Here is a 115343-nt window from a genome sequence, read left to right as displayed (position 1 = left end):
CACCACAAAAATAGAGGGATTAGATCCTCTGTGGATTTTGAATCATTTTCATTTTCTGGATCATCAGAGAACAGGAAAAAGACCTCTCCTCTTCTCCAGATATGCAGGTCCGGGAAGCCACAGATATTCGGTGGGATTTTCGGGAGATACCATTACCACCTGGGAATCTCTTCAGTTTCAGCCTTATTTTACAGCCGTGGCTTCCAACATTGGCTATGGCTGGTGGAGTCATGACATTGGCGGACACATGTTGGGGTATAAGGACGATGAGATGACAGCAAGATGGACACAGTTTGGCGTGTATTCCCCTATTTTGCGGCTGCACAGCTCTAACAGCGAATTTAACGGAAAAGAGCCATGGCGATTTAAGCCGGAAACAGAAAAGGCTATGGGAGAGGCCCTGCGGGAACGCCATCGTCTTCTGCCATATCTTTATACCATGAATTATCGGGCGTATAAGGAAGGACTGCCTCTGGTACAGCCAATGTACTATGAATATCCGGAAAATGGCGAAGCGTATTATGTGAAGAATCAGTATCTCTTTGGTTCTGTACTTATGGTTGCCCCTGTAACAAGTCCTCGAGAAAAGGGGATCAACAGGGCAAAGACGGTTGTGTGGCTTCCCGAAGGACTGTGGTATGACCTGTACACAGGTATGATGTACAGTGGAGACAGAATGCTTGTCATGTACAGAAGTATTGAGAGTATCCCTGTGCTGGCAAAGGCAGGAGGAATTTTGCCTCTTACAGAGGAAATCAGAGGCACAGAGGCGGGAAGGAATCCGAAATCTTTGCATATCAAGGTATTTACAGGAGCCTCAGGTGATTTTGTACTCTATGAGGACGACAATGAAACCTGTGCTTATGAAAAGGGAAGCTGTGTAAAAACATCTATGAGTTACAGGGAAGAAAAGGAAGAAGTCGTTTTTGAAATCAGAAGACCAAAGGGCGCGCTGGAGCTGATTCCTCAAAGGAGAACGTATCGCGTGGATTTTGTGGGAATGAAGGATATTGCAAAGGAGCAGATAAGGGTCTGTATAGATGGAAAAGAAGTTCAGGCAGTAGTTTCTTATAACAGGAAAGCTTCAGGCTGTGGAGGTGTGTCGGAGAGGTATCTATAGAGCAGGAGGTTAGAGTTGTTTTTACCGGGGAGCTGCAGAGAGCGGAAAATCAGGTGGAAGAGCGGTGCTTTGCATTTCTGGATCAGGCGGAAATCAGCTTTGTAGAAAAAGACCGGATTTATAATCTGGTAAAAAACAAAAAGCCGGCAGCGGAAATTTTGGCAGAGCTTTTGGCGCAGGGGACAGATAGGGAGCTTTATGGGGTAATAGCGGAACTTTTGACCGGGAAAAGTTGATGATGGGAAAAGAGGCTGGCGCAGTGTGTGCATATCGGGAATATTCCTGATTGCTGCTTCCTGCGCCAGCTTCTTTTTACGGTCTGTAGAAAATTTTGTTACAGCCTGCTTTTATTCAATGACTTTCAGCCAACCCTCCGGCGCTTCAAGTCTTCCCATCTGGATACCGGTCAGTGTTTCATAGAGCTTCTGAGTCACCGGTCCCATAGCGTCCATGCCGCTCGGGAAACAGATTTCTTTTCCATGGTCTACAATTTTGCCAACCGGTGAAATGACGGCAGCAGTGCCGCACAGACCGCATTCAGCAAAGTCTTTAACCTCGTCAAGGTATACTTCTCTTTCTTCTGCTTCCAGTCCCAGATATTCTTTTGCCACATACATGAGGGAGCGGCGGGTAATGGAAGGAAGAATACTGTCGGATTTCGGTGTAACAACCTTTCCGTCCTTTGTAATGAACAGGAAGTTGGCGCCGCCGGTTTCTTCTACCTTTGTTCTGGTTGCTGCGTCCAGATACATATTTTCGTCATAACCCTGTGTGTGTGCGTCCATAATGGCATGGAGGCTCATGGCATAGTTTAGTCCGGCTTTAATATGGCCGGTTCCATGAGGAGCTGCACGGTCAAAATCGCTGATGCGGATGGTGAGAGGCTTAACGCCGCCCTTGAAATACGGACCTACCGGGGTTGTAAAGATACGGAACTGATATTCATCTGCCGGTTTTACGCCAATCACCGGATTGGTGCCGAACATATAGGGGCGGATATACAAGGTTGCGCCAGATCCATAAGGTGGAACATAAGCAGCATTTGCCTTTACTGTGTTTACAACAGCTTCTACGAAACGGTCCTCCGGGAACACAGGCATTTCCAGTCGTCTGGCAGAATCTGCCAGACGGCTGGCATTTAAATCCGGGCGGAAGGTGACAATGCGTCCGTCCTGTGTAGTGTAGGCTTTCATTCCTTCAAAGACAGTCTGGGCATACTGCAGGACACCGGCACACTCATTTATGACAACGGTTTCGTCCTGTGTCATTCTTCCTTCGTCCCATGCATTGTCCTTAAAATCAGATACAAAGCGGTAATCGGTTTTTACATATCCAAAGCCCAGATTGGACCAGTCAATGTTCTTTTTCTCCATGTTCATTTCCTCCATTCAGCCGCGGAATGCGGTAGCTCATTTTTTTATCTTAATTTTTTACCATTATAAAACTTTAACGTGTGAATTGCAAGAGAAGTTCCGTTGCTTTTTTGGATTCTTTCATATATAATTTAAAGGAATAAGAATATCAGAGTTTTGAATAGAGAATCCGGAAGTTAGGAGTGAAGAATATGTCTGTAAATGACTGGAATAATTTGGGGAGAGATGTGAAAAATATTGTGCAGAATGCCATTGATACAGGAGATTTTGGCAGATTGAACAGAGATTTGGGACAGACACTGGAAAGCGCTCTGGGAAATGTGGCGCAGAGTATGAAAAATGCGGGAAATATGGCAGGGCAGTATTACAGAAATCAAAAGCAGCAGGAAGAACCAAAGCCTTATGGACCGGGGAACGGATACAGTACAAACTACAGTTACCGTCCCTTTGGACATTACAGAAGTCCGGAGTCTTCCCGGCGGGTGAAGGAAGCGAGAGAGGAGTTTGCATTATTTGTGAATACAGGCACAGCAAGAGCTATGGGCATTTTGCTGACAACCCTTGGGACAGCGCTGACCATTATGTTCGGCGTAACTGCAGCAGGATTTCTCATTGCTTCGATTTTTGTTCAGACTGTAGCTGAAAAGCTGGGAATCATATTGGGTGTTTTTGGAACTGCTGCGGTATTAAGCCTGATTATGGCAATTTGCGGAAATCAATTGAGAAAGAAGATTAAACGCTTCCGCGCCTATGTGAAGACCTTAAATGGAAAGCCCTATGGAAGCATTAGGGATTTGGCAAAAAGTGTAAGGAAATCTGAAAAATTCGTGCGAAAAGATTTGAAAAAAATGATTCAAAAGCGCATGTTTCTGGAGGGACATCTGGATAAGCAGGGAACCTGCCTCATAGCTAGTGACGAGGTTTATGACCAGTATATGAAGACAGAAGAAAATGTAAAAGAATTAAAAGAAAAAGAAGCAAAATCACCGAAACAGCAGCTTTCTGAGGAAGTGAAGAAGGTGATTGAAGAGGGCGACCGCTATATCGAAGAAATCCGCAGAAGCAATGATGCTATTCCCGGAGTGGAGATTTCCAATAAAATTTATCATCTGGAAAATGTGATTCTCAGGATTTTCCAGAGAGTGGAGCAGCACCCAGAGCTGATTCAGGATTTACATAAATTTATGGATTATTATCTTCCTACTACCATGAAGCTTCTGAATGCTTATGAGGAGTTGGATAAGCAGGGCCTGGAAGGGGAAAACATTAAAACCGCAAAGAGAGAAATTGAAAATACTTTGGATACTATTAACGTAGCCTTTGAAAATCTCCTGGACAGCTTTTATAAGGAAACAGCCTGGGACGTGTCTGCGGATATTTCAGTATTAAAAACCATGTTGGCGCAGGAAGGACTCATGGAAGAAAAGAGTTTTCAGAGAAAGGAATAAGAAAAGATGAGTGATGAATTAAAAGATTTTACGGTAACTCCCACATTAAGCTTTGAGCCGTTGCAGGAGGAAGCGCCTGTTGCAAAGGGAAAAAAGGAAGAGCCTGCAGAACCTAAAATGGACGACAGTATTCTGTCCCCTGAGGAGCGGAAAATGGTAGATGATTTTGCCAAGCAGATTGATATCCGCAATTCTGCAGCCATTCTTCAGTACGGTGCAGGCACACAGAAAAAAATGGCGGACTTTTCAGAAGATGCCCTGGAAAAGGTACGGACAAAGGATCTCGGGGAAGTGGGAGATTTGCTGGAAGATGTGGTTACAGAATTGAAAAACTTTGATGCAGAGGAAGAGCGCAAGGGCATTATGGGATTTTTCAAAAAGGGTGCCAACAGGCTGGAATCCATGAAAAACAAGTATGCAAAAGCAGAAACCAATGTAAATAAAATTGTGGAATCTCTGGAAAAGCACCAGATTCAGCTTATGAAGGACGCAGCCATTATGGACAGAATGTATGCTTTGAATCTGAACTATTTTAAAGAACTGTCCATGTATATTCTGGCAGGAAAGAAGAAGCTGGAGGAAATCCGCAGCACAGAGCTGCCCAAGCTTATGAGTAAAGCGCAGATCAGCGGGCTGCCGGAGGACGCCCAGGCAGCAAAAGATCTGGATTCTCTCTGCGACCGTTTTGAAAAGAAAATCCACGACCTGGAATTAACCAGAATGATTGCGATTCAGACTGCGCCTCAGATTCGCCTGGTACAGGGAAATGACACTTTAATGGCAGAAAAAATCCAGTCAACCATTGTAAATACCATTCCTCTCTGGAAAAGCCAGATGGTGATTGCCCTTGGGGTGGCGCATTCCACAGAAGCGGCAAAAGCCCAGAGAGAAGTTACAGATATGACAAACGCCCTGCTTCGGAAAAATGCGGAAACCTTAAAGCTGGCAACCGTTGAGGCGGCAAAGGAATCAGAAAGAGGTATTGTAGATATTGAAACCCTTCAGAAGACCAATGAATCCTTAATCAGTACCTTTGATGAAGTAATGGCGATTCAGAAAGAAGGACGGGAAAAGAGAAGAGCCGCGGAAGCGGAAATCTATCGTCTGGAGGGAGAATTAAAGAATAAGTTGCTGCAGATTCAGCATTAAGGAGGTGGGATTTATGTATCGGGAACATACAAAAGTCATATCCATTGGAGATAAAAAAATCGGGGGCGGAAACCCCATTTTGATTCAGTCCATGACCAATACGCCAACAGAAAATGTGGAAGAAACCGTAAAACAGATACTAGAGCTTGAGGCAGCAGGCTGTGAGATTATCCGTTGTACAGTACCTACTTTAGAAGCTGCAAAAGCAGTAAAAGAGATTAAAAAGCAGATACATATTCCTTTGGTGGCAGACATTCATTTTGACTACAAAATGGCCATTGCAGCCATGGAAAACGGAGCAGATAAAATTCGCATTAATCCGGGCAATATCGGTGGAAGAGAGAAAATTCAGGCAGTGGTAGACACAGCGAAAGAACGAAATATCCCAATTCGCGTAGGGGTAAACAGCGGCTCTCTGGAAAAGGAACTGGTGGAAAAATATCACGGTGTAACAGCAGAAGGCCTGGTGGAGAGCGCCCTTGATAAGGTGAAAATCATAGAGGATTTGGACTATGACAACCTGGTTATCAGCATTAAATCTTCAGACGTTTTAATGTGTGTAAAGGCGCATGAGCTACTGGCAGAAAAGACACAGTATCCCCTTCATGTGGGAATCACGGAGGCAGGAACCCTGTACGCAGGAAATATTAAATCAGCCGTAGGTCTTGGTATTATTTTGTATCAGGGAATCGGGGATACCATAAGGGTATCCCTGACCGGAAATCCGGTAGAGGAAATCAAGTCAGCCAAACGGATTTTAAAGACTTTGAATTTGCGAAAGGGCGGCGTGGAGGTGGTTTCCTGTCCGACCTGCGGAAGAACAAAGATTGACCTTATCGGTCTGGCAAATCAGGTAGAAAATATGGTGCAGGAATTTCCACTGGATATAAAGGTGGCTGTTATGGGCTGTGTAGTCAACGGTCCGGGAGAGGCAAAGGAAGCAGACATTGGAATTGCCGGAGGCAAGGGCGAAGGTCTTTTGATTAAAAAAGGCGAAATTGTCCGAAAGGTACCGGAAAAGGAACTGCTTTCTGCGCTTCGGGAGGAGCTTGTAAATTGGAAATGAGTATGGAGGCATTGCGGTTATGGAAAAGGAATTTCTGAATGTGTTCCGTAATCTGGAATTAAAGGGAGAGCTGAAAGCGCTGCTGGAAGAAGTGGTAGTGACAAAGGTATCCGTAAACCGGAAAAAGGATCATTTAAGGGTTTATATCCGAAGCCGACAGTGGATTCACAAAAAGTATATTTATGCACTGGAAAGGGCGATTGCATCTCAGTGTTTCCAGGGAGTTTCCATGGAGGTTAAGGTGCTGGAGCGGTTTGCCCTTTCCAGCCAGTATACGCCCCAATTGTTTTTTGAAGCGTATCAGTCTTCTATGGGACTGGAACTGAAAAATTACAGCATTCTGGTTTATAATATGTTCCGGAATGCTGTTATTACGTTTCCGGAAACAAATACTATGCATATGCTTTTACAGTCCACTGTGCTGGCAAAAAGTAAGGAAGAAGAGCTGATTCATTACATGGAAAAGGTATTCTGTGAGCGGTGCGAATTTTCTTTAAAGGTAGAGGCAGAATACCAGGATCCAAAGGAAAGCAAATTCCGGAAAAACAGTGATGTTCGTATTGCACAGGAGGCTGCCCATATTATAGAAATGTCTGCTTTAGGACACAAAAAAGCAGACATTCCGGAGGAAGAAGAGCCGGAAAAGGAAGCATCATATATACAGAAACAGGAACAAAAAGGATCCAAAACACAGGAGAATAAGGAAAAATCCGGCAAAGCGGAGCATGGATCGAAAGGCGAAAAAGGCAGAGGAAAGGGAGAAAAATTTTCTTCGGATTTCAGAAGAAGTGTAAAGCGTTCAGATAATCCTGATGTGCTTTACGGAAGAGATTTTGAGGATGAAGCGATACCTTTGGAAACCGTACAGACAGAAATGGGAGAGGTGTGTATCCGGGGACAGATTATGACTCTGGAAAAGCGGGAAATCCGCAATGAAAAGACGATTCTTATTTTTTCTATTACAGATTTCACGGACTCTATTACCGTAAAATTATTTGCTCGTAATGACCAGGTAGCTGAAATCACAGAAGGGGTGAAGGAAAAGGCCTTTGTGAAATTAAAGGGTGTTACCAACATTGATCGTTTTGACAGTGAGCTGACCATTGGATCTGTGGTTGGCATTAAAAAAATTGCCAGCTTTGGAACCGTGCGTTCAGACAATGCCCCGGAGAAGCGGGTTGAGCTGCACTGTCATACCAAGATGAGCGATATGGACGGCGTTTCAGATGCAAAATCCATAATAAAAAGAGCCTATGAATGGGGACATAAGGCAATCGCTATTACAGACCACGGTGTTGTACAGGCGTTTCCGGAAGCCAATCACTGCTTTGATGCCTGGGGCGGCGTTGTACCGCCGGATTCTGATTTTAAAGTGATTTATGGTGTGGAGGCCTATCTGGTAGATGATTTAAAAGGGATTGTGCAAAACAGTCAGGGACAGAGCCTGGACGCTCCCTATGTGGTTTTTGATATCGAAACCACGGGATTTTCTGCGAAAAAGGATAAAATTATTGAAATTGGCGCTGTGAAGGTGGTAAACGGAAATATTACGGAACGGTTTTCTGAGTTTGTAAACCCGGAGATTCCGATACCTTTTCGAATTGAACAGCTTACAAGTATTAACGACAGCATGGTAGCAGGTGCCCCTACTATTGATGTAATTTTACCCAGGTTTGAAAAGTTCTGTAAAGGCTGTGTTATGGTGGCACACAATGCAGAATTCGATATGAGCTTTATCAAGAAAAATTATGAGGATTTAGGAATTGAAAGAGAGGATACCATTGTGGATACCGTGGGCATGGCCCGCTTCCTTCTGCCCCAGCTCAACCGCTTTAAGCTGGATACTGTGGCAAAGGCAGTAGGGGTATCCCTGGAGCATCATCACAGGGCAGTTGACGATGCCTCCTGCACAGCGGAAATTTTTGTGAAGTTTCTTCAGATGTGCAGAGAGAGGGATATTTTTGATCTGGATAAGCTCAATGAGGAAGGTTCAGTTTCTGTGAATACCATTCGGAAAATGCCAACCTATCATGCGATTATTTTGGCAACAAACGATATTGGGCGTGTCAATCTGTATCATCTGATTTCGGATTCCCATCTGATTTATTATCAGAGGCGTCCCCGTGTGCCAAAGAGTCTGTTTTTGAAATATCGGGAAGGGCTGCTGATTGGCTCGGCATGTGAAGCCGGAGAACTGTATCAGGCTGTGTTAAACGGAAGACCGGAAGCTGAGATTGCCCGGCTGGTAAATTTTTATGATTATCTGGAGATTCAGCCTCTTGGAAATAATGCTTTTATGATTCGCAACGAGGACCGTTCCGACATTACCTGTGAGGAGGATTTACAGGAGATTAACCGGAAAATTGTCAAGCTGGGAGAGGCATTTAACAAGCCGGTAGTAGGAACCTGTGACGTGCATTTTCTGGACCCGGAGGACGAGGTATACCGAAGAATTATTATGGCAGGAAAAGGCTTTGACGATGCAGACGACCAGGCGCCTCTTTACCTGCGTACCACAGAGGAAATGCTGAAGGAATTTTCTTATCTGGGAAGGGAAAAGGCAGAGGAAATCGTGATTACCAATCCCAATAAAATTGCAGATATGGTGGAGAAAATTTCACCGATTCACAAGGGGAAATGTCCGCCTGTGATTGAAAATTCGGACAGCATGTTAAGGGAAATCTGCTACAATAAAGCTCATGAAATTTACGGAGAGAATTTGCCCAAAGCCGTGGAAGAGCGTCTGGAGAGAGAGCTGAATTCGATTATTTCCAATGGATATGCGGTTATGTATATGATTGCCCAGAAGCTGGTTTGGAAGAGTAACAGCGATGGCTATCTGGTTGGATCACGAGGTTCCGTAGGCTCGTCCTTTGCAGCAACCATGTCGGGAATTACAGAGGTAAATCCCTTAAGTCCCCACTATTACTGTGCTAAATGTCACTATGCGGATTTTGATTCCGAGGAGGTGCGGGCGTATTCAGGAAGAGCTGGCTGTGATATGCCGGATAAGAAGTGCCCGGTGTGCGGAGAGCCTTTGATTAAAGAGGGATTTGACATTCCATTTGAAACCTTTCTGGGTTTTAAGGGGGATAAAGAGCCGGATATTGACCTGAACTTTTCCGGGGATTATCAGGGAAAGGCTCATCGTTATGTGGAGGTTATTTTTGGTGCAGGGCAGACCTTTAAGGCTGGAACCATTGGTACGCTGGCCGAAAAAACAGCCTTTGGATATGTGAAAAAATATTATGAGGAGCGGGGGCAGAGAAAGCGCTACTGTGAAATTAACCGTATTGTGCAGGGGTGTACCGGAATCCGCCGTACTACAGGACAGCACCCAGGTGGAATTATTGTACTTCCTATTGGCTGGGATATTGAAGAATTTACCCCTGTGCAGCACCCGGCAAATGATATGAACAGTGACATTATCACCACGCATTTTGATTACCATTCTATTGACTCCAACCTGCTGAAGCTGGATATTCTGGGACACGATGATCCTACCATGATTCGTATGCTGGAGGATCTTACAGGTATTAATGCAAGAAAAATTCCTCTGGATTCCAGAGAGGTTATGTCCCTGTTTAAAAATACAGATGCCCTGGGAGTTACTCCGGCAGATATTCGGGGATGCCCACTTGGGTGCCTGGGAATTCCGGAGTTTGGTACAGACTTTGCCATGCAGATGTTAATTGACGCCAATCCTACCTCTTTTTCGGATTTGGTGCGTATTTCCGGGCTTTCCCATGGTACGGACGTGTGGCTTGGCAATGCGCAGGATTTGATTAAATCCGGTACCGCCACTATTACCACCTGTATCTGCACACGAGATGATATTATGATTTATCTGATTAACAAGGGATTGGAGCATGGACAGGCATTTACCATTATGGAGAGTGTACGTAAGGGAAAAGGATTGAAGCCGGAGTGGGAGGAAGAGATGAAAAAGCATGATGTCCCAGACTGGTATATTGCTTCCTGTAAGAAGATTAAATACATGTTTCCAAAGGCTCATGCGGCAGCGTATGTTATGATGGGCTGGCGTATTGCTTACTGTAAAATCTTCCACCCTCTTGCTTATTATGCATCGTATTTCAGTATCCGAGCCACAGCTTTTTCCTATGAACTGATGTGTCAGGGAAAGGAAAAGCTGGAGTATTTTATGGACGATTATGAGAGGCGAAAGGATACGCTCAGTAAAAAGGAACAGGATACTTACAAGGATATGCGAATTGTTCAGGAAATGTATGCCAGAGGCTTTGAATTTGTTCCCATTGATATTTATAAGGCCAATGCTCATACCTTCCAGATTGTGGGAGATAAGTTGATGCCTGCCCTGGATACCATTGAAGGCCTGGGGGACAGAGCGGCTGATGCCGTAGTAGCGGCCGCAGAAGAAGGAGAATTTTTATCTCTGGACGATTTCAGGAACCGGACAAAGGTAACAGCGTCCACCATTGATTTAATGAATGATTTGGGGTTGTTTGGAAAGCTGCCTCAGTCAAATCAGATGTCATTGTTTGATTTTCAGTAGGGAGAAAGGAGAAAAATTTTGTGTTTTTTTCAGGAATCCTATTCCCTTTTTTGAGAAATTTGTTACAATAGAGGTGTTCTAAAAACAAAAAAAGAAGAGGAAAGGTGAAACCATGCAGGAATACAAACCATTTAAAGAAGGTAAAGTACGTCAGATTTTTGATATCGGAGAAGAACTTGTTATGTATGCAACAGACAGGATTTCCGCATTTGACTACATCTTGAAAAACAAAATCACAGACAAAGGCGCCGTTCTTACAAAAATGTCCAAGTTCTGGTTCGACTTCACAAAGGATATTGTGCCGAACCATATGATTTCCACGGACACAAAGGATATGCCGGAATTTTTCCAGACACCGGAATATGAAGGACATGTGATGTTGTGCAAGAAACTGGAAATGCTCCCTGTAGAATGTATTGTCAGAGGCTATATTACAGGAAGCGGCTGGGCAAGCTATAAAGAAAATGGTACTGTATGCGGTATTCAGTTACCGGAAGGCTTACAGGAATCTGATAAGCTGCCTGAACCTATCTATACACCATCTACAAAGGCAGAACTGGGTGACCATGATGAGAACGTTTCTTTTGAAGAAACTGTAAAAACTCTGGAAAAACTCTATCCAGGAAAAGGACAGGAGTATGCAGAAAAGCTTCGTGATTATACCATTGCCCTGTACAAGAAATGTGCAGAATACGCATTGACAAAAAATATCATTATTGCAGATACAAAATTTGAATTTGGTCTGGACGAAAACGGAGAAGTGGTATTAGGTGATGAAATGCTTACACCGGACAGCTCCAGATTCTGGCCGTTAGAAGGCTACAAGCCGGGTCAGGGACAGCCGTCCTTTGACAAGCAGTATGTACGCGACTGGCTGAAAGAAAATCCGGACAGTGATTTCCTTTTACCGGAAGAGGTTGTGAAAAAGACTGTAGATAAATATGTAGAAGCTTACGAACTGCTTTCAGGAGAAAAATTCTAAGAAATTCTATTAAATTATATATGTCTTTTGATTATCTTTTTATATCTTCTTAAATGTCCGTAAAGCCTTATTTTAGGCTCTACGGGCATTTTGCTTTTGTGGTAAACCTCACATATCTAGGTTCATGTTCTTGCTAGGGCTTTTTTTCTGGGTTAGTAATCAAGAGAAAAGGGGTCAGGGATAAGTTCACATGAACATTCCTCAAACTCGGCTGTTACTATTTCATTAACGGATTTTAATGCGGCTGCTAAATCATTCATTGCAAGAACGTTTGTTTCGATTTGAAAATATACGGCTATCCATAAATGTCTGCCTGTTTTTGTTATATCATAAAAAACAGGTTCAAAATGGTATTGCTCCATAATCGGATTACACAACATTTTGATTTTCTCTACAAGTTCCTTATCCGGCGAAAATAAAAAGATATCTTTGATTGCCCTCCATAGAACCTTAATACTTTCGGGAAGCATAAATACCATAATAATTATAGCAACAATCTGGTCAAAATATGGGGCGAGAAAGTAAAATGGTGTTTTCTCTAAATAAAGCGAGATGAAAAAAGCAAATGACATTCCTAAACTATATGCAATATCTAATTTCCAACCTAGAAGTTCTGCTTTTATAGTTGGTGAGGATAAGTTATTGCTCAAACGGTTCATAGCTATGAAAATAATAATACTAGCTATTCCAAGAAAACACTGGAATATGGAAACTAAGCCGTTATCCACAGTATTTCCACCGGATATTACGGAATGAAGCACTTCGGCAGAAACTCCTAAAGTAACAGATAACATCATTATGCCTTTAATGATAATAAATATCGTTTCAATTTGAAAATACCCAAAAGGACGCTTCTCAGATATCGGTTTATGAAATAATGGGGTAAGGAACAAAAGTAACGCAATAAATACCAATTCTGCCGTATCATATACTGCATCGGTTAGAGATGACTGTGAATGGCTGTATATTGCAAAAATAAATTCAAAAACTGCAAATAGAAGTCCTGAGAAAAAGGATATTTTTAAAATTAACTTTTCTTTTTTTTCGGTTATCATATTATTACACCTGCTCTTTAAATTGTTTTACGAAATAAAAACAGAAAAAGGTGGGAAAAGATTGTGATTTCTGTTGTTTTGGCGCTGCAATACAAAGTTCGTTGCGGCAGCGCCAAAAGTAAATACTATTCTAAAAGTTCACGAAATGCCTGAATCAGCTCATCATTTTTTTCAGGACTCATGACACAGAACCGTATAAAGGAATTGTCCAGGAACGGGAAGGTGGAGCAGTCCCGAATCATCAGTCCCTTTCGGATACAGGAGTCAAACACCATTTCAGAAGTGATTTCCTCCTTTAAAATTTTCATAAGAAGAAAATTGGAGCAGGAAGGGTATACCTTTACTGTTTTCCAGCCGGAAAGCAGGGAATAGATACGCTCTCTTTCAGAGGTAATCAGGTTTTTGGTCTGTTCAATATAAGCTTTGTCAGAAAACATGATGCAGCCGGCAATTTCTGCAAGGCTGTTAATGGTCCAGGGATTTTTCCGGGTGTTGATATATTTCAGCAGATCCGGATTTCCGGTAACCGCATAGCCAAGGCGCAGTCCGGGAGCGGCAAAAAAATTTAGAAATTCCTCTTAATACAATGAGATTATTGTAATTATTGGTAAGAGGAATGGCAGAAATTTTGCTTTTGGGATCTGTAAATTCCTCATAGGTTTCGTCTACCATGACAGAAATGCCATATTGCAAAGCTTTGTCCAGAATTTTTCGCATTTCCTTTCTGGGAATTGCTGTGGAGGTTGGGTTATTGGGATTGCAAAGCACCAGTAAATCCAGGCTGTCATTTAAATATTGGCAGAAATCAGACACATCAATTTGAAAATCGTCTTCTTCTTTTAAAGGATAGTAAAGTGTCTGTCCGCCCTCAAGTGCAATTTCACGCTCATATTCGGAATAAGTAGGTCCTAAAATCAGGGCTTTCTGTGGGTGCGTTGTCTGGATAAACAAGGAAATCAGTTCTGTGGATCCGTTTCCCACGATGATGTTTTCAAACTGTGCGCCTGTGTATTCACAGATGCTTTTTCTGAGTCCGGTATACTCCCTGTCCGGATAGGAAGTGATAGCGTCCACATGCTTTGCCAGCGTATCTTTTAAAAGAGGGGAAATGCCAAGGGGGTTGACATTGGCGGAAAAACTGGTGATATCCTCTTTCTTTATATGATAAATTTCTTCGATTTTTTCCAGGTCACTGCCATGAAAATGGTCTTTGTGTTTCAGCATAGAAATCCTCCTTTGGGGTGAGAAATTGTTCCAAAACAGGCTGTGTATTCAAGTTGCACAGCAGAAGTTTGTAGTGTATAATTCATAGTAGCAGAATCTTGTCAATTATTCAATAATCAGATTTCAATATAAATAAAACAGGGCAAAGGTGATATTTTGAAGACACGAATGGAACAACTGATAAACGGAAGATTTGAATATGAAGTACCGGGTTTGGAGCTTTCTGCAGACCATATTTCTCTTTCAGCAGTACCGGAAGAAAAGGTAAGAGGAGAATTGCAGTTCGCAGCACGGGACGGAAGAAAAATAAAAGGAATGGCATATTCCACTCACCGCAGATTTCTTCTGGGAAAAGAAAAATTTTCGGGAGAAAAGATTATTCTTCCCTATGGAATCGACACAAAGGGATTGGAGAGTACAGACTGCATAGAAGGGGAAATCGTTTTAAGCACTGGTATTGGAACTTACCGGGTGCCTTTTTTCGTGGAGATGAAAAAGCCCCAGGTGCGTACTTCTCAGGGAACTGTGGGGAACTTGGAAGAATTTGTCAGTTTGGCAAAAGAGGATTTTAGAGAGGCCTATCAGCTTTTTATAGATCCGTCTTTTAAAAGACTGTTAAAAGGCAGAGAAGAGTTACTGCCGTGTTATGCTGCAATGGTGAAGACACCGGTACCTTATCAGAATCTGGAGGAATTTCTCATAGGTGCAGGGTTAAAGGAACCAGTGCGCCTTACACTGGAAAAGGACAGGCTGGAGTTGTATGAAGTGCAGACCTCTTTAAAGGATACCCTGCGAATCAGAAGAAGCGGCTGGGGATTTCTGCGGGCAGAAATCGAAGCAGAGGGGGAATTTCTGGAGGTAGAAAAGAGAGTAATTCACGATGGACACTTTATCGGAAGTGTCTATGATCTGGAGTATATTATACGCAGGGAATATCTTGGCAGAGGACGGAATTTTGGCAGAATCCGCATAAAAACCGTGTATGAAACTATTACTTATGAAATTATGGCGTCAAAAAACGGAAAGATTCAGGTCAATGTAACCGCATATGAGAAGAAAAAAAAGCTGGAGGCAGCCAGAGCCTTTCTGATGATGGAATTAGGGAAAAAGGACATCAGGGAATGGTGTATGGATATGGAAGCGCTTTTGGAAGAATTAAAGGAAAAGGGATACTATTCCACAGAATGTCAGCTTTTTGAGGCATATATACAGGTGCGGGCAGATAATAAGCAAGAAGCCAGAAGACTTTTGGATTCTCTGGAAAACAATCAGAGGATTCAGCAGGAGGAAATTTTGGAGGGGGCATTTTTGTATCTCAATGAGATTTCTGAGCGGAATATGCAGTCTAAAGAATCTGTAGCAGTGCGTCTGCATCAACTATACCAGAGAAGAGTGGACAGCCTGCTGTTGCTTTCCATGATTTTTCAGTTAGACGAGGAGCATCTGCGTACCCAGTCCAGAAAGATGTTTCTTTTAGAAGAGCAGTACAGAATCGGATGCAGAAGTCCATTTCTCTATCTGGCGGCATGCAGACTGGCAGCAGAAGATGGTTCTGTTTTTCGAAAAATGAACGGATTTATCATACAGGTGTATCTTTTTGCGGAAAAATACGGGATTCTCACAGAAGAAATGGCGTTCCGTGCCATTGACCTTGCGGGACAGATGAAGGGATTTTCCGAAAAGGTTTATAACATTCTGACCTGCATCTACGAAAAATATCCCTCTGTGCATGCAGTCAAGGGTATCTGTCAGTTGATTATGAAGGGAGAACCCAGAAAGGCAGAATATTTCCGGTGGTATGAGCTGGCTGTACAGGCAGAGTTGAAAATCACAGGCTTATATGAATATTATATTGAAACCATGAGTCGAAATTATCAGAAGGTTCTGCCAAAGGTGATACGCCTGTATTTCGGATACAACAATACATTGAGCGATACAAAAAAGGCGTTTGTGTACAGCAATGTGATTCGCAACAAAGAGATAGATAAAGAAACTTACCAGACATATAAAAAAAATATGGAAGAATTTGCAAAGGAGAAAATCAAAGAAGGACGGATAAATGAAGACTTTGCTGTGGTATATCAGGAGTTCTGTGTGGATTCCAATGATGAAAATGTACGGGCAGCTCTGGCAAGAGTGTTGTTTACCTGTCGCCTTTACTGTGATGATCCCAAGATAAGAAAGGTGATTGTGCGCCATGCCTCCATGAAAGAGGAGCAGGTCTATCTCTGTACAGACCGGACTGCCTATATTTCTCTCTATACAAAGGACGCCGCTATTGTATTTGAGGACAGCAGTCAGCGCAGGTATGTGAGTACAGTGGATTATAATGTGCATCACTTGCTGGATATGGAGGAACTGGCAGGAAAGCTTGGAAAAGACGGAAAGAAATATCCGGGCATGTTGCTTCATACTTGTGGCGAACTGAAGCATGAGTGTACAGTGACAGAGGAAAATGTATCCTGCTTTGAGTCTGTGTTAAAGCAGGAAAGTTTTTGCGAGGACTATCGCCAGAATATCCGAAAAAAGCTACTTTTATATTATGAATCCCAGATGGACAACCGGAATTTAAGGGAGTCCCTGAGGGAAATGGATTTCCGTGCTTTTGCAAGGGTGAATAAATGTCTGCTGATTACCATTCTGGTAAAGCAGGAAATGTTTGTGGGAGCCTATGATTTAATCTGTGAATACGGATACGAAAAAATTGAAATGCCGATTTTGCTCAGGCTGTGTAGCCAGATGATTTTAAGACTGGAATTTGAATATGAGGAAGAATTGCTACTTCTGGCAGGATATATTGTAAAATCCGGTGTTTATGATGAGGTGCTTTTGAAATATCTGGTGCAGCACTTTGAGGGACCGGTAAACGAAATGGTAAGGCTCTGGGAGCGGGCAATGGGCTTTGCGCTGGACTGCTACCAATTGGAGGAGCGGATTTTGGTGTGCAGTATGTTCTCCAGAGTCTGCCATGAAAAGGGACTTTCTGTGCTGAAAAATTATATCAGCCAGAGCGGGAAGGAACAGGTGATTCTCTCTTATCTCACCTTTGAGTGTTATGCTTATTTTCTGGGAGAACAGGAAAAAGAGGAATTTTTGTTTGAAGCCCTGGAAAAGGTACTGGAGAGAAAATGGGAATCTGATATCATCTGCAGAATTTCGCTTCTGAAGCACTATGGAGAAACCGGCATTTGGAATCAGAGAAGAAAAGAGCTGGCAGAGGAGATTTTGGCAGAATGTGCAAGGGATCGTCTGCAGTTTGCCTTTTTTCAGGAGCTGCCAAGGGAACTTCTTGGTACCTGTCAGTTAGAGGACAAACTGTTTGTAGAGTGCAGGACTTATCATAACGCCAAAGTAACTTTGTATTCCTATATTGAACGGGGAGAACGCACAGAGGAGAAGAGAGAGCCGTTAAAGGAGAGGTATCAGGGAATTTATAATCGAGAGTTTGTTTTGTTCTACGGAGAAAAGCTGCATTATCATTTTGTCATTGAAAAGGACGGCGTCACAGAGATGACGCAGGAGGAAATCCTGACTGTGGAAGAAGGGGATATGCAGGGAAGCAGTAAGTATCAGATGTTAAATACTATGCTGCAGCTCAAAGAAAAGAACCAGACAGAGGAATTGCAGCGCATGACAGAAACCTATATGGAAAGAGAACAGCAGGTAAAGGAGCTGTTTGCTCTGTTGGATTAGGAGGCAGAAATGATGAATGAAACAAGAAATATTATAGCAGGTCTGGAAATCGGTAAAAGCCAGTCCCAGATTTGTTATTATGACCGCAGAGAAAAAGAACCGATTTCTGTTTCCGTAAAGGCAGGCAGCAACCAGTATCTTTTTCCCACACAGCTTTCCAAAAAGCCGGGGGAAGAGGTGTGGCACTATGGCATAGAGGCAGAATATTTTGCGCGTCAGGAGGGAGAGATTTCCCTTACCGGGCTTTTGGGGATTTTTGGAAGTACAGAAGAAGTGAGTATTGATAATAGCCTGAGAAAGCCTGCAGACCTTCTGGCAGTGTATTTAAAGGGGTGTATTTCTCTTCTTGGAATTGCAGAGCCTGCAAGGCAGATAAAGGCATTGATGCTTACAGTTCCCAGGCTTTCTGCAGATATGGTGAAAAATGTGTATCAGGCAGGCGAAAGTCTGGGATTTTCCAGAGGGCAGATTTTTCTCCAGGATTATGATGAAAGCTTTTATTACTATGTTATGAATCACCGTAAGGACAACTGGAATCGAAAAATCGGCTGGTTTCTGTTTGAGGAAAATCAGGTATCCTTTGCAAGGCTGGTGACGGATAATCAGAAGCGACCGGTTACGGCTGTGATTGAGCATGGCATTACGGCAGAACTTCCAACAGATGCAATAGAGCGGGACGAAAATTTTTACCGTCTGATTGAGCGTTCCTGTGGCACAGATACTTATTCCAGTATTTATATTGTGGGAGAGGGCTTTGACCAGGAGTGGGCAGTGCGATCCACGCCTCTTCTCTGCAGGAATCAGCGTCATGTTTTTTATGGAAATAATCTGTATGTAAAGGGCGCCTGCTACGGAGCCAGGGAAAAATGCGAGGAAGGCATATTAAAGGGGCATCTGTATCTTGGTCCTTCTCTGGTAAAACACAATGTCGCCATGGAAATGCTGGTAAACGGTTCGCCAAAAACGTACTCGCTTATAGAAGCAGGGAAAAACTGGTATGAAATTCATACGGAAATCGAACTGATTTTAGATGGCAGAGAGGATTTGGAATTTCTGGTTACTTCCATGGAGGGAACCGGAAAGACCAGATACAGCATGAAGCTGGAGGGGCTGCCCAAGCGTCCCAATAAGACTACCAGACTGCGGGTGTGCCTTTCCTATGAATCTCCGGAACTTTGCGTGATACAGGCAGAGGATTTGGGATTTGGAGATTTGTTTCCTTCAGAGGGAAAATGCTGGATAGAAAAAGTATCATGGTAAAGGAGAAAAAGACAATGAGCGGATATATTTTATGTCAGTTAAAAAGAGCAGAACTGCCCTATTATATTGAAAACATCAGCACAAATATCTATTCCATTGAAGAACTCTGTTATTATTTTTACCATAATATTTATCTTCTGGACGAAACGATTTTAAACGAGCATCTTTGTGACTGGCTGAGAAAGGAACTGGGACTTGAAAAGCTGTACCGACGGCTTTATAAGATTCTGGAGGAAAATCTGGGAACCTCGGAGTTTATTCTGGCAGTATTTAAAGAAATCAATTATCTGACCCACAGCGAGTTTAAGGAGCTGAACCAAAAGCTGACTCTCTTAAACCAACAGCCGCAGGTACTTCGGGAGAAGAAAAAGGGTGATTATCTGGTGGAGAACCGCATGTATGTCAATGCTGTGAAGATTTATGAAAATGCCCTTCAAAAAGAAGATAAGGAAGGGTTGGGAGAACAGTTTAACGGAGGTATTTATCACAACATGGGCTGTGCGTATCTGCATTTATTTCAGCTTAAGGAGGCAGCAGAATGCTTTAAAAAGGCCTATAATCTGCTTCATACAAAGCAGGTATTAAAGCATTATCTCACTGTGTGCTATATGCAGAATTCCGAAGAATTTCCCAAAATCTGCAGGGAGATAGGGGCAGAAGCAGGAGAACAGGAGGAAATTGCAGAAAGTCTGAAGGAGAGTGCGAAAAAGGCTCAAAAGGTGTCCGGGGAAGAAGCAGAGCGTCTTTTAGAGGGATTTATTCAGGATTATCACAGGAGTACAGGATTTTAAACTTGTTTTTTCAGAAGTGTTGCGATATAATCCATGTGTATTAACTGCGTGATAGATGTAGAAGAACAGAGAGGTAAATGAATATGAGTACAGACAGATATGTAAGTCCATTATCCGAACGTTATGCAAGCAGAGAAATGCAGTATATTTTTTCTCCAGATATGAAATTCCGCACCTGGAGAAAGCTTTGGATTGCTCTGGCAGAAACAGAAAAAGAGCTGGGACTGCCGATTACACAGGAGCAGATTGACGAGTTAAAGGAACATGCCGAAGATATTAACTACGAAGTGGCAAAAGAGAGAGAAAAACAGGTTCGCCACGATGTAATGTCCCATGTATATGCCTATGGCGTACAGTGCCCAAAGGCAAAGGGCATTATCCACCTGGGCGCTACAAGCTGCTATGTCGGTGACAATACTGATATTATTGTCATGACCGAAGCCCTGAAACTGGTGAGAAAAAAACTGGTGAATGTGATTGCAGAACTGGCAAAATTTGCAAAAGAGCATGAAGCACTGCCAACTCTGGCATTTACCCATTTTCAGCCTGCACAGCCTACTACAGTGGGAAAAAGAGCAACACTGTGGATACAGGAATTCCTTCTGGATTTAGAGGATTTGGAATTTGTACTCAGCACAATGAAACTGTTAGGTTCAAAAGGAACCACAGGAACACAGGCAAGTTTTCTGGAACTTTTTGACGGAGATCAGGAAACCATTGATAAGATTGACCCCATGATTGCAGAAAAAATGGGATTCAAAGAATGTTATCCTGTTTCCGGACAGACTTATTCCAGAAAAGTGGATACAAGAGTTTTGAACGTACTGGCAGGAATCGCAGCCAGCGCGCATAAATTTTCTAATGATATCCGTCTTTTACAGCACTTAAAGGAAGTGGAAGAGCCGTTTGAAAAGAGCCAGATTGGTTCCTCTGCCATGGCATACAAGAGAAATCCTATGAGAAGTGAGAGAATTGCTTCCCTTTCCCGTTTTGTCATGGTTGACGCTTTAAATCCGGCGATTACGTCTGCAACACAGTGGTTTGAGAGAACGCTGGACGATTCTGCAAATAAAAGACTCTCTGTTCCCGAAGGATTTCTTGCCATTGACGGTATTTTGGATTTGTGCTTAAACGTAGTGGACGGATTAGTGGTATATCCAAAAGTAATCGAGAAACGTTTAAGAAGCGAACTGCCGTTTATGGCTACAGAAAACATTATGATGGACGCAGTAAAAGCAGGCGGTGACCGTCAGGAACTCCATGAAAGAATCCGTGAACTTTCTATGGAAGCAGGAAAAAATGTAAAAGTAGAAGGTAAGGATAACAATCTTCTGGAACTGATTGCAGCAGACCCTGCATTTAATATGAGTCTGGAAGACCTTCAGAAGACCATGGACCCTGCAAAATATACAGGAAGGGCAGCCGTACAGGTGGAAAACTTCCTGAACAAGGTCGTAAATCCTGTATTGGAAGCAAACAAAGAACTTCTTGGAATGACAGCAGAGATTAACGTGTAAAGATATAGAAGAGAAGAGGTTGCTGCATGAAAAGCATATTGAGAGCCGTGCAGCACCCTCTTTTTCTTTTTTATCGGGAAGGAGAATTATTTTATGAAGCAAAAGAAAAACGGAAATGCCATAGCCCTTTTGCCTATTGGCGTGTTTCTGGTGATTTTTATCGGAGCAGGGATACTCTCCCATGATTTTTATACCATGCCGGCAATTGTTGGTTTTCTGATTGCCCTTATGGTGGCATTTATGCAAAACCGCAGAGTGCGCTTTGCAGATAAACTGGCAATTATTTCCAAAGGAATCGGAGAAGAAAATATTGTAACCATGTGCCTGATATTCCTGGCAGCAGGAGCTTTTTCAGGAACCATTAAAGCAGCAGGCGGTGTGGAAAGTACGGTAAATCTGGGACTGTCCATTATGCCGGCGTCCATTGCCGTGGTTGGTCTGTTTATTATCGGCTGTTTTATTTCCCTGTCCATGGGAACCTCTGTGGGAACCATTACCGCTATGGCGCCTATTGGTGTGGGGATTGCGGAAAAGACAGGCATTGCCCTGCCAATCTGTATGGGAGCCATTGTGTGTGGCGCCATGTTTGGGGATAATCTGTCCATGATCTCAGATACCACCATTGCAGCCGTGAGAACTCAGGGCTGTGAAATGAAAGATAAGTTTAAGGAAAACTTTTTAATTGTGCTTCCGGCAGCTGTTCTGACAGCCATTTTGTTCTTTTTCCTGGCAAGAGGAGGTGCGGGAAATATAGACAAAGATTTGGAATACCAGATTATCAGAGTCGTTCCTTATCTGGTAGTGTTAATCGGAGCTTTAATCGGAATCAATGTGTTTGTGGTATTAATTGCAGGAACTGTGCTTGCAGCCATTGTAGGTGTGGGGACAGGCGCTTTTGCTTTGGGCGAGATGTTCCAGAAAATGGGAGAAGGCGTTACCAGTATGTATGATATCACCGTGATTTCTATTATTGTTGCAGCCATTGTAGCGTTGGTAAAAGAATACGGCGGTATTGATTTTATCCTGAACATGATTAAACGCAATATCAAGGGACAAAAGGGCGGAGAATTCGGAATTTCTGCGTTGGTATTTTTGGTGGACTGCTGTACAGCAAACAATACGGTAGCCATTGTTATGGCAGGACCCATTGCAAAGGAAATCAGTGAAGAGTTTGAGGTATCTCCAAGGAGAAGTGCCTCTCTTCTGGACATTTTTGCTTCTGTGGGACAGGGGTTGATTCCGTATGGCGCACAGCTTCTGACTGCAGCAGGACTGGCGTCCCTGTCACCTGTGCAGATTATGCCGTATCTGTTTTACCCGATTCTCATGGGAATCAGCGCGGTACTGTTTATTCTTTTCAGGAGAAGATAAAATTTTTACTTTATTTCTGAAAAAAAATGGTGTATGATACTGTAGTAATTGAAAAGAGTGCAACCTTACAGGAGGAATAAGATATGGTAAAAGCAGTAGTTGGGGCAAACTGGGGAGATGAAGGCAAAGGCAAAATTACAGATATGCTGGCGCAGAACGCAGATATTGTCGTACGGTTTCAGGGCGGTGCAAATGCAGGGCATACAATCGTAAATGATTATGGAAAATTTGCACTTCACACACTTCCTTCCGGTGTTTTTAACGACCATACCACCAGTATTATCGGAAACGGTGTGGCATTGAATATCCCGGTACTGTTTAAAGAGATTCAGTCTATTGTGGAAAAGGGAGTGCCTATGCCGGATATCAAGGTATCAGACCGCGCGCAGATTGTCATGTCTTATCACATTAAATTTGATGAGTATGAGGAAGAGCGTCTGGCAGGGAAATCCTTTGGTTCTACCAAATCAGGAATCGCACCGTTTTATTCAGATAAATTTGCAAAAATCGGTTTCCAGGTCAGCGAGCTGTTTGAGGACGAAGCTGCTCTGAGGGAGAAAGCAGAAAATATTTGTGACAAGAAAAATGTGTTACTGGAGCATTTGTATCACAAACCGCTTTTAAAGGCTGAGGATATTGTGAAAGAGCTGATGCAGTACAAGGAGATGATTGCACCGTATGTCTGCGATGTTTCTCTTCTTCTGTGGAACGCTATAAAAGAGGGCAAAGAGATTTTGCTGGAGGGACAGTTGGGCTCTTTAAAAGACCCGGATCACGGTATTTATCCGATGGTTACTTCTTCCTCTACCCTGGCTGCTTATGGTGCAGTAGGCGCAGGAGTGCCTCCTTATGAAATCAAGAAGATTATTACTGTGTGCAAGGCATATTCCAGCGCAGTAGGCGCAGGGGCTTTTGTGTCTGAAATTTTTGGTGAGGAAGCAGACGAATTAAGGCGCAGAGGCGGCGATGGCGGAGAGTATGGAGCAACCACAGGACGTCCAAGACGTATGGGCTGGTTTGACTGTGTGGCTTCCAGATACGGCTGCCGTATTCAGGGTACCACGGACGTGGCGTTTACGGTTCTGGACGTGCTGGGTTATTTAGATGAAATTCCCGTATGTGTGGGATATGAAATTGACGGTGAAATCACCACAGAATTTCCTACTACCCATCTTCTGGAAAAGGCAAAACCGGTATTAGAGGTGCTGCCGGGCTGGAAGTGCGATATCAGGGGCATTAAAAAATATGAGGACTTACCGGAGAACTGCCGCAAATATATTGAATTTGTGGAAGAAAAGCTGGGATTCCCCATTACCATGGTTTCCAATGGACCGGGCAGAGAGGATATTATTTACAGATAGGGAAAAGAAAGGGGCTGTTTTGGGAACAGCCTCTTTTTTAGGAGAGGGATTATGAAAGAACTTGATTTAAGTGGAATTGGAGAAAAAATCAGTAAGATTCGTAAAGAAAAAGGGCTTACATTAAAAGATATGGTGGAGTATACAGGATTGTCGGCCGGATATTTGAGCAACTTGGAAACAGGAAAGACAAGCCCTACCTTGGAAAATCTTCATATGGTTACTTCCTCCCTGGGTATAGACTTAATAGAACTTTTAACTTCCGAAGGGAGAAAAAAGCAGGTTTTGCGAGCTGAAGAAGTGCGTATACACAGATACGAGGATTACAATATGGAGGTTCGTCTTATTGATTTTGGGTATGATGCCCAGATTTATGAGGTGCTGACCATTTGGCCTGGAGAAATTCGGTTAGGTCCTCTTTCCAGACATTTGTATTCGGAAACTTGTACGGTTTTGGAAGGGGAGCTATCTTTAGAGCTAGAAGAGAAAATATACAAATTGCACAAATTTGATTCTGTGTATATTCCAGAGAAGACAGCTCATCGTATATGGAATGATTCCGATGAAAAGGTAGTAACATACTGGGTTTATCAGAAAAAATAGTAAATAGAACAGTGGAACAAAAAAAGATTCCGTAAAGGGGTCTTTTTTTTGCTTTTTTGTTAAAAATGATAATAATGGGAAAAAAAATAATAATTTATTGACAGTATGCACAACAAGAGTTATAATGCTCTCATGAATTCATTTAAATGAAAAATAATTCATAATTATGAAAATAAAAGGGAGAGAAAAATGAATGAAAGGATAAATTTTAGAGAAGACAAAAGATTTCTGGGGCATCCTATGGGACTGGGGACAATTTCTTTTATGACATTGTGCCAGGGCTTTGCCAATTACGGAATGAGTGCTATTTTAATTTATTATCTGTATGCGGATATGGCAGCTGGAGGATTGGGATTTTCCCAGGCAAACGCAGCACAATTCATATCTCTTTACAGCACTTTATCATTCCTTTGCGGAATTTTAGGAAGTTATATGGCAGACCGTTTTATAGGTATTCGAAAAGCCATTCGAATTGGATTTTTTATTAAAACGTTGGGATATGTGTTACTGGTTGTTCCTACAGGCGGAATTCCTCTTTACCTTGGAAGTCAGTTTTTGCTGTTGATGTCTGGTGCGGCTATGGGAAACAGTTTGGACGCATTAACCGGAAAGCTTTATGAAAAGGGCGATACCAGAAGAGATAGTGGTTATTCCATACTCTATATTATGAATAATGTAGGAGCTATAGCTCCAGTCATTACGGGAACGATTGCACAGATACTGGGATATCATATTGGATTTCTGTTTGCAGCGATTTTGCAGGCGTTGGGATTTCTCATTTATCTGCTTACAGAAAAGAAGCTTTACGGAAATGTAGGCACAGAACCAGATGACCAGGTTTCCCAGGAAGAGAAGAGAAAGCTGATTTTTAAATTAGTGTCAGGTTTGGGAATCCTTGTATTGCTTATTCTGACTTTGTTTTATACAGGCATATTTACGCCAACCTCTTTTGCCAATACAGTCAGTACCATTGCTATTTTCATTCCTATTGTTTACTTGGTATATATTGGAAAAAGCAAAAAAATAACAAAAGAAGACAGAATAAAGTTAAAAATGTTTTTTGTTTTGTTTCTCTGTAACAGTCTGGCTATGATGGTATGGAATCAGTCTACAGGAATTCTGGCAGTTTATGCGCAGAGAGGGTAAATCTTAATATCTTCGGCATCGAGCTTACACCTGCAGCCTTCCAGACAGTGCCTGCAGTATACGCAGTAATTTTAGGAATAGCAGTCAGTGCTTTATGGATTCGTCTTGGAAAGAAACAGCCGGACACACCTTTGAAATTTGGAATAGGAACAGTTTTGTGGGGAGCAGGACCTTTATTTATGATAATTCCGTTTGTGATGTTTACAAAGGAAACAAAGGTCAGTCCTTTATGGCTTTTGATTTTTTATCTGTTTATTATTGCCGGTGAAGCAATTACCAGTCCCACAGGACCTTCCTGTACAGCAGCCATTGCCCCGAAAGCGTTTACTGTTCAGATGTTTACTATCTGGAAATTAAGTCAGTCTACAGGAGCAGGACTTAGTACTTTGGCCGTAAACTTTTATAAGGAAGGAGCAGAGGCAGGATATTTTCTGGGAATCGGTTTGATTACCTGTATTGTGGGAATGGCCGTATGTTTCAGCCACAAAGCAATTTCTGTCAAAATGCTCATGGGAAAGAAGGAATCCGTATGAATTATCAAAAAAGAGTAGAAAAAATACAAAAAAAATTTTTGGAAGATGGGCTCGACGCACTTCTTCTGACAAGGGGAACCGATATTCGTTATCTCAGTGGATTTACAGGAGAGGATAAAGTAGCTGTTCTGGTACTTACAGAGAAAAAACAGTTTTTTATTACAGATGGGAGATTTACAAATCAGGCAGCTATGGAAACAGAAAATTGGGAGATTCTTCTTTGGAGGTCAGGAAGTAGCCTTTACAAAGAAACCGGATTATTACTGCATCAGTTGCAAATAAAAAGGGCGGCAGTAGATATTTATGATATTTCCCATGGAAGCTATCAAGAGCTTTCACAGGTCTGGGAAGGCAGTCTTGAGTTCTGTAAACCCTATGTTTCAAATCTGCGCAGGGTAAAAGAGAAAGAAGAGTTAGAGCTTATTAAACAGGCATGTAAAATTACCGAGGATTCTTTCTTAGCCTTTTTGCCTAAAGTTTCTGTGGGAATGACAGAAATGGAACTGAGAAATATATTAGAAGCAGAATTCAGAGTCAGAGGAAGCGAAGCCGTAAGCTTTGATACCATTGTAGCTTCCGGATCTGACAATGGAGGAAATCCTCACGCCAGTCTTACCGGGCGAAAGATAGAAAAGGGAGATATGATTACTGTTGATTTTGGGGCAAAATATCAGGGATATTGTTCGGATATTACCAGAACCTTTGCCGTCGGAAAACCGGACAAAAAATTGCAGGAAATTTATCAGGTGGTATATGAAGCAAAGCAGGCAGGACGAGAGCTTTTAAAGTGCGGGGTACAGGCTTCAGCAGTAGATGGCGCCATAAGAAGTGTTATTGAGCAAGCCGGATATTCATTGGTTCATGGACCGGGACATGGATTTGGGCTGGATATTCATGAAAATCCATTTTTGGGGCCTGGCAATGCATATGCCATGGAGGAAATGGTAGTACATACTTTGGAGCCGGGGATTTATGTGCCGGGACTTGGAGGAGTTCGGATAGAAGATGATTATCTCATACAAAAAGATGGAGGGGAATGTCTGACTCCTCAGATTACAGAAGAGTTAATTATTTTATAAGGAATTATAAAAAGAAAGAATTAAGAGAAAAAAGGAGAAATGAATATGAGCAGACAACGGGAAACTTCAGAAATCAGTCCGGAAAATCAGGCAGTTTTAAATGACAGAGCTTTTTTCGGACACCCTAAGGGAGTAGGAGCCTTAGCTTTTGGTAACCTTTGTAATTCTTTTGCATGGGCGGCTGTCTATGCAGTATTGGTATATTATCTATATGCGCCATATACAAAGGGGCTTGGCTTTACAGAGGGACAGGCAGCGACCATGATTGCTGCCATGGGAGCAGGCAACTCCTTGTTTGTTATTATTGGAAGCTGGTTTGCAGACCGTGTGCTTGGAGCCAGAAATGCTTTAGTAGTGGGAAATATTGTGAAGGCTATTGCTTTTGGCCTGTTTGCAATTCCACCTGTAACGCTGGCTCAGGGACGTGTGTTTGCTGTTATTGGTTTAATCCTTATGGCATTGCCGGTTATGGGAGCAAGCAACAGTTCTCTTACTGGACAGATGTATGCCACTGATGATTCTGCAAGACGGGATGGTGCATATACCATTCATACAGTAGCAAATGCAATTTCCGGTGTGGTGGCTCCGGTACTGGTAGGGTTTATTGGAGAGAGTAATTATCATATTGGATTTGCTATCGGAGCAGCATGGGCATTGGCATATGCGGCTGTTATCTTCTTTACAAGAAACAAATTTTTCGGAACTATTGGGGAAAGACCTGTCAATCCTCTTACAAAAGAAGAGGCGAAAAAGGTGGGAACAGTTGCAGCCATTGTACTGTTAATTGGGGGTGTGATTATTGGACTCACAGTATCTACAGGGCTTTTAACCTTTGATGGTGTTATTAATGTACTGACAACAGCAGCATTTATTATTCCTATTTTATTTTTGTATAAGCTGTTTAATAACAAAAAAATCAGCACACAGGACAGAAAGAAGCTGGTACCGTTTTTAAAACTGTTCTGTGCACAGATTGTAGTGGCTACTTCAACGGTTATGATTACCTCTGCATTAGCTGTTTTCGTAGAAGCTAAGGTAAATCGCCATATGTTGGGGATTGAATTTGCACCAGCAACCTTTACTTCTATTTATAATGTGTTTGGATTGATTTTAGGACCGGTTTTTGTATTTCTATGGACCAAAACAAAAGTAGGAAAAGTATCTACCTCCAAAAAATTCAGTGCCGGTATTATGGCATACGCTTTGTCTTATATTGCCCTTACCATACCAATGATACTGGGAATTACAGAAAATATCAGTCCGGTATTTCCAATTATTTTTTACTTCCTTATGACAATGGGCGATAATATGGTTTATCCGATTGGTAACTCCATTACTGCAAAGTTATCACCAAAATCCTTTGAAACCCAGATGCAGTCCGCATGGAGTCAGAGTACATCCATTGCAAATGGAATCACTATGATATTATTGAAATTTTTTACAACCTCGGATGCACAGATGACCTTATTCCCGATTATGGCAGTTGTGCTGATTATTACAAGTGTTATTGTATTTCTTTTTTCGAATCACATTGAAAGGGATATTGCATAAAAAGGAGGGGCAATATGGGAGTGAGAATTTCAGAAGCACCGGAACCTTTGAAGATTTTGTTAATAGATACGACGCATGTGGAGATTTACTGGAATCAGGAGCTGGCGTTAAATGGGGGTATGACTTCTGCCTACCATATTCTTTATAAAGGACAGGAACTTCCTCTTCACGAACGGACAGACAGTGAGGAATGGCATGTAGGTACCGTATATGAACCGAAAAAGAAGCGGACAACCGTATCCTTAGAACAGCCGGTCGGTTCAGAGGCTGTAGAGAATATGGAAATTTGGATAGAGAAGGTGGCAAATGCCAGAGGCATGACTGTAAACAGCGATAAAAGGTATTCTGTGACATGGGAGCCTTATTACACAAAATTTTCCAAAACAGACTGTGGTATTGTTATTAAATCCAATGATAAGGTGAGTGACAGAGCGCATGAAATGGCAGTAGCAATTATGGATATCATGTTGGAAAAGCAAAAAGCAGCAGCAGAGAAAATGATAGAATTTGGTGCAGAGCTTGCTATTTATCCACTGGGAGAGGACGCTTATGATATACCGGAGCATCGAGTGGGCTGCCTTTATATGCACAGGTATGTAGAAGGATATGGCGGCGTAATAGAAAATCCGATCAGTTCTATTTCAGAAGCAAATGTACTGCGGATTTTGGAAGGAGAGCATGCTACAAAATATAGGGAAGAATTGATTTTGGCTCATGAGTTTGCTCACGGAATTCATTTAATCGGTGTAGAGCATTTAGAGGACAGAACTCTTGCAGAACAATTCAGAATCCTGTATCAGCATGCAAAAAATGCAGGAAAGTGGCCGAATACTTATGCAATCAGTAATTATGAAGAATATTTTGCAACCCTCACTACAATCTGGTTTAACGTTATGGAAGAGGGAAAAGACGGGCAGTGGGATGGTATCCGGGGACCTGTAAATACCAGAGAAGAGCTAATGCGCTATGATAGAGAGGCCTATGAATTTTTCAAGGAGTTTTATCCGGATAAAGGTTTCCCAATACCCTGGAACGAAACAAAAAATTTATACGATATAGACGGTAATGTTTATGGAAAGGAAGCTTAAAATGACAGATTTGGAAATTGTGCAAAAAGACAGAGATAGCTTATATATTGGAAATATCAGAACTGTAGAATTTGATTTGAATCTTCCGGTAAAAGGAGAGAATGGTTCCGAGATCACCTGGGAAACAGGACATGACAGAATTATCAGTACACAGGGAAAGGTTACACGACCTAAATATGGAATGGGAAGCCGCACAGTTCCTCTTACAGCAACTCTTCGCTATGGAAAAGAAAAGGCAGTGAGAGTATTTGAGGTGCGGGTACTGGAAGAGGAAAATAAGATACAGATAGACAAAGTTTTTCCAGTCCGTTTAGAGGCTGAAAAAGGAAAAGTATTTTATCTTCCTACTGCAGTTGTTATTCAGACAAAGGAGGGGAGAGTGCTTCCCCATCTTGTAGAATGGGAGAATCTGGGAGAACGTATTTATGAGAATACAGGAATTGTACAGGAGCATGGGAAGATCGCAGGGACACAGGTAGAGGTGCCGGTGACTGTAGAGGTGAAAGACTGCGTAGAGATTCAAAAAATGAGTCAGATTCCTAAAGTACAGGAAACAGATAAAAATACGGTTCTTTTTGGGGAAAGTTTTTTTGAAAAAGCACAGGGGTGGTCAGAAGAATTTTTATTAAGTGTGAATGATGACCAGATGCTTTATAATTTCAGAGCTGCCTGCGGCCTTGATACAAAAGGGGCGCCGGAGATGATAGGCTGGGACGCACCGGACAGCAATTTGAGAGGACATACAACCGGACATTATCTGTCTGGCTTGGCACTTTGCTATCGGGCAGGAAAAAAAGAAGAAATAAGAAAAAAAGCAGTCTATATGTGTGACTCCTTAAAGGAATGTCAGGAAGCGTTTTCACGCATGGAAAATATTCAGGAGGGCTTTTTAAGCGGATATGATGAAACACAATTTGACCTTTTGGAAAAATATGTACGTTATCCGGAAATATGGGCGCCTTATTATACACTTCATAAAATTTTTGCCGGTCTTTTGGACTGCTGGGAGTATGCGGAAATTCCTCAGGCACTTGAAATTGCAGATAAACTGGGGGATTGGGTGTATAATCGTCTATCCCGTCTGCCCCATCATGTGCTGATGAAAATGTGGAGCCTTTATATTGCCGGTGAGTTTGGCGGAATGAATGATGTTATGGCAAGACTGTATGGGATTACAGGAAAAGAAATACATTTAAAGGCTTCCAGAATGTTTGACAATGATAAGCTGTTTTTTCCTTTATCTCAGAAAATAGATGCGCTGGATACTTTGCATGCAAATCAGCACATTCCTCAGATTATTGGCTGTATGAAGCTTTTTGAAGTGACAGGAGAAAAGCGTTATTACGACATTTCCAGATTTTTCTGGGAAAGCGTTACCAAAGACCATATTTATGCTATCGGAGGTACCGGAGAAGGGGAAATGTTCCACGGACCGGAAGAGATAGGAAGCCTGTTAAGCAAGAATACAGCAGAAAGCTGTGCTTCCTATAATATGCTGAAACTGACAAAAGAACTCTTTAAATATGAGCCTGTAAGTTCTTATATGGATTATTATGAAAGAACTATGTTTAATCATATTGCTTCTTCCTGTGAGCATGCTCCTACAGGAGCCAGCACCTATTTCATGCCTTTGGCACCTGGCTTTCATAAAGAATTTGACGATGAAAATTCCTGTTGCCACGGTACTGGTCTGGAAAGCCATTTTAAATACACGGAAGCCATTTATTTTACAGACAGAAACAGTATTTATGTAAACCTTTTTATCCCTTCTGTTTTAAACTTGGAGGATATAGAAGTAAGACAGGAGATTTCGCCGTTTTTGCCTGAACAGGTAAAGATTTTTGTGAAAAGAACAGGAAACAGAGATTTAAAAATCCGCATTCCTTATTGGTGTAAGGGGGATTATCAGATAAAACTCAATGGAGAAAAGGTAGAGGCAGAAAAATTAAGCGATGGCTATTGTAAAATTTCCGGGGTAGAGAACAGTGAGATAGAACTTGCCTTTTCCTGTACGCTGAGGCTGGAGAGGACGCCGGATAAACCGGAGGTGGCAGCTCTATGTTATGGCCCGTATGTGTTGGCGGCGCTTACAGAAGAGGAAGACTTTTTACATCTGTGTTTGACAGAGGAAAATCTGGAGAATATGGTGAGAAAAGAAGAAAATCTGCACTTTATTTGTGGAAAAACTGTTTTTGTACCTCTATATAGCATTTGCCATGAGAGATATCAGGTATATTTTAAAATTTGATATAGAGCTATCAGAAAAAGCGGTGGAATCGGAAGTATTTCGGTTTTGCCGTTTTTTTCATAAAAGGTTGCCTGCCCTTCCCGGATATGATATATTGTAAGAACAAATGTTTTGACTTACATATGGAGGAGAAGAAAAACATGAGTATTTACGATACATTAAATCAGGAACAGCAGACAGCTGTTTTTCATACAGAAGGACCGGTGTTAATTCTGGCAGGAGCAGGCTCGGGAAAGACCAGAGTGCTGACCCACAGAATCGCTTATTTAATAGAAGAAAAGGGTGTAAATCCCTGGAATATTATGGCAATTACTTTTACCAATAAGGCAGCAGGAGAGATGCGGGAGCGTGTAGACAAAATTGTGGGATTTGGATCAGAGAGTATCTGGGTTTCCACCTTTCACTCCAGTTGTGTGAGAATGCTGCGCCGGTTTATTGACCGTCTGGGTTATGACACAAATTTTACCATTTACGATACCGATGACCAGAAGACCCTGATGAAGGATATCTGCAAGCGTCTGGATATTGATACAAAGGTGTATAAGGAACGGGCGATTCTGGCAGCGATTTCTTCTGCAAAGGACGAGTTGATAAGCCCGGAAGAATATGAAATTAATGTGATGTCTGATTTTTCCAAGAGGAAGATTGCTCTGGCCTACAAGGAATATCAGAAGGAGCTGAAGAAAAATAATGCTCTGGATTTTGATGATCTGATTGTGAAAACCGTAGAACTTTTCCGTTCCTGCCCGGACGTGCTGGAATATTTTCAGGACCGTTTTCAGTATATTATGGTGGACGAATATCAGGATACCAATACCGCGCAGTTTAAATTTGTCAGCCTTCTGGCAGAAAAATACCGCAATCTCTGTGTTGTGGGTGATGATGACCAGTCTATTTATAAGTTCCGCGGGGCAAATATCGGGAATATTCTGGGATTTGAGAAAGTCTTTCCTGATGCAAAAGTGGTGCGCTTGGAACAGAATTACCGTTCCACCCAGAATATTTTAAATGCAGCAAATCAGGTGATTCAGAATAATATGGAAAGAAAGAGAAAATCTCTCTGGACAGAAAATGAAGAGGGAGAAAAGCTGCATTTTCGCCAGTTTATGAACGCCCATGAAGAGGCAGAATACATTGTGGGAGATATCAGCAAAAAGGTGCGAGAGCATGACGGGGAATATCGGGATTTTGCTATTCTTTATAGAACCAATGCCCAGTCCCGTCTGTTTGAGGAAAAATTTCTTATGGCAAATATTCCTTACAAGCTGGTAGGAGGCGTAAACTTCTATGCCAGAAAGGAAATCAAGGATTTGCTGGCATATTTAAAGACCGTGGACAATGCAAGAGATGATTTGGCAGTACGGCGAATTATCAATGTACCGAAAAGAGGAATCGGAGCCACAACTCTTGGTCGTGTACAGGACTATGCTGCAGAAAGAGGAATCAGTTTTTATGATGCGCTGAGGGAAGCAGAAAATATCTCCTCTCTGGGAAGAGCAGCTGTCAAGGTGCAGCCTTTTGTGAATTTTATTCAGAGTCTGAGAAGTAAACTGGAATATTTATCTCCTTCCGAGCTTTTGAAAGATATTATTGAAAATACAGGCTATGTGGAAGAACTGCGGGCAGAAGGAACAGAGGAAGCAGAAGCCAGAATAGAAAACATTGACGAATTGATTACCAAGGTTGTGACCTATGAAGAGGAAAATGAGGAACCTACCCTCTCCGGATTTCTGGAAGAAGTCGCTCTGGTGGCAGATATTGATTCTGTGGACGGAGATGACAATCAGGTGCTTTTGATGACCCTTCACAGCGCCAAGGGTCTGGAATTTCCTTATGTGTATCTGGCAGGCATGGAGGACGGAATTTTCCCCAGCTATATGACCATCACGGCAGATGACCCAACAGAAATAGAAGAAGAGCGCCGCCTTTGCTATGTGGGAATTACCAGAGCAATGAAAGATTTAACACTGACCTGCGCTCAGCAGCGTATGATTCGCGGGGAAACGCAGTATAATAAGGTATCCAGATTTATCAGGGAAATTCCCAGAGAACTGGTGGAACTGGGCAGAAGCTTTGAGGAAAAGAAGATAAAAGACATTCCGATGCCAAAAACTTACCGCCAGATGAAGGAAGCTTTTAAGCAGCCGGCGTTTGTGCCAAAGCAGTTTGAGGTGAAAAAAGCTTCCGGTCTGGATTATACAGTGGGGGATACGGTGAAACATCTGAAATTCGGAGTCGGTGTTGTGACAGATATCACAGAAGGCGGACGGGACTATGAAGTTACGGTAAACTTTGATAAGGCAGGAATCAAAAAAATGTTCGCTTCTTTTGCGAAATTGAAAAAAGTTTGAGAAAATCTTGAAAATTTCAAGAAGGGATAGTAAAATCTCGAGTACAGTGGTATAATAATTGCACAGAGTTTAGAGGATTAGAGTTTCAGAAAACATTTCTGGAAATTTCATAAGAGAGGAAGGTGCAGATTATGAATCGTATTGAAGATTTAATTACAGCATTACAGAAAAAAGAGGAAGAAAAGAATAAAAATACCGTATTGTGGTACTGGCAATTATCGGTGCAGTGGCAGCCGTTGCCGGAATCGCATACGCGGTTTACCGTTTCTTTACTCCGGACTATCTGGAAGATTTTGAAGAAGATTTTGATGATGACTTCGATGATTACTTTGAAGATGAGGACGAAGAGGAAAAGTAAAAATGCAAAAGAAATAGGAACTTCGGGAAACCGGGGTTTCTTTTTCTGTACCACAAGAATCAGGAAAGGAAGAACAAGGTGAAAAAAGGTGAAGTTTATGAGGGAATCATTGAGCGGGTTGATTTCCCTAATAAAGGCAGAGTGCAGGTAGAAGACAGAATCGTAACCGTAAAAAACGGTATGCCGGGACAGAAAATTCGGTTTCAGATTAATAAGAAAAAGGGAACACGACTGGAGGGAAGACTTTTAGAAGTTCTGGAAAAATCCCCTCTGGAAAGCAGAGAACCTGTATGCAGTATTTTTCCTGCCTGTGGAGGCTGTATGTATCAGACCATGTCTTATGAAAGCCAGCTTCAGATGAAGGCAGAGCAGATTAAGAGCCTGATAGATACGGCTGTGCTGCAGAGCGGACAGACAGACGGGCAGGGAAATCCGGATTATGTATTTGAAGGAATTAAGGGAAGTCCCCAGGAGTTTGCTTACCGCAACAAAATGGAATTTTCCTTTGGCGATGAATATAAGGATGGCCCCCTGTCCCTGGGACTGCACAAAAAGGGCAGCACCTATGACGTGTTAAATGCCTGTGACTGCAAGCTGGTGCATGAGGATATGACAAAAATCCTGACCTGTGTACTGGAATATTGCAGGGAAAAGGGCTATTCCTATTATCACAAAATGCAGCATATGGGCTTTTTGCGTCACCTGCTTTTAAGGAGAGGAAATACAACCGGAGAAATTCTGGTGAATCTGGTGACAACCAGTCAGGAGGAAACCGATTTTGCAGAATTAAAGGAGCGTCTGCTGTCTTTGAAGCTGGAAGGAAAAATTGTGGGATTCCTTCATATTATTAATGATGCGCTTTCTGATGTGGTGAAAAGTGATGAAACCAGAGTGCTTTACGGAAAGGATTATTTCTATGAGGAGATTCTGGGGCTGAAGTTTAAGATTACTCCATTCTCCTTTTTCCAGCCAAATTCCTATGGGGCAGAGGTGCTTTATGAAACTGCCAGAGAATATATTGGCAATACAAAGGATATGACTGTGTTCGACCTGTACAGCGGCACTGGAACCATTTCCCAGATACTGGCTGCTGTGGCAAAGGAAGTCATTGGCGTGGAAATCGTGGAAGAGGCTGTAGTGGCAGCCGGAGAAAATGCAAAGCTCAATGGTATTGAAAACTGTCGATTCCTTGCAGGGGACGTGCTGAAGGTACTGGATACCATTAAAGAAAAGCCGGATTTCATTGTGCTGGATCCGCCAAGGGACGGCATTCACCCCAAGGCGCTGCCGAAGATTATTGATTACGGAGTAGATAAGCTGGTGTACATTTCCTGTAAGCCTACCAGCCTGGCGAGAGATTTGGAGATGTTCCTGGGAAGAGGTTACCGAGTAGAAAAAGTATGTTGCGTAGACCAATTTGGTCAGACCGTACATGTTGAGACGGTTGTCAAGTTGGTTAGAAAAACTCCCGACGCATATATCGACATTACCGTGGATATGGCAGAACTGGATTTGACTGCTTCGGAGGCCAAAGGCAACCTATCAGAAAATTAAGGATTACATTAAGGAAAAGTATGATGTGAAGGTGTCTTCGCTGTATATTGCTCAGACAAAGCAAAAGTATGGAATTATCGAAAGAGAGAATTACAATACGGTAAAGTCTGAAAATGCGAAACAGCCACAGTGTCCGCCGGAGAAAGAAAAGTTGATTGAGGAAGCGTTGCGGCATTTTAAGATGATTTCATAGAAGAGGAGGATGTCTATGAGCAAACTGATAGCAAAAGAATATAAGAGATTTGAAGATATTAAACGAGTGCGTAAAGACGGTTCCGAGTATTGGAGTGCAAGGGAACTTGCTTTGGCACTTGATTATACACAGTGGAGAAATTTTCAAAAAGTGATTCATCGTGCTATGGTTGCTTGTGAGAATAGTGGGCATGACAGTTCCAGCGATTTTGCTGAGGTCAGCAAAATCGTAGATGCAGGTGCAACGTCGAAGCCGGTATTGGATTATGAATTGACGAGATATGCCTGTTATTTGATTGTGCAGAATGGCGATCCAAGAAAAGAAGTGATTGCATTGGGACAAACTTATTTTGCAATTCAAACATACCGTCAGGAAGTGGCAGACCATTTCAATGAACTTAGCGAGGATAATCGCAGGCTTGTGGTACGAGGCGATATTAAACAATGGAATCAGATGCTGGCGGAAACTGCACATAAAGCAGGTGTGATTACGAATGAAGAATTTGCAATTTTTCAAAATGCAGGCTATATGGGAAGTACTGAGTTGATTGCCAACCTGTTTCGTATTTCTCAGACAGAAGAAAAATTGCGTAAAGATGAAGTGGAAGATGCGAAAACTGCCACATCTGTTCACTATTCCGTAGGTCATGAAGTGCGTACTGCCATTGCAAAAATCGGAGGCACAATGCCGGAAGATTTGCCTATACCTGAAAAGAGCATTCAACAGATTGAAAAAGAGCAGATGGCACGATTAAAAGCAAAAGCGAAGAATGGGAAATTGATGTTGGACGAATAAAATTCACACATTGGTAAGAACTAAAATCCTCTCGTAAAATGATAATAAATCAAATTATAGGAGGATTTTTTATGATGGCACTATTTGAACAACAGGGAGGTACTTATCAAAAGAAGGGGGATTATTTTATACCTTGTGTGGTAACTAAAAAAAAGAAGGAAGTGCATATCGGGGTATGGGCAAACCGTCATCGACAGTATCTTAAACAATTTCATAGAGTACGATATTACAATCTTTTGACCTGACAAGAAAAATAGCAAAAGCCATCAATACCTCTGTGGGTATGGGTGGCTTTGCTTCTTCTCTATTCGGTTTGTTCCCCGCTTACAATTTCTCCTTCCCAGTCTATAATTCCCCCAAACTCCAGTACCTGACTGTATCCAAGCTTCGCCAGTTTTTCTGCAGCCTGTCTGCTTCGATTGCCGCTTCTGCAGTAGACGAGGATTTTTTGGTCTTTATCCGGCAGTTCCTTTGGGCTTTCCTTAGTTGTAATACTTTCGTTTGGGATACATACGGCTCCCGGAATATGTCCCTGTGCAAATTCTTCAGGGGTTCGCACATCTAAAAGAATATATTCCTCCTCTGTTTCCAGAATTTCTGCGGCCTCTGACTGAGAAATTTGTTTATAATTCTGCTTTGGGGTATCTTCAGAAGATGCACACCCTGAGAGGAGAAACAGGGAACCGAAAAGTAAAAATAACAGGTTTTTCATGTGGTTTTCTCCTTATGCCCTATACTCTTGCCATGCCGTCTACACTCAGCACAACGCCTGTGATGTAGGAGGCTTCGTCTGATGCCAGGAAGACAAAGGCATTGGCAATATCTTCAGGCTGTCCCAGTCTTCTCAGTGGAATCTGAGCAATCATAGGGTCAATAACTTCCTTTGGAACGGATTTCATCATATCTGTTTCCGTAATGCCCGGTGCAACGGCATTGACACGAATCCCCTTTGGACCCAGTTCTCTTGCCAGAGAAACGGTCAGTCCGTTTACGGCAAACTTAGAGGTTGGATAAGCAATACCGCTGGGCTGTCCGTAAATGCTTACCATGGAGGAGGTTGTGAGGATAACGCCTTTTTTTCTGGCAACCATACATTCAGAAGCTGCCTTGGTGGCATTGAAAACACCTTTTACGTTTAAATCCATAACCTGGTCAAACATTTCCTCAGTGTAATCGGTAAATAAGGTACTTTCAGAAACACCGGCATTGTTTACCAGAATATCCACACAGCCATATTGTGAAGTCACTCTTTTAAATTCTTCTCTTACCTCTTTTAAATTGCTTAAATCCGGGCTGATACCTGCTACTGTAGAATCCGGGTATTTTTCTTTTAACTGCAAAACCGCTTTCTGTGCAGTCTGTGAGCTGCTGGCCGTAAGAATCACCACTGCGCCTTCTCTTAAAAATGCATCTGCGGTGGCATAGCCGATACCGCGGCTTCCCCCTGTAATAATTGCTACTTTATCTTTTAATCTCATAATGTTCCGCCTTTCGTTTCAAATTTATGACCTTAGTATATCCTGTTTTTTTCTTTTCTTCTGTGACGAAATCACAATTCCGTAAAGAAAAGAAGATATAGCTATATAATGGGAACAGAACCGGGCGTTTTCAGGTTCCGAAAGGCAGAGGGCGTACACCCTCGATAATGTTTAAATTGCCGGATAAAGTAGCTGATATTTTCAAAACCTGTATTTAAAGCAACTTCTGTGATGGGAAGGCTGCTTTTTAAAAGCAGGGCAGCCGCCTGGTTTATGCGGTACTCATTCAAATAGGAAAAAGGAGTTTTGCCAACTTTTTCTTTGAAAAATTTGCAAAAATAGTTTTTATTCATGTGTAAGATTCCGGAAAGCTGTTCCAATGTGATTTTTTCCATATAATGCTCCTCCATATAGGAAAAAACAGGCTTCAGGGAATAGCGCAGAAGCTCTTCCTGAGTATGGGAAGGTGTTTCTGCATTGAGAAAAGCCCGGTTGGAAAACAGCGCCTCTAAGATTTGCAAAAGGGCAATCTTTATAGTCAGAGGGCGGCAGGGAGCATCTCCATTTCCGTAGCACAAAGCGGCTTTTTGTATGTTTTGCCCAATAACTGCCGTACATGCGGGGGAGAGTTTATCCCCAAAGGGAAAACGGAGTTTGCCACAGAGCAGAGGCGTTAAAAATTCATTTTGGCAGATATCATATCTGGCGAAGCTTAGAAATTCCAGTGGAAAGAGCAGCGCATAGTGATGAGAACAGAGGCTGTCCCCCAAAAACGCCGTGGACCGTTCCCGGATTAATAAAATAAACATGCCCTGCCTGCAGGGGATAGGTTTCTGTTTCTGTGTGTAAAAGAAGTCTGCCCTCTGTAACATAGAGAAATTCTACCTCCTCGTGCCAGTGATAAGGGGCAAAATATTGTCCACAGGTGTCTTTTTGTGAAAAAGCCTGAAAAGGAAAGTAGGGGGTTCCATGACGTTCCTCCTCCTGAATGTTAATTTTATTCATAATAGTCTTTTGTTCTCCTTAAAAATCCCATAGAATTCTTCATAAGAAGTGAATATTGTACAAATACAGAATAACATATTGCAAGAAGAAGGGAAAGGATTTTCGTATACTATAAATATCAGAAAAAGAAAAATTCAAGAGAAAGAGGAAATAAATATGGATAAGGCATGGTGGAAAAAAAGCGTAATTTATCAGATTTATCCCAGAAGTTTTGCAGACAGCAACGGGGACGGAATCGGAGATATCAATGGTATTACGGAGCATCTGGATTATTTTAAAGGAGCTGGGCGTAGATGTTATCTGGCTCTCCCCGGTATACCAATCTCCAAATGATGACAACGGATATGATATTTCAGATTATCAGGCAATTATGACAGAATTCGGAACCATGGAAGATTTTGATCGTATGCTGGAAGAGATGCATAAAAGAGGTCTGAAACTGGTCATGGATTTGGTTGTAAACCATACCTCTGATGAACATAACTGGTTTGTGGAAAGCCGCAAGTCAAAGGACAATCCATACAGAGATTACTATATCTGGAAAGATCCAAAAGACGGCAAAGAGCCAAATAACTGGGGAGCATGCTTTGGAGGTTCTGCATGGGAATACGACAAAGAAACAGAGATGTATTACCTGCATTGCTTTTCCAAAAAACAGCCGGATTTAAACTGGGAAAACGAAAAAGTCCGCAAAGAAGTTTTTGATATGATGACCTGGTGGTGTGAAAAAGGGGTAGACGGCTTCCGCATGGACGTTATCAGTATGATTTCCAAAGACCCGGCATATCCGGACGGTATTGTCCATAATGGACTTTACGGAGATAACAGCCCCTATGTATGCAATGGACCCCATGTACATGAATATCTGCAGGAAATGAATCAAAAGGTTTTGTCAAAGTTTGATTTGATTACCGTGGGAGAGGCAGCGGGAGTTACAGTAGAGGAAGCCAAAAAATACGCGAATCTGGACGGAACAGAATTGAATATGGTCTTCCAGTTTGAGCATGTAGATGCACCGACTGCAGAGCATGGGAAGTGGACAGACAAGCGTTATGAGATGAAACGTCTGAGAAGTATTTTAAATAAGTGGCAGACAGAATTAGAAGGAAAGGCATGGAACAGTCTGTACTGGGATAATCATGACCAGCCAAGAGCAGTATCCCGTTTCGGAAACGATGGCCCCATGTACCGGGAACTTTCCGCAAAAATGCTGGCAACCTGTCTGCATATGATGAAGGGAACGCCTTATATTTATCAGGGCGAGGAAATCGGTATGACCAATGCTTATTTTAATAAGCTGGAGGATTATCGGGATATTGAAAGTCTGAATACCTACAAAGAGTTTACTGAAAACGGTATCATGAATCCGGAAGAAATGATGAGCGCTTTAAAGGCCATTAGTCGTGACAATGCCAGAACTCCAATGCAGTGGAACAGCAAACCAAATGCAGGGTTCACTACAGGAGAGCCGTGGATTCAGGTGAATCCCAATTATTTGCAGATAAATGCAGAGGCAGCAGTGGCAGATAAAAACAGCGTTTTCTATTATTATCAGAAGCTGATAGCCCTGCGAAAGAACTACGATATTATTATTGACGGTATTTTTGAGGGTCTTTTGGAGGACAGTGAAGAGATTTATGCATACACCAGGACTCTGGGAAATCAGAAGCTGGTTGTGGCATGTAATTTCAGCGACAGAGAAGTTTTCTGTGATTTATTTGACCATGCAGAGGACGGAAAAGAACTGATTTCTAATTATGAATATCATAAAAACGGTGTTTTGAAGCCTTATGAGGCAAGAGTTCTTCTTTTTGAAAAATAGAAACAGAAAAAAATATTGAGAAAAGGCTGCTGTACAAAAAGCGTAGATGTATCCGCTGTTTTGTACGGCAGCTTTTTTGCTTCATAGAATATTGAGAGAGTATAAGCTTAAAGTGTTACAGAACGAAACTTTTCCAGAGAAATGTACTGCAGTAAAATGGATAAATTTGCTAAAAATTAACAAAAAAATGCAAAATTTCATGTTGCTATTAGTAAAAATGTGATATAATAAACCTACCGAAATACAAACTAGGGGGAATAGAAATGGCAAAAGAAATGATTGCAATGTTGCTGGCAGGCGGTCAGGGCTCTCGTCTGTATGCGTTGACGAAGAAGCTGGCAAAACCGGCAGTTCCTTTTGGCGGAAAATACAGAATTATAGACTTTCCGCTTTCAAACTGCATTAATTCAGGGATTGATACAGTAGGTATCCTGACCCAGTATCAACCGCTGGTGTTAAATGAATATATTGGAAACGGACAGCCCTGGGATCTGGACAGACTGCACGGAGGCGTACATGTTCTGCCTCCTTATCAGCAGGCATCAGGTTCTGACTGGTATAAGGGAACTGCAAACGCAATTTATCAGAATCTGTCCTTTATTGAGCGGTATGATCCGCAATACGTGATTATCCTGTCCGGCGACCAGATTTGTAAGCAGGATTACAGCGATTTTCTCAGATTCCATAAAGAAAAAGGCGCAGAATTCAGCGTGGCTGTTATGGAAGTTCCCTGGGAAGATGCGTCACGTTTTGGGCTTATGGTTGCAGATGAGGACGACAGAATTACAGAATTCCAGGAAAAACCCAAGAATCCGAAGTCAAACCTGGCGTCCATGGGAATCTATATCTTTAACTGGGATATTCTGAAAAAATATCTGGAAGAAGACGAGGCTGACCCGGAATCTGAAAATGATTTTGGAAATAATATTATTCCGAATTTACTGCGGGATAACCGGAAAATGTATGCATATCATTTTAACGGCTACTGGAAAGACGTGGGAACAATTCCGTCCCTGTGGGAAGCAAATATGGAGGTTTTGGATCCGGAACACAGCGGAATCAACCTGTTTGAAGATGACTGGAAGATTTACAGCCGCAACAGCGGTATGACCGGACACCGTATCAGTGCAGATGCTGTTGTGGAAAATTCTATGATTACAGACGGCTGCCGTATCAAAGGTCATGTAAAGCATTCCGTACTCTTTGCAGGTGTGCGTGTAGAAGAGGGTGCTGTGGTGGAAGATGCCGTAGTAATGGGTGGAACCATTATTCAGGCAGGAGCTGTTGTGAAGCACTGTATCATAGCAGAAAAAGCGGTGATTGGCGAAAATGCAGTAGTAGGCGCCATGCCTGCAGGGGGAGAAAGCGGTGTGGCAACCGTAGGCCCTGGTATTTCTGTTGGAAAGAATGCGAAAATCGGACCATGTGCAATGGTTGAACATGATGTAAAGGACGGTGAAGAACAATGGTAAATTCAAACGCAGATGCTTTGGGAATTATTTTCCCTAACACTTACGACTCCCTGGTTCCCGAACTGGTAGGAAAGAGATTGATGGCGTCCATTCCTTTTGCCGGACGTTATCGTATGATAGATTTTGTTTTGTCAAGCATGGTAAACAGAGGAATCGGCAATGTAGCCATTGCAGTCCGTCAGAATTATCTTTCTCTTATGGATCATTTGGGCTCCGGACGAGAATGGGATTTAACCCGTAAAAACGGTGGCCTGAATATTATGCCGCCTTTTGCAGAAAACGGCGTCAAGGTTTATACAGGCCGTGTAGAGGCAATGGCAAATCTGCTGGAACATCTGAGAAGGCAGAAGGAAAAATATGTGGTAATGTCAGACTCAAACATTGCGGTCAACTTTGATTTCAAAGCTCTTATGGACGAGCATGCTTCCAATGGTGCAGATATTACCATGGTTTACGCAAATGAGGAAATTCCGGAAGGACTCTTAAAGCCAAGACTGGCTACAGAGGGTATGTATTATACTCTGAATGTTGATGAAAATAAGAGAGTTCGGAAAATTTACATTAACTCCAGAGAACCTGGTGTGCAAAAACTGAGCATGAATATTTACATTATGGAAAGAGAATTTTTGTTAAAGCTTTTTGAAATTGCTTTTGCAAGAGGATATTCTTATTTTGAACGTGATATTCTGGCCCCCCATCTGGATAAAATCCATGTACAGGCTTATGAATTTAAGGGATATAAAGCACGAATTTGTGATATGCAGAGCTATTTCAATGAAAATATGAAGCTGCTGGACGAAAAAAATCTGGACGGACTTTTTGAGGGAAATCCTATTTATACCAAGATTCGTGATGACAACCCAACACGGTATATCAATGGCTCCAAGGTTAAAAATATTATGGCAGCAGATGGTTGTGTTATTGAAGGAGAAGTGGAAAACTGTGTGCTGTTTCGAGGTGTCAAAATCAAAAAAGGCGCAGTTGTAAAAAATTGTGTGCTGATGCAGGATACAGTGGTAGAAGAAGGAGTCAGAGCGGAATATGTGATTTCCGATAAAAATGTAAAAATGACCGTTGGCAAGGAGGTTCGCGGTGCGAAAACCTTCCCGGTATATATAGCAAAACATCAGATTGTTTAATGAAATAAAGCAAAATAAAAAAGGCATTTGTGCCGGACAGGAAACAGAAAAGAAAGAAATGCAGGACTTTCTGCTTCGGGTTTGGCACAGGTGTCTTTTTTTACGCTTTTTTAACAGAACTTTGACCATACCTTGATAGTTACCGAAAAAAAAGAGTTTTATAATAACACTGTTTGAAAATCAGCGGACAGATGCGGAAAGGAAAACAGAGTATGTTAGAATTAGTAAATATTAAGAAATCTTACGATGGTGTAACTATTTTAAAGGATATGAATCTGAGTATTGAAAAAGGAGAGATTGTTTCGATTTTGGGTCCCTCCGGCTGTGGAAAAACCACACTTTTAAATATGATTCTGGGTATTACAGACCCGGATAGCGGAAAGCTTTTGTTTAACGGAGAAGATATTACAAAAGTACCTATGGAAAAAAGAGGGTTTAACATTGTATTCCAGGATTATGCCCTGTTTCCAAATCTCAATGTATACAGCAATATTACTTACGGACTTCGCAATAAACCGGATATTTCCACCAGACAGGAGGTGGAAGAATTGATCGATCTTCTGGGGCTTCGGGAGCATCTCACAAAGAAAATTGAGCAGCTTTCCGGCGGACAGAAACAGAGAGTGGCTCTGGCAAGAACCATGGTGATGAAACCGAAAATTCTTCTTTTAGATGAGCCGTTAAGCGCTCTGGATGGTGTGATTAAGGAATCTATTAAAGACAGAATTAAAAAGATTGCAAGAGAATATCAGCTTACTACCATTATTGTTACCCATGATCCTGAGGAGGCGCTCACGCTTTCGGATAAGGTTCTGATTTTAAATAAAGGGGGCATTGCCCAGTTCGGAACTCCGGACGAGATTGTACACAACCCCCAGGGAGATTTTATCCGCCAGTTTATTTTGAATCAGTTGGAAATTAAGAGAAGAAATATCTACAGCCTGTTTGGATATCAGGAAATGGCTGCCAGTCAGGCAAGTATTGCATGTTAGGTCAGGAAAAAAGCATGAAAAAAACAAAAGACAGAGAGATTAAGCTTATATTTGCAGCAGTAGTGCTGCTTTTTGCAGCCTTTTTAGTGCTTCCGGTTATCCGCCTTTTAGGGAAATCTTTTCTGGGGGATACTGGATTTACCACTGCATTTTACCGGGAGGTTTTTGGTTCTAAGGGGTTTGTGACAGCTCTTGGAAACAGCTTTCTGGTATCCTCCTTGGCAGCAGTCTGCACAACAGGGATTGCTTTTTTGCTTACCTATACCATTCATTATACAAACGTGCCGGGAATGGTGAAAAAGATTCTTCGGGCAGTGGCGCTTCTCCCCATGCTTCTGCCAACCATTACTTATGGATTCGCAATTTTATATTCTTTCGGAAAAGAAGGGCTTTTGACAAAACTTTTCGGAAAACAGCTTTTTCAGATTTACGGAATAAAGGGATTGCTTCTGGGGTATGTAATCTATACCCTTCCAGTGTCCTTTATGCTTCTGTACAATGCCATGTCTTACATAGATAAGAAATTTATGGTAGTTTCCAGAGTTATGGGGGATAATCCCTTTTCCACTTTCTGGATTACCATTATCCGGCCTCTTTTGGGGACACTGGCAGCGTCTTTTGTACAGTCCTTTTTCTTAAGCTTTACGGATTTTGGTATTCCGGCGGCTGTAGGAGGAAAGTTTGAGGTGCTTGCCGGTGTGCTTTATGACAGAATGCTGGGAAGTGTACCGAACTTTAACAATGGCGCCGTGGTTGCCATGGTGATGCTGGTGCCTTCGATTGTGAGTATTGCCCTTTTGCATTACCTGGAAAAATACAATGTGCGATACAATAAAATTTCTCATATAGAAATGAAAAAGAACCGGGTAAGGGACTTTATCTGCGGCGGTCTGGGCAGTCTTGCCTGCCTGGGAATTCTGATGATTTTTCTTGTGATTTTTGTGGTGCCTTTTGTAAAGCAGTGGCCCTATGAGCTGGGTTTTACTCTGGAAAATGTAAAGAGTGTGTTTGCAGATGCAGAGCTTTCCAATGTGTATATTAATTCCCTGTATACTGCCTTTTTTACGGCAGTGTTTGGAACCCTTACCGCTTATGGAAGCGCTTTGGTAACAGCCAGAAGTAAGGTACCGAAAATACTGAAAAATATTATTGAGGGCATTGCGCTGGTAACCAATACCATTCCGGGTATGGTGCTGGGTCTGGCTTTTCTCTTTGCTTTTTCAGGCACAAGGCTGCAGAATACCTTTGCTATTCTTGTGCTGTGTAATGTGATTCACTTTTTCTCTACCCCGTATCTGATGATGAAGGAATCTCTGGCAAAGATGAATGCGTCCTGGGAAACCACGGCAATGCTTATGGGGGATAACTGGCTGAAAACCATTATACGGATTGTAACGCCAAATGCCCTTTCCACGATTATTGAGGTGTTCAGTTATTACTTTATCAATGCCATGGTAACCATCAGTGCTGTTATTTTCCTGGCAGGTGCCAGAACTATGGTGATTACTACCAAAATTAAGCAATTGCAGTATTACAACAAATATAATGAAATCTTTGTGCTTTCCATTTTGCTTCTTCTTACCAATCTGCTCTGTAAGCTGGTGTTTCAGCATCTGGCAAAACGGGAGCGGGGAGCAGAAAAAGAGAAGACCAATAAGAGCAGAGAAGCCCTGATGCAGAAAAAAACCGTGCGGCTTGCAAGAAGAGCTTTGGCAGCAGTTCTTGCAGCAGTGCTGGTGGTTTCCGGTATTTCCCTGATAAGCGGAGGCAGAAACAGTGATTTGGTGGTTATCTATTCCAATGCTGATGATGAGGCCATTACTGCCATGAAGAAAACCCTGGACGAAAACGGATATCAGGGGAAATACATTCTTCAGTCTTTTGGAACCTCTGAGCTTGGAGGGAAGCTTTTGGCAGAGGGGAAAAATCTGGAAGCAGACATGATTACCATGAGCACTTTTTACATTGACAGTGCCCAGGAAGCAAATGCCATGTTTGCAGACCTGGACTTTGGAAAACAGACGCTTTCTGAAAGTTCTCCCTGGTGCCAGCCCATAACTGCCCAGGAAGGGGCAATTCTGGTAAATACAAAAGTTTTAAAGGAGGCGGGACTGCCCATGCCAGAATCTTTAAAGGATTTGGCTGACCCGGTTTACAGAGATATGGTTTCTGTAACAGACCTGTCCTCTTCCTCCACAGCCTGGCTTTTGATTCAGGCGCTGGTTGATGCTTATGGAGAAGTGGGAGCAGAGGACGTACTTGCAAAGATATATGAAAATGCAGGTCCACATATAGAAGATTCTGGATCCGGTCCTCTGAAAAAGGTGCGGGCAGGAGAAGTTGCAGTAGGCTTTGGGCTGCGCCATCAGGCAGTGGCAGATAAGGAAGCTGGGCTGCCGGTAGATTATGTAGATCCTGTGGAGGGCAACTTTTCCCTCACAGAATCTGTGGCAGTGTTAGACAGAGATACGCCGAGAAAGGAAATTGCCATGGAAATGGCGCAGTGTATGATTGAAAAAGGAAGAGAAGAACTGCAGAAAACCTATCCTCTTCCCGTGTATAAGGGAGAGGCGAAGGCTGCGGAAAAGGAATCTGCTTATCCAAAGGTATTTCCGGAACCTCTAACCGTGGATTTACTGGAAGAACACCAGAAATTGTCGGAAAGATGTAAATAAAAGATAGAAAAAGGAGAAACATATACCATGAAAAACTACAAATTATTAACACCAGGACCATTAACTACAACAGAAACTGTAAGAAAAGAAATGATGTTTGACCACTGTACCTGGGACGATGACTATAAAGCGATTACACTGAAAATCAGAAAGCAGCTTTTAGAGCTGGCACATGTAACCGAGGAGGATTATACGGTTGTGCTGATGCAGGGAAGCGGAACCTTTGGTGTAGAGGCAGTGCTTACCAGTGTGATTGGGGAACAGGATAAGCTGCTCATTGTGGCAAACGGTGCTTACGGAGAGCGTATGGAGGATATTGCCAAGCATGCTCATCTTTCCTATGCCATTTATCATGAAGTTTATAATCAGATTCCAAGTGCTGAAAAAATCGCAGAGATTCTGGAAAAAGATCCCGCCATTACCCATGTTTCCATGGTACACAGCGAAACCACTTCCGGTATTTTAAATGACATTGAGGCAGTGGGAAAGGTTGTAAAAGCAAAAGGACGTACTTTTATTGTAGATGCCATGAGCAGCTTCGGTGGTGTGGATATTCCGGTAAAGGACTGGGGCATTGATTTTCTGGTAAGCAGCGCTAACAAATGTATTCAGGGCGTACCGGGCTTCTCTTTTATCATTGCCAACAAACAGAAGCTGATAGAAAGTGAAGGCAAGGCAAGAAGTCTTTCTCTGGATTTATACGACCAGTGGAAAACCATGAATAAAGACGGAAAATGGAGATTTACTTCTCCGACCCACGTTGTTCTGGCTTTTTCCAAGGCTCTGGACGAAATGCTGGAGGAGGGAGGAATTCCTGCAAGAAGCAAGAGATACTATGACAACAACCGTCTTCTGATTCAGCGTATGAAAGAGATGGGAATCCGCACTTATATAGATCAGGAGCACCAGGGACCGATTATCACTACCTTCTTGTATCCGGAAAATCATGCTTTTGCATTTCAGGATATGTACAAGTATATTAAGGACAGAGGCTATGCCATCTATCCGGGCAAGGTGACAGAAGCAGATACTTTCCGTATTGGAAATATCGGGGAAATTTATGAAGAGGATATTGAAAAGGTCTGCAGCATTATGAAAGAATTTCTGGAGGGAAGATAATATGGGAAAGATAGAGGCAGTAATTTTTGACTGGGCGGGAACTACCGTGGACTTTGGATGTTTTGCACCGGTACAGGCTTTTGTGGAGGTATTTAAGCATTTCGGCATTGAACCCACCATGGAGGAAGTGAGAAAGCCTATGGGAATGCTGAAAAGAGATCACATTAAAACCATGCTCTACATGGACAGAATTCATAAGCTCTGGCTGGAAAAATACGGACATGAGGTGACAGAAGAAGATATTGACAGTCTTTATAATCTTTTTGAAGACAAGCTTCTTGGCATTCTGGATCAGTTTGCAGAACCAAAGCCCTATGTGCTGGAGGCAGTTCAGAAGCTTCGCGGCATGGGAGTGAAAATTGGATCCACCACAGGATACACAGATAAGATGATGGAAATTGTCACAAGAGAGGCAAAGGAAGCAGGATATGAACCGGACGCCTGGTTCAGCCCGGATTCCGTAGGAAATGCCGGACGTCCTTACCCATTTATGGTGTTCAAAAACATGGAGGTATTAAAATGCAGCTCTGTAGCTTCTGTGGTAAAGGTAGGAGATACAGTTTCAGATATTAAGGAAGGACTCCATGCAGGAGTGATTTCTGTAGGCGTTGTGGAAGGAAGTTCAGAAATGGGACTGACACAGGCGGAATATGAAGCCCTTACAGAAGAAGAACGGGACGCACAGTGCAGACGGACAGAAGAAATCTTTCAGGCAGCAGGAGCAGATTATATAATACGTAATATGGAAGCACTGCCAAAACTTATTGAAGACCTGAGTAAATAGAGAATTTCAGAAAAACAGAAAAGAGAAACAGGAAAAGATATTTTCGGGAGAAATGTAGAAAATATCTTTTTGCTGTTTCTTTTTTTGTGCATGTTGTGGTAAAATAAAGAAAATTCACAGCGAGAAGACAAGGAGGAAAAATTATGGCATTTTATTATGAAGAACCATCGAGAACCTTTAGCGAGTATCTGTTGGTGCCCGGATACTCTTCTTCAGAGTGTATTCCCTCAAAGGTGAGCCTGAAAACCCCTCTGGTGAAATTCAAAAAAGGCGAAGAATCGGCATTGTCTATTAACATTCCCATGGTGTCTGCTATTATGCAGTCTGTATCAGATGATAATCTTGCCATTGCCCTGGCGCAGGAAGGAGGCATGTCTTTTATTTATGGTTCTCAGCCCATAGAAAGTCAGGCAGAGATGATTCGGAAGGTAAAACGCTATCGTGCAGGCTTTGTAGTAAGCGATTCTAATGTATCTCCTGAAATGACGTTGCAGGACGTATTGGATATTACGGAAAGAACAGGGCATTCCACCGTAGCAGTTACCGAAAATGGCAAGGCAAACGGAAAGCTGTTGGGTATTGTAACCAATAAGGATTATCGCATCAGCCGAATGGAACCGGATACAAAGGTAGCAGATTTTATGACAAAGTTGGAGAATTTGGTTTATGCAGGAGAAGAAACCACCTTGAAAGAGGCCAATGACATTATCTGGGAACATAAAATCAACTGTCTGCCTCTGGTGAATAAAAACCAGGAATTAGTATATCTGGTATTCAGAAAGGATTATGATACCCATAAGAAAAATGAAAATGAGTTGATTGATGATTCCAAACGATATATGGTAGGTGCGGGAATCAATACCAGAGATTACCGGGAAAGAGTGCCGGCACTTTTAGAAGCCGGGGCAGATGCTCTTTGCATTGACAGCTCAGAGGGATTTTCAGAATGGCAGAAGCTCACCATTGATTATATCCGGGAAAATTATGGGGATAAGGTAAAAGTAGGTGCAGGAAATGTAGTAGACGGAGAGGGATTCCGCTTTCTGGCAGAGGCAGGGGCTGATTTTGTAAAGGTGGGAATCGGCGGCGGCGCAATCTGCATTACCCGTGAGCAGAAGGGAATCGGAAGAGGACAGGCAACTGCGCTCATTGATGTGGCAAGAGCAAGAGATGCATATTATAGGGAAACCGGTATTTATGTGCCTATTTGTTCAGACGGAGGCATTGTTCATGATTATCACATCACCCTTGCGCTTGCCATGGGTGCAGATTTTATTATGCTGGGAAGATATTTTGCCAGATTTGACGAAAGTCCTACAAAGAAGGTCAATGTCAACGGAAGCTATATGAAAGAATACTGGGGCGAGGGAAGCGCCAGAGCCAGAAACTGGCAGAGATATGACATGGGCGGAGATAAAAAGCTGTCCTTTGAAGAAGGGGTGGATTCTCTGGTACCGTATGCAGGCAGTCTGAAGGATAATGTGGGACTGACCCTCAGCAAGGTGCGCTCCACCATGTGCAACTGTGGCGCTCTTACGATACCACAGCTGCAGGAAAAAGCCAAAATCACACTGGTATCTGCCACCAGTATTGTAGAAGGCGGAGCGCATGACGTTCTGCTGCGGGATAAGAGATAAAAGAAACGTATTGCCTATTGGCTCCTGCAAAAGACTGATGATGAAAAGACATACATCAGTCTTTTGCAGATTTTTTATAAAAGACTTTCCTTTCAGCAAGGTTTTTGTCTGCCACAGATACAACAGGTCAATAAGAGAAGCATTGTCATGGTTACAGTTCTTTCTGTATTACCTGCACCGTGCTTTCTCCAATGCAGTGGTTTACAATTGTATGTACCTGTATCATAAGTCCGTCTGCTTCACAGGCAAAGTTTTCACCGGAAGCGGGTATGCGTCCGATAATATCACAGACATAGCCGTTATATGTGTCATAGCGCTCCACAGGCAGTTTGATATCCAGGGCTTTTGCCACATCGTCAAGGCTTGCGCTGCCAAGAATGTTCCAGGTGTTTTCATCTGTCTTCAGAATTTCAGGGCGCTGCAGGTCGTCTTCTTCCTCGTACAAATCTCCTACAAGAGCTTCCATTAAATCATGCAGCGTGATAATACCGGACATGCCGCCGTATTCATCTATCAGCACAGCAAAATAGTGTCTGCTCTTTTTCATTTCCTGAAACAGCACGTTGGCTTTTCGGTTTTCCGGCACAAACCAGGGGGTTTCCAGAGCATTTTTTAAAATAGATTCTTTTGTTTTTATGCTGGTTCGAAAATAATCTCTGGTGTTCAGAATCCCTACAATGTTATCTGTATTTTTTCCATAGACAGGATAATAGGTATGTCTGCTGTTAAAAATAAGTTCTTCCCAGGTATTTAAGCTGTCTTCGTAATTTAAAGAAAGCACGTCAATTCTGTGGGTGCAAATCTGCTCTGCACTGGTATCATCAAAATCAAAGACATTCTGAATGATTTCTGTTTCATCTTTTGCAATAGTTCCCTGCTGGCTACCTTCAGAGAGCATCATGCGGATTTCTTCTTCTGTAACCTGTTCCTCTGTTGCCTCCGGGTTGATGCCCAAAAGCTTTAAAACGCCGTTGGTGGACACGGTTAAAAGAGAAACCAAAGGGGCAGTGACCCTGGAAACGGTATATAAAATTCCTGCAAGGGAAAGCGCCAGGCTTTCTGCCTTTTTCATGGCAATCCGTTTGGGAACCAGTTCGCCGAAGACCAGACTGAAATAAGATAACAGAATGGTAATAACAATGACGGACAGAGAGTTTAACACCTTCACAGGAACGGGAATTCCTGCCTGTAAAAGCATGCTCACCAGAGGTTCTGCAAAATAGTCAGCGGCAAAAGCACTGCTTAAGAAGCCTGCAAGGGTGATTGCCACCTGAATAGTTGCCAGAAAGCGCGCAGGCTGTCGGGTGAGTTTTGTGAGTTTTATCGCTTTTTTATTGCCCTGTTCTGTGAGCAGCTTTAATTTTGCCTCGTTCATGGAAAGCACGGCAATTTCTGCACTGGCAAAGACTGCGTTTAATAAAATCAATATTACTAATAAAAAAATTGAACCAATCATAACCTTCCTCCGAAAATTAAAAAATTTTAAAATCTGATAAAAAACGTGATAAAAAATACAAAAAGGAGCGGCTCCACAGAAGAAAGAATGAAAAACGCAGATTCCTTCAGGCTGTGCAGCAGCTCCGTTATCTATTCATAATATCACATGGAAGAGTGATGTTTGTATTCTTTTCAGGGGAATGCCCGGGACCATCGTCCATGCTGTGTCTTCACTTCCTTTCGTTTGTTTTGATTAAGCAATAAAATACCACATTGTTTTTACGCAGTCAAGAAAGAAAATATAAAATAAAAGAGAACTTTTTGTTTCTTTTGTATAACGACAGTGGTATAATTGAATTATCAGAAAATTTGCAGTAAGGAGGGATTTTTTATGGATATGGAAGCAAGAATGTTTAAGGTGTATGCAAAAGGGGACGAAAAGATTCAGTTAAAGGTTATGCCGGGGCATTTTGTTACTTCCCAGTCCCACATCACCCATTATCTGGAAATGACTACTATGAAAACCAGATGTGCAGAGGCTGCCAGAATTGCCAGACTGCTGTCTGTAAGGTATGAAACAACCACACCGGTAGACAGTATTATCTGTCTGGACGGGCTGGAGGTAGTGGGGGCATTTCTGGCAGAGGAACTGGCAAAAGCAGGTGTGCTTTCCATGAATGCACATAAGACCATTTACATTGTAACTCCGGAATTTAATGCAAATGGACAGATGATTCTCAGAGATAATATCCAGAACATGGTACGGAACCGGAATACCGTGATTTTAATGGGTTCTATTACCACGGGTGCCACCCTGCAGCAGTGTATAGAAACCGTGTTGTACTATGGCGGCAAGATACAGGGTGTTTCCGCAATTTTCAGCGCTGTAAATAAAGTAGCAGGAATTGATATTAATGCAGTCTTCAGCAAACAGGACATTCCGAATTATGAATCCTATCCTGCAGAAAAATGTCCCATGTGCCAGAGAAAGGAGAAAATTGACGCCATTGTAAATGGATACGGGTATTCAAAATTATAGGGAACGGAAAGTTCAGAGCCGAAAAAGGCAGCGGCATACCGCTGTCTTTTTCCTGTGGAAAATCCCCTATCAAGAAAGTGGAAACTGTGCTATACTATATCCTATATATGAAGACAGAAAAGAATATGGAGGAAAGACAATGAGAATTGAGCAGGTTCCGGCTTACGAGCTGGTATTAACACAGGATATTCCTGATATTCATTCAAAAGGCTATCTTCTGAAGCATAAAAAAAGCGGTGCAAGAGTTATGCTTCTGGAAAACGACGATGACAATAAAGTATTTAATATTGCTTTCCGCACTCCGCCTGCAGACAGTACAGGTGTAGCGCACATTTTGGAACACAGCGTGTTGTGCGGCTCCCAAAAATATCCCTTAAAGGATCCTTTTGTAGAGCTGGTGAAAGGTTCTTTAAATACCTTTTTAAATGCCATGACGTATCCGGATAAAACCATGTATCCGGTGGCAAGCTGCAATGAGCAGGATTTTAAAAATTTAATGCATGTGTATCTGGACGCAGTGTTTTTCCCAAACATTTATGAAAAGGAAGAAATTTTCCGTCAGGAGGGCTGGCATTATGAGCTGGAGGAAGAAGACGGTCCCCTTAAGCTAAACGGTGTGGTTTACAATGAAATGAAAGGCGCGTTTTCTTCCCCGGAAGATGTTCTGGAGAGGGAAATTTTTAATTCCCTGTTTCCGGATACTCCATACGGTGTGGAATCCGGAGGTGACCCGAAGCATATTCCGGAATTGAAATATTCGGATTTCCTGTCCTTCCACAGCAGATATTATCACCCTGCAAACAGCTATATTTATCTCTATGGTGATATGGATATGGAAGAGCGTTTGAACTGGCTGGATAAAGAATATTTAAGTCAGTATGACAAAATCCCGGTACCTTCAGAGATTCCACTGCAGAAGCCCTTTGAAAAGGTGCGGGAGCTGGAAATGGAATATTCCATTACAGAGAGTGAACCAGAGGAGGAAAATTCTTATCTTTCATATAATGTGGTAGTGGGAGATAGTCTGGACGTGGAAACCTGCACTGCCTTTGAGGTGCTGGATTACACCCTTTTAAGCGCCCCGGGAGCGCCCTTAAAGCAGGCACTTTTAGATGCAGGAATCGGCAAGGATATTATGGGATCCTATGAGGACGGTATCTATCAGCCCTTCTTTTCCATTGTGGCAAAAAATGCCAATCCTCAGGATAAAGAAAAATTCGTTTCTCTGATTCAGACTACATTAAAGGAAATCGCAGAAAATGGCGTGGATCAGAAAGCCATTGCAGCAGGCATCAATTACATGGAATTCCGTTTCAGAGAGGCTGATTTTTCTTCTTTCCCCAAGGGACTGATGTACGGCATTGATGTGTTTGACAGTTGGCTGTATGATGACAGCAAGCCTTTTGACCATGTGATGCGCCTTGCTGTGTTTGAAAAATTAAAGGAAAAAGCAAATACCGGATATTTTGAAGAATTGATTGAAAAATATCTGCTCACAAACACACATGCTTCCATTGTAGTGGTCAATCCCAAAAGAGGGCTGGCAGTTCAGGAAGACAGAGAACTGGAGGAAAAACTGGCTGCTTATAAGGCGTCCTTAAGCCAGGAGGAAATTCAGAGGCTTGTGGAAGATACCAGACATTTGAAGGCATACCAGGACGAGCCTGAAACAGAGGAAGCTCTTCGCACCATTCCTCTTTTAAAGAGAAGTGATATCGGAAAAGAGGCGGCAAAGCTTTATAATACAGAAAAGAAAGTGGGAGATACCCTGGTGCTTCACCACAATCTGTATACAAACGGCATTGGCTATCTGGATTTGCTCTTTGACTTAAAGCAGGTGCCTGAACATTTGATTCCGTATCTGGGAATTTTGAAATCTGTTCTGGGATATGTGGATACCGCGCATTATAAATACGGAGAGCTTTTTAATGAAATCAATGCAAGAAGTGGGGGCATTACTTTTGGCATACAGGTATTCGGCGATGCACAGGACAACAGCCGGACAATTCATGTTATGGGGGTAAGGGCAAAGGCTTTGTATCAGGATATTCCTTTTGTATTTGGTATGATTAAAGAGATTATCGGGACGTCCTGCTTTGATGATGAAAAGAGGTTGTATGAAATTCTGGCAAAGATGAAATCCAGACTGCAGATGAGCCTGGCAGCAGCCGGTCACAGCACAGCCGTGATGAGAGCCCTTTCTTATTTCTCGGAAAATTCTAATTTCCAGGAAAAAATAGCGGGAATTGAATTTTACAAATTCATAGATGAAATAGAGAAAAAATTCCAGGAGAGAAAAGAAGAACTTATTTCCAGCTTAAAGGAGCTTATGCTCTATGTGTTCAGACCGGAGAATCTGGTGGTCAGCTACACCGCAGATGACAAAGGATATGAAGAGCTGGAAAAACAAGTAGAGAAGCTGAAAGAAAAGCTGTATACCTGTGCAGTGGAAATGGGAGAAGAAAAGCCGAAATTTACGGTGCGAAATGAGGGTTTTAAGACATCAGGACAGGTGCAGTATGTAGCAGCAGCAGGAAACTTTAAGGAGGCAGGATACACCTATACCGGCGCTCTGCGGATTTTAAAGGTGATGTTAAGCTATGAATATCTCTGGATGAATATCCGTGTCAAGGGCGGCGCTTACGGGTGCATGAGTTCCTTTAGACGAAACGGAGATGGGTTCCTGGTATCCTACCGTGACCCGAATCTTACAAAAACTTTGGAGGTATTTAAAAAGACAGGAGATTTCATTCGTTCCTTTGAGGCTGATGAAAGAGAAATGACAAAATATATTATCGGAACCATAAGCGAAACCGATACGCCGCTGACACCTTCTGCAAAGGGAAGCATGTCCCTAAACGCATGGTTTTCCAACATTACGGAGGAGGATTTGCAGAAAGAGCGCAGGGAAATTTTAGAGGCGCAGCCGGAGGATATCCGCAGCCTGGCAGGAATTGTGGACGCCATGATGGAACAGAACCGCATTTGTGTCATTGGCAGCGAGGAGAAACTCGAACAGGAGAAAAAGGTGTTTGGCGAGGTCAGACATTTATTGTAAAAAGGAGAGTATATGAACACAGAGTTTAAGTCAGGGTTTGCCGCTATTATCGGCAGACCCAACGTGGGAAAGTCCACGCTGATGAATCACTTAATCGGACAAAAAATTGCCATTACGTCCAGAAAGCCCCAGACAACCAGAAATAAAATCCAGACCGTGTACACAGATGAGCGGGGACAGGTGGTATTTTTGGACACACCGGGGATTCACAAGGCGAAAAACAAGCTGGGCGAATACATGGTCAATGTTGCCCAGCGAACTTTTAAAGATGCAGATGTGATTTTGTGGCTGGTGGAGCCAACGAATTTTATTGGCGCAGGTGAACGCCATATTGCAGATCAGTTAAGACTTTGCAAGCTTCCGGTGATTCTGGTTATCAACAAGGTGGACACTGTGAAAAAGAGCGAGGTGGCAGGCTTTATTGATGCATACAGAAATATCTGTGATTTTGCGGAAATTGTGCCGGTATCAGCCCTTCGTTCCCAGAATCTGGACACACTTTTAGAGTGTATCTTCAAGTACCTGCCTTACGGGCCTCAGTTTTATGACGAGGATACGGTGACAGACCAGCCTCAGAGGCAGATTGTGGCAGAGATGATTCGGGAAAAAGCGCTGCGGACTCTGGACGAGGAAATTCCCCACGGGATTGCGGTAACTATTGACAGAATGAAAGAACGCCCCCAGGGAAATCTGGTGGATATTGACGCCACCATTATCTGCGAAAGGGATTCCCATAAGGGAATTATCATAGGAAAGCAGGGCGTTATGCTGAAAAAAATCGGAAGCGCTGCCAGATTTGAAATTGAAAAAATGCTGGATATGAAGGTGAATCTGAAACTCTGGGTAAAGGTAAAGAAGGACTGGAGAGATAGCGATTACCTGATTAAAAACTTCGGATATGATAAGAAGGAAATCTGATGAGTGATTTCATTACAGTAACCGGCATGGTGCTGTCTGCCATGGCGGTGGGAGAGTATGATAAAAGGTTGGTGCTTCTCACCAGGGAACGGGGAAAAATCACCGTGTTTGCCAAGGGGGCAAGAAGACAGAACAGTCCTCTTTTGGCAGTGTCAAATCCCTTTGTCTTTGGCTCCTTCTTTTTGTACGAGGGCAGAACCGCTTATCAGATGCGTTCCGCTTCTGTGACAGAATATTTTTCAGAGCTGGCGTCCATACAGCCAGGGGTTTACTATGGGTTTTATTTTCTGGAGCTGGCAGAGTATTATTCCAGCGAAAATACAGATGAAACCCAGATGTTGAATCTTTTGTATGTGACCTTAAAGGCTCTTATAAGACAGCAAATGGACAATGAGCTGATACGGTACGTTTTTGAATTGAAGGCAATGACTATAAACGGAGAGTATCCCTCTGTGTTTACCTGTAGTTCCTGCGGCACTGCAGAGCAGATTTGCTGGTTTTCTGCAGAGCAGTCAGGTGTTTTCTGCGAAGAATGTGGAAGGCTGGAGAAGGGGTTGATACATATCAGCGTGTCGGCACTGTATACTCTGCAGTTTATCATTGCAGCCAAGTTGGAGAATCTGTATTCCTTTACTGTAAATAAGGAAATTCTGGAAGAAGTTGGAAGAGTGATGCGAGCCTATCGGAAGCGCTACATAGATAAGGAGTTTAAAAGTCTGGAAATATTAAGAATGATGATGTGAGGATTGCAGCATCAGATATGGATTTATAAAAATGGAGTTGCTACATCAGGTGCATATGAGAATATTCCTGATGCAGCAGCTCTATTTATATGCCTTATTTTTTACCGTTAAAGCAGTAGGTGCATACTTTACATGGCTCAATGTTGATAGATGCCAGTAAATCGTCCAGACGGTGGAAGTGCAGGGTGGTGAAATTTAACTGTTTGCCGATTTCCTCCAGCATTTCTTTATAATTTTGGGAATCCGGGTCAGCATAGGTATCCAGTACCTGACGGCTTACATTTTCCCCTTCTCTTGCTGCAATGATTCGTCTGGTGATCAAATCCATTTCAGATTTGGAGCGGGAGAAGTTCAAAAACGGACAGCCAAACAGAAGGGGCGGGCAGGCAGGGCGGATATGAACTTCCTTTGCACCGCTGTTGTACAGAAACTCTGTTGTTTCCCGAAGCTGAGTACCGCGCACAATGGAGTCATCAATCAAAAGCAGGTTGCGGTTTTTGATTAAGGCCTCTACTGGAATCAGCTTCATTTTGGCAATCAGATTTCTCTGCTCCTGGCGGGAGGGCATAAAGGACCGAGGCCAGGTTGGCGTATACTTAATAAATGGGCGGGAGAACGGAATGCCGGATTCGTTGGCATAGCCAATAGCATGGGCAATACCGGAATCAGGAACGCCGGCAACAAGATCCGGGTTTACATCATCTCTCTGAGCATCTCTTTGGGCAAGTTTTTTACCGCAGTCATAGCGCATATTTTCCACGTTTACCCCTTCATAAGTGGAAGTAGGGTAGCCGTAATATACCCATAAGAAAGAACAGATTTTCATCTCATTTAAAGGCTCGGAAACAGTTTCCACTCCTTCCGGAGTCAGAAATACAATCTCTCCGGGACCTAATTCCCGCAGAGTTTCGTAGCCCAGATTTAAGTAGGCAAAGCTTTCAAAGGAAGCGCAGTGTGCGCCGTCTTTTTCGCCGATAATTACAGGGGTTCGTCCCATACGGTCCCTGGCAGCATAAATCCCCTTTGGAGTCAGAACAAGGAGGGTCATGGAACCCTGGATCAGACTCTGTGCGTATCGGATACCGTCTACAATCGTTGCCTGCTGGTTAATTAAGGACGCTACCATTTCCGTTGGATTGATACACCCGCCGCTCATTTCCAGGAAATGTGTACAGCCGTTTTTATAGGAAATATCCACCAGCTCGTCCATGTTATTAATTTTTCCCACAGTTGTAATGGCAAAGCTTCCCAGATGGGACTGTACCAGAAGAGGCTGCGGTTCATTGTCGGAAATACAGCCAATGCCGGCATTTCCTTCCAGCTCGTCTAAATCTCCATCAAATTTGGTACGAAACGGGGTATTTTCAATATTGTGGATAGAGCGGCTGAAGCCGTTTTCCCCATATACTGCCATACCGCCGCGTTTGGTTCCCAGATGAGAATGATAGTCTGTGCCGAAAAATAAGTCTAAAGTACAGCTTGATTTAGAAGTTACTCCAAATATTCCACCCATTGTAGTTCTCCTTTTTTGCATAAGAAATTTTAATGTACTTCTTATTATATACTCTGTTTTTGGAATTCGTAAAGTAATTTGGGGAAAGTTTTTCCCTTCGCAAGGGAGAAAAAATAGTGTATAATAAAATAAAAGATGTGCAAAAAGACAAGAAAAGGAGATAGAGAATGAAATTTATTTCGTGGAATGTAAATGGTTTGCGCGCCTGTGTGCAAAAGGGCTTTACCGAGTATTTCAGAGAAGCGGACGCTGATTTTTTTTGCCTTCAGGAAACAAAGCTTCAGGAGGGACAGATTGATTTTGCGCCGGAAGGGTATTTTTGCTACTGGAATTATGCGGTGAAAAAGGGATATTCGGGAACTGCCATTTTTACAAAAAAAGAACCTCTGCAGGTCACTTACGGAATAGGAATTGAAGAGCATGATCAGGAGGGACGCGTCATTACCCTGGAATATGAAAATTTTTATATGGTAACAGTGTACACGCCAAACTCCCAAAGCGAACTGGCAAGACTTGAGTATCGTATGAAATGGGAAGATGATTTCCGGGCATATTTAAAGAAACTGGACGAGAAAAAGCCGGTGGTTATGTGCGGAGATTTAAACGTGGCGCATCAGGAGATTGACCTGAAAAATCCAAAAACCAATCGGAAAAATGCAGGTTTTACAGACGAAGAAAGAGGAAAATTCACAGAATTTCTGGACAGTGGATTCACAGATACCTTCCGCTATTTTTATCCTGAGGAAACAGGAATTTATTCCTGGTGGTCTTACCGCTTCAAGGCAAGGGAAAAGAATGCAGGCTGGCGCATTGACTATTTCTGCATCTCCAAAAGACTGGAGGACAGGCTGCTCAGCGCGGCTATCCACACAGAGGTATTTGGTTCTGACCACTGTCCGGTAGAAGTACAGATAGGACTGGAATAAGAATATGGAAAAAGAAAAAATACGTTTAACACAATTTGCAAAAAGCGCCGGCTGTGCGGCAAAGCTCTCTCCTCAGATTCTTTCGGAGGTGGTGGGAAAACTGCCGCGGTTTTCAGATGAAAGGCTGCTGGTGGGAGTGGAAACCTCTGATGATGCGGCAGTATATCAGATAAGTGAAGATCTTGCTATGATTCAGACTCTGGACTTTTTTCCACCCATGGCAGATGATGCATATACCTTTGGACAGATTGCAGCAGCCAATGCATTAAGTGATATTTATGCCATGGGGGGAGAGCCGAAGCTGGCGTTGAATATTGTCGCTTATCCCAACTGTCTGGGTGCGGAAACCCTAGGAGAAATTCTGGCAGGCGGAGCAGATAAGGTAAAGGAGGCCGGGGCAGTTCTGGCAGGCGGACACTCCATTAATGATGAAGAACCCAAATACGGCATGGCAGTTACGGGCTTTGTACATCCGAAGAAAATCTGGAAAAACAAGGGGGCAATGCCTGGAGATGTGCTGATTCTTACCAAGCCTTTGGGAACTGGGCTTATCAATACTGCAGTGAAAGCAGAGCTGGCTTCTGAGGCTGCTGCAGAAAAAGCAGTGGAGAGTATGACCTCCTTAAATAAAGCTGCCAGAGATGTACTTGTACAGTTCCCGGTTCACTGCTGCACGGATGTGACGGGATTTTCTCTGGCAGGACATGGGTTGGAAATTGCAAAGGCAAGTGAGGCAACACTGGAAATCTGGGTAAACAGGCTTCCTGTTTTGCCGGAGGCTCTTTCCTATGCGGCCATGGGTTTGGTGCCAGAAGGAACCTATCGAAACAAACGGTATCAAAAGCCGGATATCCTTTTTGGAGAGGGTGTCTGTGAGGCTGAGGAGGATCTGATTTTTGACCCGCAGACATCAGGAGGACTGCTGATAAGTGTGGAAGAAGCCTATGCAGAAGAGATTTTAAAGGCATTAAAGCAAAGTGATATCAGGACGCCTTTTGCGGTTATCGGAAAGGTTTTGGAGAAGAAAAGCACCTATATGGAAGTGAAAAAAGCAGGGGGAAAATCATGATTTATCTGGATAATGCAGCCACAACACTTGTGAAGCCTCTGCAGGTGAAGCAGGCAGTTTTTGATGCCATGGGGAGGCTGGGAAACAGCGCCAGAGGCATGCACGGACCGGCGATGGAGGCAGCAAGAGAGTTGTATAGGGCAAGGGAAAAGGCGGCCGATTTTTTTGGAGTAGCAGATAGTTCTCAGGTAGCATTTACCGGGAATGCCACAGAGGCGCTGAATCTGGCAATTCAGGGAATTGTGAAGCCGGGTATGCATATAATTGTCACAGAGGCAGAGCACAATTCAGTACTTCGTCCTCTGTATCGAAAGGAAAAAGAAGGGGCAGAGCTGACTATTGTAAAAGCAGACAGCCAGGGAAAAATTTCCTTAAAAGAGATAGAAAAGGCCATAAGACCAAATACCTCATGGGTGTTTGTTACCCATGTTTCCAATGTGACGGGAAATCTTTTCCCTGTATCAGAACTTTGTAAATTGTGCTGGGAGAGAGACATTCGTCTGCTGGCTGATATTTCTCAGAGTGCAGGTTGTATGCCCGTAAATATGAAAGAAATGGGCGCAGATATTTTGTGTTTTACCGGACATAAGGGGCTTTTCGGCCCTCAGGGAACAGGCGGAATCTGCATAAAACCTGGACTTATACTGCCCCCTTTTAAAGTGGGAGGAAGCGGAATCCGTTCCTTTGAGAAGGAGCACCCGCAGGAAATGCCGGAGGTTCTGGAGGCTGGTACGGCAAACGGACATGGCATTGCAGGGCTGTCTGCTGCCTTTGATTTTCTGAAAGAAACAGGGATTGAGGACATTCAGAAGCATGAGGCTTTTCTTACCGGGATTTTTTACAGAGAGGTCAAAAAGATTCCGGGTGTTACCGTTTACGGAGATTTTGAAACTCCCCAAAGAGGGGCTGTGGTTTCCTTAAATATTCGGGATTATGACTCCAAGGGAATGGGAGATTTGCTCTGGCAGGAATATGAGATTGCAGTTCGTGCAGGCATACACTGTGCGCCTCTGATACATCGGGCATTGGGAACTGAAAAGCAGGGAACGCTCAGGTTTTCTTTTTCTTGGTTTAATACAGAGGAAGAGGTTTTAAAGGCAGCCTGGGCAGTGAAAAAGCTGGCATTTTAGGGAAAGGCGGAATGCAGATATGGGGACAGTGATTTTTCATGTTGATGTAAACAGTGCATTTTTATCCTGGGAGGCTGTGTACCGCCTGCGGGAGCAGCAGGGAACCGTGGATTTGCGGGAAATTCCCAGTGCAGTGGGAGGCGATAAGAGCAAACGTCGAGGAATTATTCTGGCAAAATCCCTGTCTGCAAAGGCCTTTGGCGTGCGTACCGGGGAGCCGCTTACAGACGCCTTGAGAAAATGCCCCGGACTTACAGTGGTTCCGGCGCACCATGCCATGTACCGTCAGTATTCTCAGAAATTTATGGAGATTTTAAGGGAATACAGCCCGGACGTAGAGCAGTACAGTATTGACGAAGCCTTTATGGATATGAGTGGCATGGATACCCTTATCGGAGAGCCGGTGGCTTTTGCCCATAAACTGAAAAACCGTATCAGCAGGGAACTGGGATTTACAGTAAATATTGGGATTTCCGATAAAAAATATCTGGCTAAAATGGCATCAGATTTTGAAAAACCGGACAAGGTACACACACTTTTTCAGAAGGACATTGAGAAAAAAATGTGGCCGCTTCCAGTGTCAAATCTGCTGTTTGTAGGACATGCCACAGAGCAGATATTGAAAAAACTGGGGATTTATACCATTGGAGAACTGGCAAATACAGATGTGGAAGTGCTGCGGCATCACCTGAAAAAACAGGGGGAAAGTATCTGGAATTTTGCCAATGGCAGGGATTCTTCTTTGGTGGAGAGTGAGGTACAGGAGAATAAGGGATACAGCAACAGTACCACAGTTGCCTCTGATGTTACAGAAGAAAGTACGGCAAAAATGGTGTTGCTTTCCCTTTGCGAAACCGTATCCTCCCGTCTTAGAAAGGACGGCATAAAGGCAGAGGTTGTGTCTGTTTCTATTCGGAATTTTGAGATGCAAACTGTATCCCATCAATGTGTGATGCAGGCGCCGACTAATCTTACGGAGGAGATTTACCATGCAGTCTGCCGTCTGTTTGATGAGCTTTGGGACGGTGCGCCCATACGTCTTTTAGGGGTGCATACCAGCCGGGTATCCAGAGAAGAAAAGGGCAGACAGCTCAGCCTTTTTGATACCACAGACTACGAAAAAATGGAAAAAATGGATCAGGCAGTTGACCAGATACGAAAAAAATTCGGAAGCAATGCCATTATGCGCGCTTCCTTTCTGGATAACTCCAGGGTGGAAAATATGGCAGGCGGGCATCCGGACGGGCGTCAGGTGGATTTAAAAACACTAAGAGGAAAACAGAAAAATGAGTGAAATCAGAGAAGAATTTTTCAACGGATACTGTAAAAATTATGATATGGCAAGAACTGCCATCGGAGAATTCTGTCGGGATAAAGAATGCTTTTTTTTGGACAGAATTGATTGCGATTATGGAAACTGTCCCCATGGTGAGAACTGTGAAATGATGAAGCAGGTATTTGCATTTTTGGATAGTTTAAATGAAAAATAGAGAACAGGAAGGAAAAAAGATATGCTGACAATTAGAGATATAAAAGAGGAAGACAGACAGGAATTTTTTGCCATGGCAAAGGAATTTTACGGAGGACCGGCATGTGATCACGATATACCGGAGGAACATTTTGAGAGAACTCTGCAGGAGTGTCTGCGAAGCCGGGAATACTCCAGAACCCTGATGCTGGAGGACGAAAACGGCGTGGCAGGTTATTTTCTGATAGCCATTACCTGGAGCAATGAAGCAGGCGGTATGGTAATCTGGCTGGACGAGCTGTTCTTTAAGAGCAGCTCCAGAGGAAAAGGGTATGGAACCCAGGTGTTTGCATGGGTGGAAAAGGAATATCCAGATGCAAAACGCTTCCGTCTGGAGGCTACCTACAGCAACAAGAGAGCCATTGCACTTTATGACCGTCTGGGCTATAAGGAACTGAATTATTATCAGATGATAAAAGATCGCCCTTAATGGGATACTTTTGGAGCCAGCATTTTCCGAACTTCCGGAACCGCGGTAAGCACCGGGTACAGAAGAAGTGACAGAATCAGTCCGCCGGTTCCCTGAATCAGGTTTGCGGGAACACTGGCAGCAGCGCCTGGCCCATAGAGGAGAACTTCAAAGAGGAAATATCCTCCTGCTACAAGGAGGATATCCAGAATACCTCCAACTGCAATACCTGCATAGGCATATTTGCCGGATTTGGCAATTTTTCGATATGCAAGGGCAGAAAAAGCAGCGACCAGTCCTTTTATAAGAAAGGTTACAGGTGCATAGACCAGATATCCGCCTAAAAGGTCAGACATGCAGGAACCGATTCCGGCAGCAAGGAAGCCATATACAGGGCCTAAAAGAACTCCGGAGAGAATGACAATGGCATCTCCGGGGTGAATGTATCCTCCGGTGCCAGGGGTTGGAATTCGGATAGACATGGTGGCTATGCAGCTAAGGGCAGCGAAAAGTGCGGTGAGAATCAGCTTTTTGGTGTTTGTTTTCATAATATTCTCCCTTCAAATTTGTTTTTACTACTATAATCCAAAACTGGTATTTAATAAATATCCAGTTTTGAATTAATCGACCATACCAGTTTTTGAAAAAACAAGGCTGCCGTATGAAGCGCATATCGAGAATATAAAAATATTCCTGCTCATGGCTTCATACGGCAGCCTCATCAGTTTTCAAAGCTTACTCACGGAAAACCAGAGAATCATCAGTCATGGAATCAATAATGGCAAGTGATTCCACACGAACACCTTTTTCTCTTAATAAATCTCCCCCGTGCTGAAAGCCTTTTTCAATTACAATGCCGGTTCCCTCCAAAACTGCGCCGGAGTTGCGGACGATTTCAATCAGTCCGTTTAAGGCACAGCCATTGGCAAGAAAATCGTCAATAATCAGCACATGGTCATCTGCGTTTAAGAATTTTTTGGAAAGAATAACATCATAGACCTTTTTATGTGTAAAGGATTCAATTTTTGTACAGTACATTTCGCCGTCCAGATTCAGGCTCTGTGATTTTTTTGCAAAAACAACAGGCACGTTAAAGTACTGAGCCGCGATACAGGCAATACCAATACCGGAAGCCTCAATGGTGAGAATTTTGGTAATCGGCGCGTCTGCATAAATCCGCTTAAATTCCTTTCCAATTTCGTTAATAAGGGGAATATCCATTTGATGATTGAGAAAGCTGTCTACTTTCAAAACATTCCCCGGTTTTACAATCCCGTCTTTTAAAATGCGTTCCTTTAAAAGCTGCATTTGCGATTCCTCCTGTATTTTCGATAAATAACATAATACGATATATTTCGCGCAATGGCAATTTCTTTTTCACTTTTTTTACAAAAAGAGGGGGAAAGTGTGGTAGAATGGTTACATTATACATTACATGACAAAGCAGGAGGAGCAGGAAATGCAGGAATATGAGGTGATTCGGGAGATCTTTAATCTTTGTCCCGGAAATCAGATGCGAGATATTTTTATAGAAGAAATTGAGCTTCCAGAACAGGCGGATTTGGAAGCTTATGTAAAAGAAAAGTTTAAAAATGAAGCAGAACTTAAAATCGAAAGAACAGATAAGGAGGACGGCAGCGTGGTTTTTGACGTTATGACCGCAGCCATTCACCAGAGGTATACCTTTTCCCGTTTTTAAGGGTTTTAAACATTGCTTTTTCAGGAAGGTCTGATATAATGAGAAGAGTGCGAGAAAGGAGGAACAGGGATATGGAAAAACATCAGGAGCATACCCATGTACTGGAAGACGGGACTGTAGTCAGCCACAGCCACGGACATACCCATAGTCATACGCATACAAAAGCAGTGTTAAACCGTCTTTCCCGCGCAATCGGCCATTTGGAATCTATTCGCCGTATGGTGGAGGAAGGCAGGGACTGCAGCGAGGTGCTGATACAGCTTTCTGCCGTAAAGTCAGCCATTAACAATACCGGAAAAGTGATTCTTCAGGACCATATTGAACACTGTATCGTAGATGCCATTGAGCATGGAGATACAGAGGCTCTGGAGGAATTAAACAAAGCCATTGACCGTTTTATGAAATAAATTTTCATAGAAAATACAGAAAAGAAACCAGGAGGAACAGTCATGAGTGAAGAAAAAAGACAGTGTGACAGCAAGACCTGCAGCAAAGAAAGCTGTGCTGGCTGCAGCAGCGCCAAAGGAGGCGGTATCCCCAAAGAAACACTGAATGAACATTCTAAAATTAAGAAGGTTATCGGTGTAGTCAGCGGAAAGGGCGGCGTGGGAAAATCCTTTGTCACAGCATCTCTTGCCAATGAAATGGCATATCAGGGATATAAGGTGGGAATTATGGACGCAGATATTACAGGTCCTTCTATTCCCAGAATGTATGGCTTAAAGGGATCTGCCGTTGCAGATGAGAAGGGAATTTATCCTATGGAAACAGGAAATGACATTAAGGTTATGTCCATCAACCTCCTGCTTCCCCAGGAAGATGCACCGGTTATCTGGAGAGGACCGATTCTTGCCAACATGGTAAAGCAGTTCTGGACAGACGTGGTATGGGGCGAACTGGATTATCTGTTTGTAGATATGCCGCCGGGAACAGGAGATGTACCTCTGACCGTGTTCCAGTCCCTTCCTATTGACGGAATTGTGATTGTATCCTCCCCTCAGGATTTGGTACAGATGATTGTAAAAAAAGCCTATAATATGGCAAAAATGATGAATGTGCCTGTGTTTGGACTGGTAGAAAACTACAGTTTTGTGAAATGCCCGGACTGCGGAAAAGCCATCTATGTATTTGGCGAGAGCAAGGTAGAGGCAGCGGCAGCAGAGGTGCAGGTTCCGGTTATCGGTAAAATGCCATTAGACCCGGATATGGCAGCAGCCGTAGATGCAGGTCAGTTTGCAGGTGTGGTAAATACTTATCTGGCTGATGCAGGAAAATATCTTCCACAGGTATAATTCCATATAAAAATAGAGAAAAATTGAAGAAAAAGCTGTCAAAAAGAATCGGTTTCCACATAAGGAACCGGTTCTTTTTTTGAAACAGACAAAAAAATGGGGGATTTTTCATGAAAAGCAAAAGAAAGTATGTTAAGAAAATGTAAACACTTACAAAAAACAAGTAAAAACTGGTAGTACCAGATAAGGTCGTATTTTGTTGACAAATGACGGATTGGGTGTGATAATACCACTAATGCAGAAAGAGGAATGCTGCAGACCAAATGATTTTTCCGAATCTTATGATAGAAAGGACGATGATTTTATGGTAGAGCGCAAGATTAAACTGACTGCAAAAGAAGATGTAAAGGAATTTGTCAACGAGGCCAGCAAGTGTGACTTTGATATTGACATTTTCTATAACAGAGTGATTATTGATGCAAAGTCAATATTAGGTGTGCTGAGTATGGATTTAACAAGAATTCTTACCGTGAGATGCAATGGACATGATGAAAAATTCAACAGCTACCTGGATAAGTTTGCAGTTGCATAAAATCTCATAATGAGTATTGGAGCCGGGTACGCAGATACATTTGCAGCGTATTGGCAAAGGCCGCTTCTCCTTTTGGAGGAGCGGTTTTTTGACGTGTGGAAATTCAGGTGCTATAATAAAAATTATGATGAACAGAGAAAAAAGAAACAATTAAAATTTCAGTCCGAAATCTGGTGGAATTTATTCTGCGAAGCGGAAATCTGGATAATCGGAGAAGCTTTCAGGCAGACAAGGACGCCATGGCAAAGGGCAGTAAAATACACCGGAAAATCCAGAAACAGATGGGAACTTTCTACAGGGCAGAGGTTCCTTTAAAATGGGAGCAGGAATATCCGGAGTTTTGTATCCTGGTGGAAGGTCGGGCAGATGGAATTATAGAAGAGAAAGAACGTACTGCCATAGATGAAATCAAAGGCGTGTATATGGATTTATATTTCCTGGAAGAGCCTGTTTTGGTACACAAGGCACAGGCTATGTGCTATGCCTATTTTTATGCGAGTCAGAAGCAGCTTGAGGAAATTGAGGTGCAGATGACCTACTGCCAGCTGGAAACAGAAGAAATCAAACGGTTTCAGGAAACCTTTACAAAAAGCTATCTGAAAAAATGGTTTGAGGACCTGATAAAATGAATATTATAAATGGGCAGAATTTCAGTATCAGAGGCGCATTGCCAGAAGGGCTTCCATGGAAGGCCTGGAGTTTCCTTATGCTTACAGGGAAGGTCAGAGAGCGCTGGTTTTGGGGGTTTACCATACCATGACAGCCGGACGGCAGCTTTTCATACAGGCGCCTACAGGCATCGGAAAAACCATGGCAGCCGTGTTTCCCTCTGTCCGGGCAGTGGGAGCGGGATTTGGAGATAAGATATTTTATCTGACAGCAAAAACCATTACCAGAACCGTGGCAGAGGAAGCCTTTGAAATTTTAAAGAAAAGAGGACTTTCCTACAAGACCCTTACCATTACGGCAAAGGAAAAACTGTGTCTGAGCGGAGACGGAGAATGTAATCCTGAGAAATGTCCGGTGGCAAAGGGGCATTTTGACCGCGTCAATGACGCAGTATTTGAAATTCTGCAGGAAAAAGACACTTATCTCAGAGAAGACCTGCTTTTGCAGGCAGCAAAGCACAGCGTATGCCCCTATGAAATGTGTCTGGATATTTCCACCTGGGTAGACGCCATTGTCTGCGATTATAATTATGTATTTGACCCAAAGGTACATTTAAAGCGGTTTTTCGGAGATGGGGTAAAAGGAGATTATCTTTTCCTCATAGACGAAGCTCACAATCTGGTGGACAGAGGCCGGAAAATGTACAGCGCCACGCTTTGCAAAGAAGATTTCCTGGAAACGGCAAAAGCAGTAAAAGGGCACAGTGTAAAACTTTTCCGCGTTTTGAACCGGTGCAATAAGCTGATGCTGGAATATAAGCGGGAATGTGAAACGTATCAGGTGCTGGAAAATATCGGAGGGCTGTCCTTACAGCTTATGAATCTTCTGGGGGAAATGGAGCATTTTCTGGAATTGGAACATGAGGAAAAGGTGCAAAAACCAGTCCTGGAATTTTCTTTTGAGGTGCGCCATTTTTTGAATATGTATGAACTTACAGATGAGAATTATGTGATCTATACCCATTTCGGGGAAGAGGGAAGATTTTTGCTGACGCTGTTTTGTGTCAATCCGGGCAGGAATCTGCAGGAATGCATGAACAAGGGGAGAGGCACTGTGTTTTTTTCGGGAACTTTTCTGCCTCTTCCCTATTACCGTTCCCTGTTCAGCACCAGGGACGATGACTATGCCATCTGTGCCGGTTCGCCTTTCCCAAGGGAACATCTGAAAATACTGGTGGCAAGAGATGTGAGCAGCAAGTATACCAGAAGAGATATAACAGAATATGCACGTATGGCAGAGTATATTCTGCATATGGTTTCCGGGAAAAAGGGAAATTATATGGTATTTTTCCCATCCTACCGTATGTTGGAGGATATTTATGAAGCTTTTACAGAACGGACAGAGGGGACAGGGACTTCGATTACCTGCATCTGTCAGACAGCGGGCATGACGGAGCAGGAGAGAGAAGAATTTCTGGCATGTTTTGACCAGGAACAAGACACCACCCTGGTCGGCTTCTGTGTTATGGGCGGTATTTTTTCAGAGGGTATTGACCTTACAGGAGAGAAACTGATTGGTGCAGCGATTATCGGTACCGGTCTTCCTCAGATAGGTGATGAGAGAGAAATTTTGAAGAATTATTATGATAACAAGGGACAGGCAGGCTTTGATTATGCCTATCGGTATCCGGGTATGAACAAGGTGTTGCAGGCAGCCGGAAGGGTAATCCGAACCAAGGAGGACAGAGGAGTGGTATTGCTTTTAGACGAGAGGTTTCTTCAGAGAGCCTACAGGGAACTGTTTCCTCTGGAATGGCAGGACTATGAGATATGTACAGTACAGGACGCAGGAGAGCGGATAAAAAGATTCTGGGGAAATTCCTGAAATGCTTGCTCTTTTAAAAGGGGAGGCTTATAATGAGAAAAAATAGAAACCAGGAAGCGAGGATATAAAAAATGAAAGTAATCAGTACAGAAAAAGCACCGGCGGCAATCGGTCCGTACTCACAGGCAATGACCGTAAGCAGTATGATTTTTACCTCCGGACAGATTCCCTTAAATCCCCGGACAGGAGAAATTGTGGGGGAAACTATAGCAGAACAGGCAGAGCAGGTAATGAAAAACCTGGGCGAGGTTTTAAAGGCAGCGGGAAGCAGCTATGAAAAAGCAGTGAAAACAACCTGTTTTCTGGCAGATATGGGAGATTTTGCTGCCTTTAATGAGGTTTACGGAAAGTATTTTACAGGAAAACCGGCACGTTCCTGCGTGGCAGTGAAAACACTTCCAAAGAATGTGCTGTGTGAGGTGGAGGTTATTGCTGAAGCTTAAGTAAGGAGGGGAATGATTTATGAAATACAGAAAAATACTTCTGATTGCTTCCGCACTGGTGCTTTTGGGAACAGCAGGGTGTGGGAAAAAGGAAGAAGCATCTAAGGAAGAACTCAAAAGTACGGTTCAGGAAGAGGTGCAGGATAAAGAATCACAGCCTGTCGAGGGGGAAGCAGTGAAGCAGGAGGAAGTTCCGGCAAATCAGAATCTCCTTACCGGGCTGGGAGATTTGTCTGAAGGAGCCATTGGCAAGCGACCGGTGGCAGTTATGGTAAATAATGTGCAAAAAGCTATGCCGCAGTACGGTGTGGGGCAGGCTGATGTGATTTTTGAGATTCCCGTAGAAGGAGATGCTACCAGATTTATGGCTATGTATGGGGATTACACAAAGGTGCCAAAGGTTTGTCCTATCCGAAGCTGCCGCTATTATTTCCCGGCGCTGTCCCAGGGCTTTGATGCTTTCTATGTAAACTGGGGAATAGATGATACCATAGCCGAGTATCTGCAAGCTCTGAACATGGATCAGATTGAGGGAATTACCAATACCGGAGGCATGTTCGGAAGGGATCAGGATAAGTTAAATCAGGGATACTCCTTAGAACATACCGGATATTTTGACGGAACCATGCTGCCCGCTTATCTGGAGGCAAATCAGATACGTACAGATTTAAAAGAGGACAAAAAGGGAACCGCGTTTCAGTTTTATGGTATGGATGAACAGGTAAAGCCGGAAGGAAAAGACTGCACAAGCGTAGATATTCAGTTTGGCGCACAGTCTTCCCAGTTCACCTATGATACAGAGAAAATGGTGTATGCAAAGCAGATAAACAATACTCCACAGACAGATGGAAAGACAGGGGAACAGTTGACATTTACCAATGTGTTTGTGCTGGAAACAGATATCTCTGTCCGCGATGAAGTCGGACATAAAAAACTGGACTGGGACGGTTCTGAAAATTCCAGGGGATATTATATCTCCAATGGAGGCGTACAGGAAATCCACTGGGCAAAATCACCAAATGATGAAACCTCTTATCTGGCTTTTTATGATAAGTCCGGTAAGGAAATCAAAATAAACAGGGGAAAGACCTACATTGCCCTGAATTACAGGGACAAAGTCACATTTAAGTAGACAGACGAGAATGAAAGAGGAGGACATCCAATGAGCGAGTATCAGATTACCTGCTGTTCCACAGCAGATATGCCGGCACAGTATTTTGAAGAGAAAAAGATCCCTTTTGTATGTTTTAATTTTTTAATGGACGGCGTACAGTATCCAGATGACTTGGGGAAATCCATGCCTTTTGAAGAATTTTACAAAAAGATTGCAGAGGGTGCGGAGCCAACTACTGCACAGGTGAATACACAGCAGTATATGGAGCTTTTTGAGCCTGTTTTAAAAGAGGGAAAGGATATTCTGCATCTTACGCTGTCCAGCGGTATTTCCGGCAGTATTAATTCTGCTAATATTGCAAAAGCACAGTTAGAGGAAGCGTATCCTGAAAGAAAAGTTATCATTGTGGATTCTCTGGCAGCTTCTTCCGGATTTGGTATGCTGGTGGATATGGCGCTTACCAGGCAGCAGGAAGGACTTAGTCTGGAAGAGAATGCAGCGTGGCTGGAAGCAAACAGAACCAGGCTGCACCACTGGTTTTTCTCTACGGATTTAACCAGCTTTATCCGGGGCGGAAGGATTTCAAAGGTATCCGGTTTTGTGGGACAGGCGTTAAATATCTGCCCTCTGATGAATGTAAACTCTGAAGGGAAGCTGATTCCCAGAAATAAATACAGGGGAAAGAAACAGGTTATCCGGGAAATGGTAAAACGCATGGAAGAGCATGCACAGGGAGGCACGGATTACAGCGGAAAATGCTTTATGTCCTGTTCTGCCTGCGAGGAAGACGCCCGCAAGGTAGCGGATTTAATAGAAGAAAAAATTCCCGAAGCTGGACGGAAAGGTAAGGATAAACAGTATAGGAACAGTCATAGGTTCCCATACAGGACCGGGAACCGTGGCGCTGTTCTTCTGGGGAGACGAGAGAACCCTTTAAATGAAAAAGAAATTCCCAAAAATACTTGCACCTTGTCTGAAAGTGTGATAGATTTCTGAGAGTGGTTAAAACTGTTGTTTTAACAGAAACCAGAAGAAATACAGGAAGAAAGGTAGAAAAATGATTAAACAAATACTGCAGGGTATGGTAGTGGGAATTGCAAATATTATTCCCGGAGTCAGCGGCGGAACCATGATGGTTGCTATGGGTTTATACGACAGGCTGATTCATGCCATTACACATTTAAAGAGTGAGTTTAAAGAAAGCATGAAACTGTTGATTCCGATTTTCGCCGGAGCGGGAATTGCCATTGTTGCTTTATCAAGACTGTTTGAGTTTTTGCTGGCAGTGTATCCCATTCCTACGAATTTTGCCTTTTGCGGGCTGATTGCGGGAAGTCTTCCCTTTATCTTTAAAAAAGTAAAAGGGCATAAGGTAACCGTAGGGAAACTGATTCCCTTTTTGATTTTCTTCGGTGTGGTTATTTTTAATGGCGCTTTTGGGAGAAACAGGTGGAAACAGTGCAGACGTCAGCTTTGGTCTTGTGAATGTGATAAAGCTGTTTAGCGTTGGAATTATTGCCGCGGCTACTATGGTTGTGCCGGGAGTCAGCGGTTCCATGATGCTGATGCTGCTTGGATATTATGATACCATCTTAAAGGCAATCAATGATTTTGTTGATGCGTTGGTAAAGTTTGACATGGGCGGACTTGCAACAGGCGTTGGTATCCTGGCGCCGTTTGGTATCGGTGTGGTAATCGGTATCTTTTTAATCGCAAAGCTCATTGAATTTATTTTTTCAAAGGCAGAGATTCATGCATACTATGGAATTATCGGATTGATTCTGGCTTCCCCTATCGCAATTTTAATGAAGACAGACTGGAGCGGAATTTCCGTTTTGACCGTGGGAATCGGAGTTCTTACCTTTGTATTGGGCTGGTTTACAGCAAGCAAGTTAGGTGGAGAATAGAAAAGAAAAAAAGAAGTGTATACAAAAGGCATCATTCTGAATTTATTTTTTAGAATGATGCCTTTTTAATGTATTTCCGTATCCATTGGAATGTACCTCGCAATTTTTGATTTTGGTAGTTGTTTACGTTTCTGGTGGTCTGTACCTTCCTTTCTTTTGTATTATGAGTAAAGGTTTAAGCTTTTGGTGGAATCAATCCTTTCTTTTTATAAGTTCTTTTGATTTATTTGATAATTGAATTATAGCAGTGAAAATAGGATTTGTCAATATAAAATTTGAAAAAAAGTAAAAAAATATTTTTAAGACAGTTATAAATGAGAAAAATATATAAAATTCAGAAAATTAAGACAATTTAAAAGTGGAAAAAACGGAAAAACAGTGCTATAATGCAGAGAAGAAAAGGAAATGGTGAAGAATTATGAAAATTACAAAAGCAGAAACAGAAGATTTCCGGGAGATTATGGAAATTTACGGCAGAGCCAGAAAGTTTATGTGCGAGAATGGAAATCCAAGGCAATGGAAAGAAGGATACCCCTCAGAAGCGCTGGTGAAACAGGATTTGGACAGGGAAGAGCTATATGTATGCCGGGAAGGGCAGGAACTTTTGGGTGTTTTTATGTTTTCCGAAAATCCGGATCCCTGCTATGAGATTATTGAGCAGGGAAGCTGGAAAAATGAAAATCCTTATGGAGTGATGCACCGCATGGCGTCTTCCGGAAAAAGGAAAGGCGTGGCTTCCTTTTGTCTGGACTGGTGCTTTTCACAGTGCGGCAATGTAAGGGGAGATACTCATACAGATAATTTTGTAATGCAGAGGGTATTTGAAAAAAACGGATTTGAAAAATGCGGAATCATTTATGTAGAAGACGGTTCTCCAAGAATTGCATATCAAAGAAAGGGAGAGGTGCAGACAGATGAATGAGTTACAGAGAAATGACCCCTGCTGGTGCGGCAGTGGAAAAAAATACAAGAAGTGTCATTATGCGTTTGATGAAAGGCTGAAGCTGTATGAGTCACAGGGTATACTGGTTCCCTCTCATGAAATTTTGAAGACTCCGGCACAGATTGAGAAAATCAGAGAAAGTGCAAAAATAAATATTTCCATTCTGGATTATATAGGAGAGCATATAAAAGCCGGAATCAGTACCCAGGAGATTGACTGGTGGGTAGCAGACCTTACGAAAAAAGCCGGGGCAGTGGCAGCGCCTTTAAACTACGGGGGGTTTCCTAAAAGCGTGTGTACTTCCATAAATGAGCAGGTTTGTCATGGGATACCTTCCGAAGAAATTGTGTTAAAGGACGGGGATATTATCAATGTTGACGTATCCACAATTTTAGATGGTTATTATTCAGATTCCTCCCGTATGTTCTGTATTGGAGAGGTAAGCAGAGAAAAGAAACGGCTGGTGGAAGTGGCAAAGGAATGTGTGGAAAAGGGACTGGCACAGGTAAAACCCTGGGGATATCTGGGGGATATGAGCCAGGCTGTGTATGAGCATGCTCACGCAAACGGTTATTCTGTGGTGAGGGAAATCGGCGGACATGGCGTTGGGCTGGAGTTCCATGAGGATCCCTGGGTAGGGTATATCCAGAGAGCAGGGACCGGTATGCTTCTGGTGCCGGGTATGATTTTTACCATTGAGCCAATGATTAATATGGGAAGCTATGAAATCTACACAGATGAGGAAGATGACTGGACCGTATACACAGAGGACGGTCTGCCCTCTGCTCAGTGGGAGATTATGGTGCTGGTAACAGAGGACGGCAGCGAAGTGCTTTGTTATTAAGATGAGAGAATTGGAAGTAAAGATCGATAAGAACCTGGAGGGAAAAACGCTGGAAAAAATCCTGAGGGAAAATCTGGGACTTACCAAAAAGGAAATCAGCCGGGCGAAATTTCAGCCACAGGGAATTCGGGTGAATGGAGAAAAACAGCGCATCACTTACCGGCCCTTAGCGGGACAGGTGTTAAGGGTATGCACAGAGGAGCAGAATAAGGAAAAAAGCCGGGTAATGGCCTGTGAGGGAGAGCTTCAGATTCTGTATGAGGACAGGGATTTGCTGGTTCTGGAAAAGCAGGGAGGAACGCCCTGTCACCCCGGACGGGGACATTTTGAAGATTCTCTGGGAAACCGGGCAGCCGCGTATCTGAAGGAACAGGGAGAGGATGGAGTTGTGCGGGCAGTGGGAAGGCTGGATAAGGATACCTCCGGGGTTATGGTGTATGCCAAAAGCCGAATTGCAGCCGCCAGGCTTTCCGCACAAAAGCAAACCGGGGAATTTCAGAAGGTGTATTTTGCCCTTGTAAAGGGAGAAATGAAGGAGAAAGAAGGAAAGATTACCTGTCCCATTGCTCCCATACCCGGAGAAAAATTGAAAATGCAGGTGCAGGAGGGCGGAAAATCTTCCTGTACCCAGTATGAGGTGCTGGAAAAAAGAAAAAGCTATACTTTCGTGAAATGCCGGATTTCCACAGGAAGAACCCATCAGATACGGGTGCATATGGCATGGCTTGGCTATCCTCTTTTGGGAGATGTGCTTTACGGGGACGGACAAAAATCCCCTGTTTGAGGGGTTGGCGCTCTATGCCGCAGAGGCAGAGTTTTCTCAGCCTTTTACAAAAGAAAGAATTTGTGTTTGGGGAAAATATGCGGCAGCGTATGCCTGTGTAGGATCGGACTGGAAATAAGAAAAAGGGTAGTGTCAACTGAGTTATGAAAAACTGAGCGATAAGAAAAAGGCTCAGATGAACCTTGAAAATTGCAGATATGTTAGTTTGAGGTAAGTTTACGCCACCCTTGACAGCACGCAAAAGAACTGCTGTAGATAAATCACCGACGGCGAAGAACTCAAGAACAGTTAGAACTTCTTCCGTCGAATACAGCAGTGTAGCAGTTCTTTTGCGTGCCATCAAGGGCAAGCCGAAAGCGTTGCTTTCGATGGCTGGATATATTACCTCAGGCTCGGAATCTAAGAACAATTAGAACTTTCAGTTTGAAGGTTTAAGATGGTCTGTTGTCCTAAGAAAAATGAGCAGTTGCCATTTACCTGGCATATTATCAGCGCCATTTAGCATATCAGCTTTGTTGAGTACCTGATAATGATTGTGCTTGTGTGGGCGCAGAAAATTATAGTAAGCAACCCATAAGGCTAAATCGTAATTGGCACCTTCATAATTATCAAAACCATTGGTAGTTCGGTAGGAAACTTTGTAGGTGCGATTGAGACGTTCGATCATCTGTTTATAAGGACGAAATTCTTTTGAAACTTCGTCATCATTGGTTAAACCGATAACCTGTGTGATGGTAAATTTAAAATCATCTTTAAATTTTTTAGCAAACTCCATGGCAGCTAGTGGATATGCACTATATCCATCTGCAATGAATTTAAATTTTTTCGGTAGTTCTGTGAGATGTCGAAAAGCCATTCTCATTGCAAGGATACAGGGACCGACACTTCGGTTGTCTGAGACCTGGTATCCGATGATAGAACGACTTGCAGCATCCATGATAAACCAGATATAAGCTTTGATTCCTCTTACTTTGATATAGGTTTCATCAGCGGTAAAAACATCTCCTGTTTTATAGTCATAATGATCAACAAAGGGCTTAATGCAAACAGCCGCAGTTTTGCAATAGTTAGCAATCTGCTGATGGGAGATGCTGATGTTGTAAAGGTCTTTTAGTGCTTGGGATGTTTTTCTTAGAGATAATCCAAGGTTGATATGTAGGGTCAGGCAAAGAGACATGACGTGTGCGTTGTGTTTGGAAAATTTTAAGGATGAAGCATTCTTAGGTAGTGAATTTAAATCCATGGTAAAGAAATCTACAGTGAATTCACGGTAGATGTAATGGAGTTTATATTTATTTTTGCCATAGTCCTCTTTTAGATCCTTCTTCTCAACTTTTTTGAGATTGTGCAGATAATAAGGACATTTCGGATTTACACATTTATGTATACGAAAGAACTTGCGATCTTTTTTAGCTACAAGGGTCTTACCACAGTGAGGGCAGATGAAACGAACAGGTGCAGAAGCTACTTCACCTGAGATGAAAGTCTGACCACAAACTTTACACTGGTATTGTCCGTTTCCACCATTGTTGTCATAGATGAAATGGTGTGGAGCACCGCATAAGGGGCAGATGGTATCTTCAGGAATGGATTTTCCATTGCGTCGTTGCACTGGTTTGAGTGATTTGTGATACTTCCATGTATAGTATTCTAGAAGGAATTGCCAGTCCTGTTTGACAAAGGTTTTAATGACCGGAAGTTCATCAACTTTGAATTTTTGATATTTGGGAGAATGAGAATCATCGAAAGCCCACTGTTTAAGAGGGATATATCTGCAGATAAAATTTAAAAGCCAGCAGATTTGTTGGTGTTGGTATTGAATAAAAGAAAGTAAGTATTGTATAATGTCCATGAGCATTGGCTCCTTTCGGGGGATGTTGGTTTGGCGATTGACATTATACCAAAAAAGGGAGGTCAATGCTCTTTTTATTGCAGATTTCCCTAAAAATCAAGGTTTTTTAATAGATTTAAACAATAAAAAATGGGTAGTTTTTGACACTACCAGAAAAAGAAAAGAGGACATGTTTATGAAAAAGGTATGTGTATTTACAGCAGATGGATTTGAGGAAATTGAAGGTCTGACCGTAGTAGACCTTTTAAGAAGAGCTGGTATTCAGGTTATTATGGTTTCCGTAAGCGATACAAAAACAGTCATTGGCTCTCATAATATTATGCTTCAGGCAGATGCGCTGTTTGAAGAGGTGGATTATAAAGAGGTGGATATGCTGGTGCTTCCGGGAGGTATGCCGGGAACCCTTCACCTGGGAGAGCATGAAGGATTATGCAGCCTGATAAAAGAGTTCGCCGGGGAAGGGAAAAAGGTGGCGGCCATTTGTGCAGCACCCAGTGTTTTAGGAGATCTGGGGCTTTTAAAGGGCAAAAAGGCAGTTTGCTATCCGGGATTTGAAGACAGACTGACAGGCGCACAAGTGGAACACATAGAAGTGGTGGCAGACGGCAATCTTACCACAAGCAGGGGACTTGGAACTGCGATTCCCTTTGCTTTGGAGCTGATTTCCCAGCTTTTTGGCCGGGAAAAAGCCTGTGAAATTCAAAAATCCATTGTTTTCAGAGCAAATTTATAAAAATTTCGTGAAAACCCGGCAGAAATCCGGTTATACGAAAAAAAATACTGGCGTTTTCCAAACCCTTGTGCTATACTGTGTTAATGACTGTAAGTATGAAAAAAGCGCTGTTTTCTGCCTTTTTGGCAGGACAGATGCATATAGAAATTCAAGGAGGAATTCATAACAATGAGTGTACAGGTAGAAAACTTAGAAAAAAACATGGCAAAACTGACAATTGAAGTTGCCGCAGAAGATTTTGAAAAAGCAGTACAGGCTGCATACATGAAAAACAGAAACAAAATCACAATCCCGGGCTTCCGTAAAGGAAAAGCTCCTCGCGTGATGATTGAAAAAATGTACGGCGCAGGTATCTTCTTTGAAGATGCAGCAAACGCTCTGATTCAGGCCGAATATCCGAAGGCAGCAGATGAAAGCGGTTTGGAAATCGTTTCTCAGCCGGAAATCGACGTTGTACAGATTGAAAAAGGAAAATCATTTATCTTCACAGCAGAAGTAGCGGTAAAACCGGAAGTAACCTTAGGGGAATACAAAGGACTGGAAGTAGAAGTTTCTCCTGTAGAAGTAACAGAAGAAGAAATCGCCGGTGAACTGAAAAAAGAACAGGAAAACAACTCCAGAACTATTGATGTAGATGACAGAGCTGTTGCACAGGGCGATATGGTAACTCTGGATTTTGAAGGCTTTGTTGACGGTGTTGCTTTTGAAGGCGGAAAGGGTACAGACTATCCTCTGACTATTGGTTCAAACTCTTTCATTCCGGGATTTGAAGATCAGTTAGTAGGCGCTGAATTAAATGTAGAAAAAGAAGTAAACGTTACTTTCCCTGAAAACTACCATGCAAATGATTTAGCTGGCAAACCGGCTGTATTCAAATGCACAGTAAAAGCTATTAAAGTAAAAGAACTTCCAGAATTAGATGATGAATTTGCAAAAGACGTTTCTGAATTCGATACATTAGAAGAATACAAGGCAGATATTGCGAAAAACTTAAAAGAACGCAAAGAAGCTGTTGCAAAACGCGAAACAGAAGACAAAGCAGTAGATGCTGTTATCGAAAATGCACAGATGGATATCCCGGAAGCAATGATTCAGAACCAGATTCAGCAGTTAATGCAGGATTTCATCAGAAGAATGCAGGCACAGGGCTTATCTATTGACCAGTACTATCAGTTTACAGGACTGGACAATGCGAAAATCCAGGAACAGATGCGTCCTCAGGCATTAAAGAGAATCCAGAGCCGTCTGGTATTAGAAAAAATTGCAGAAGTAGAAAACATTCAGATTTCCGATGAGAAATTTGAAGAAGAATTAAAATCCATGGCTGAAATGTACAAAATGGAAGTAGAAAAATTAAAAGAAATCATGGGTGACTACGAGAAAGAACAGATTAAGAAAGATATGGCTGTTCAGGAAGCGGTTACTTTAGTTGCAGAATCAGCTAAGGTTGTAGAAAAGAAAGAAGAAGCAGCAGAATAAGAAATGCTGTGTTTGACAGAATAGGAGGAGTTTCATGAGTTTAGTACCTTACGTCATTGAACAGACAAGCCGCGGTGAAAGAAACTACGACATCTATTCCAGATTGTTAAAAGACAGAATTATTTTCCTTGGAGAAGAAGTGACGGATGTGTCAGCTAACCTGATTGCAGCACAGCTTCTTTTCCTGGAATCAGAAGATCCGGGAAAGGATATTCATTTGTATATCAACAGCCCGGGCGGTTCCGTTACAGCAGGTATGGTGATTTATGACACCATGCAGTACATCAAATGTGATGTATCTACCATCTGTATGGGCCTTGCTGCCAGCATGGGGGCATTCCTTCTTGCAGGCGGTGCAAAGGGCAAGAGAATGGCTCTACCCAATGCAGAGATTATGATCCACCAGCCTTCCGGCGGTGCAAAGGGTCAGGCAACTGAAATCGACATTGTGGCGCAGCAGATTCTGAAAACCAGAACCAGATTAAATACAATTCTGGCGCAGAACACAGGTCAGACCCTGGAAACGATTGCCAGAGATACAGAAAGGGATAATTATATGACAGCCCAGGAGGCAATGGCATATGGATTAATTGACTCTGTAATCGAACATAGATAACGACAGAAGAAAAGACTCCTGCAGAATTTTGCGGGAGTCTTTCGGCTTTAAAAGAAGAAAGACAGAAACAGAAAGGAAAAAAATATGGCAATGAAAGGAAATGATACAAGAATCAGATGTTCCTTTTGCGGAAAGACAGAAGACCAGGTAAATAAACTGATTGCAGGTCCAAACAACAATTATATCTGTGATTCCTGCGTTGCAATCTGTTCAGAAATCATCGAAGAGGAGATGAACAGAGAGTATGCAGATGTGGCGGATGGAGAGATTAATCTGTTGAAGCCTCAGGAAATCAAAGCATTTTTGGACGAATATGTCATTGGTCAGGACGAAGCAAAAAAGGTGCTTTCTGTAGCAGTTTATAATCACTACAAAAGAGTGCTGGCAGGCGGCGGTACAGATGTGGAGTTGCAGAAAAGCAATATTCTCATGCTGGGTCCTACAGGCTCCGGTAAAACTCTGCTGGCGCAGACGCTGGCAAGACTTTTGAATGTTCCTTTTGCCATTGCGGACGCTACCACACTGACAGAAGCCGGATATGTAGGCGAGGATGTGGAAAATATTCTGCTGAAAATCATTCAGGCAGCAGATTATGATATTGAGCGGGCGCAGTACGGCATTATTTATGTGGATGAAATTGATAAAATCACCAGAAAATCCGAAAATGCATCAATTACCAGAGATGTATCCGGAGAAGGGGTACAGCAGGCGCTTTTGAAAATTGTAGAGGGTACTGTGGCAAGCGTACCTCCTCAGGGAGGCAGAAAACATCCACAGCAGGAGTTTATTCAGATTGATACCAGCAATATTCTCTTTATCTGCGGCGGCGCTTTTGAAGGTCTGGATAAAATTATTGAAACCAGAAAGGATACAAAATCCATTGGCTTTAATGCAGAGATTAAAACACCGGGCAAGCACAATGTAGGGGAACTGTTAAAAGAGGTGATGCCTCAGGATTTGGTAAAATTCGGATTGATTCCGGAGTTTGTGGGACGTGTGCCGGTTGTGGTATCTTTAGATGCATTGGATAAGGAAGCGCTGATGAAGATTCTCATAGAGCCGAAAAACTCTCTGGTACGTCAATATCAGACCCTGTTTAACCTGGACGGCATTCAGCTGGATTTTGAAGAGGAAGCTCTGGAAGCCATTGCAGATAAATCCATGGAAAGAAAGACAGGCGCCAGAGGTCTGCGCGCCATTATGGAAAATTCCATGATGGATTTAATGTACAAGGCGCCTTCTGATGAGAGCATTGTGGGCTGTACCATTACAAAGGAACTGGTGGAAGGTACAGGAGAAGCAAAGCTTGAACACAGAGAATTGCCTGCAGCGGCCAGAAGAGGCAAGAGCGGCAGCCGCAAGAAAAAAGAATCACCGGAAATTGCATAGAGAAACCGTACAGAAGTAAGGAGGTGCGAGCATGAGCGACATCATACAGCATTTACCGGCAATCGCCCTTAGAGGTACTACTATTCTTCCCGATATGATTGTGCATTTTGATGTAAGCCGGGAAAAATCCATAAAAGCCATTGAAAAGGCAATGGTGCAGGACCAGAAGGTTTTTCTTATTACCCAGAAGGACCCGGAAACAGAAGAGCCGGCACAGGAAGATTTATATAGAATTGGTACCATAGCAGAAATCAAGCAGCTTGTAAAAACCAAAAAGAATCTGATTCAGGTGCTGGTGGAAGGAGAGAAAAGAGGAGAACTTTTAAGATTTGATGAGAATTCTCTGTATCTGGAAGCTGAAGTTGCTCTTTTTGAGGAAGAGGAAGAAGAGCCAGAGGGCAATGTAAAGGAAGCCATGCTGCGGGGTATCAAAGAGCTTTTTGTCCGCTATTGTAATGAAAATCCAAAGCTTAGCAAGGATTTGGCAGGACAGATTCTGGAACTCGAAGAGGTGCAGAAGGTTATTGATCAGATTGCCATAAATCTTCCTATGAAATATGAGGATAAACAGAGAATCCTGGAGGCTGTAAGCCTGGAAGAGCGTTATGAGGTGCTGGGTAGTATTCTCTGCAATGAAATCGAAATCATGCAGATTCGCATGGATTTAAATTCCAAGGTCAAGGAACGGGTGGACAAAAACCAGAGAGATTATATTTTAAGAGAGCAGTTAAAGGTTATCCGGGAGGAACTGGGAGATCAGGACACCTTATCAGAAGCAGACCAGTTTAAAGAGCAGGTGGCAAAATTAAAGGCGTCCAAAGAAGTCAAAGAAAAAATCAACCGGGAAATCGAACGGTTTAAAAATGCGGCAGGCATGCAGGCAGAGGCAGGGGTCATCAGAAGTTATATTGAAACTCTTCTTTCCCTGCCCTGGGACAAGGTATCCAGAGATAACCGAAACCTGAAAAAGGCGCAAAAGATTCTGGAAGAGGACCATTATGGACTGGAAAAGGTCAAAGAGCGTATTATGGAATTTCTGGCAGTGCGGACGCTGACAAAGAAGGGAGAAAGCCCCATTCTCTGTCTGGCAGGACCGCCGGGAACCGGAAAGACTTCCATTGCCCGTTCTGTGGCAAGGGCGTTGGATAAGGAATATGTCCGTATGTCCCTTGGCGGCGTCCGGGACGAGGCAGAAATCCGCGGTCACAGAAGAACCTATATCGGCGCCATGCCGGGCAGGATTGCCAATGGCCTCATACAGGCAGGAGTCAAAAATCCCCTGATGCTGCTGGACGAAATCGACAAGGTGAGCAGTGATTATAAGGGCGATACTTCTTCCGCTCTTTTGGAAGTTCTGGACAGCGAGCAGAACAAAAAATTCAGGGATCATTATGTGGAGATTCCACTGGATTTGTCGGAAGTTTTGTTTATTGCCACAGCAAACGATTTGCAGACCATTCCACGTCCTCTTTTGGACCGTATGGAAATTATTGAGATCAGCAGCTATACCCAGAATGAAAAAGAGCATATTGCAAAAGAACACCTGATTCCAAAGCAGATGAAGGCTCATGGCATAAAGGAAGGCCAGCTTACGATTTCTGATGAAGCATTAAAAGAAATCATTGCTGGCTATACAAAGGAAGCCGGTGTGCGTGGTCTGGAGAGAAAGCTGGGAGAAATCTGCAGAAAGACGGCCAGAAGAATTCTGGAGGATAAGGAAGAAACTGTTTGTGTGGACAAGGAAAATCTGGAGAGTTTTCTGGGAAGAGCCAGATACACCTATCAGATGAAAAATAAGACCGATGAGGTAGGCATTGTCCGGGGGCTGGCATGGACCAGTGTGGGCGGCGATACCTTGCAGATAGAGGTAAATCTCATGCCCGGAAAAGGGGAATTTTTGCTTACCGGACAACTGGGTGATGTGATGAAGGAATCTGCCCAGACAGGTATCAGTTATATTCGCTCCGTGGCAGGAGAATACGGCATTAAGCCGGAGTTTTTCCAGAAGCATGATTTACATATTCATATACCGGAAGGGGCAGTGCCAAAGGACGGACCGTCTGCCGGTATTACCATGGCGACTGCCATGCTGTCTGCGATTACCAATACCCCGGTAAAAGCAAATGTGGCAATGACAGGAGAGATTACCCTGAGAGGCAGGGTGCTTCCTATCGGAGGATTGAAAGAAAAGCTCCTGGCAGCCAAAAACGCAGGTATGAAAAAGGTATTGATTCCCTTTGAAAACCAGGCAGATGTGGAAGAACTGGACGAGGAAATTACAGGAGGCATGAAAATTGTGCCTGTAAAGACCATGAAAGAAGTTCTGAAACATGCTCTGGCATAAATAGAAAATTTGGAGGAAAACACATGGTTATTAAACATGTAGCGCTGGATATTGTCTGTGGCATTACCAGTAAACTTCCCCAAAATGAGGTTCCGGAAATCGCATTTGCGGGAAAATCCAATGTGGGAAAATCATCACTGATCAATGCACTGATGAACCGGAAAGCCCTGGCAAGAACCAGCTCTTCTCCGGGAAAAACCCAGACCATTAATTTTTATAATATTAATCATGAAATGTTTCTTGTGGATTTACCGGGATACGGGTATGCAAAGGTATCCCAGTCTGTAAAGGAACAGTGGGGAAAGCTGATTGAGCGGTATCTCCATGAGTCCAAGCAGCTAAAGGCTGTGTTTCTGCTCATTGATATCCGCCACGACCCTTCTGCAAATGACAAAATTATGTATGACTGGATTGTACACAATGGTTACAAGCCCATTATCATTGCAACCAAGGCAGACAAGCTGAAACGAAGCCAGATACCAAAGCATGTAAAGGCTGTTAAGGAAGGTTTGAAATTGCTTCCCGGCACAAAGGTGATTCCTTTCTCTGCCCAGACAAAGCAGGGGAGAGAGGAAATCTGGGCATTGGCAGAGGAGCTTTTATTTGGTCCCAAGGAGGACCGGTCAGAGGGAGAAAAGGAAAAGCCATGCTCAAAGGAATAATTTTTGATATGGACGGGGTGCTGATTAACAGCGAACCCTTCCATTTCCAGGTGTGGAGGGAAACCTTAAAGGCAAGGGGAATCCACATAGATTATGAGGTTTATAAGCCTTGTATCGGTTCAACCATAGATTTTCTTATGAAGCTTTTGCATGAACACTATGGAGTGGATTTGCAGGATATCGCTTTGATAGCGGAAATGAAGAGCGTGAAGGCAAGGCTGATGGAAGAAAACGGATATCCGCCGCTGATTCCCTGGGTAAAGGAATTGCTGGACAGGCTGCAGCAGGCAGGATATGCCATGGCAGTTGCCTCCTCCTCTCCGTTATCCTACATCGAAAAGGTAACAGAACACTGGAACATTGACCGGTATTTTCAAAAGCTGGTCAGCGGAGAACAGGTGCAAAATCCAAAGCCTGCGCCGGACGTTTTTCTGAAAGCAGCAGAAAGCCTGGGGCTGTCTGCTGAGGAATGTCTGGTGATTGAGGATTCTGAAAACGGGTGCAGGGCTGCAAAGGCAGCAGGTATGGTCTGTATGGCATATTTTAATCCGGATTCCGGAAAGCAGGATTTGAGTACTGCTTTTACTGTGGTAGAGGGATTTGAGGAAGTGGACGCAGCCTTTGTGGAAAAGACTTACTGCCATTATCATCATTTGCCGGCAGTGGTGTGCGAAACCAGGCGTCTTCTCATTCGGGAAATGGAGAAAGAAGATATTCCCAGATTAATGGAAATCTGCGCCCAGGAAACCTCTGCAGATGCCTGCGAGGGTGTGGCAAAGCCCTTAAAGGAAGAACTGGAAGATTTTAAAATGTACAGGCGTTATATGTATGAGCTTTGCGACATGGGATACTGGTGTATTTTGAAAAAGGATTCCGGGGAGATTATAGGCCGGGCAGGTGTGGAGCCCAAACTCTGGAATGAAAAAAATACCGTGGTGGAGCTGGGGTATGTAATTGATGAAAAATTCCGTAGAAGGGGCTTTGCTTATGAGGCATGTAAGGCGATTATAGAAGAAGCTGAAAAAAGAGGCGCTGTTTATCTGTACTGCAGAATTAAAAGCGCCAATACGCCTTCTCTGAAGTTGGCAGAAAAGCTGGGCTTTCAGAAGATGGATTACCACTTAAACGGAGATAGCGAGGACATGGAAGTATGGAGGTGTACCTGCCATGGGAATCATTAAAGCCAGAAATTTAAAATACGATTATATAAAATATGATGAAAACGGACAGCCTTCAGAAACCCACAGAGCAGTGGACCAGGTGAATCTGGATATCTGTGAGGGGCAGTTTATTTCTATTTTGGGACACAATGGTTCCGGAAAATCCACCCTTGCGAAGCATATCAATGCCCTTTTGTTGCCCACAGAGGGAACTTTGTGGGTGGACGGTATGGATACCCGGGCGCTGGAGCATTTATGGGAAATCCGCCAGAGAGCAGGTATGGTTTTTCAGAATCCGGATAATCAGATTATCGGGACTGTGGTAGAGGAGGACGTGGGTTTTGGTCCGGAAAATATGGGTGTACCTACAGAGGATATCTGGAAAAGGGTGAATAAAAGCCTGGAGGCTGTAGGTATGACGGCTTTTCGCCACCGTTCTCCCAATAAGCTTTCCGGAGGGCAGAAGCAGCGTGTCGCCATTGCCGGAGTCATGGCAAATGCACCCCAAATGTATTGTGCTTGATGAGCCCACGGCAATGCTGGACCCTAACGGCAGAAGGGAAGTTCTCAAGGCTGTCCACGAGCTGAATGAAAAAGAAGGTATTACGGTGGTGCTGATTACACACTATATGGAGGAGGTCATTGATTCAGACCTGGTGTTTGTCATGGATCACGGACATGTGGTGATGCAGGGGACGCCAAGGGAGATTTTTTCAAGAGTAGAGGAACTGAAAAAATACCGTTTAGACGTGCCTCAGGTAACGCTTCTGGCACATGAGCTGAAGCAGGAAGGGTTGCCTCTTCCTGAGGGAATACTTACAATAAAGGAATTGGTGAATGCATTATGTCATTGCGATTAGAACACGTTACTTACACCTATAGTCCGGGTTCTGTGTATGAAACCCATGCTTTAAAGGACGTTTCTCTGGAAATACCTGCAGGGCAGTTTCTGGGTGTTATCGGACATACGGGAAGCGGAAAATCCACGTTGATTCAGCATTTTAACGGTCTGATGCGTCCGACCGCAGGAACCGTATATTATAAAGACGAGGATATCTGGCAGGAGGGATATTCCCTGAAACGGTTGCGAAGCCAGGTAGGACTGGTGTTTCAGTATCCGGAGCATCAGCTTTTTGAAGCAGATGTACTCTCCGATGTGTGCTTTGGCCCCAAAAATCAGGGCTGCTCAAAAGAAGAGGCAGAGGACAGGGCAGTGCGGGCGCTTCGTCAGACAGGATTAAAGGAAAAGTATTATAACAGCTCTCCTTTTGAATTATCCGGAGGACAGAAGAGGCGTGTCGCCATTGCCGGAGTGCTTGCTATGGAACCGGAGGTGCTGATTCTTGATGAGCCTACAGCAGGGCTGGATCCAAAAAGGACGGGACGAAATTCTGGATCAGATTGCTTATCTGCATGCAGAAAGGAAGATTACGGTCATTCTGGTGTCCCACAGTATGGAGGATATTGCCAGATATGTAGACCGGCTTCTGGTTATGAACAAGGGAGAAAAGGCCTTTGACGGAAAGCCGCAGGAGGTGTTTTCCCACTGCCGGGAGTTAGAAGAAATGGGGCTGGCAGCGCCGCAAATCACATATATTATGCAGGCGCTTTGTAAAGCAGGGCTTCCTGCTGATGTGTCAGCCATTACGGTGGAGGAAGCAAAGAAAAGTATTTTACAGGCACTGGGGAGAAGGAAACATGATTAGAGATATTACCATAGGGCAGTTTTATCCTGCTGATTCTATTTTGCACCGTCTGGATCCAAGAGTAAAATTCGTGGGAACCTTTTTGTTTCTCATTTCCCTCTTTGTAGCGGATTCCTTCTGGGGATATGCTCTGGCAACCCTTTTTCTGGCAGCCTGTATCGGATTTTCCAAAGTTCCGGTCAGGTTTATGTTAAAAGGGCTGAAGCCCCTGTTTGTGATTCTCCTGATTACGGTGTTGTTTAATCTCTTTCTGATTCCGGGGGAAGTGCTTTGGAGCCTGGGATTTTTGAAGATTACAAAAGAGGGTATTATACAGGCAGTAAAAATCGGTATCCGCCTGATTTATCTGGTGATAGGTTCTTCGGTTATGACCCTTACCACTACGCCAAACCAGCTGACAGACGGCATGGAGAAACTCCTGGCGCCTTTGAAGAAAGTAAAGGTACCGGTGCATGAAATTTCCATGATGATGTCCATTGCCCTTCGCTTCATTCCCATTCTCATGGAGGAAACAGATAAGATTATGAAAGCGCAGATTGCCAGAGGTGCAGATTTTGAAAGCGGCAATATCATTCAGAGGGCAAAGAGTATGGTTCCTCTTTTGGTTCCCCTGTTTATCTCCGCCTTCCGAAGAGCCGATGATCTGGCAATGGCAATGGAGGCCAGATGCTACCACGGAGGCGACAATCGAACCCAGATGAACCCCTTGGTTTATCACAAAAGGGATTATACGGCTTATGTAATCTGTGCGCTGTATCTGGGAGCAGATATTCTGCTGAGAGTATTGCTGTAAAAGGAGAACCGGAAGACTGATGAAACGAGTAAAACTGACCGTTGCATATGACGGAACCAATTATTGCGGCTGGCAGGTACAGCCAAACGGCATTACGGTACAGGAAGTCTTAAACCGCCATTTATCAGAGCTTACAGGAGAGGAAATCGAAACCATAGGCGCCAGCAGGACAGACGCAGGCGTCCATGCCCTGGGGAATGTGGCAGTTTTTGACACCCGTGTGCGTATGCCGGGAGAAAAGTTTTCATTTGCCTTAAACCAGAGGCTGCCAGAGGATATCCGAATCCAGGAGTCAAAGGAAGTGCCACAGGATTTTCACCCCAGGTATGTAAAAAGTGAGAAAATTTATGAATATCAGATTTTAAACCGTCGTTTTCCCATTCCTACGGAGCGGTTTTATTCTCATTTTACCTATGTGCCTTTAGACGTGGAAAAGATGAGAGAAGCCGGAACCTACCTTTTAGGGGAGCATGATTTTAAAAGCTTTTGTGGCGCCGGAGCGCAGGTGAAGACCACGGTGCGGTGTATTCATGAACTGAATATTGAAAAGTCAGGAGATAAAATCACCATACGAGTCAGAGGAAACGGTTTTCTTTATAATATGGTGAGGATTCTTGCAGGAACCTTAATGGAAGTGGGAAGTCGTGCATATCCCCCGGAGAAGATAAAGGAAATCCTGGAAGCAAAAGATCGGAAAGCTGCAGGGCCTACTGCACCGGCAAGAGGGCTGACTTTGGTGAAAATTGAATATCCGGAAGAGTTGGGATAGAATACATAGGGAAGGAGAGCTTGACAGAGTAGTTTTTGAAGACAGAAAAGGGCAGCCACACCCCAAATTTGCAGAATGCGGATTCGTGGGCTGTCCTTTTTGTTTGAAATCAAGGACCTGCTGTGATACAGCATACTAGTGTGTTTTGAAGCCTTCTCCCAGCACTTCATTGGATTCCATAATGATAATAAAAGCATTGGGGTCGATTTCTTTAATGGCAGTACGGATTACATACATCTGCTTGTTGTTGCAGGCGCACATGACTACGTCCTTTTTATCTCTGGCAAAGCTGCCTTCTGCCTTTAAGAAGGTGCTGCCTCTGCCGCTGACCTGGTCGATTCTTTCCGCCACCTCTTTTGCGTAATCCGTGACAATCAGGGTCATTTTGCCTGCATCAATACCATACATAACCTTGTCCACTACCACAGAAAGCAGGAAGCTGATAATCATACCGTAAATCAGGCTGTCCATATCTTTGGAAACAATCACGGTTCCCAAAAGGACAATGACCGTATCCATAACAAAGGCGATTTTCCCAAGAGTCAGGTGAGGCTTTTTCGCCTTTAAGCTCAGCATAATAAAGTCAGCGCCTCCGGTGGAAGAGTCCCGCATATAAATCAGTGCAAAGCCAAGACCGGAGAACACGCCGGTACAGATGGCAGCCAGCATACGATCCCCTTGATATACAGGGAACAGAGGGGCAGCATAGTCCATGATAAAAGAAGTAATAAAAATTGTCCGGACAGAGCGCAGAAAGAAATTCCGTCCCAGAATACGGAAGCAGAACAGGGCAATAGGAATATTCAGGATTAGGGCAACCCGCCCGATAGGAAGCCCGAATAAATGATAAAAAATCAGGGCAATTCCGTTTAATCCTACAACGGGAAATTCCGCAGCAGCGGCGAAATTATAGGTTCCCACGGCAATAAAAATACCGCCAATAATGTCTATGAGAATGTCTATGCTCCATTTTTTCATGTACCAGGATTTTTCGTGTGTGAGTTTCATGAATGGTGACCTCCTTTTTGAAAAGAAAAAGCATTGACGAATTATAAAGCTATAATCCGCAAATGCTCTTTTCTATATATCAGTATACACGGGAAGCAGGGAAAAGGTCAAGGAGAGAAATAAATTCTTTGCAGCAGAAGAAAAATGTGCTATACTAAAACACAGATTTGATGAGATTTTGGGTAAAAGGAGATTGTGTCATGAGTCAGGAAAAAGTAGACAGATATAAAAAAGAGAAGGCAAACCGTGTGAAAATCCGGAAAAAGGAAAAGCGGGCGTTGTTTTTTGAAAAACTGGCAATCGCTGTTGTATGTCTGGCAGCTCTTGGCTGGATTGGGTATTCTGCGTATGGTCTGGCAACAAGAGAAGACCCTGATGCAGAGAAAGAGGTTGTAACCACAGAAATGGATGTGACAGCCCTTACAGATTATCTGAATGGCTTAATGGAAGAAACAGCGGAATAAGGGGAAGAGGAAAAGATGTCTTGATTTTGTTGGAGAACCTAATCATTCCATTTTGCTTTCTTCGCATATTACCAGTGACTTAGAGGAAATTGCGGACTATATGTTGCATATCGTAAGCGTGATTATCAGATAGATGTTCTTGTTTCAGATAAGAAAACAGACGCAAAGAAATTGTGAAAAGCCAGTATATTAGTCACTTGCTTCTAAGCCTGAGTGTACAGTTTTTGTTGCGTTATTCCTTTCCATAACTGTTTTCATTCATGGAAACAAATATTTTTACTATGGGTTTCGTGGTGCAATTGCGTTAATTGTGGGTGGAGGTGTTTTAGGAATTTTGATAGGTGCGTTTGCCTATCCTTTATACTATGTTTGGGGAGCAGGAAAGACAGAAGTAATTTCTGTTTTGAGTGCTTTAGGTGCCGTTGCTGTCATTATGGTACTTAGTATTATGGTAAATATAATTTCAGGGGATGATGCAGTTTCAAATACGTTATATTATGCCAGTTTAATTGTAATGCTGTTTCTTTCCCTATTCACATTTGGAGTATCTTATATTCTTTCTTGTTCCATTTTCAAACACAAAGAATATTAAATAGCAAAGCCAGCCGAGCCAGTCAAACAGCAAAATGAACACCCCCATGTACCGACATTAACAGCCATGCTTATCTTTGCTGGTAGGTAATCAAGAGGGTGACAGAAAAAATGTTGTCGCCCTCTTTTTTTCCGGCAATCTTTTAACTCCTTTGCCGTAGAAAACAGGGAAATCCCTCGTTCTCCCCTACTCATCTTTCAGCAATACCTCCATAACCTCACACACGGTTTTCTGCTTTTCCTCACTGAGATTTTTCAGCCTGTCCATATAGGTGGAAACCCGAAGTGCATAGCCGTTGTTCAGCGTGCTGGCAAGCAGTTCGTCTGCAGATGCGTCCAGAGCATTGGCAATAATGATAAACGTTTCCAGTGTGGGGCATTTCTTACCCCGTTCAATCAGGCTGATATAAGTAGACGTCAGGTCTGTCTGTTCGGCAAGGTCTTCCTGCCGCCAGTTCTTTTCCCGGCGTTTTTTCTTTATCTGTTCTCCCATTCCTTTAAAATCCATAAACAAATCTCCTATTTTATCGCATGCTTCGACAATAGTATAGTGTTCATGAAAATAGCATTACAGAAACTAATAGTAATATAAAAAAACTGACAGTTCATAAATGCAAACTGGGAGATGAATTTTTGGAAAAGATTAGAAAAAAGGCAGAAGTATTTTCAGTAAGGAAAGAGCTGGAAGAAAGTACTGCATCTGAAAATAAAAAAAGAAGCTGCCGTCATGAAAACGGCAGCTTCGGCTTTGTCATTTATAATTATAATTTTTCTACGTTAGCAGCCTGCATTCCGCGAGCGCCTTCTGTTAAATCATAAGTTACAGACTGACCTTCTTCTAAGGATTTAAATCCTTCTCCGTTGATAGCTGAGAAATGTACGAAAACGTCCTGTCCGTCTTCGCCTGTGATGAATCCGTATCCTTTTTCAGCGTTGAACCATTTTACAGTTCCTTTGTTCATAGTGTTACCTCCATAAAAAATAAAATTCTTGGATAAAATGTTAAATGGTTTTAGAGAAAATATTATGTACAAAAATGATAATATACTCTCTAAAACCATTTAATACTAATATCCAATATACCTTTGACATGATAAGTATATGCGCTGTTACCGGAAAAGTCAAGGGAAAAGTGTAATTGACGAAAGAAAATGTGTATGTTACTATTTATATAATTAAGCGGGTTCTGCGGATTTTTACAAAAAGACCGCGCAGAAGAAAGGAAATATTTCATTATGAAAATACTCATTCAAAAAGGACGTATTTTAAACCCTTCTGACCAGACTGATGAGGTTGGAGATATTTATATGGAAGACGGTGTGATTAAGGAAAAGGGAGGCACCATTACCCCGGAGGAAACACCGGACAAAGTAATCTCAGCAGAAGGCTGTTATGTGATGCCGGGACTCATTGATCTGCATGTGCATTTAAGAGATCCGGGGCTGACACACAAGGAAGATGTTCTGACAGGCGCAAGAGCAGCAGCCAGAGGAGGATTTACCACAATTCTCGCCATGCCCAATACAAAACCGGTGATTGACTGTGCAGACAGAGTAGAGTATGTACACAATAAGGCCAGAGAACTGGCGCCTGTACATGTATTGCAGATTGGCGCTGTGACAAAGCAGCAGAAAGGTGAAGAACTGGCAGATATTGAAGGCATGATTCAGGCAGGAATTCCGGCTATCAGTGAGGACGGAAAATCAGTTATGAATATGAAGCTTTACAGAGAAGCCATGGAAATTGCAGCAAAGCATGATATTCCTGTGTTTGCTCACTGTGAAGACCAGAACATGGTAAACGGCGGCTGTGTCAATGAGGACGAACATTCCAGAGAACTGGGATTGCCGGGGATTACCAATTCTGTAGAAGACGTGATTGTGGCAAGAGATATTGTACTGGCAAAGGAAACCGGCGCAAGACTGCATTTGTGTCACTGCTCTACCAAGGACAGTGTGCGTATGATACAGCTTGCAAAGGAAGAAAACCTTCCGGTAACAGGCGAAGTCTGCCCTCATCATTTTACCCTCACTTCAGACGATATGGTTCCGGGGGATACCAATTACAAAATGAATCCGCCTCTTCGTACCAAAGAGGATAAGGATGCGCTTTTAAAAGGTCTGAAAGAGGATATTTTTGATGTTATCAGTACAGACCATGCACCCCATACCAGAGAAGAGAAGCAGAAAACCATGACAGAGGCGCCTTTTGGCATTGTGGGACTGGAAACAGCTGTGGCGCTGACCGTTACAGAACTGGTAGACAAGGGCGTGATTACCCCTATGCAGATGGCAGAAAAGATGAGCTATAATCCGGCACGGATTATCGGAAGCGACAGAGGACGCCTGGAAGTGGGAAGTCCGGCAGACATTACTATTATTGACCCGGAAGCTGAGTATGTGATTGACAGCATGAGTTTTCTTTCAAAAGGAAAAAATACTCCCTTTGACGGCAGAAAGGTAAAAGGTCTGGTAAAAGCTACCATTTGCGACGGAAAAGTTGTATACCAGCAGGATTAAGAAGAAAAAGAGAAAAGAACCATTGGAGGAAAAGAACATGATTAATAAACTGACCGCAAAAATTCAGAAGACAAAGGCACCCATTGTAGTGGGGCTTGACCCGATGTTAAGCTATATTCCAAAGCATATTCAGGAAAAAGCGTTTCATGAATTCGGAGAAACCCTGGAAGGGGCAGCAGAAGCTATCTGGCAGTTTAATAAGGAAATCGTAGATAAGACGTATGATTTGATTCCGGCTGTAAAACCGCAGATTGCCATGTACGAACAGTTTGGAATTCCAGGGCTTCAGGCATTTAAGAAAACTCTGGACTACTGCAAAGAAAAGGACTTGGTGGTTATTGGAGATATTAAGAGAGGGGATATTGGTTCCACTTCTGCTGCTTATGCTACAGGACATGTGGGCAAGGTGCAGGTAGGCGCAAATAAAATTGCGGCTTTTGATGAAGATTTTGTAACCTTAAATCCATATATGGGTGCGGACAGCATTAATCCGTTTATTGATGTCTGCAAAGAAGAGAAAAAGGGTATGTTTATTCTGGTAAAAACCTCTAATCCTTCCAGTGGAGATTTCCAGGATCAGTTGGTAGACGGAAGACCTCTGTATGAACTGGTAGGAGAAAAGGTAGCGCAGTGGGGGTCTGACTTTATGGGAGATTCCTACAGCTATGTGGGCGCTGTGGTAGGTGCAACTTATCCGGAAATGGGCAAGACTCTGCGTAAGATTATGCCGAAAGCCTACATCCTAGTGCCGGGATACGGCGCACAGGGCGGACAGGGCAAGGATTTGGTACACTTCTTTAATGAAGATGGACTGGGTGCGATTGTAAACTCCTCCAGAGGAATCATTGCTGCTTACAAACAGGAAAAATATGCGAGATTCGGAGAAGAAAACTTTGCAGAAGCATCAAGAGCCGCAGTGGAAGATATGGTGGCTGACATTAACGGCGCTTTGGAAGCAGCGAAATAAGGAGAAACAGAACCATGGCAAAAGTAAAGATGACAGGCAGAATTATCAGCCAGGAAAAGATAGCCGCAGAGATTTACAGCATGTGGATTGAAGCAGCAGAAATTGCAGAGCAGACAAGACCGGGACAGTTTATTTCTGTGTATTGTAAGGACAATTCCAGAATTTTGCCAAGACCCATCAGCGTCTGTGAAATTGATAAAGAAAAAGGCGCACTTCGTATTGTATACAGAATCGCAGGAAAAGGAACCGATGAATTTTCCCATATGCAGGCAGGAGATACTGTAGATATTATGGGGCCTCTGGGAAATGGCTTCCCTATGGAAGAAGCAAAAGGAAAAAGAATATTTCTCATGGGCGGTGGGATTGGTATCCCGCCTATGGTGCAGACTGCAAAAGAAGCAGAAGCTGAGATTACAGTAATCGCAGGCTACAGAAACAGCGAAATTTTCCTGAAAGAAGAGTTGGAAAAAGCCGGAAAGCTGGTGGTTGCCACAGAGGACGGCAGTGTGGGAACAAAGGGAAATGTTATGGACGCAATCCGGGAAAACAACCTGGAGGCAGACGTGATTTTTGCCTGCGGTCCGACTCCCATGCTGAGAGCAATCAAAAAGTATGCAGAAGAAAAGAATATTCTTTGCTACCTTTCCATGGAAGAAAAAATGGCATGCGGCATTGGCGCATGTCTGGCCTGTGTGTGCAAGTCTAAGGAAAAGGACAGCCATTCTCATGTGCATAATAAGCGGGTATGTAAGGACGGCCCTGTATTTTTAAGTACGGAGGTGGAACTGTAATGAATATGAAGGTGAAAATTGCCGGAGTGGAGTTGAAAAATCCGGTTATGACAGCCTCCGGAACCTTTGGATCCGGAGCAGAATACAGTGAATTTGTGGATTTGAACAGACTGGGCGCTGTGGTGACAAAGGGCGTTGCAAATGTGCCTTGGGCAGGAAACGCCACTCCCCGTATTGCGGAAATACACAGCGGTATGATGAATGCTATTGGTCTGCAGAATCCCGGTGTTGAGGTGTTTTGCGAAAGGGATATCCCTTATTTGCAGCAGTTTGATACAAAGGTGATTGTCAATGTGTGCGGACATGCACCTGAGGAATATCTGGCAGTGGTAGAACGTCTGGCGGAGGAACCCATTGACATGATGGAAATTAATATTTCCTGTCCTAACGTAAATGCCAATTTCCTGGCATTCGGCCAGAACCCGAAGCATGTAGAAGAACTGACTGCACAGATTAAGAAAATCGCAAAGCAGCCGGTGATTATGAAGCTGACCCCAAATGTAACCGATATTGCAGAGATTGCAAGGGCAGCGGAAGCAGGCGGCGCAGATGCGGTTTCCCTGATTAATACCCTGACAGGTATGAAAATTGATGTAAAAAGAAGATGCTTTGCGCTGGCAAATAAAACAGGCGGCGTATCCGGCCCCTGTGTGAAACCCATTGCTGTGCGTATGGTTTATCAGGTTGCTCAGGCAGTGCAGATTCCCATTATCGGTATGGGTGGTATCCAGAATGCAGAGGACGCTCTGGAATTCATTATGGCAGGCGCTACAGCCGTGTCTGTAGGAACTGCAAACTTCACCAATCCCTACGCAACGGTAGAGATTGTGGAAGGGCTGGAGCAGTATATGAAGGAAAATAAGGTGGAAGATATCAGGGAACTGATTGGAATTGTGAAATAAAAAAGAGATAGAGCAGAATCCGGAAGAGAGAAGGATTCTGCTCTGTTTTTTAGGCTTGTGTATTTTGAGATTTTCTGCTATAGTTATACTATAAATGCTTAGTAATACTAAATGACTAGGAATATAAAATAGATAGGTGAAGAGCATGGAGGGAAAATCTGTAGACCAGGTGCTTTCAGAAATGGGGACTCCCAAAGAAGTGGCAGAGCGGTTTAATCAGGAAATGAAATCTCCTTCAAAACGTAAAAATTTCTGGAGTGTGATAATAGTTTGCGTCTTAGGAGGGATTGTACTGGCAGGAATACTGGGAAGTATGTGGTTTCGTTTTTTCAAACAGCAGGCTGTCAGTATCGTCGGGGGTGCAGATGGTCCGACCTCTGTTTTTATAGCAGGAAAACCAGGTTGGAATGGATACCTAATTTCTTCCATAGGGTTTATTTTTGGCTGTATCTCTGCCGGTCTTTTATGTAAATATGGAAAAAAGGCGCAGAAGCGTTCTTATGTGAAATGCACGGTACTTTCTCTCGTAGGATTAGTGTGTGCGTTCGTGCCGTTTCTCTTTCCGTTTTTGGAAAATTTACAGTGGATTTTTTATTTGGGGGTTACGGAGATTACTTTGGCGCCGGGATTGATTCTGAATCTGATTACGCTTTGCTGCTCTATGGTATTTATGAGGAAAAATGAGAAATAAAAAATTATACTGAGAAGTTAAAAAAGCAGTTTGGTTTTGCTAGTGCCGAACTGCTTTTTGTGTTATGATAACAACAGAAAGGAAGTGAGAAGTCCGGGCAGTTTTTGTCTGGCGGAGAAAATGAAAAGACCGTTGCCGATTGGAATCGATAATTTCAGAGAAATTATAAAAAATGGTTATTACTATATAGATAAAACAGGATTTATCAAAGAACTTTTGGATATGAAGGGCAAGGTGAATTTGTTTATCAGACCCAGAAGATTTGGAAAAACCTTGAATCTCAGTATGTTGCAGAGTTTTTTTGAAATGGGATTTGAGGATACAAAAGAGATTTTTGCAAATCTGAATATTTCCAAAGCCGGAGAAGTGTATGCAAGGCATATGGCACAGTATCCGGTTATCAGTCTTTCCTTGAAATCTATGAAACAGACCAGCTATGAGCTTTCCCTTGAGCAGATGAAAAAAGCAGTTGCAGAGGAATTCAGGAGGCATGACCGGATATTGCAAAGGTCGGAACTTACATTGGCAGAAAAAAGAAGATTTGAGCGAATCAGAGATGTACAGGGAGAAGAAGCGGATTATCTGGACGCTTTGCGGTTTTTATCCGCATGCCTGAAAACCTGTTATGGCAAAAAAGTGATTCTGCTTATTGATGAGTATGATGTGCCTTTGGAAAATGCCTATTTTGCCGGGTTTTATGGGCCAATGGCAGGGCTTATCCGTTCTATTTTGGAGTCTGCTTTAAAAACAAATGAAAATCTGGAGTTTGCGGTTATTACAGGGTGTTTACGCATTTCAAAGGAGAGCATTTTTACAGGTTTAAATCATCTGAATATTATTTCCGTGTTAGATAAGCAATATAGTGAGCATTTTGGCTTTACAGAAAAGGAAGTCCGAAATGCCATGGAGTATTATGGCGTGCAGCAGAGATTTTCAGACATGAAGCAGTGGTATGACGGATATTTGTTTGGCAATACGGAGGTTTATAATCCCTGGAGCGTGATTAAATTTCTCTATGACCTGGCTGTTGACGAGCATGCTTTTCCGAAACCATATTGGGCGAATACCAGCTCGAATGATATTGTTCGGAATCTGGTGATGCAGGCAGACAGGGAAACAAAGGCGCAGATAGAGGCTTTGCTTGCAGGAGAAACCCTGAGCATTCCGGTACATGAAGAAATTACATATTCTGATGTCTATGAGAACGAAGAAAATCTGTGGAATTTCCTGTATTTTATCGGATATTTGACAAAAGTAGAAGAATATATGCAGGACCATGTGATTTATTTGAAGGTTCGCATTCCAAACCAGGAAGTAAAGATGATATATAAAAATACAATCTTAAGTTGGTTTCGGGAAGAAATAGGAAAAAAGAATTTTCAGGATTTGTATCAGGCATTGGAGGAAGGAAAAGAAGACAGAGTACAGGAGATTTTAAGTGAGCAGTTGTTGTCTGTAATTAGCTTTTATGACAGTGCAGAAAACTTTTATCATGGATTTCTTGCAGGCATTTTAAGTCAGAGTCCCAAATATCTGGTGAAGTCCAATCGAGAAGCCGGAAACGGGCGTTCTGACCTGGTGATGAAAACCCCTTCTTTGCGTGGAAGAGCCTTTATATTAGAAATCAAGGTGGCGAAAAGCATGGAATATTTAGAAGAGGCGGCAGAAAGAGCCATAAATCAGATTTATGAAAAGCGGTATATGGAAGAATTAAAAGCAGAGGGATATGAAAAGATAGACTGCTATGGCGTGGCTTTTTACAGAAAGGATTGTGAAGTCCGATTTGGCAAAGGACAATAGGAATGAAATTTCCTGAATTGAAAATTTTTCTTTCCTATGTTAAAATTGAAAAGGATTTAAGAATCCTTTCAATTACAGAGTAAGGGCAGAAAAGCCCGTTAAATGGAGGTTTCAGAAAATGGAAGCATATAAAGCAGAGTTTATTGACTTTATGGTAGAGAGTAATGTTTTAAAATTTGGAGAATTTACCTTAAAAAGCGGAAGAAAATCCCCCTTTTTCATGAATGCAGGGGCTTATGTCACAGGTTCTCAGTTGAAGAAGCTGGGAGAATATTATGCAAAGGCCATTCATGATAAATATGGTGATGATTTTGACGTACTGTTTGGTCCGGCTTATAAGGGAATCCCTATCAGCGTGGTAACAGCCATTGCCTACAGTGAATTGTACGGGAAAGAAGTGCGTTACTGTTCCGACCGTAAGGAGGAAAAAGACCATGGTGCAGACAAGGGAAGTTTCCTTGGAAGCAAGCTGCAGGATGGGGACAGAGTTGTGATGATTGAAGATGTTACAACTTCCGGAAAATCCATGGAAGAAACTGTACCAAAGGTAAGAGGTGCAGCCAATGTGGAAATCGTAGGTCTTATGGTTTCCTTAAACCGTATGGAAGTAGGAAAAGGCGGCGTAAAGAGCGCTCTGGAGGAAGTAAAGGACACTTATGGATTTGAAACCAATGCCATTGTTACCATGGAAGAGGTGGTAGAGCATTTGCACAACAAAGAGTGTAATGGCAAAATTGTCATTAATGACGAAATTAAAGAAGCCATTGATGCATATTATGAACAGTACGGTGTGAAATAAAATTTGAGAAGGAAGGGTTTCTGATGAACGAAAAAATTTATAAAACTATGTCCCGCTGTGCAGCAGGTTCTATTGCAACCGGGATTGTTGTGCTGGTGACAGGGGCAACTGCAGGTATTTTAATGTTGGTAACCGGTGCCAGATTATTGAAAAGAAAATCAGAAATTACATTTTAAATTTTCATGAGTGAGAAAGGGGGATTGTCGCGGGAACAGCAGTCCGGAGGACTTTTGTGTTTCCCGGCTGCTGCGGCAGCCCTTTTTTCTTTATTTACAGATTAGGATTGAGGTTGAAAAATTGAATAAAAGGATAAAGAAGAGAATTAAAACCGCAGGTGCGGTTTTGTTTGTCATATATATTCTTGCACTGATTTACTTTCTCTTTTTTGCAGAGCGATTTGGACAACTGGATTTTGCAGAAAGAGAGTATCACTATAATCTTGTGCTGTTTCAGGAAATTAAGAGATTCTGGACCTATCGAAAACAACTGGGAGCTTTGGCTGTAGCAGCAAATCTTCTGGGAAATGTGGTGGGATTTATTCCCTTTGGTTTGATTCTTCCTGTTGTCAGCCGTGATGCAAGAGGTTTTTTCTTTATTACTTTCTCTGGATTTACCCTGAGCCTTTGTGTGGAAACCGTTCAGCTTGTCACAAAGCTGGGGTGCTTTGATGTAGATGATTTAGTGATGAATACTCTGGGGGCTGCATTGGGATATCTCCTGTTTGCAGTCAGCCATTTGATATATAGAAATTGGAAAAGGAGAGCAAAATAATGGCAGGAAAACGATACAAATATGATTTTGCAAAGAAAAAGCATTCCCCAAAAGGAGTGATTTCCTCGGTGTTTGCAGGAATCTCTTTGGGATTTTTTTGCATTGCAGCAGTTGCCTCCCTTATTTTTCACGGGAAAGGCGGAATGTATCTGGGAGCTTTGGGGCTCATTGCTATGGGGCTTTCTATATACGGATTTATTCTGGGACTGAAAAGCTTTTCTGAGAAAAACAGGGATCAGCTTTTCTGCAAGATCGGCTCAGCGGGGAATGGTGTGCTGATGGTGATCTGGCTGGGGCTGTTTTTGGCAGGACTGGCATAAAACACAAAAGGGGAGGAAACGCAGATGGAAGAACGGTTGAAAAAACAAATGGAATTTTTACTGGAAATGGATAAACTGAAATTTATTAACCGCCAGACCTATTTATCGGACAGTGTGCGGAAGGAGAATGATGCAGAGCATTCCTGGCATCTGGCCTTAATGGCAGTGCTTTTAGCAGAACATGCAGATGAAGAGGTAGATTTATTAAAGGTTATTACCATGGTACTGATTCACGATCTGGTAGAAATTGACGCAGGAGATACCTATGCCTATGATGAGGCAGGGAAGCAGACACAGAGGGCAAGGGAAGAAAAAGCGGCAGACCGGATTTTCGGCATGCTTCCAAAAGACCAGGGGGAGAATTTCCGCGCACTCTGGGAAGAGTTTGACGCATACGAAACACCGGAAGCAAAATTTGCCCATGTGTGCGACAATGTACAGCCTTTGATGCTGAATCATGCCACAGATGGGAAATCCTGGAGAGAAAGAGGGATTAAGCGCTCTCAGGTGGAAAAACGAAATAGCCGTGTGGGAGAAAGTTCACAGACTATGAAAACCTATATTGAAGAAATTTTAGATAAAAATGTGGAGAAAGGAAATTTGAAAAATGAGTGATGCATGGATAATGGAACGCTTTTCTCTTATGAAAGAAAGAATTTCAGAAATCTGTCAGGAGGAAGTAGTAAAAGAACCCTACAGGGCTTATTTTAAAAGTACAGCCCTGTTTATCGGACAAGTGATGGAGCTTCATGAAAAGCTGCAGCAGGGCTGGCTGGAAACTGCAGAGTTAGAGGATCTGGAAGAAAACAACCAGAAACTGTATGGAGATATTCTGCCTTCTCATTATGCCTGTTCTTACGGAAATCCGGCATGGGCAGTGCAGACCCTGGGAGCAGAGTTTGGAGCGCTTTTAAGTTTTTTGTATACAGAAGTCAGAGGTTTGATTGTTTTTGCATATGAGAACCGTCTTTTTGATATGACAGTGGTTATGGAGCTTTTTGTGCAGGTATATAACCTTTTTGAGGAGGAAGAAATTTCTGCAAAAGACGTCAAAGAAGCTGTGTACTGGTATGTGAGTGATTACAGTGATGAGATGGTAGGGCGAAGAGTGCAGGAGGGCGTGGATCCCTCTCTTGACTTTGCTGTACAGATTCTGAAAAAAAGTGATTTGTCTGATGTGCGTTATTTATATCGCTTTGGAGAATATGTCACAGAGAACGAAATCGGTATGGCAAAATTTTTGAATACACTTTCAGAAGAAGAAATCCAGGCAATGGCACGGACCTTTACAGAGGGCTACCGTACAGGATTTGCCCTGACAGGAAAGGATATTACAAAGAAAAAGACCGTGAATATCCGTTTCCAACTGGGCTTTGAGCGTATGGTAAAAGCTGCCATTGGACAGTTCGAGGACATGGATTTGAAACCTGTGATTTACAGAAGTGCAGTGCATACAGTAAACAAAAAGCAGCATCACAGAATCGGCTATTATGGGGCAATTCCAAATCCACAGTTTGAATATGACCACAAAGATGACGCTGCCCTGTATCTGGATCATGAGTTTATCCAGAGAAAACTCCGGGTGCTGCAGGTGGCTTATGAGCAGGTAAAGACTTTGGCAGCTGTTCATGGAGGCCCGGCGTGTATGGAAACCTTTGGGGAGATTCCTTTTGCGCCGGAAAAGAAAAAAGAGGCCTGCACACTTTCTTCTCATCAGCAGAAGCTGCAGGTTACCTATGACAATGAAGCCGGTCAGATTGTGAATCGATATATCAAAGGTGAAGAGCGCAGTTTTACCATTATTGCCTATCCGGTTATGGAAATTGGGGAACAGTTTGAAGAGATATTCAAGGAAACTGTGAAAATCAATACCCTGGACAACCACCTCTACCGTGAGATTCAGCAGAATATCATTGATGCGCTGGACAAGGGGGAAACGGTTCATATTCAGGGAAAGGAGGGAAATGCCACAGATTTGACAGTGAAGCTGCATCATCTGGAAAATCCGGAAAAGCAGACAAATTTTGAAAACTGTGTGGCAGATGTAAACATTCCGGTAGGTGAGGTATTTACTTCTCCTGTCTTAAAGGGAACCAATGGAACTCTGGCAGTTTCCAGAGTGTTCTTAAACGGACTGGAATATAGGGATTTAAAAATAGAGTTTACAGACGGAAAGATTTCCGGCTACAGCTGCGGTAATTTTGATTCCGAGGAAGAAAACAGGAATTTTATCAAAGAAAATCTCCTGTATCATCACGATACTCTTCCTCTTGGGGAATTTGCCATCGGAACCAACACCACGGCTTATGTCATGGCACAGAAATATCAGATAGGACATCTTCTGCCCATTCTCATTGCAGAAAAGATGGGACCTCACTTTGCCGTAGGGGACACCTGCTATAGCTGGTGCGAAGATACGGCAGTGTATAATCCGGACGGAAAAGAGATTATTGCAAGGGATAATGAGGTTTCCATTCTCAGAAAAGAAGATATAAGCAAAGCTTATCTCGGCTGCCACACAGATATTACTATACCTTATGATGAGCTGGATAACATAAGGGTGCAGACCCCAGACGGGGACTGGGTTTCCATTATTGAGGGCGGCAGATTCGTGCTTCCGAAAACAGAAGCATTAAATGAGCCGTTTCCTGCTTGACAAGACCTGTCACAATATGTAAAATTGTGCTGTGTGGAAGTATAAGCGGTGAAAAATCCGCGGAAATTTTTAAATATAAAGGAGAATAATCATGGCAAAAGTTGGAATTGTTATGGGCAGTGACTCTGATATGCCTGTTATGAGCAAAGCAGCAGACATGCTGGAAAAATTCGGGATTGAATACGAGATGACGATTATCTCAGCACACAGAGAACCCGATGTATTCTTTGAATATGCGAAATCCGCAGAAGAAAAAGGATTTAAGGTTATCATTGCAGGTGCAGGTATGGCAGCGCATCTTCCAGGTATGTGTGCAGCCATTTTCCCAATGCCGGTTATCGGTATTCCGATGCACACCACATCACTGGGAGGAAGAGATTCCCTGTACTCTATTGTACAGATGCCTTCCGGTATTCCGGTTGCAACGGTAGCGATTAACGGAGGAGCCAATGCGGCAATTCTGGCAGCCAAGATTTTAGCTACTTCTGATGCAGAGTTGCTTCAGAAATTAAAAGACTACAAGGAAGAGTTAAAAGACCAGGTTGTGGCAAAAGATGTAAAACTGCAGGAAGTAGGATATAAAAACTATAAATAAGCACCGAAAAACGGCGAGGAGGATAAAAATGGATTACAAGAAAGCTGGCGTAGATATTGAAGCTGGTTACAAATCAGTGGAATTAATGAAAGAACATGTAAAGAAAACCATGCGCGAGGAAGTGCTTGGGGGCCTGGGCGGATTTTCCGGTGCTTTTTCTCTGAAAAAAATCAAAGAAATGGAAGACCCGGTTCTTTTGTCCGGTACAGACGGTTGCGGCACAAAGGTAAAGCTGGCATATCTTATGGACAAACATGACACCATTGGGATTGATGCGGTGGCAATGTGCGTCAACGACATTGCCTGTGCAGGCGGAGAACCTTTATTTTTCCTGGACTACATTGCATGCGGTAAGAATTATCCTGAAAAAATCGCAGAAATCGTAAAAGGTGTGGCAGAAGGCTGTCTGCAGTCTGATGCGGCGTTAATCGGAGGCGAAACAGCAGAACATCCGGGACTTATGCCGGAGGAAGAATATGATTTGGCAGGTTTTGCAGTTGGTGTGGTGGAACGTAAGGACTTAATTAACGGCGAGAACTTAAATGAGGGAGATGTGCTGATTGGTATGGCATCTTCCGGCGTACACAGCAATGGATTTTCTCTGGTTCGTAAGGTTTTTGAGATGACAAAAGAATCTCTGGACACTTATTATGACGAGCTGGGAAAAACTCTGGGAGAAGCGCTCTTAGCTCCAACCAGAATCTATGTAAAGGCTTTAAAAAATGTAAAGGAAGCAGGAGTTACGGTAAAAGCCTGCAGTCATATTACAGGCGGCGGTTTCTATGAAAACGTGCCGAGAATGTTAAAAGACGGCGTTTGTGCAGTGATTGAAAAGGACAGCTATCCGATTCCTCCAATCTTTACTTTAATGGCAAAAAAAGGCGAAATCGAAGAAACCATGATGTACAATACCTTTAACATGGGGCTTGGTATGATTGTGGCAGTAGACGCTAAAGATGTGGATAAAACTATGGAAGCAATGAAAGCTGCCGGAGATATTCCTTATGTGGTAGGTAAAATTGAAGCAGGGGAAAAAGGCGTAAAATTAGTTTAGTATCATAGAAAAAGGAAGTCAGGGTTGCCGGAGGCAGCCCTTTTCCTGTCGAATAGAGAGGCTGAAAAATATGATGAAAATGGCAGTTTTGGTATCCGGAGGCGGAACCAACCTTCAGGCAATTTTAGATGCCATGGACAGCGGCAGGATTACCAATGCCCAGGTGTCTGTGGTAATCAGCAACAATGAAAATGCGTATGCTCTGGAGCGCGCAAAAAAGCACGGAATTCCGGCGCAGTGTGTATCCCCGAAAAATTATGAAACCAGAGCGCTTTTTAACGAGGCGTTGCTTGCAGCCATTCAGTCCTATGAGGTGGATTTGGTGGTGCTGGCAGGTTGCCTGGTGGTAATTCCGGAGATTATGGTAAAGGCGTATCCAAACAGGATCATCAATATTCACCCTTCCCTGATACCGGCTTTTTGCGGAACCGGGTATTATGGTTTAAAGGTACACGAAGGTGTGCTGCAAAGAGGGGTTAAAGTAACGGGAGCCACCGTACATTTTGTGGATGAGGGAACAGATACTGGCCCCATTATTCTGCAGAAGGCGGTAGCGGTGCAGCAGGGCGACACACCGGAGCTTCTGCAAAGGAGAGTGATGGAAGAGGCAGAATGGCAGATTATGCCAGAGGCCATTGATTTGATTGCCAACAACAGGGTAGAAGTCATAGACGGAATTGTAAAAATCCGTGAAGCATAGAACGTATTAAAAAGCGAAAGGGGCAGAAAATTTATGAAAGTATTGATTATCGGAAGCGGCGGAAGAGAACATGCCATTGCGTGGAAGGTGGCAAAAAGTCCAAAGGTGGACAAGATTTACTGTGCACCGGGAAATGCAGGAATTGCAGAAGTGGCAGAGTGTGTAAATATTGGCGCTATGGAATTTGATAAGCTGGCAGCTTTTGCAAAGGAAAAGGAAATCGACCTGACGGTTGTAGGCATGGATGACCCTCTGGTGGGAGGCGTGGTTGATGTCTTTGAAAAAGAGGGACTTCGCGTGTTCGGACCCAGAAAAAATGCTGCGATTCTGGAAGGATCCAAGGCTTTTTCCAAGGATTTAATGAAAAAATATAACATTCCTACAGCAGGCTATGAAAACTTTGAAAACGCAGACGAAGCGCTGACATATCTCAGAGAAAAGGCAGATTTCCCCATTGTATTAAAAGCAGACGGTCTGGCTCTGGGAAAAGGTGTTTTAATCTGTAATACTCTGGAGGAAGCAGAAGAAGGCGTAAAGGAAATTATGCTGGATAAAAAATTCGGTTCAGCAGGCAATACTCTGGTAGTAGAAGAATTTATGACAGGACGTGAGGTTTCTGTGCTTTCCTTTGTAGACGGAAAGACCATTAAGACCATGACGTCAGCTCAGGACCATAAACGTGCAAAAGACGGCGATGAGGGCTTAAATACCGGAGGTATGGGGACCTTTTCTCCAAGTCCCTTCTATACAAAAGAGGTGGATGATTTCTGCGAAAAATACATTTATCAGGCAACCGTAGATGCTATGGCAGCAGAGGGCAGAGAATTTAAAGGGATTATTTTCTTTGGTTTAATGCTCACAGAAAACGGACCCAAGGTGCTGGAATACAATGCCCGCTTTGGAGATCCGGAGGCGCAGGTGGTGATTCCAAGACTGAAAAACGATATTGTGGAAGTTTTTGAAGCCTGTGTGGACGGCAGATTAGATGAGGTAGATCTGCAGTTTGAGGACAATGCAGCTGTGTGTGTGGTACTGGCGTCTGACGGATATCCGGTATCCTATGAAAAGGGATTTCCGATTGAAGGACTGGACAGCTTTAAGGATAAAGAAGGCTATTATGTTTTCCACGCAGGAACTGCTTTAAAAGACGGCAAAATTGTGACAAATGGCGGACGTGTGCTGGGTGTTACAGCAAAGGGTGCAGACTTAAAAGAGGCAAGAGCCAATGCTTATAAAGCAACCGAATGGATTCAGTTTGCTAATAAATATAAGAGAAATGACATCGGAAAAGCCATTGACGAAGCATAAAACTGCATTGCAATAGGCTTGTTCAGGTAATGCTGCCGCACAAAATGCTCAGGAGGACTGTTTTGTGCGGCAGAAAAAGAGCTGGCAGCTCAGCCGCTTGGAAGATGTATCCTTTTTATTCCCGTTCTTTTTCCTTTCCGTCCGTTCCTGGGCAGTTTACCATTTCCTCATAAATTCCGCAGCAATTGAGAACAATTAACAGAATAAAAAAGAGAGGTTTTTTACAAGTATGTCAAATGCAATTTCAAAAGATTTCAGGCTTTTTTCGTTGTTGAAATTTGCCTTTCCAACCATGGTTATGATGGTTTTTATGTCCCTGTACACCATTGTGGACGGGATTTTTGTGTCCAGGCTGGTAAATACACAGGCGCTTTCTGCCGTAAATATTGTGTATCCGGTTATCAGTCTTTTAGTGGCAGTAGGCGTTATGCTGGCAACCGGAGGCAGCGCGGTGATTGCCCGAAAAATGGGAGAGAATAAGTCTGAGGAAGCGCGCCGGGATTTTTCTTTTCTTGTTTTGACAGGCATTTTGGCAGGTGTGGCTTTCTTTGTGCTGGGAAATGCGTTCCTCCCTCAGTTGGTTCGTATGTTGGGCGCTACTGATGGTGCTTATGCCTTATTGTGAGGAATATTTGCGAATCCTTTTGTATCTGGCGCCTGCCTGTGTGCTGCAGCTTTTGTTTCAGACTTTTTTTGTTACAGCAGGAAGACCGACCATAGGCCTTGCGCTGACCATTGGGGGCGGACTTTTGAATATGGTTCTGGACTATATTTTTATGGGGCCTCTGCAAATGGGGATTGCAGGTGCGGCGCTGGCAACCGGCATCGGACAGCTTCTTCCGGCGGTGGTAGGATTTTTGTATTTTCTTTTTGTAAAGGAATCTTTGTACCTTGTGAGGCCGCGGCTGGATTTTATGGTTTTAAGGGAAAGCTGCTTTAACGGCTCTTCGGAAATGGTAACCAATCTCTCTACCGCTGTGGTTACCTTTCTTTTTAACATTGTTATGATGCGGCTTTTGGGAGAAAACGGAGTTGCGGCAATTACCATTGTTTTGTACGGACAGTTTCTGTTTAATGCGCTGTACATGGGCTTTTCCATGGGGGTTGCACCAGTTATCAGCTTTAATTACGGAAGAAAAAATACAGCGCTTTTGCAGCGGATTTTTAAAATCTGTATATGGTTTATTGGCATATCCTCTGTTCTGATTACTATTTTTGCCCTGCTATCAGGGGGAACAATTGTGGAAATCTTTACGCCAAAAGGAACACAAACCTATGAAATTGCCAAAAAAGGCTTTTTTCTGTTTTCCTTTAATTATATTTTTGCTGGTATTAATATTTTTGCCTCGTCTATGTTCACTGCGTTTTCAGACGGAAAAATATCGGCAATTATATCCTTTGTTCGTACTTTTGTCATGATTGTACTGAATATTCTTTTGCTGCCCCTTCTTATGGGAGTAAACGGTGTATGGCTGGCTGTGCCCAGTGCAGAGTTTATGACTGTGCTTTTATCCCTGTATTATTTTAACCGGAAAAAAGAGGATTATGGATACATAAAAATAAAAAGGAAGAGAGAATAGAATTTCAGTTTGACCAAAAGTGCTAATTATGCTATATTGAATATAACAATAGGAAGCAGGTGAGAATATGCTGATAGAAATTGATTTTAACAGTGATGAAGCAATTTATGTACAGCTTTGCAACCAGATTATCATGGGAATTGCCACAGACCAGTTGAAGATTGGAGAAGCGCTCCCTTCTGTACGTCAACTTGCAGATACCGTGGGAATCAACATGCATACGGTGAATAAGGCGTATTCTGTGTTGCGCCAGGAGGGATTTGTAACCATTGACCGTCGAAAAGGAGCAGTTATTTGCATTGATGAAAACAAAATCAGAGCTCTGGAAGAAATGAAGGAAAATCTGTTGGTGCTTCTGGCAAAGGGCTGTTGTAAGAACATTACGCGGGAAGAGGTGCATGCCTTAATTGATGAAATTTTTGACGAGTACAAAGTATTAAACAGAACAGGAGATTTGCATGAAGAATCAATATTCAAAATGGGCATTGCGGGCATTAAAAACTGCCGAACAGACGGCAAAGTCCTGTAATCATAATTATATCGGAACCGAACATCTTCTGGCAGGGCTTCTGGCAGGAGAAGAAACAGCGGCAGGGATTCTGTTAAAGGAAGCAGGCGTTACAAAAGAGCGGCTTCAGAACCTGATTGAAAAACTGGTGGCGCCTTCTCAGGGCGTGCTTTTAGAAGAACCTCAGGGCTATACCCCCAGGGCAAGAAAGGTGCTGTCGCTGGCAGAAGAAGAGGCAGAGCGACTTGAGAGCCGGGAAGTGGGAACAGAGCATTTGCTCCTTGCCATGCTGAAGGAATATGACTGTGTAGGAGCCAGGCTGCTACACACCATGGGGGTGAATATTCAGGGACTTTACGCAGAGGCTCTGAAGACCATGGGAAAAGAGGGAACGCTTACAAAAGAAGAGGCGGCAGGAGATTTTCAAAAAGGCATTTCAAAAGCAGCAACGCCTATGCTTGCACAGTTTGGCAGGGATTTGACAGAGATGGCAGAGCAGGGACTTTTAGATCCGGTGGTTGGCAGAGAGAAAGAAATCAACCGTATGATTCAGATTTTGAGCAGAAGGACAAAGAACAATCCCTGTCTGATTGGAGAGCCTGGAGTGGGAAAAACCGCTATTACAGAAGGGCTTGCACAGCGGATTGTGAGAGGTCTGGTGCCGGAGAGTATGGCGGATAAACGAATTATTGTGCTGGATTTGTCCGCTATGGTGGCAGGTTCCAAATATCGCGGAGAATTTGAGGAGCGAATCAAAAGAGTAATTGCAGAGGTTTCCGGGGACAGAAGAATGCTCCTGTTTCTCGACGAGCTTCATACTCTGATCGGCGCCGGGGGTGCAGAGGGCGCTCTGGACGCCTCCAATATTTTAAAACCGGCTCTTTCAAGAGGAGAGATTCAGCTTATCGGCGCTACCACCATTGAGGAATACCGCAGACATATTGAGAAGGACGCAGCCCTTGAGCGGCGTTTTCAGCCAGTGATGGTAGAGGAACCCACAAAGGAGGAGGCAGAGAAAATCCTGAAGGGTCTGGTGCCTTATTACGAAAAGCACCACGGAGTTTCCATTGAGGAAAGTGCTGTAAAGGCAGCCGTTGCCATGGGAGTCCGCTATATCAATGACCGCTTTTTGCCGGACAAGGCGCTGGATTTGCTGGACGAAGCATGCTCTAAGGTACAGTTGGCAGGATATAAGACACCGGAAGGGCTTGTGGAGGCAGAAAAGCGTCTGAAAAGTCTGTATGAAGAAAAAGAAGAGGCTGTAAAAAGACAGGATTTTGTTCTTGCAAAGGAGCTTCAGGCACAGCAGCAGGAAACAAAAGAGCAGATAGAAAAGGCAAGAGTGCGTTTTGAGAAGCAGTGTAGGCGCAAAAAGCTGGCGGTTACAGAAGCACAGATTGCCCAGGTAGTGGCAGAGTGGACAAAAATTCCTGTGGAGAAGCTCACAGAAGGAGAGTCCAAACGTCTGGCAAAACTGGAACAGCTTCTTCATAAGCGGGTCATTGGACAGGAGGAAGCAGTCACAGCAGTGGCAAAAGCCGTGAAACGAGGTAGAGTGGGATTAAAAGATCCCAAGCGTCCCATTGGTTCCTTCCTTCTTTTAGGCCCTACCGGTGTGGGAAAGACGGAACTTTCCAAAGCATTGGCAGAGGCGGTGTTTGGCAGAGAAGACGCCATGATTCGCGTGGATATGTCAGAATATATGGAAAAACATAGTGTTTCCAAGCTGATAGGTTCTCCGCCGGGATATGTAGGCTATGAAGAGGGCGGACAGCTCAGTGAGAAAGTGCGGAGAAATCCCTACAGTGTGCTGCTATTTGATGAGATTGAAAAGGCACACCCTGATGTCTTTAACATTCTTCTGCAGGTTTTAGATGATGGACACATTACAGATGCCCAGGGCAGAAGAGTAGACTTTAAAGAAACCATTATCATTATGACCTCCAATGCAGGAGCGCAGTCCATTGTAGAGCCGAAAAAGCTGGGATTCGGAGCAGCAGACAGTGAAGCGGCAGATTATAAAAAGATGAAGGAAAATGTTATGGAAGAGGTAAAACGCCTCTTCAGACCGGAATTTTTGAACCGTATTGATGACATCATTGTCTTCCATATGCTGAACAAAGAAGAAGTAAAGAAAATTACAGGGCTGCTGTTAAAGGAATTTGTTACACGTTGCAGGGTGCAGATGAAGATAGAAGTAAAAGTCAGAGATAGCGTGAAAGAGCTGATTGCAAAAGAGGGATTTGACCCGAAATATGGAGCCAGACCTTTAAAAAGAGCTATTCAGAATAAAATCGAAGACCCTATGGCAGAGGAAATTCTGGAGGGGAAGATCAAGGCAGGAGATCAGGTTGTGATTGGACTGTCTAAACAAACTATAAAATTTATGGTAAATGTACAAAATGACTAGAAAAAAATGTGCTTTTATGGTAACATTGATATACAAAAAGAAACAAAAGACAGAAGCGGGAGGACATAACTATGTCAGTGGTAAAAGAATTAATTCGTACAGAAGAAAACGGCAAAATCAGCTTTGGGAACTACGAGTTGGCACAAAAATCAAAATTGTCAGATTTTGAGTATGACGGAGATATGTACAAGGTTAAAACATATAATGAAATTACAAAACTGGAAAGAAACGGAATGTTTGTCTATGAATCTGTTCCCGGCACAACGGTATTGAATCTGGACACCAGAGAAGATGGCATGAGCTTTATTGTAGAAGGACCGAAGGACGCGCAGATTACTGTAGAGGTTGAGGAAGATGCTGAGTACAAGGTAACCATTGACGGTGAAGAGGCAGGTCAGATGAAGACAAACCTGGGTGGTAAGTTATCCTTCAGTGTGGAGTTGGAACAGGCAGAGCAGGTTTCCGTTTGCATTGAAAAGGTCTGAACTGTCGGTCTTCATAAGAGCAGTCTTAAAAAATAAGATGCAGGGTCGGGAGTGAATATCCCGGCTCTGCTTTTGCTTTACAGGAAATTTTAAATAACAGGAGGTATTATGGCAAAAGCGAAAAAAAGTGTATTTTTCTGCCAGAACTGTGGATATGAGTCTTCAAAATGGCTGGGACAGTGTCCGGGCTGCAGGGAATGGAATTCCTTTGTGGAGGAAACGGTTTCTGCAGGAGGAAAGGCAGCCCCGGCAAAAGGAATCTCCGGTTCGGAGGGACGTACAGGCAAAAAAAATGAGCCGGTCAGGCTTGCCGAAATTCAGGTCAGGGAAGCCGACAGAGTTTCAACCAATATGGAAGAACTGGATCGAGTATTAGGCGGAGGAATCGTACCTGGCTCTATGGTGCTGGTCGGCGGAGATCCGGGAATCGGAAAATCCACCCTGCTTTTACAGGTATGCAGACAGCTCACCATCCAGGGACATAAGGTGTTGTATATATCAGGGGAGGAATCTCTTCGCCAGATTAAGCTACGGGCAAAACGCATTGGAGAATTTAATGAGCATTTATATTTGCTTTGTGAAACCAATCTGGAAATAATTCGCAGTACCATTGAGCGGCTGAAGCCGGAAATGGTGGTGATTGATTCCATTCAGACTATGTACAATGAAGAGGTGTCCTCTGCGCCGGGCAGTGTGTCCCAGGTGAGGGAATCCACCGGAATTCTCATGCAGATTGCAAAAGGATTAGGAATTTCAGTGTTTATTGTAGGACATGTGACAAAGGACGGAAGTGTAGCAGGTCCCAGAGTTCTGGAGCATATGGTAGATACGGTTCTGTACTTTGAGGGGGATAGGCAGCTTGCTTACCGTATTTTGCGAGGGGTTAAAAACCGTTTTGGCTCTACCAATGAAATTGGTGTTTTTGAGATGCGGGAAAAGGGGCTGGAGGAGGTGAAAAATCCTTCTCAGGCGTTGTTGAACGGACGTCCTACTGATGCGTCCGGCACAACAGTAGTCTGTTCAGTGGAAGGTACCCGCCCTATTTTGATAGAAATTCAGGCGCTGGTAACCAGGACAAATTTCGGACTGCCAAGGAGAACCTCTGTGGGAATTGATTACAATCGTGTGAATCTTCTCATGGCAGTGCTGGAGAAAAGAGCTGGGATTCGTCTGGGCGACTGTGATGCCTATGTAAATCTGGCGGGCGGTATGAAGCTGGGGGAGCCTGCCATTGATTTGGGAATTGTGTTATCTCTTGTATCCAGTTACAAAAATCAGGTCATAGATGAAGGAACACTGATTTTCGGAGAAGTAGGACTTTCTGGGGAAGTCCGGGGTGTCAGTATGGCGGAAACCAGAGTGCGGGAGGCAGAAAAGCTGGGCTTTACTTCCTGCATTATGCCGAAAACCAATGTAGAGGGGATACAGGGAAAATATAAAATAAAATTAATAGGAGTATCGAATATTAAAGAAGCTATGGAACATATTTAAGAGGGAATGACACATGAAAAAGATATTTGACAGAATGTTTGGGCAA

The 115343-nt window shown here is 43.1% G+C and carries 96 protein-coding genes and 11 pseudogenes (2 of these 107 only partly in view); 92 read left to right on the top strand and 15 right to left on the bottom strand.

The genetic code is table 11. The annotated features are described in order from the left end of the window. Both DQQ01_RS11995 and DQQ01_RS16665 read left to right on the top strand, forming a co-directional pair. Positions 1-1120: the 3' portion of a glycoside hydrolase family 31 protein gene (locus DQQ01_RS11995; RefSeq protein ID WP_242980368.1), read on the top strand. The gene continues 1046 nt to the left of window position 1, outside the view; the window shows 1120 of its 2166 coding nt (coding positions 1047-2166); the start codon falls outside the window, past its left edge; the stop codon is at positions 1118-1120. A 53-nt stretch (positions 1121-1173) separates the two neighbouring features. Further along, complete coding sequence (locus tag DQQ01_RS16665; protein ID WP_242980367.1) at positions 1174-1356, top strand: hypothetical protein; 183 nt, start codon at positions 1174-1176, stop codon at positions 1354-1356. Positions 1357-1467: 111 nt separating this feature from the next. On the opposite strand, the gene DQQ01_RS11990 is transcribed toward DQQ01_RS16665, so the two are convergent. Beyond that, positions 1468-2493: a branched-chain amino acid aminotransferase gene (locus DQQ01_RS11990; RefSeq protein ID WP_111920230.1), complete on the bottom strand. Its 1026-nt coding sequence runs from the start codon at positions 2491-2493 to the stop codon at positions 1468-1470. Between the two features lie 191 nt (positions 2494-2684). Between DQQ01_RS11990 and DQQ01_RS11985 the strand changes: the two genes are divergently transcribed. From DQQ01_RS11985 to DQQ01_RS11965, 5 genes are all read left to right on the top strand, one after another. Then, positions 2685-3941, top strand: a complete 1257-nt coding sequence (locus tag DQQ01_RS11985; RefSeq protein ID WP_111920229.1) for a 5-bromo-4-chloroindolyl phosphate hydrolysis family protein — start codon at positions 2685-2687, stop codon at positions 3939-3941. Between the two features lie 6 nt (positions 3942-3947). Continuing rightward, positions 3948-5090, top strand: coding sequence for a toxic anion resistance protein (locus DQQ01_RS11980; protein ID WP_111920228.1), 1143 nt, complete (start codon positions 3948-3950; stop codon positions 5088-5090). Between the two features lie 13 nt (positions 5091-5103). After that, positions 5104-6156, top strand: coding sequence for a flavodoxin-dependent (E)-4-hydroxy-3-methylbut-2-enyl-diphosphate synthase (gene ispG / locus DQQ01_RS11975; RefSeq protein ID WP_111920227.1), 1053 nt, complete (start codon positions 5104-5106; stop codon positions 6154-6156). 19 nt (positions 6157-6175) lie between these two features. Then, positions 6176-10690 (top strand): PolC-type DNA polymerase III, encoded by a 4515-nt coding sequence (locus DQQ01_RS11970; RefSeq protein ID WP_111920226.1) that lies wholly within the window; start codon positions 6176-6178, stop codon positions 10688-10690. A gap of 112 nt (positions 10691-10802) precedes the next feature. Next, the gene (locus DQQ01_RS11965; protein ID WP_111920225.1) at positions 10803-11672 is read left to right on the top strand and encodes a phosphoribosylaminoimidazolesuccinocarboxamide synthase; all 870 of its coding nucleotides are present in this window, start codon (positions 10803-10805) and stop codon (positions 11670-11672) included. Between the two features lie 152 nt (positions 11673-11824). Here the strand turns inward: DQQ01_RS11965 and DQQ01_RS11960 are convergent, their stop codons facing one another. Together DQQ01_RS11960 and DQQ01_RS11955 are read right to left on the bottom strand one after the other, a co-directional pair. Continuing rightward, on the bottom strand, positions 11825-12727 hold the full coding sequence (locus DQQ01_RS11960) for a cation efflux transmembrane domain-containing protein (protein WP_111920224.1): 903 nt from the start codon (positions 12725-12727) through the stop codon (positions 11825-11827). 125 nt (positions 12728-12852) lie between these two features. Then, a pseudogene (locus tag DQQ01_RS11955) lies at positions 12853-13951 on the bottom strand (pyridoxal phosphate-dependent aminotransferase). A gap of 156 nt (positions 13952-14107) precedes the next feature. On the opposite strand from DQQ01_RS11955, the gene DQQ01_RS11950 reads away from it, so the two are divergent. The 19 genes and pseudogenes from DQQ01_RS11950 (at position 14108) to DQQ01_RS11870 (ending at position 37685) form a co-directional block, all read left to right on the top strand. Then, positions 14108-17644 carry a DUF5717 family protein gene (locus tag DQQ01_RS11950; RefSeq protein ID WP_242980366.1) on the top strand — a complete coding sequence of 1179 codons (3537 nt, stop codon included), beginning with the start codon at positions 14108-14110 and terminating at the stop codon, positions 17642-17644. A 9-nt stretch (positions 17645-17653) separates the two neighbouring features. Then, the gene (locus tag DQQ01_RS11945; RefSeq protein ID WP_242980365.1) at positions 17654-18904 is read left to right on the top strand and encodes a DUF5716 family protein; all 1251 of its coding nucleotides are present in this window, start codon (positions 17654-17656) and stop codon (positions 18902-18904) included. A 14-nt stretch (positions 18905-18918) separates the two neighbouring features. After that, positions 18919-19695, top strand: a complete 777-nt coding sequence (locus tag DQQ01_RS11940) for a hypothetical protein (protein ID WP_111920930.1) — start codon at positions 18919-18921, stop codon at positions 19693-19695. 83 nt (positions 19696-19778) lie between these two features. Further along, entirely contained in the window at positions 19779-21212 is a 1434-nt protein-coding gene (purB, locus tag DQQ01_RS11935) for an adenylosuccinate lyase (RefSeq protein WP_111920221.1), read from the top strand. Positions 21213-21305: 93 nt separating this feature from the next. After that, entirely contained in the window at positions 21306-22583 is a 1278-nt protein-coding gene (locus DQQ01_RS11930; protein WP_111920220.1) for a Na+/H+ antiporter NhaC family protein, read from the top strand. 83 nt (positions 22584-22666) lie between these two features. Further along, positions 22667-23944, top strand: coding sequence for an adenylosuccinate synthase (locus DQQ01_RS11925; RefSeq protein WP_111920219.1), 1278 nt, complete (start codon positions 22667-22669; stop codon positions 23942-23944). Between the two features lie 51 nt (positions 23945-23995). Beyond that, on the top strand, positions 23996-24544 hold the full coding sequence (locus DQQ01_RS11920) for a helix-turn-helix domain-containing protein (RefSeq protein ID WP_111920218.1): 549 nt from the start codon (positions 23996-23998) through the stop codon (positions 24542-24544). Positions 24545-24733: 189 nt separating this feature from the next. Then, positions 24734-25690, top strand: a complete 957-nt coding sequence (locus DQQ01_RS16660; protein ID WP_242980364.1) for an oligopeptide:H+ symporter — start codon at positions 24734-24736, stop codon at positions 25688-25690. Next, on the top strand, positions 25642-26223 hold the full coding sequence (locus tag DQQ01_RS16655) for a POT-type proton-dependent oligopeptide transporter (RefSeq protein ID WP_242980363.1): 582 nt from the start codon (positions 25642-25644) through the stop codon (positions 26221-26223). The genes DQQ01_RS16660 and DQQ01_RS16655 overlap by 49 nt, the downstream gene beginning before the upstream one ends. Continuing rightward, a complete protein-coding gene (locus DQQ01_RS11910) occupies positions 26220-27302 on the top strand; it encodes a M24 family metallopeptidase (RefSeq protein WP_162624308.1) in 1083 nt (360 codons plus the stop codon). The genes DQQ01_RS16655 and DQQ01_RS11910 overlap by 4 nt, the downstream gene beginning before the upstream one ends. A gap of 45 nt (positions 27303-27347) precedes the next feature. Beyond that, a complete protein-coding gene (locus DQQ01_RS11905) occupies positions 27348-28853 on the top strand; it encodes a peptide MFS transporter (RefSeq protein WP_111920216.1) in 1506 nt (501 codons plus the stop codon). Between the two features lie 14 nt (positions 28854-28867). After that, a complete protein-coding gene (locus tag DQQ01_RS11900) occupies positions 28868-29941 on the top strand; it encodes a hypothetical protein (protein ID WP_111920215.1) in 1074 nt (357 codons plus the stop codon). A gap of 1 nt (position 29942) precedes the next feature. After that, on the top strand, positions 29943-32189 hold the full coding sequence (locus DQQ01_RS11895) for a beta-L-arabinofuranosidase domain-containing protein (protein WP_207657625.1): 2247 nt from the start codon (positions 29943-29945) through the stop codon (positions 32187-32189). A gap of 140 nt (positions 32190-32329) precedes the next feature. Continuing rightward, a complete protein-coding gene (gene pcrA, locus DQQ01_RS11890; protein WP_111920213.1) occupies positions 32330-34540 on the top strand; it encodes a DNA helicase PcrA in 2211 nt (736 codons plus the stop codon). 131 nt (positions 34541-34671) lie between these two features. Beyond that, a pseudogene (locus tag DQQ01_RS11885) lies at positions 34672-34898 on the top strand (hypothetical protein). Between the two features lie 78 nt (positions 34899-34976). Beyond that, the gene (gene rlmD, locus DQQ01_RS11880) at positions 34977-36452 is read left to right on the top strand and encodes a 23S rRNA (uracil(1939)-C(5))-methyltransferase RlmD (protein ID WP_242980361.1); all 1476 of its coding nucleotides are present in this window, start codon (positions 34977-34979) and stop codon (positions 36450-36452) included. Between the two features lie 25 nt (positions 36453-36477). Further along, on the top strand, positions 36478-36645 hold the full coding sequence (locus tag DQQ01_RS16650; protein WP_242980360.1) for an RNA methyltransferase: 168 nt from the start codon (positions 36478-36480) through the stop codon (positions 36643-36645). A 15-nt stretch (positions 36646-36660) separates the two neighbouring features. Next, positions 36661-37440, top strand: a complete 780-nt coding sequence (dinD, locus tag DQQ01_RS11875; protein WP_111920212.1) for a DNA damage-inducible protein D — start codon at positions 36661-36663, stop codon at positions 37438-37440. 71 nt (positions 37441-37511) lie between these two features. Continuing rightward, positions 37512-37685, top strand: a complete 174-nt coding sequence (locus DQQ01_RS11870; RefSeq protein WP_162624307.1) for a TnpV protein — start codon at positions 37512-37514, stop codon at positions 37683-37685. A gap of 59 nt (positions 37686-37744) precedes the next feature. Here the strand turns inward: DQQ01_RS11870 and DQQ01_RS11865 are convergent, their stop codons facing one another. From DQQ01_RS11865 to DQQ01_RS16645, 4 genes are all read right to left on the bottom strand, one after another. Then, positions 37745-38152, bottom strand: coding sequence for a rhodanese-like domain-containing protein (locus tag DQQ01_RS11865; RefSeq protein WP_111920210.1), 408 nt, complete (start codon positions 38150-38152; stop codon positions 37745-37747). A gap of 19 nt (positions 38153-38171) precedes the next feature. Beyond that, complete coding sequence (locus tag DQQ01_RS11860) at positions 38172-38918, bottom strand: SDR family NAD(P)-dependent oxidoreductase (protein ID WP_111920209.1); 747 nt, start codon at positions 38916-38918, stop codon at positions 38172-38174. A gap of 101 nt (positions 38919-39019) precedes the next feature. After that, positions 39020-39727, bottom strand: a complete 708-nt coding sequence (locus DQQ01_RS11855) for a helix-turn-helix transcriptional regulator (protein ID WP_242980359.1) — start codon at positions 39725-39727, stop codon at positions 39020-39022. Further along, entirely contained in the window at positions 39615-39923 is a 309-nt protein-coding gene (locus DQQ01_RS16645; protein ID WP_242980358.1) for a cupin domain-containing protein, read from the bottom strand. The genes DQQ01_RS11855 and DQQ01_RS16645 overlap by 113 nt, the downstream gene beginning before the upstream one ends. 156 nt (positions 39924-40079) lie before the next feature. Between DQQ01_RS16645 and DQQ01_RS16640 the strand changes: the two genes are divergently transcribed. The 9 genes from DQQ01_RS16640 (at position 40080) to DQQ01_RS11815 (ending at position 51563) form a co-directional block, all read left to right on the top strand. Further along, a complete protein-coding gene (locus DQQ01_RS16640; protein ID WP_242980357.1) occupies positions 40080-40256 on the top strand; it encodes an alpha-amylase family glycosyl hydrolase in 177 nt (58 codons plus the stop codon). Next, complete coding sequence (locus DQQ01_RS11850) at positions 40171-41745, top strand: glycoside hydrolase family 13 protein (protein ID WP_242980356.1); 1575 nt, start codon at positions 40171-40173, stop codon at positions 41743-41745. Before DQQ01_RS16640 ends, DQQ01_RS11850 begins: the two co-directional genes overlap by 86 nt. Before the next feature lie 263 nt (positions 41746-42008). Beyond that, positions 42009-43217, top strand: coding sequence for a glucose-1-phosphate adenylyltransferase (locus tag DQQ01_RS11845; RefSeq protein ID WP_111920208.1), 1209 nt, complete (start codon positions 42009-42011; stop codon positions 43215-43217). Beyond that, the gene (gene glgD, locus DQQ01_RS11840) at positions 43211-44356 is read left to right on the top strand and encodes a glucose-1-phosphate adenylyltransferase subunit GlgD (protein WP_111920207.1); all 1146 of its coding nucleotides are present in this window, start codon (positions 43211-43213) and stop codon (positions 44354-44356) included. Before DQQ01_RS11845 ends, glgD begins: the two co-directional genes overlap by 7 nt. Positions 44357-44568: 212 nt before the next feature. After that, positions 44569-45348 carry an ABC transporter ATP-binding protein gene (locus tag DQQ01_RS11835; RefSeq protein ID WP_111920929.1) on the top strand — a complete coding sequence of 260 codons (780 nt, stop codon included), beginning with the start codon at positions 44569-44571 and terminating at the stop codon, positions 45346-45348. Between the two features lie 14 nt (positions 45349-45362). Then, entirely contained in the window at positions 45363-48023 is a 2661-nt protein-coding gene (locus tag DQQ01_RS11830) for an ABC transporter permease subunit (RefSeq protein ID WP_111920928.1), read from the top strand. 27 nt (positions 48024-48050) lie between these two features. Beyond that, a complete protein-coding gene (locus DQQ01_RS11825; RefSeq protein ID WP_111920206.1) occupies positions 48051-49142 on the top strand; it encodes a 2-aminoethylphosphonate--pyruvate transaminase in 1092 nt (363 codons plus the stop codon). Between the two features lies 1 nt (position 49143). Continuing rightward, positions 49144-49926 carry a phosphonoacetaldehyde hydrolase gene (gene phnX / locus DQQ01_RS11820; RefSeq protein ID WP_111920205.1) on the top strand — a complete coding sequence of 261 codons (783 nt, stop codon included), beginning with the start codon at positions 49144-49146 and terminating at the stop codon, positions 49924-49926. Between the two features lie 143 nt (positions 49927-50069). Continuing rightward, positions 50070-51563: an IMP dehydrogenase gene (locus DQQ01_RS11815; protein WP_111920204.1), complete on the top strand. Its 1494-nt coding sequence runs from the start codon at positions 50070-50072 to the stop codon at positions 51561-51563. Positions 51564-51714: 151 nt separating this feature from the next. On the opposite strand, the gene DQQ01_RS11810 is transcribed toward DQQ01_RS11815, so the two are convergent. Then, a complete protein-coding gene (locus DQQ01_RS11810; protein WP_111920203.1) occupies positions 51715-53019 on the bottom strand; it encodes a hemolysin family protein in 1305 nt (434 codons plus the stop codon). 378 nt (positions 53020-53397) lie between these two features. Between DQQ01_RS11810 and DQQ01_RS11805 the strand changes: the two genes are divergently transcribed. From DQQ01_RS11805 to recO, 4 genes are all read left to right on the top strand, one after another. Beyond that, positions 53398-54039 (top strand): orotate phosphoribosyltransferase, encoded by a 642-nt coding sequence (locus tag DQQ01_RS11805; RefSeq protein WP_111920927.1) that lies wholly within the window; start codon positions 53398-53400, stop codon positions 54037-54039. Between the two features lie 139 nt (positions 54040-54178). Further along, the gene (locus DQQ01_RS11800; protein WP_111920926.1) at positions 54179-57097 is read left to right on the top strand and encodes an insulinase family protein; all 2919 of its coding nucleotides are present in this window, start codon (positions 54179-54181) and stop codon (positions 57095-57097) included. A gap of 12 nt (positions 57098-57109) precedes the next feature. Further along, positions 57110-58015 carry a GTPase Era gene (era, locus tag DQQ01_RS11795; RefSeq protein WP_111920202.1) on the top strand — a complete coding sequence of 302 codons (906 nt, stop codon included), beginning with the start codon at positions 57110-57112 and terminating at the stop codon, positions 58013-58015. After that, positions 58015-58758 carry a DNA repair protein RecO gene (recO, locus tag DQQ01_RS11790; RefSeq protein ID WP_111920201.1) on the top strand — a complete coding sequence of 248 codons (744 nt, stop codon included), beginning with the start codon at positions 58015-58017 and terminating at the stop codon, positions 58756-58758. Before era ends, recO begins: the two co-directional genes overlap by 1 nt. 94 nt (positions 58759-58852) lie before the next feature. Here recO and DQQ01_RS11785 read toward each other — a convergent pair whose 3' ends face one another. Then, positions 58853-60271 (bottom strand): amidophosphoribosyltransferase, encoded by a 1419-nt coding sequence (locus tag DQQ01_RS11785; RefSeq protein WP_111920200.1) that lies wholly within the window; start codon positions 60269-60271, stop codon positions 58853-58855. A 167-nt stretch (positions 60272-60438) separates the two neighbouring features. Between DQQ01_RS11785 and xth the strand changes: the two genes are divergently transcribed. The 6 genes from xth to DQQ01_RS11755 are packed head-to-tail and all read left to right on the top strand — an operon-like array spanning position 60439 to position 65354. Then, positions 60439-61197, top strand: a complete 759-nt coding sequence (gene xth / locus DQQ01_RS11780) for an exodeoxyribonuclease III (RefSeq protein WP_111920199.1) — start codon at positions 60439-60441, stop codon at positions 61195-61197. A 4-nt stretch (positions 61198-61201) separates the two neighbouring features. Next, positions 61202-62266, top strand: coding sequence for a selenide, water dikinase SelD (gene selD / locus DQQ01_RS11775; RefSeq protein WP_111920198.1), 1065 nt, complete (start codon positions 61202-61204; stop codon positions 62264-62266). After that, positions 62263-63396 carry an aminotransferase class V-fold PLP-dependent enzyme gene (locus DQQ01_RS11770; protein WP_111920197.1) on the top strand — a complete coding sequence of 378 codons (1134 nt, stop codon included), beginning with the start codon at positions 62263-62265 and terminating at the stop codon, positions 63394-63396. The genes selD and DQQ01_RS11770 overlap by 4 nt, the downstream gene beginning before the upstream one ends. A gap of 19 nt (positions 63397-63415) precedes the next feature. Beyond that, positions 63416-64690, top strand: coding sequence for a DNA polymerase Y family protein (locus DQQ01_RS11765; protein WP_111920196.1), 1275 nt, complete (start codon positions 63416-63418; stop codon positions 64688-64690). Next, positions 64683-64886 (top strand): ubiquinone biosynthesis protein UbiE, encoded by a 204-nt coding sequence (locus tag DQQ01_RS11760; protein ID WP_111920195.1) that lies wholly within the window; start codon positions 64683-64685, stop codon positions 64884-64886. The genes DQQ01_RS11765 and DQQ01_RS11760 overlap by 8 nt, the downstream gene beginning before the upstream one ends. Positions 64887-64907: 21 nt before the next feature. Next, positions 64908-65354 carry a GNAT family N-acetyltransferase gene (locus tag DQQ01_RS11755; RefSeq protein WP_111920194.1) on the top strand — a complete coding sequence of 149 codons (447 nt, stop codon included), beginning with the start codon at positions 64908-64910 and terminating at the stop codon, positions 65352-65354. Here the strand turns inward: DQQ01_RS11755 and DQQ01_RS11750 are convergent. Both DQQ01_RS11750 and DQQ01_RS11745 read right to left on the bottom strand, forming a co-directional pair. After that, positions 65351-65881: an ECF transporter S component gene (locus DQQ01_RS11750; RefSeq protein ID WP_111920193.1), complete on the bottom strand. Its 531-nt coding sequence runs from the start codon at positions 65879-65881 to the stop codon at positions 65351-65353. The genes DQQ01_RS11755 and DQQ01_RS11750 overlap by 4 nt on opposite strands. 187 nt (positions 65882-66068) lie before the next feature. Further along, positions 66069-66641: a xanthine phosphoribosyltransferase gene (locus DQQ01_RS11745; RefSeq protein WP_111920192.1), complete on the bottom strand. Its 573-nt coding sequence runs from the start codon at positions 66639-66641 to the stop codon at positions 66069-66071. 151 nt (positions 66642-66792) lie between these two features. Here DQQ01_RS11745 and DQQ01_RS11740 point away from each other — a divergent pair, with 151 nt between their 5' ends. The 12 genes and pseudogenes from DQQ01_RS11740 to DQQ01_RS11685 all read left to right on the top strand — a co-directional run bounded on the left by DQQ01_RS11740 (position 66793) and on the right by DQQ01_RS11685 (position 77384). Continuing rightward, positions 66793-67032, top strand: a complete 240-nt coding sequence (locus tag DQQ01_RS11740) for a hypothetical protein (protein ID WP_111920925.1) — start codon at positions 66793-66795, stop codon at positions 67030-67032. 71 nt (positions 67033-67103) lie between these two features. After that, the gene (locus DQQ01_RS11735; RefSeq protein ID WP_111920191.1) at positions 67104-67439 is read left to right on the top strand and encodes a metal-sensing transcriptional repressor; all 336 of its coding nucleotides are present in this window, start codon (positions 67104-67106) and stop codon (positions 67437-67439) included. A gap of 42 nt (positions 67440-67481) precedes the next feature. After that, positions 67482-68324, top strand: coding sequence for an Mrp/NBP35 family ATP-binding protein (locus DQQ01_RS11730; RefSeq protein ID WP_111920190.1), 843 nt, complete (start codon positions 67482-67484; stop codon positions 68322-68324). Positions 68325-68628: 304 nt separating this feature from the next. Next, a complete protein-coding gene (locus tag DQQ01_RS11725) occupies positions 68629-68856 on the top strand; it encodes an HPr family phosphocarrier protein (protein WP_111920924.1) in 228 nt (75 codons plus the stop codon). Between the two features lie 149 nt (positions 68857-69005). After that, positions 69006-71349 (top strand): annotated as a pseudogene (locus DQQ01_RS11720) (ATP-dependent DNA helicase). A gap of 71 nt (positions 71350-71420) precedes the next feature. Continuing rightward, positions 71421-71792 carry a RidA family protein gene (locus DQQ01_RS11715; RefSeq protein WP_111920189.1) on the top strand — a complete coding sequence of 124 codons (372 nt, stop codon included), beginning with the start codon at positions 71421-71423 and terminating at the stop codon, positions 71790-71792. 19 nt (positions 71793-71811) lie between these two features. Continuing rightward, positions 71812-72924 carry a DUF3048 domain-containing protein gene (locus DQQ01_RS11710; protein WP_111920188.1) on the top strand — a complete coding sequence of 371 codons (1113 nt, stop codon included), beginning with the start codon at positions 71812-71814 and terminating at the stop codon, positions 72922-72924. A 30-nt stretch (positions 72925-72954) separates the two neighbouring features. Further along, a pseudogene (locus DQQ01_RS11705) lies at positions 72955-73843 on the top strand (DegV family protein). A gap of 120 nt (positions 73844-73963) precedes the next feature. Further along, positions 73964-74813: pseudogene (locus DQQ01_RS18220) on the top strand (DUF368 domain-containing protein). Between the two features lie 418 nt (positions 74814-75231). Next, complete coding sequence (locus tag DQQ01_RS11695) at positions 75232-75735, top strand: GNAT family N-acetyltransferase (protein ID WP_111920187.1); 504 nt, start codon at positions 75232-75234, stop codon at positions 75733-75735. Beyond that, the gene (locus DQQ01_RS11690) at positions 75728-76600 is read left to right on the top strand and encodes a methionyl aminopeptidase (protein WP_111920186.1); all 873 of its coding nucleotides are present in this window, start codon (positions 75728-75730) and stop codon (positions 76598-76600) included. The genes DQQ01_RS11695 and DQQ01_RS11690 overlap by 8 nt, the downstream gene beginning before the upstream one ends. A gap of 10 nt (positions 76601-76610) precedes the next feature. Continuing rightward, positions 76611-77384: an RluA family pseudouridine synthase gene (locus DQQ01_RS11685; RefSeq protein ID WP_162624306.1), complete on the top strand. Its 774-nt coding sequence runs from the start codon at positions 76611-76613 to the stop codon at positions 77382-77384. Between the two features lie 399 nt (positions 77385-77783). Here the strand turns inward: DQQ01_RS11685 and DQQ01_RS11680 are convergent. Next, positions 77784-79236, bottom strand: a pseudogene (locus tag DQQ01_RS11680) (IS66 family transposase). Between the two features lie 175 nt (positions 79237-79411). On the opposite strand from DQQ01_RS11680, the gene DQQ01_RS11675 reads away from it, so the two are divergent. From DQQ01_RS11675 to truA, 11 genes and pseudogenes are all read left to right on the top strand, one after another. Continuing rightward, on the top strand, positions 79412-79969 hold the full coding sequence (locus DQQ01_RS11675; protein WP_111920923.1) for a DJ-1 family glyoxalase III: 558 nt from the start codon (positions 79412-79414) through the stop codon (positions 79967-79969). A 168-nt stretch (positions 79970-80137) separates the two neighbouring features. Next, complete coding sequence (gene tig / locus DQQ01_RS11670) at positions 80138-81448, top strand: trigger factor (RefSeq protein ID WP_111920184.1); 1311 nt, start codon at positions 80138-80140, stop codon at positions 81446-81448. Positions 81449-81482: 34 nt separating this feature from the next. Further along, positions 81483-82064: an ATP-dependent Clp endopeptidase proteolytic subunit ClpP gene (gene clpP, locus DQQ01_RS11665; RefSeq protein WP_111920183.1), complete on the top strand. Its 582-nt coding sequence runs from the start codon at positions 81483-81485 to the stop codon at positions 82062-82064. 84 nt (positions 82065-82148) lie between these two features. Next, positions 82149-83453 (top strand): ATP-dependent Clp protease ATP-binding subunit ClpX, encoded by a 1305-nt coding sequence (gene clpX, locus DQQ01_RS11660; RefSeq protein ID WP_111920182.1) that lies wholly within the window; start codon positions 82149-82151, stop codon positions 83451-83453. Between the two features lie 31 nt (positions 83454-83484). Further along, a complete protein-coding gene (gene lon, locus DQQ01_RS11655) occupies positions 83485-85797 on the top strand; it encodes an endopeptidase La (protein WP_111920181.1) in 2313 nt (770 codons plus the stop codon). 23 nt (positions 85798-85820) lie between these two features. Further along, positions 85821-86459 carry a ribosome biogenesis GTP-binding protein YihA/YsxC gene (gene yihA / locus DQQ01_RS11650; RefSeq protein ID WP_111920180.1) on the top strand — a complete coding sequence of 213 codons (639 nt, stop codon included), beginning with the start codon at positions 85821-85823 and terminating at the stop codon, positions 86457-86459. Further along, a complete protein-coding gene (locus DQQ01_RS11645; RefSeq protein ID WP_111920179.1) occupies positions 86444-87640 on the top strand; it encodes a GNAT family N-acetyltransferase in 1197 nt (398 codons plus the stop codon). Before yihA ends, DQQ01_RS11645 begins: the two co-directional genes overlap by 16 nt. Next, positions 87627-88479 (top strand): annotated as a pseudogene (locus tag DQQ01_RS18215) (energy-coupling factor transporter ATPase). Before DQQ01_RS11645 ends, DQQ01_RS18215 begins: the two are co-directional and overlap by 14 nt. Beyond that, positions 88464-89325: pseudogene (locus DQQ01_RS11635) on the top strand (energy-coupling factor transporter ATPase). Before DQQ01_RS18215 ends, DQQ01_RS11635 begins: the two co-directional pseudogenes overlap by 16 nt. Further along, positions 89318-90118: an energy-coupling factor transporter transmembrane component T family protein gene (locus DQQ01_RS11630; protein WP_111920178.1), complete on the top strand. Its 801-nt coding sequence runs from the start codon at positions 89318-89320 to the stop codon at positions 90116-90118. The pseudogene DQQ01_RS11635 and the gene DQQ01_RS11630 overlap by 8 nt, the downstream one beginning before the upstream one ends. Before the next feature lie 19 nt (positions 90119-90137). Continuing rightward, entirely contained in the window at positions 90138-90887 is a 750-nt protein-coding gene (truA, locus tag DQQ01_RS11625) for a tRNA pseudouridine(38-40) synthase TruA (RefSeq protein ID WP_111920177.1), read from the top strand. Positions 90888-91022: 135 nt separating this feature from the next. Here the strand turns inward: truA and DQQ01_RS11620 are convergent, their stop codons facing one another. Next, positions 91023-91895, bottom strand: a complete 873-nt coding sequence (locus DQQ01_RS11620; RefSeq protein ID WP_111920176.1) for a YitT family protein — start codon at positions 91893-91895, stop codon at positions 91023-91025. Between the two features lie 200 nt (positions 91896-92095). Here DQQ01_RS11620 and DQQ01_RS11615 point away from each other — a divergent pair, with 200 nt between their 5' ends. Both DQQ01_RS11615 and DQQ01_RS11605 read left to right on the top strand, forming a co-directional pair. Continuing rightward, positions 92096-92359: a hypothetical protein gene (locus tag DQQ01_RS11615; RefSeq protein WP_111920175.1), complete on the top strand. Its 264-nt coding sequence runs from the start codon at positions 92096-92098 to the stop codon at positions 92357-92359. A gap of 229 nt (positions 92360-92588) precedes the next feature. Continuing rightward, positions 92589-92951, top strand: a pseudogene (locus DQQ01_RS11605) (ABC-2 transporter permease); the annotation flags it as partial. Between the two features lie 186 nt (positions 92952-93137). On the opposite strand, the gene DQQ01_RS11595 reads toward DQQ01_RS11605, so the two are convergent. Then, a complete protein-coding gene (locus tag DQQ01_RS11595; RefSeq protein WP_111920172.1) occupies positions 93138-93458 on the bottom strand; it encodes a helix-turn-helix domain-containing protein in 321 nt (106 codons plus the stop codon). Positions 93459-93711: 253 nt separating this feature from the next. Then, positions 93712-93912: a cold-shock protein gene (locus DQQ01_RS11590; protein ID WP_111920171.1), complete on the bottom strand. Its 201-nt coding sequence runs from the start codon at positions 93910-93912 to the stop codon at positions 93712-93714. Between the two features lie 273 nt (positions 93913-94185). Between DQQ01_RS11590 and DQQ01_RS11585 the strand changes: the two genes are divergently transcribed. From DQQ01_RS11585 to DQQ01_RS11485, 22 genes and pseudogenes are all read left to right on the top strand, one after another. Further along, complete coding sequence (locus DQQ01_RS11585) at positions 94186-95469, top strand: dihydroorotase (protein ID WP_111920170.1); 1284 nt, start codon at positions 94186-94188, stop codon at positions 95467-95469. A gap of 37 nt (positions 95470-95506) precedes the next feature. Continuing rightward, positions 95507-96436, top strand: a complete 930-nt coding sequence (gene pyrF / locus DQQ01_RS11580; RefSeq protein ID WP_111920922.1) for an orotidine-5'-phosphate decarboxylase — start codon at positions 95507-95509, stop codon at positions 96434-96436. Positions 96437-96450: 14 nt separating this feature from the next. Beyond that, positions 96451-97227, top strand: a complete 777-nt coding sequence (locus DQQ01_RS11575) for a dihydroorotate dehydrogenase electron transfer subunit (RefSeq protein WP_111920169.1) — start codon at positions 96451-96453, stop codon at positions 97225-97227. Further along, positions 97227-98129, top strand: a complete 903-nt coding sequence (locus DQQ01_RS11570) for a dihydroorotate dehydrogenase (RefSeq protein WP_111920168.1) — start codon at positions 97227-97229, stop codon at positions 98127-98129. The genes DQQ01_RS11575 and DQQ01_RS11570 overlap by 1 nt, the downstream gene beginning before the upstream one ends. Before the next feature lie 145 nt (positions 98130-98274). Continuing rightward, the gene (locus tag DQQ01_RS11565) at positions 98275-98820 is read left to right on the top strand and encodes a DUF1700 domain-containing protein (protein WP_111920167.1); all 546 of its coding nucleotides are present in this window, start codon (positions 98275-98277) and stop codon (positions 98818-98820) included. A 120-nt stretch (positions 98821-98940) separates the two neighbouring features. Continuing rightward, positions 98941-100620 (top strand): AAA family ATPase, encoded by a 1680-nt coding sequence (locus DQQ01_RS11560; RefSeq protein ID WP_111920921.1) that lies wholly within the window; start codon positions 98941-98943, stop codon positions 100618-100620. Between the two features lie 118 nt (positions 100621-100738). Then, positions 100739-101419 (top strand): orotate phosphoribosyltransferase, encoded by a 681-nt coding sequence (gene pyrE, locus DQQ01_RS11555; protein WP_111920166.1) that lies wholly within the window; start codon positions 100739-100741, stop codon positions 101417-101419. Between the two features lie 23 nt (positions 101420-101442). After that, complete coding sequence (locus tag DQQ01_RS16100; RefSeq protein ID WP_199797957.1) at positions 101443-101595, top strand: hypothetical protein; 153 nt, start codon at positions 101443-101445, stop codon at positions 101593-101595. Positions 101596-101716: 121 nt separating this feature from the next. Further along, entirely contained in the window at positions 101717-102190 is a 474-nt protein-coding gene (locus DQQ01_RS11550) for a VanZ family protein (protein ID WP_111920920.1), read from the top strand. After that, positions 102190-102510 (top strand): DUF6142 family protein, encoded by a 321-nt coding sequence (locus tag DQQ01_RS11545; RefSeq protein WP_111920165.1) that lies wholly within the window; start codon positions 102190-102192, stop codon positions 102508-102510. The genes DQQ01_RS11550 and DQQ01_RS11545 overlap by 1 nt, the downstream gene beginning before the upstream one ends. Positions 102511-102534: 24 nt before the next feature. Beyond that, complete coding sequence (locus tag DQQ01_RS11540) at positions 102535-103125, top strand: HD domain-containing protein (protein ID WP_111920164.1); 591 nt, start codon at positions 102535-102537, stop codon at positions 103123-103125. Beyond that, a complete protein-coding gene (locus DQQ01_RS11535; RefSeq protein WP_111920163.1) occupies positions 103118-105166 on the top strand; it encodes an aminopeptidase in 2049 nt (682 codons plus the stop codon). Before DQQ01_RS11540 ends, DQQ01_RS11535 begins: the two co-directional genes overlap by 8 nt. 91 nt (positions 105167-105257) lie before the next feature. Then, on the top strand, positions 105258-105761 hold the full coding sequence (gene purE / locus DQQ01_RS11530) for a 5-(carboxyamino)imidazole ribonucleotide mutase (RefSeq protein ID WP_111920162.1): 504 nt from the start codon (positions 105258-105260) through the stop codon (positions 105759-105761). A gap of 28 nt (positions 105762-105789) precedes the next feature. Then, positions 105790-106815: a phosphoribosylformylglycinamidine cyclo-ligase gene (gene purM, locus DQQ01_RS11525; RefSeq protein ID WP_111920161.1), complete on the top strand. Its 1026-nt coding sequence runs from the start codon at positions 105790-105792 to the stop codon at positions 106813-106815. A 70-nt stretch (positions 106816-106885) separates the two neighbouring features. After that, complete coding sequence (gene purN, locus DQQ01_RS11520) at positions 106886-107515, top strand: phosphoribosylglycinamide formyltransferase (RefSeq protein WP_199797956.1); 630 nt, start codon at positions 106886-106888, stop codon at positions 107513-107515. Between the two features lie 33 nt (positions 107516-107548). Continuing rightward, complete coding sequence (gene purD / locus DQQ01_RS11515; protein WP_111920160.1) at positions 107549-108823, top strand: phosphoribosylamine--glycine ligase; 1275 nt, start codon at positions 107549-107551, stop codon at positions 108821-108823. Between the two features lie 229 nt (positions 108824-109052). Next, positions 109053-110403 (top strand): annotated as a pseudogene (locus DQQ01_RS11510) (MATE family efflux transporter). A 67-nt stretch (positions 110404-110470) separates the two neighbouring features. Next, positions 110471-110836: pseudogene (locus DQQ01_RS11505) on the top strand (GntR family transcriptional regulator); the annotation flags it as partial. Positions 110837-110861: 25 nt separating this feature from the next. Beyond that, positions 110862-113321 (top strand): ATP-dependent Clp protease ATP-binding subunit, encoded by a 2460-nt coding sequence (locus DQQ01_RS11500; protein WP_111920158.1) that lies wholly within the window; start codon positions 110862-110864, stop codon positions 113319-113321. 71 nt (positions 113322-113392) lie between these two features. Next, a complete protein-coding gene (locus tag DQQ01_RS11495; protein ID WP_111920157.1) occupies positions 113393-113806 on the top strand; it encodes an endosialidase in 414 nt (137 codons plus the stop codon). Between the two features lie 108 nt (positions 113807-113914). After that, positions 113915-115297: a DNA repair protein RadA gene (gene radA, locus DQQ01_RS11490; protein WP_111920156.1), complete on the top strand. Its 1383-nt coding sequence runs from the start codon at positions 113915-113917 to the stop codon at positions 115295-115297. A gap of 13 nt (positions 115298-115310) precedes the next feature. Then, on the top strand, positions 115311-115343 hold the start of the coding sequence (locus DQQ01_RS11485; protein WP_242980355.1) for an MFS transporter. 1206 nt of this gene lie beyond the right edge of the window; 33 of the gene's 1239 nt are visible here — the first part of the coding sequence; the start codon lies at positions 115311-115313; its stop codon lies beyond the right edge, outside the window.

Source organism: Blautia argi (genome assembly GCF_003287895.1).
Taxonomy (GTDB): domain Bacteria; phylum Bacillota; class Clostridia; order Lachnospirales; family Lachnospiraceae; genus Blautia; species Blautia argi.
The sequence above is the reverse complement of the archived record's forward strand: the minus strand, read 5'-3'. Positions and strand labels throughout refer to the sequence as shown.

What these genes read in the sequence shown, in the direction of transcription:
- DQQ01_RS11990 (WP_111920230.1), bottom strand. Translation starts at nt 2,493, where the DNA reads ATGGAGAAAAAGAACATTGACTGGTCCAATCTGGGCTTTGGATATGTA.
- DQQ01_RS11985 (WP_111920229.1), top strand. Translation starts at nt 2,685, where the DNA reads ATGTCTGTAAATGACTGGAATAATTTGGGGAGAGATGTGAAAAATATT.
- DQQ01_RS11980 (WP_111920228.1), top strand. Translation starts at nt 3,948, where the DNA reads ATGAGTGATGAATTAAAAGATTTTACGGTAACTCCCACATTAAGCTTT.
- ispG (WP_111920227.1), top strand. Translation starts at nt 5,104, where the DNA reads ATGTATCGGGAACATACAAAAGTCATATCCATTGGAGATAAAAAAATC.
- DQQ01_RS11970 (WP_111920226.1), top strand. Translation starts at nt 6,176, where the DNA reads ATGGAAAAGGAATTTCTGAATGTGTTCCGTAATCTGGAATTAAAGGGA.
- DQQ01_RS11965 (WP_111920225.1), top strand. Translation starts at nt 10,803, where the DNA reads ATGCAGGAATACAAACCATTTAAAGAAGGTAAAGTACGTCAGATTTTT.
- DQQ01_RS11960 (WP_111920224.1), bottom strand. Translation starts at nt 12,727, where the DNA reads ATGATAACCGAAAAAAAAGAAAAGTTAATTTTAAAAATATCCTTTTTC.
- DQQ01_RS11945 (WP_242980365.1), top strand. Translation starts at nt 17,654, where the DNA reads ATGATGAATGAAACAAGAAATATTATAGCAGGTCTGGAAATCGGTAAA.
- DQQ01_RS11940 (WP_111920930.1), top strand. Translation starts at nt 18,919, where the DNA reads ATGAGCGGATATATTTTATGTCAGTTAAAAAGAGCAGAACTGCCCTAT.
- purB (WP_111920221.1), top strand. Translation starts at nt 19,779, where the DNA reads ATGAGTACAGACAGATATGTAAGTCCATTATCCGAACGTTATGCAAGC.
- DQQ01_RS11930 (WP_111920220.1), top strand. Translation starts at nt 21,306, where the DNA reads ATGAAGCAAAAGAAAAACGGAAATGCCATAGCCCTTTTGCCTATTGGC.
- DQQ01_RS11925 (WP_111920219.1), top strand. Translation starts at nt 22,667, where the DNA reads ATGGTAAAAGCAGTAGTTGGGGCAAACTGGGGAGATGAAGGCAAAGGC.
- DQQ01_RS11920 (WP_111920218.1), top strand. Translation starts at nt 23,996, where the DNA reads ATGAAAGAACTTGATTTAAGTGGAATTGGAGAAAAAATCAGTAAGATT.
- DQQ01_RS16660 (WP_242980364.1), top strand. Translation starts at nt 24,734, where the DNA reads ATGAATGAAAGGATAAATTTTAGAGAAGACAAAAGATTTCTGGGGCAT.
- DQQ01_RS16655 (WP_242980363.1), top strand. Translation starts at nt 25,642, where the DNA reads ATGGAATCAGTCTACAGGAATTCTGGCAGTTTATGCGCAGAGAGGGTA.
- DQQ01_RS11910 (WP_162624308.1), top strand. Translation starts at nt 26,220, where the DNA reads ATGAATTATCAAAAAAGAGTAGAAAAAATACAAAAAAAATTTTTGGAA.
- DQQ01_RS11905 (WP_111920216.1), top strand. Translation starts at nt 27,348, where the DNA reads ATGAGCAGACAACGGGAAACTTCAGAAATCAGTCCGGAAAATCAGGCA.
- DQQ01_RS11900 (WP_111920215.1), top strand. Translation starts at nt 28,868, where the DNA reads ATGGGAGTGAGAATTTCAGAAGCACCGGAACCTTTGAAGATTTTGTTA.
- DQQ01_RS11895 (WP_207657625.1), top strand. Translation starts at nt 29,943, where the DNA reads ATGACAGATTTGGAAATTGTGCAAAAAGACAGAGATAGCTTATATATT.
- pcrA (WP_111920213.1), top strand. Translation starts at nt 32,330, where the DNA reads ATGAGTATTTACGATACATTAAATCAGGAACAGCAGACAGCTGTTTTT.
- dinD (WP_111920212.1), top strand. Translation starts at nt 36,661, where the DNA reads ATGAGCAAACTGATAGCAAAAGAATATAAGAGATTTGAAGATATTAAA.
- DQQ01_RS11870 (WP_162624307.1), top strand. Translation starts at nt 37,512, where the DNA reads ATGATGGCACTATTTGAACAACAGGGAGGTACTTATCAAAAGAAGGGG.
- DQQ01_RS11865 (WP_111920210.1), bottom strand. Translation starts at nt 38,152, where the DNA reads ATGAAAAACCTGTTATTTTTACTTTTCGGTTCCCTGTTTCTCCTCTCA.
- DQQ01_RS11860 (WP_111920209.1), bottom strand. Translation starts at nt 38,918, where the DNA reads ATGAGATTAAAAGATAAAGTAGCAATTATTACAGGGGGAAGCCGCGGT.
- DQQ01_RS11855 (WP_242980359.1), bottom strand. Translation starts at nt 39,727, where the DNA reads ATGTTTATTTTATTAATCCGGGAACGGTCCACGGCGTTTTTGGGGGAC.
- DQQ01_RS16645 (WP_242980358.1), bottom strand. Translation starts at nt 39,923, where the DNA reads ATGAATAAAATTAACATTCAGGAGGAGGAACGTCATGGAACCCCCTAC.
- DQQ01_RS16640 (WP_242980357.1), top strand. Translation starts at nt 40,080, where the DNA reads ATGGATAAGGCATGGTGGAAAAAAAGCGTAATTTATCAGATTTATCCC.
- DQQ01_RS11850 (WP_242980356.1), top strand. Translation starts at nt 40,171, where the DNA reads ATGGTATTACGGAGCATCTGGATTATTTTAAAGGAGCTGGGCGTAGAT.
- DQQ01_RS11845 (WP_111920208.1), top strand. Translation starts at nt 42,009, where the DNA reads ATGGCAAAAGAAATGATTGCAATGTTGCTGGCAGGCGGTCAGGGCTCT.
- glgD (WP_111920207.1), top strand. Translation starts at nt 43,211, where the DNA reads ATGGTAAATTCAAACGCAGATGCTTTGGGAATTATTTTCCCTAACACT.
- DQQ01_RS11835 (WP_111920929.1), top strand. Translation starts at nt 44,569, where the DNA reads ATGTTAGAATTAGTAAATATTAAGAAATCTTACGATGGTGTAACTATT.
- DQQ01_RS11830 (WP_111920928.1), top strand. Translation starts at nt 45,363, where the DNA reads ATGAAAAAAACAAAAGACAGAGAGATTAAGCTTATATTTGCAGCAGTA.
- DQQ01_RS11825 (WP_111920206.1), top strand. Translation starts at nt 48,051, where the DNA reads ATGAAAAACTACAAATTATTAACACCAGGACCATTAACTACAACAGAA.
- phnX (WP_111920205.1), top strand. Translation starts at nt 49,144, where the DNA reads ATGGGAAAGATAGAGGCAGTAATTTTTGACTGGGCGGGAACTACCGTG.
- DQQ01_RS11815 (WP_111920204.1), top strand. Translation starts at nt 50,070, where the DNA reads ATGGCATTTTATTATGAAGAACCATCGAGAACCTTTAGCGAGTATCTG.
- DQQ01_RS11810 (WP_111920203.1), bottom strand. Translation starts at nt 53,019, where the DNA reads ATGATTGGTTCAATTTTTTTATTAGTAATATTGATTTTATTAAACGCA.
- DQQ01_RS11805 (WP_111920927.1), top strand. Translation starts at nt 53,398, where the DNA reads ATGGAAGCAAGAATGTTTAAGGTGTATGCAAAAGGGGACGAAAAGATT.
- DQQ01_RS11800 (WP_111920926.1), top strand. Translation starts at nt 54,179, where the DNA reads ATGAGAATTGAGCAGGTTCCGGCTTACGAGCTGGTATTAACACAGGAT.
- era (WP_111920202.1), top strand. Translation starts at nt 57,110, where the DNA reads ATGAACACAGAGTTTAAGTCAGGGTTTGCCGCTATTATCGGCAGACCC.
- recO (WP_111920201.1), top strand. Translation starts at nt 58,015, where the DNA reads ATGAGTGATTTCATTACAGTAACCGGCATGGTGCTGTCTGCCATGGCG.
- DQQ01_RS11785 (WP_111920200.1), bottom strand. Translation starts at nt 60,271, where the DNA reads ATGGGTGGAATATTTGGAGTAACTTCTAAATCAAGCTGTACTTTAGAC.
- xth (WP_111920199.1), top strand. Translation starts at nt 60,439, where the DNA reads ATGAAATTTATTTCGTGGAATGTAAATGGTTTGCGCGCCTGTGTGCAA.
- selD (WP_111920198.1), top strand. Translation starts at nt 61,202, where the DNA reads ATGGAAAAAGAAAAAATACGTTTAACACAATTTGCAAAAAGCGCCGGC.
- DQQ01_RS11770 (WP_111920197.1), top strand. Translation starts at nt 62,263, where the DNA reads ATGATTTATCTGGATAATGCAGCCACAACACTTGTGAAGCCTCTGCAG.
- DQQ01_RS11765 (WP_111920196.1), top strand. Translation starts at nt 63,416, where the DNA reads ATGGGGACAGTGATTTTTCATGTTGATGTAAACAGTGCATTTTTATCC.
- DQQ01_RS11760 (WP_111920195.1), top strand. Translation starts at nt 64,683, where the DNA reads ATGAGTGAAATCAGAGAAGAATTTTTCAACGGATACTGTAAAAATTAT.
- DQQ01_RS11755 (WP_111920194.1), top strand. Translation starts at nt 64,908, where the DNA reads ATGCTGACAATTAGAGATATAAAAGAGGAAGACAGACAGGAATTTTTT.
- DQQ01_RS11750 (WP_111920193.1), bottom strand. Translation starts at nt 65,881, where the DNA reads ATGAAAACAAACACCAAAAAGCTGATTCTCACCGCACTTTTCGCTGCC.
- DQQ01_RS11745 (WP_111920192.1), bottom strand. Translation starts at nt 66,641, where the DNA reads ATGCAGCTTTTAAAGGAACGCATTTTAAAAGACGGGATTGTAAAACCG.
- DQQ01_RS11740 (WP_111920925.1), top strand. Translation starts at nt 66,793, where the DNA reads ATGCAGGAATATGAGGTGATTCGGGAGATCTTTAATCTTTGTCCCGGA.
- DQQ01_RS11735 (WP_111920191.1), top strand. Translation starts at nt 67,104, where the DNA reads ATGGAAAAACATCAGGAGCATACCCATGTACTGGAAGACGGGACTGTA.
- DQQ01_RS11730 (WP_111920190.1), top strand. Translation starts at nt 67,482, where the DNA reads ATGAGTGAAGAAAAAAGACAGTGTGACAGCAAGACCTGCAGCAAAGAA.
- DQQ01_RS11725 (WP_111920924.1), top strand. Translation starts at nt 68,629, where the DNA reads ATGGTAGAGCGCAAGATTAAACTGACTGCAAAAGAAGATGTAAAGGAA.
- DQQ01_RS11715 (WP_111920189.1), top strand. Translation starts at nt 71,421, where the DNA reads ATGAAAGTAATCAGTACAGAAAAAGCACCGGCGGCAATCGGTCCGTAC.
- DQQ01_RS11710 (WP_111920188.1), top strand. Translation starts at nt 71,812, where the DNA reads ATGAAATACAGAAAAATACTTCTGATTGCTTCCGCACTGGTGCTTTTG.
- DQQ01_RS11695 (WP_111920187.1), top strand. Translation starts at nt 75,232, where the DNA reads ATGAAAATTACAAAAGCAGAAACAGAAGATTTCCGGGAGATTATGGAA.
- DQQ01_RS11690 (WP_111920186.1), top strand. Translation starts at nt 75,728, where the DNA reads ATGAATGAGTTACAGAGAAATGACCCCTGCTGGTGCGGCAGTGGAAAA.
- DQQ01_RS11675 (WP_111920923.1), top strand. Translation starts at nt 79,412, where the DNA reads ATGAAAAAGGTATGTGTATTTACAGCAGATGGATTTGAGGAAATTGAA.
- tig (WP_111920184.1), top strand. Translation starts at nt 80,138, where the DNA reads ATGAGTGTACAGGTAGAAAACTTAGAAAAAAACATGGCAAAACTGACA.
- clpP (WP_111920183.1), top strand. Translation starts at nt 81,483, where the DNA reads ATGAGTTTAGTACCTTACGTCATTGAACAGACAAGCCGCGGTGAAAGA.
- clpX (WP_111920182.1), top strand. Translation starts at nt 82,149, where the DNA reads ATGGCAATGAAAGGAAATGATACAAGAATCAGATGTTCCTTTTGCGGA.
- lon (WP_111920181.1), top strand. Translation starts at nt 83,485, where the DNA reads ATGAGCGACATCATACAGCATTTACCGGCAATCGCCCTTAGAGGTACT.
- yihA (WP_111920180.1), top strand. Translation starts at nt 85,821, where the DNA reads ATGGTTATTAAACATGTAGCGCTGGATATTGTCTGTGGCATTACCAGT.
- DQQ01_RS11645 (WP_111920179.1), top strand. Translation starts at nt 86,444, where the DNA reads ATGCTCAAAGGAATAATTTTTGATATGGACGGGGTGCTGATTAACAGC.
- DQQ01_RS11630 (WP_111920178.1), top strand. Translation starts at nt 89,318, where the DNA reads ATGATTAGAGATATTACCATAGGGCAGTTTTATCCTGCTGATTCTATT.
- truA (WP_111920177.1), top strand. Translation starts at nt 90,138, where the DNA reads ATGAAACGAGTAAAACTGACCGTTGCATATGACGGAACCAATTATTGC.
- DQQ01_RS11620 (WP_111920176.1), bottom strand. Translation starts at nt 91,895, where the DNA reads ATGAAACTCACACACGAAAAATCCTGGTACATGAAAAAATGGAGCATA.
- DQQ01_RS11615 (WP_111920175.1), top strand. Translation starts at nt 92,096, where the DNA reads ATGAGTCAGGAAAAAGTAGACAGATATAAAAAAGAGAAGGCAAACCGT.
- DQQ01_RS11595 (WP_111920172.1), bottom strand. Translation starts at nt 93,458, where the DNA reads ATGGATTTTAAAGGAATGGGAGAACAGATAAAGAAAAAACGCCGGGAA.
- DQQ01_RS11590 (WP_111920171.1), bottom strand. Translation starts at nt 93,912, where the DNA reads ATGAACAAAGGAACTGTAAAATGGTTCAACGCTGAAAAAGGATACGGA.
- DQQ01_RS11585 (WP_111920170.1), top strand. Translation starts at nt 94,186, where the DNA reads ATGAAAATACTCATTCAAAAAGGACGTATTTTAAACCCTTCTGACCAG.
- pyrF (WP_111920922.1), top strand. Translation starts at nt 95,507, where the DNA reads ATGATTAATAAACTGACCGCAAAAATTCAGAAGACAAAGGCACCCATT.
- DQQ01_RS11575 (WP_111920169.1), top strand. Translation starts at nt 96,451, where the DNA reads ATGGCAAAAGTAAAGATGACAGGCAGAATTATCAGCCAGGAAAAGATA.
- DQQ01_RS11570 (WP_111920168.1), top strand. Translation starts at nt 97,227, where the DNA reads ATGAATATGAAGGTGAAAATTGCCGGAGTGGAGTTGAAAAATCCGGTT.
- DQQ01_RS11565 (WP_111920167.1), top strand. Translation starts at nt 98,275, where the DNA reads ATGGAGGGAAAATCTGTAGACCAGGTGCTTTCAGAAATGGGGACTCCC.
- DQQ01_RS11560 (WP_111920921.1), top strand. Translation starts at nt 98,941, where the DNA reads ATGAAAAGACCGTTGCCGATTGGAATCGATAATTTCAGAGAAATTATA.
- pyrE (WP_111920166.1), top strand. Translation starts at nt 100,739, where the DNA reads ATGGAAGCATATAAAGCAGAGTTTATTGACTTTATGGTAGAGAGTAAT.
- DQQ01_RS16100 (WP_199797957.1), top strand. Translation starts at nt 101,443, where the DNA reads ATGAACGAAAAAATTTATAAAACTATGTCCCGCTGTGCAGCAGGTTCT.
- DQQ01_RS11545 (WP_111920165.1), top strand. Translation starts at nt 102,190, where the DNA reads ATGGCAGGAAAACGATACAAATATGATTTTGCAAAGAAAAAGCATTCC.
- DQQ01_RS11540 (WP_111920164.1), top strand. Translation starts at nt 102,535, where the DNA reads ATGGAAGAACGGTTGAAAAAACAAATGGAATTTTTACTGGAAATGGAT.
- DQQ01_RS11535 (WP_111920163.1), top strand. Translation starts at nt 103,118, where the DNA reads ATGAGTGATGCATGGATAATGGAACGCTTTTCTCTTATGAAAGAAAGA.
- purE (WP_111920162.1), top strand. Translation starts at nt 105,258, where the DNA reads ATGGCAAAAGTTGGAATTGTTATGGGCAGTGACTCTGATATGCCTGTT.
- purM (WP_111920161.1), top strand. Translation starts at nt 105,790, where the DNA reads ATGGATTACAAGAAAGCTGGCGTAGATATTGAAGCTGGTTACAAATCA.
- purN (WP_199797956.1), top strand. Translation starts at nt 106,886, where the DNA reads ATGATGAAAATGGCAGTTTTGGTATCCGGAGGCGGAACCAACCTTCAG.
- purD (WP_111920160.1), top strand. Translation starts at nt 107,549, where the DNA reads ATGAAAGTATTGATTATCGGAAGCGGCGGAAGAGAACATGCCATTGCG.
- DQQ01_RS11500 (WP_111920158.1), top strand. Translation starts at nt 110,862, where the DNA reads ATGAAGAATCAATATTCAAAATGGGCATTGCGGGCATTAAAAACTGCC.
- DQQ01_RS11495 (WP_111920157.1), top strand. Translation starts at nt 113,393, where the DNA reads ATGTCAGTGGTAAAAGAATTAATTCGTACAGAAGAAAACGGCAAAATC.
- radA (WP_111920156.1), top strand. Translation starts at nt 113,915, where the DNA reads ATGGCAAAAGCGAAAAAAAGTGTATTTTTCTGCCAGAACTGTGGATAT.